Raw genomic sequence first — 115,343 nt, forward strand, 5'->3', positions numbered from 1 at the left:
GTTCCGTGTTAATTCAAAATGTATTAGTAGCTTCTCCTCCAGATGATTTAGATATTACTATTGACGCGACTGCAGACTGTGTAACAGGTGGAGAAGCTGTGGTTACCGTAAGTACTACATTAGCTGGTTCGGGGCCTTTCTATTTTGATATTTATAATGGTACTATTCCAACAGCACCACCAGGAGGAACATGGCAACTAGAGACATCACCTGGTTCTATTACCTTTTCAGGATTAACAACAGGTGTTTTATATACTTTTATTGTTTATGATTCGCTTACAGGTTGTACTTATTTTGAAACTGCAGCTGCTCCGATTCCAACGAACTCAACTTTAACAGTAGATACTGTAAGTTCTAATAATATAACATGTACAGGAAGTGCAGATGGTAATGTTTCCTTCACAGTACATAATCCGGAAACTAGTGCTATTGATGTAGATTTTGAAATTTTTGATTCCTTATCACAAATAACAACGGGTGTTAATGGAAATGGAACAGTACCTGCAGGTGGATCACTTCCTATTTCTAACTTAGGACCTTTACCTTTTGGAAACTATTATGTTTTAATTACTGAAACCTCTGGTACAAATGCTGGTTGTAGTATTGTAACTGCTTCCCCATTTAATATTACAGAATCTGCTATAGATTTTAATTTAACAGCTTCGGTTTCTTCGAATGAAAATTGTAACGATTTAGGAGTTATCACTGCAATTGCTAGTGATGGAACAGCACCTTATCAATATCAAATTTTATTAGATTCAGATACTGCTCCAATCGCAACAAGTACAGGTTGGGCATCTGCTAACACATTTACTGTAGTAGCAAATGGATATACCGTTTATGCTATCGATGCTTATGGTTGTATTAGAGATTTTGATGTTACTCTAACTAAAGATGCAGAACCAACAATTGATCCGCAAACGACACCTTGTTTTGTCGGTAACCCTCTAAATATTACCATTACTGGTAGTGTTGCTATTGGAAGTCCGTTATATAGTATGAATGGAACTACTTTTGTTTCCAATCCTAATTTTACGGTTTCTGCTTCTGGAACGTATACTTTATACCTACAAGATGGAAATGGTTGTGTGGCATCCACACCTTATATTGTTAATGATCAACTATTATTAAGTGCTGCTTTAACTAGCGCATTAGATTGTAGTGCAACACCAAATGCGGAAATTACTTTATCCGCGACAGGAGGAGATACTACATTATATACCTATGAAGTATCTACCGATGGTGGTTCTACATATAGTCCAATGGGTACCAATGTATATACCACAACAACAGCAGGAACATATATGTTTATGGTTACAGATGCTGCAGGTTGTACGTCTACAGTAACCTATGTTTTAGATGCTATACAGTCAACAACTTTTACAACAGCAGAAATAAATGTGAGTTGTAATGGTGGTAGTGATGGTTCTATTACGGTAACCACGACGTCATCTACTGGTCCTTTTATGTACCAGTTAGATTCTGGAACACCACAAAGTTCTAATGTGTTTAGCGGATTATCCCAAGGAACGTATACAGTAACCGTTATAGATGCTAATGCTTGTGATTATACAAGTACTCCAATTACTATCACAGAACCGTTGCCATTAACAGCAACCGATTCGGTTTTAGCAACCACTACTTGTGATGTTGCAACCGTTATTACGGTATTAGGTCAAGATGGAACGCCTACCGCTTCTGGCGCGTATTATTATGATTTTAATGGTACTGGGTTTTCAACAACAAATACATATACCGTCAACAGTAACGGAACGGTACAAACTATTAATTATACCGTAAGAGATGCAAATGGATGTGAGGTTACAGGTGCTCTAATTGTTAATCCGTTAGATTCTCCAACAGATTTAGATTTTTCTGCAACGCCAATTACTTGTTTAGTTAGTACTAGTGATATTACTTTAACTGCAACAGGAGGAACTGCAGCCTTAAGTTATGAGATTTTATCTCCTGCAAGTGCAACAACAAATACTACAGGTGCAACAAATGGTATTTTCACCGGATTAACAACAGATAGTTATACGTTCCAAATTACAGATGCAAATGGTTGTTCTTACCAAGAATTATATGTGTTAGAAGATGTGGATAATATAGAAGTTAACGGTCAGTTAATTAGTGATGTTACTTGTAACCCAGGAACAGATGGAGAAGTGTTATTTACAATTTCTAATTTTACAGGAACATACAGTTATTCTATTAATGGAAATCCACAGGTAACCGGACAAACAAATCCTACAGTTACCATAAACGGATTAACAGCTGCAAGTACACAAACGATTGTAGTTACCGATGAAGCAACAGGATGTACAGCGACAACATCTATAACCGTATCTCAATCTACACCATTAAGTTTAGTGGCTGACCCTTTTATTAATGCAAATTGTAATGCGGGTGCTCAAGTAAGTGTAACTGCTTCCGGAGGAAATGGATCTTACAGTTATTCTTTTGTAGTAAGTGGTGCGCCAGTAGGAACGTATTCTAGTTCCAATACTGCTGTTTTAGATCCAACGATTTCAACAACGTGGGATGTCTATGTTCAGGATACTAATAGTTGTGTTATTTCTTCACCTTTAACAATTACGATTGCTACCGATCCTGTTCCAACAGGAATAACGGTTACAGGTTCTCCATGTCTAAGTGCAGCAAACGATTATACATTTACTGTAAATGTAGCTTCCGGAATAGCGCCTTACCAATATAGCATAGGAAACGGTTTTCAAACGAGTCCTATTTTTACAGTAAGCGCTCCAGGTACTTATACGATAACGGTGCAAGATGCTAATGGTTGTGAGAATACAACAACATATACTATTGACGATCCAATAGCATTAACACTAGCTGCGGTATCACCAAGTTGTAGTGATGACGATGGAGAAATTACAGTAGCAGGTTTTGGAGGAACTGGTAGTTATACCTATGCTATAAGTCCTAATCCTGCTTCCATAACGGTAACCGGAAATGTGTTTTCTGGAGTACCTTCTGGAAGTTATGTCGTTACTATTACAGATGCTACAACATCTTGTTCTAAAGATGCTAGCGTAGTATTAGATACGGCAACACCTGTATTATTTTCTACTAGTGTTAACGATGTAACTTGTAATGGAGATGCGAATGGTGTCATTACGGTAGATTTACCTGCTAGTAATGATAATCCAATCTATACGTATGAGATTACTGCGCCAATTATTGTAGCGCCACAAAGTTCAAATATATTTACAGGATTAGCAGCAGGTACCTATACGGTACAAGTAACTTCGGGAAGAGGTTGTATAATGACAGCTAATGTTCTTGTTGATGAACCAATAGCTATCGATGTTCCTGCACCAGCAACAGTACAATATACTTGTACTACAGGAACGAACACCATTCATTATGCTTCCATAACGGTAACTGGTGTTACTGGAGGTTCTGGAACCTACACTATTTATGAATTTCTAGAAAGTGGTACAGTCGTACAATCTGGAAGTAGTAATGTGTATACCGAATCGGATGCTTCTGGAGGGAGTTATACCGTGAATGTGTATGACGATCAAGGTTGTTTAGGAAGTACACTAACAGCAGTTATTATCAATCCATATCTAGATCTAGATACGATATCCGTTACCATAGATAATGCGATTACTTGTACTAATTTAGAAGATATTACTGTTACCGCTTCAGGAACTACTGGTACGCCAACAAATTTAGAATATACAGTAGAAGATGTTACTGGTGCTGTAACAGGTGGTATATATAGTGAAACAAATACAACAGGAATCTTTACCGGATTAGATGTTGGAAACTACAGTATTACCGTATTAAATTTAGATACCGGATGTACGCTTGAAAGTGTACATTATGTAGACAGTCCAAATACTTTCGATCTTATTGTAGATGCAGTTATAGATGTTACTTGTTATAACGACAACAGCGGTAGTGTTACCATTACTTTTGTAGATGAGGTTGTTACAGGTACAAACCCAGATCAATCCGGACCATTTAACTATACTATTTTAGATAGTTCTGGTACCACCGTAAATTCTGGAGCAACTGCAAATGCAGGGCCAGTTAATATTACAGGATTAACAGGAGGAACGTATACTATAAATGCTACTTTAATAGGAAGTCCTTTTTGTACCGTAAGTGAAAACTTTACAATTACAAGACCTACGGAAGCATTGGCACTTACCACAACACAAACTTCGGTAACCTGTTTGGATGGTATAGGTACCATTTCAGCTGTTGGTACCGGTGGTTGGGGTAATCTAGAATATGAATTAACTGGAGATGCTACTGTTGCATATTCTACTAACGGAACATTTACAGGACTGTTTGCAGGAAATTATGTAGTGAATGTAAGAGATGTTCAAGGTTGTATTGTTTCCGAAAATGTAAATTTAGCAGCAACACCTCCAATAGATAGTACTTTCATTCTAACGCCAAGTGTATTGTCTTGTTTTGGAGATCAAGATGCAACATTAACGGTAACGAATGTTACTGGCGGACAAGGAAGCAATTATACATATACTTTAAATAGTGCATCGCCAAGTGTTACTAATTCCGGACCACAAACGTCTAATGTCTTTACCGATTTAGCAGCCGGAGTATACTCTGTTACTATAGCAGATGGTTTTAACTGTACGATTACTTCCGCAGATATCACTATTCAAGCACCAGCAGAAGTAGAAGCAAGTTTAGTAAAAGAAACTTCTTTAACTTGTTTCAGTCCGGCGACACTTACTTTAAGTGCGACAGGCGGAACAGGCGCATATACCTATAGTGCTAATAGTAACTTCACGCCGGTGATAGGTACCTTTGTAAACACAATTACATTTCCAGTATCTGAAGGAACTTACATGTACTATGTGCGTGATGCGAATGGTTGTGTTTCTAATGTTTCTAATGATATTGCTATTGATACGCTTCCAGATTTAACCATAGATTTAACATTAACCAATGTGATTATTAATTGTGCTGGTGATAATAATGGTGCTGTGGTTGCAGTGGCAGCAGGTGGTTTAGGGAATTATGTATATACATTACAAGATGCTTCTGGAACTCCAATTATAGCAACACAAACAAGCCCAGGGGTTTTTACAGAATTAATTGCAGGTACCTATCAAGTAGAGGTAGTTAGTGGAGATTGTCTTACAACATCTGCACTCATTAACATTACAGAGCCAGCAGCGCCACTAACAGCAACTTTTATAGTAAATGATATAACGTGTAATGGCGCAGATGATGGTTCTTTAATTATTAATGCTTCGGGTGGAACAGGTATTATTAAATATGCGATTTCTCCGCAAATGAATCAGTTTTTTGAAACCAATACGTTTGAAAATTTAGCAGCAGGAAATTATGATGCTGTCGTTCAAGATGAATTAGGTTGCTATTTGACTTTTAGTTTTACCATAAATGAGCCAGATCCTGTGCTACTTAGTGTTGTTTCAGGATCCATTTTGCCAGAAATATGTTCTGGAGATAATAATGGAGAGTTTAGTATTGATATTTCAGGAGGAACACCTGTGTATGCTGTGAGTTTAGATGATTATAATGGACCATATATTACAGGAGCAATAGGACAAACGCAATTTGATTTTACAGACTTAATTGGTGGAGATCATACGGTATTTATAAGAGATAGTTTTGGTTGTGAATCGGAATGGAATATCACTTTCCCAGAATCTGTAACGATTAATCCGATAGTGAATATAGAGTATAGTTGTGTCAATAATGTTTCCAGTAATGTGGTTACCGTAACGGTAGACGATAGTATTACAGATCCTTCCGATTTAGATTATTCTTTAAACGGCGGAGCATATCAAGCGAGTAATATCTTTATAGATGTGGTTCCTGGAATAGGTCATTATATTGATGTAAGACACACCAATAGCTGTATTAAAAGAACAGCGCTTTTCGATATTTCATTTTTTGATCCGTTAACACTTGATATTATAGATGGTGAGTTTAATGAGATTGTTACTGTGGTTACAGGAGGGTCTGGTAACTATGAGTATACCTTTAATGGGGAAGATTTTGGAACTACAAGCACGTTCATGATTACCGAATCTGGAGACTATACCGTAACGGTTACCGATAGTAATGGCTGTATGGCAATAGCTACAGGTTATTTTGAATTTGTTGATATCTGTATTCCAGACTATTTTACACCAAATGGCGATGGTGTTTTAGATGGTTGGGCTCCAGAATGTGTGAATCAATACCAAAACATTGAGTATTCTATTTTTGATCGTTATGGTCGTAAAATAGCAACATTACGTAGAGGTGAAAAGTGGGACGGAAGATACAACCAAACAGAACTTCCTACGGGAGATTATTGGTATGTTATTGAATTAAATGACCCGTCAGAAAACAGAGATTTCGTAGGACACTTTACATTATACCGATAATCGTCATGTGTTTTTATTATCCAACTAAATACTATTTAAAATGAAAAAATTAACCATATATATTCTTTTATTGTCTTTGACAGTAAGTTATAGTCAAGAGCTAAACATACCTGTGTTTACGCAGTATTTAGCAGATAATAGTTTCGTAGTTTCTCCAACTTATGCCGGTATTGGCGACAATATAAAAATTAGAGCGAATGGATTAACACAATGGGTTGGTATTAAAGATGCTCCAGATAATCAGTCTTTATATGTAGACGCTAGACTAGGTAATCGTTCGGGTGTTGGACTATCTTTATATAATGATAGAAATGGAAACACAGTCCAAAAAGGATTTAAAGCTTCGTTTGCACATCACCTTACTTTAGATTATTACTCCAAACAATATTTGTCTTTAGGGATTTCGTATAATTATAATACGTTTAAAATTGATATCCATAATTTCAGACCTACAGAGAGCATGCCAGTAATAGATCCTAGAGTAACAGACGATAGATATATTGCGAATAATAACTTTGATATTGGTGCTTTGTATAGAAATAAAGGTTTTTATTTTAGTTTTAATGCTAGTAATATTTTACCTAAAAAGATTGATAATTTTGTTGGAGTAGAGCCAGATTTACTTTTAAATTATCAAGCATATACAGGAATCGTACTTGTAAATCCTAGAGATAAAAAAATCGAAATTGAACCTTCCTTATATTTTCAATATTTTGATAGTGATGATCGATCTAGTACCGATGTAAATATTAAAGTAAGAAAATTTAGTAGAAATGAAGATTATGTTTGGGGAGGAATTTCCTATCGTTTTCTGAATGATCAATTTTTTAATCCCTTAAACCTTGGGCCAATGGTTGGTTTTAATAAGTCTAACTTTTATTTCGGATATGCTTATCAAATCACCATAAATGAGTTGTCTGGTTATAACGCAGGTACGCATATGGTAACTATAGGATTCGACTTTTTACAAGGTATAAGTGAGTGCGAATGTACACAGACTAGATCACATGTAAAGTAAATCGTTTTATTTTTAAAGCAGAAGCGCCGTATAAAAGATGTTTTTTATACGGCGCTTTTGTAGTTTGAAATCGGTATGTTGCAATGTGTTTTTATTCTTCTTGTGAGTCCGTTTCTTTTACTTAGATATAGCGATACTATGATTTATGTCATTTTTATAGCTGTCTTTTCCAACTATATTTGAAATATAAATACTTAATAATGAGTAATTCAAATGGTTTGAAATCTTTTTTTATAGAAATTGGCGAACTTACTTTATTTGCTAAGCGCTTTTTTAAAGAAGTGTTTACCAAACCTTTTGAGTTTAAAGAGCTTATACGGCAATGCTACGCTATAGGTAATCGTTCTATTTTATTGGTTGGAGTTACTGGTTTCATTATTGGTTTAGTGATTACCTTACAAACGAGACCAACATTAGAAGAGTTTGGTGCAGAATCTTGGATGCCATCTATGGTTAGTTTATCCATTATTAGAGAAATAGGACCTGTAATTATAGCCTTAACCTTTGCAGGTAGAATAGCTTCTGGTATAGGCGCAGAACTCGGTTCTATGCGAGTAACAGAGCAAATTGATGCCATGGAAGTCTCTGGTACAAATCCTTTCAAGTTTTTAGTCGTTACAAGAATTGTTGCCGCAACTTTTATGTTACCGCTTTTAGTGCTTTTTGGGGATGCTATTGCGCTTTTTGGATCTTATATTATCGAAAATATAAAAGGTGAAGTTTCCTTCATGCTTTATTTTAATAAAGTGTTTCATGTTTTAGATTTTAGTGATCTTATTCCCGCTACTATTAAAACGTTTTTCTTCGGATTTGCAATTGCTCTTGTTGGTTGTTTTAAAGGTTATAATTGTGAAAAGGGAACCGTTGGCGTAGGAGCAGCTGCTAATTCTGCAGTAGTATTTTCTTCTATGCTATTATTTATTATAGATTTTATAGCCGTTTTTGTAACCGATATATTTTTCGATCTTTAAAATTATGAACACAGGACAAAACAATTCCAAAGCAATAGAAAACATAGAAACTAAATCTGTAATGTTAGAGATTAAGGATTTAAGAAAAAGCTTTGGAGATAATGCCGTTTTAAATGGTTTTAATTTGAAACTATATGAAGGAGAAAACCTAGTTATCATGGGGAAATCAGGATCGGGGAAATCGGTGATGATTAAATGTTTAGTTGGGTTATTACAAGCAGATTCTGGAAGTATTAAAATAATGGATCAAGAAATAAATACTTTAAACCAAAAAGACTTAAACATCTTGCGAACCGAAATCGGATTTCTTTTTCAAGGAAGCGCTTTATATGATTCGATGACCGTTAGAGAAAATTTAGAATTTCCTTTACGAAGACATAAAACCAGGTTTAAAGATGCTTCTAATATGGACGAGTTAGTAACCGAAGCTTTAGAAAGTGTAGGCTTGTTGCATACTGTAGATTTAATGCCAGCAGAACTTTCTGGAGGAATGAAAAGACGTATTGCATTAGCCAGAACCTTAATCTTAAAACCAAAGATTATTTTATATGATGAGCCTACTAGTGGTTTAGATCCTATAACCTCAAAAGAAATTATTGCGCTTATGCGAAGTATTCAAAAACAATATAAAACCTCTTCATTAATAATTACACACGATGTAGATTGTGCTAGAGTAGTATCTGAGCGTATTGTGTTACTAGTGGATGGTGTTAATTATGTGGAAGGTACGTATAGCGAGTTATCAACTTCCACAGACGCGCAAGTAAAAGCGTTCTTTAAATAATATAAATATAGAAGATGGAAAAAACAAATAGTCAGAAATTAAGATTAGGAATCTTTGTTATTCTGGGATCACTCCTTTTTATTGGGACGATCTATTTTATTGGTGAGCGCCAAAATTTATTTGCGAAAACCTTCACGGTAAATTCGAATTTTAATAATGTTAACGGATTAATAGAAGGAAATAACGTGCGTTATTCTGGTATTCATGTAGGAACTGTGAAAAATATTTTAATGATAAATGATTCCACAATTCAAGTGACCATGTTTATTGATGAAAAAATGATGTCCCATATTAAAAAAGATGCTATTGCTACCATTGGTTCCGATGGTTTGGTTGGTAATATGATTGTGAATATTATTCCTGGAGAAGGAAACGCAACCATTATTTCATCTGGAGACACCATTGCATCTTATTCTAAAATTGGAACAGGAGAAATGCTGAATACATTGAATACAACCAATGAAAATGCAGCTTTACTGACCTCGAAGTTATTAGATATAACCAATGCTATTACCAGCGGAAAAGGAACTTTAGGGATGCTTATTAATGACACAATTACGTCTAACGAGTTGCAACAAACCATTCATTATTTAAAATTAACAAGCATGGAAGCCAATAAAACTATGAAAGATATTAAGACTTTAGTTAGTGCTGTGGATATAGAAAATAGTGTTGCAGGAGTATTACTTAATGATGCGGAAGAAGCGCAAAAAGTAAAAGATATGATTTCTAATTTGAATCAATCTAGTGAAGATATAAAAACAGTGGTAGATAATTTAAAGGAAACCATTACCAATTTTAAAGAAGGAAATGGTGCCTTTAATTATATCACAGAAGATGAAGATGCTGTTAAAAGTTTGCAAGAATCTCTCGAAAATATAAATGAAGGTACCGACAAGTTTAATCAAAATATGGAAGCACTGAAACATAACTTTTTAGTTCGAGGTTATTTTAAAAAATTAGAGCGTCAAGAGAAAAAAGAAGCAGAAAAAGAAGGCGTTAAATAAAAAGTAAAATAAGTTGTTTATGTCTTTGGTTAAAATGTAGGATTCTAGTTTCAGGTGATTTATATCATATTATTTCTCGGGTATTAATCGCAACTTTATATTCTATTAATACATTATATATCGCAATTATGAAAACAGATATTAGTTATTATCAAAACAAACAAGAGTTTCGTCTATTTGTACAACAGTCTTACACTAGTCTTCTTAAATTAAAGAATGAAGGAGATAAAGAGGCCTTTAATGCTTTGGTTTTAAAAATATTGCCAAGCTTAAGGAACTATATAAATAGAGGCCTAAATGTTTTTATTAGCAACGGGAATTTCTCAAAAGGAAAATACAAAGGAGACGATATTATTGATCAGCTTTTTATTGAAATCTACGATCATATTGAAGAGGTGAAACATGAAAAAGATTTCTATGCTTGGTTGTATTTAAAAGCAGATGAAATTATGGAAGATATTCAAGTAGAAGAGGAGTTTAATGAATTCTTTTTTAAGAATATAGATACCTATTCCAAACCAGAATGGGATGCCATGGAAGAAAAATATACAAAAGATGCCGATGGTGATTTATTGTTAATTGAAGAGCTAAGCGATAGTTCATATAACCATAACGATTATGAACTAAAACCTGTTTTTGTTGAAGATAATGAAGTCGCTTTTATAGATAAAATAGATAAACATTTAGAGCAAAGTACAGTAAAAAATCATACTGCTTTTGTTGTTCATAATCTGCCATTTGCAATGCGTCAAGTTTTTGAACTATTTACAAATGAAGGTTTAACTTTAGAAGAAATAGCAGTAGTAAGAAAATCTACAATAAACGAAGTGAAGCAGTTGTTTGAAGATGCAAAACGTGCATTACAAGTGAGTTTGTTTAATCGGTATTTAAATAAATAATATAGAATTATACCAATAAAAAAAGAGCTAATATGTAGCTCTTTTTTTATGTTTTTAATTTAACGTTTATGCTTTAAAGTCTAAACGTTTTTTACCTGTTATTTCCGTTATCTTTATTAAAAATACAGCAGGAATATCATCCTTATAAATCTTGCTAGAAAAGTCGCTAATAAAGTTTGCTTTACTTTGTTCTTTCTCTAAAATAATATCTTTAATTCCTAAAGAGAATTTGTGTAAATAGGCTTTTGCATCACTACCAAAATGTTGTTCAAATTTGCCATGTACTAAAACAGATTTCCAATTGGTTACATTGTCAACATCTGCAACTAGCAAAGAAACTGTAGGGTTTTTACGCATCGCATTCATTTTGTGTCCATCTCCAGAATAGCATATTATCGCGTTGTTTTCTTTATCAAAAAAATAAGTAATAGGCACTACATAAGGTGCGCTGTTAAATATGTATCCTAATTGACCAATATAATTGTTCTCTAAAATATAATCGATTTCTTTTTTTTCTAAATTTTTAAACATGGCTATTTTGATTTAATTGTCAATGGTGTTGATTTTTAGAGCTTTTAAAGAAAATTTCCTTCTGCATCTATTTTTACTTTTATACGCTTATCTCCATTAATTAATGTGAGTTTATATTTTTTCTTCGCAATTTCACCTTCTTTATAGTTTACTAAATATACATCTTTTGTAATATCCCATTTTGGAAATCTTTTGAAAACAGCTTTTACTACAGAAATCGGTAAATCTATATCCTTAAATTTTTCAGCAGTTCTTAAAATATTCCCATCATTATCATACGTTGCAAGAATTTTTCCTTCAGGTATAATAAAATATACATCATAGAAATCATATTCATCCGTATAAACATCTAATGTTTTAATATCAAAATTTGCTGCTTTCAGTTCTAATTCTTCAACAGGAATAGCTAAGTCTTCAGCATCTGTACCATTAAGATATTTATAATTGGTATTTACCAATACAACTTCTTCTAATTCTGTGATTGTAGGTTCTTGAGCATATAAATGCATGGTTACACCAAAAATAAATAAACCAAAAATTACTTTTTTCATGTTATTGGAATTTAAAGTTACTATTATATAGTATTAAAAGTATAAATACTATTTGAAGACGCCTATGATAAATATCAGTCTATGCCTACAGCTTTCTTTTTAATTCTATACATGTTATTTCTGGTCGCATACCAATTCTTCCAGGAAAGCCTAGCCAGCCCAAACCACGATTAACATAAAGGTATTGTGAGTGATGTTGGTATAAGCCAGCCCAATGTTTGTGTTTATATTTAATAGGACTCCATTCTTTCTTTTTAATTTTTATTCCTGCCTGCATACCGTGTGTATGACCAGATAGGGTTAAGGCTATATCGGTTTTATCAATAACCTCTTCATTCCAATGTGTTGGATCATGAGATAATAATATTTTAAAAGGAATAGTTTGGACTTCACTTAACGTTTTTTGTAAATCACCATATTTTTTAAACGGTGGATTTCCCCAGTTTTCAATACCAAGAATGGCTATTCTTTCTTTATTACGAGCAATTATATGTGCTTCATTTAATAAAAGATTAAAATCTATTTTGTTGAAAAACGCTTTTATCGCTTTAAAATTTGCTTCCTTTTCTTCTTCCGTATCCCAATTACTATAGTCTCCATAATCATGATTTCCTAAAATGGCATATTTACCTTTTTTTGCGGTTAGTTTTCCTAAGGTGTTTTCCCAACCATTTAATTCCCAAGCATAATTATTTACTAAATCTCCAGTAAAGCATATATAATCTGCATTTTCATGATTTATTTTTTTTACTGCCTTTTCTAATAGATGGTATCGATAATTAAAACTCCCTAAATGTAAGTCCGAAATTTGTATAATCTTTAACCCGTCAAAAGACTTTGGAAGGTTTTTAAAAGTAACTTTTATATGATGTATTTTAAAATGATAAGCAGATTTAAATATGGCATTTACAATAACAAAAAAAGGTAGAAAACCAGAGAATAAACCTATTAGAGGAATGACGATAAGCGACTGTCTTTCTGTTAATATATAGTTTGAAAAATAGAAGATAGAAATTACAATTATAAAAATTATTTTAGGAATAAAAGAAGATACAGTAAGTCCGTATAAAGACGATATAAGTAATTGTTTTTTCTTTTGGTCTACATGATCAAGTCTTATTTTTAAGACCATAATTGCTGTAATTAAACCTACTGTAAATACCCAAAAAAGTATATGAATTACTGTCGTTAAAAAGGGATATGGAATAAGTTGTGTAATTGATTGTAGCCAATAAAAAGCAAGGGAATCAATAACCAAAATTGCTAGGCATAATAGGACTATTTTAAATATAGAATGGCTTCGCATAATCGTTTGAAAACTCTAAAATGGTTATTTTTTAACTTCTATTTCAGGTATTTTAATTAGTTCAATAGTAGCAGATGCTAAAATGACTTTACCATTTGTAGCTTCAATTTCTTTTCTAATAATATCGTTTAATACGTGTTTTGTGTATCGTCTTTTTTTATAATCGACGATATATCTTAGGTTAAATTGTATCCAATTGTCTGTTAATGTAGTTGCTAGTGTAGGTTCTACCATAGCATCTTCAACATAATATTTATTTACAACTTCCTTCCATTGGTCTTTAGATGCTTTGGTATATTCGGCAAGTGTGGTGGTTGCTGCTTCAATGATTATGGATTTCGCAAGTTCTATGTCAGAGCCATATCGTATGGGTAAATTAAACTCGTCCCAAATAAAAGGGAAATCTTTAGAGTAGTTATAAACCGGTCCTTTAAACACAAATGCATTGCTCAGTTTTACAATTCTCCCGGTGTAATTATCACTTTGCACCCATTGTCCAATTTCCATCATGGTGGTGTAAATACTATCGACATCAATAACATCTCCTTTTATGCCGTTAATTTCTATTCGATCTCCGGGCTCATATACTTTTACAATAAAGATATATACAGAACCTGCAATACTTAATATTAATTCTTGTAATGTAAATGCTAATCCTGCGGAAAGCAATCCTAGCGTAACGGTAAAGTCTTTAATGCTTCCAGTAAAATATAAAATGGTAATAAAGGCCAGTATAAAATAGCCTAGTAATTCTACACCTTTTTGCGACTTATATCTTATCGAAGTATTGGCAATATTTCGTTTTAAAAATCTTCTAATAAACTGAATACACAACAATACAAATACAACGATTATAAGGTATTTAAGAATAATTTTTACAAGAGGATATCTTGAAATAATTGCTGTATGTTCTCCATTATTGTGGTCTATAAATCTTCGTAAAGTCTTAATGTATTCTGAAGGGATATTACTTCACTTTGCAGGTTTTCTACACGTTCTAATAAATTATATACAGCATCTAAACCTTCTAAATTTATATGAAGATCAAAGTGCAAACGCATTAATTTTTCAAGCTCGTTAAGTTGTGTTGTTTTAATATAATTATCATCATCTGAAACCACAATCTCTATCAGTTCATAATCTTGTAAATCATTAATAAACGTTACTGGCACATTATAATGGGTACAAAAGGTGGTTATAGAAATTAAATCTGTTACTTCCATAATTATCTTAGTTTTTGAAGTTCTGTAAATAATTCTTTCTCTTTATCTGTAAGTTTTGTCGGCGTTTTTATTTGATAGGTTATGTATAAATCACCAAATTGTCCTGATTTTTTGTACTTCGGAAACCCTTTTCCTTTCAACTTCACTTTCGTTCCGTTTTGTGTTTCTGGTTTGACTGTTAACTTAACTTTACCGGTAAACGTGTCTACCATTAAATCGCCACCAAGCATTGCGGTGTATAAATCTAAATCTACAGTGGTATAAAGGTTGTCTTTATCTCTTTTGAATTTTGTGTGATTCTGAATAGAAAACTGAATTAGTAAATCGCCATTCGGACCACCATTAACACCTTTTCCACCATGCCCTTTAATCTTAATGGTTTGTCCGTTTTCTACACCAGCAGGAATAGTAATTCGTATGTTTTTATTATTTACAGTAAGTGTACGCTTGTGCTCTTCGTAAACATCTTTAAGATCTAACTGAAGTTCTGCATTAAAATCTTGGCCTCTAAATCTAGAATTTCCCTGGCTTCTTCTTCCTGAAGATTGACCTCCAAACATGTTGCCAAAAATATCTTCAAAATCTCTCTCGCTATAACCTCCAGAACCTCCTGCTTGCCCTTGATATGCTCTTTGTTGCTGTTGCTGCTGTTTTGCTTGTTCGTAGGCTTCCGAGTTTTGCCAATGCTCTCCATACTTATCGTATTTTTTACGATTTTCAGGATTACTCAATACTTCATTAGCCTCATTAATTTCTTTAAACTTCTTTTCCGCTTCTTTATCATTCGGGTTTAAGTCTGGATGATGCTTGCGTGCTAGTTTTCTGTATGCTTTTTTTATATCTTTTTCTGACGCTGTTTTAGAGACTCCAAGTGTTTTATAATAATCTATAGCTGCCATTTATTTCAATTTATGAGTTTCTATGTGGTGTTTTAGCTCTTGTTCTAAGGTTTCCAAATAATTTTGCAATTCTGGAATACCTACATGTGGATGTTCTTCCGAAGGAATTGTAACAGGTTCTTCTAATAAGAAAGTATACAATTCGGGATAATTAGTTTCTATATTAGTGGTTAATTGGGTAATCTGCCTATATAATTCTTGTTTTGTTTTCATACCTAACTATTTTAATAACTATAAATTTACTCATAAAAGTAATAGCTTTAACTGATTAATATCAGTTTGAGTAATTAATTATTCGTGAATTATTCTGCCATCTTCCATGGTGATAATTCTATCGGTGCGATTGGCAAAATCTTCATCATGGGTTACAATTAATAAGGAAAGATTTTCTTCTACACTTAGCTTTTTAAATATATTAAAGACATTATCTGCATTATGACTATCTAAGTTTCCTGTTGGCTCGTCACCCATAATTATTAATGGATTATTGATCAGTGCTCTTGCTATTGCAACACGTTGTTTTTCGCCACCAGAGACTTGAGATGCGCGCTTATGTGCCAAATGTTCGATGTTTAAAATACGTAGTTTTTCAAGTGCATCTTTTTCAATTTCTTTGACGCTTTTTTCTCCTAGTTTTTTGGCAGGAAGCATGACGTTTTCTAATACGGTAAACTCTGAAAGTAAATAATGAAATTGAAATACAAAACCAATATGTTTATTTCTAATTAGCGTTAATTTTTGTCTGCTGTCTCCCGTTATCAAATCGTTATTCAAATACAGTTCTCCTTCGTATTCTGTATCCATAGTAGATAAAATGTACAATAAGGTAGATTTTCCACAACCAGATTTTCCCATTATGGAAACAAATTCTCCTTTATTAATTTTAAAGTTAATATCCTTAAGCACATGAAAAAGTACAGGCTTTTTAAAGTATTTGTTTATATTTTTTGCTTCTAGAACTGTTTCCATTATTGTCCTCGTATTATTTTTACTGGATCTATTTTCTTTGCTTTTAGTGATGGCAAATAGCCTGCGAAAAAAGTAGAGATGATTGCAAAAGAAAAACCTATTACATAATACCAAACATTAAAATCAATAGGATACGTATCTACTTTGGCTAATGCTTCTGTTTTAAACGGAATAGTGCTAATTATATTTGTAAATATTAAGCCTATTAAGAGTCCTAGAGCACCACCAATGACACCAATTATCAACGCTTGACTCATAAAAATGTACTGCACATCATTACCCGAAAAACCGATTGCTTTTAAAATGGCAATGTCATTCATTTTTTCATAAATAAGCATGCTTAAAATATTATATACACCAAAACCAGCAACTATTAATAAGGCTATAGAAACGGCGTAAGTAATCATATTTCTAACACTTGTTCCTGTTTCAAATTGTGCATTTGCAGTTTTAATATCTATTGCTGTTACATTAAATTGCTGTTCTGTTTTTTTAGATAAGGATATTGCTTTTTCAATATCATAAAGCTTCACATTAATATCTGTGATATAATTTTCGGCTTCCCCTAAAATACGCTGTACCGTTTTTATATTTACAAAACTTTGAATCGCATCAATATCGGAAACACCACTTTGGTACAACCCCACAATTTTTAAAGGGAATAGATCTCCTTTTATAGTGCTTATTTGTACTCTGTCTCCAACAGATAATGCCATTTTTTTTGCAATACCAGAACCTAATAAAATACCGTTTTCTGTATTTTTAAGTTTTTCTGGAGAACCTGCAATAATGTAATCTCTAAAATTAAATAATCGAGCTTCATCAATTGGTTGTATTCCTGTTAAGTTTCCAGCTATTTCAATAGATCCAGCTATGTAAAATATTTGTGTTTTTATTTGTGGTATGGCACCTTTTACATCTTTGTTTTTATTTAAAAAATGAATGATTGGTGAGGCATTGTGAATTTTTTTCTGACTTAATTTCGGTTTAATAGAATGCACCACATTAAAGCTGTTTTTAAAAGCATCATATATATCGACTGGTTGCTTTTTTGAAGGTTCAATTTCATTATAAATATGAATGTGAGGCGTTTGATTTAAAATTAAATCATCTAACATATTATTTAAACCTGTCATAAAACTAACCAAAGTAATGTATGCACCAATACCAAAAGTAACCCCTAAAGCAGCAATGGCAGTAGACTTAAATTTGGTTAATAATTGCTTTTTAGCAATGTCTATTATGACGGTCCAGTTTGCCATTATTCTAGTTTATAGATATAGGTGTCTTTGTTTATTCCGCTTAAGACTTCTATAAATTCCATGTTTTCTAAACCTGTTGTAATAGGTGTTAAACCATCATCGGTTTTCACTTGGTTATTATCTGTGATGTAACTTTTTGGAATTGTTAAAACCTTGCCTTTTTTAGATATTATAATATTTGCTTCACCCGAAAGCCCTGGATATAATACTTCTGGAGGATTTGTAAAAATAGCTTCCACTTTAAAGGTTTGGTTGCGTTCGTCTTTTTTAGGATATATTTTGGACACTTTTCCTTGCAGTACTTTGCCAGTATAAGCATCCAATGTTATTAAAACATCTTGGTTTGTTTTGATTTTTACAATATCTACTTCATCTACCAACATTTCTATAATAAATGAAGAGGCGCTTCCTATAGATGCAACAGGTTCCATGGTGTTTACTAATTCGCCAGACTCTTTGTACAGCGCATATACTTTTCCATTTATAGCACTTTTTACAGTAAAATCTTTCGTGCTAATTAGTGAGGTTTGGTAATTGTTTTGTGCTTGCTTAACACTTGTGTTTAGTTGATTTTTTGTTTGGTTGTATTTGTTTCTAAGTACTATTAAATTGTTTTGCGACAGTTGGTAGTTTAACTGTTTGGCATCAAATTCAGCTTTCGATCCAATGCTTTGCTTCCAAAGGTTTTGTTGTCTAAAAAAGTTAATAGAATCGTTTTTGTACTTCAAATTAGCAGCTGCTATTTCCTCTTTAATTCCAGCTAAAATGGCAGCGCTTCCATTGTAATTTTCTTTCGCTAGATCTAAAGACAATTTTGCGTTTTGGGTATTTAAAATGGGGGTGTTGTTTATTATTTGAACGATGGCTTGATTCTTTATAATGATATCCCCTTCTTCGACCATATTTTTATCTAAAATACCAGAAACAATAGCATAGGCTTGGTATAAGCTATCTGGTTGTATGGTGACAGAAGTATACACAGACTCGGTTAGATCTTGCTCTGTAGGAAGAATTTTATCTTCCTTTTTAGAACAAGAAATACAAAAGAAAAGTATCGCTGTAGCAATTAAATATCTCATTTAATGTTCGTCTATTTTTTTAATGTTCCATTGCTTGTTTTTTGTCATAACAGCTACTAGTTTTTTGGAAATGAACTGGGATGTAATCGCTGGCGCCTTCTTTAAATTTGTAGCCGATAACTCCACAGGAACTGCTTCGGTTAAATAAGTTAAAATCTTACCGGAAGGATCTATAACGACTTGAAAATATTTGTATTCTACTATGTTCTTGTTAAGTAGGTTGTTTTTACCTAAATCTACTTTTACTAATTCTAAAGCAATAGCAGAATGATTCGTAAAGGTCGTCGCGTTTAAAAACTGAGGCTCAATAACTGTTTTTCCAGATGTATCGATAAAACCATAATAGTTAATACCATTCTTTTGTTGTTGGATTAAACATCTTTCGTTGTTAAAAACCGGATAATTACCAGCCTCCGTTTTTGTTTCCACTAAATCCTTTCGGAAATCTATAACAATAGTACCTTCTTTATTTATAAAAGCCCATTGGTTATCTTTTTTAATAGCCGCTAAGTCCTCATTAAATGTTGAAATGTAGTCTATGTTTTCTGTGGTTTGTGTAAACCCGAAAATTGGGATTAGTAATAATGCGAATAATAATATTAATTTTTTCATGATCTAATTATTTATGATTATTTTAAAGTTATATATCTGTCTTCTTTAATTCCATGTCTAATCTAGCAAGTAGTATCAGTTCCGATTTGTTTTTACCAGCAAAACTACTAGCAATCGCGTTTGCAGTCTCTAATATTAATTGATTAATAGATGGAGAAAATAAATAGTTTTGTGCCTTTTTATAATTTATAAAATCAGCATAGCATTTTTCTACATCTAAATTGTTTTCACGGTGCAGTATATCGAAAACAAATTCCATTTGGTAAGCAGCATCAGAACCAAATGCATCCTTTAAATCATCTACTTTTAGCCATTTCGACTTTATAATTTCCTTCAAGGTTTCTACCTCTAAAGGCGCAACACTATTGTCTGCAGCAGCTATTGCGTAAAATAGATTTCCTAAGTTTTGATAAAAACTTTGTGTCAATTTGTAATTTTTTTTCATACTAAAAATGTTTACTAGTATAAATCTAATTACTTGTTGGCTATTAAATTATGATATTAATCAGTTATTAGATTTAAATATGTGTGGTTTAGCTCATATAGTTTTGTATTTTTAAAGCAGTATTAAAACTTAACATTATATATGTTTAAAATAGATCAAGAGATTTTTAACGTACTTTTTCAAGCTGTTTCTGAAGGTGTAATTGTAGTAGACGAACAGCAAAACATTGTGTTTACAAACGCTTCCGCAGAGGTCATGTTTGGTTACCAAAAAGGAGAGCTTTTAAACCAAACGTTAAGTATTCTTATTCCAAAAAACTATCATGCCGGACACGGAGCGCATTTTAATGGTTTCATGAAACACAAAGAAAGTAGGCCAATGGGAAGAGGTCGTGATTTGTATGGAGCACGAAAAGATGGAAGTAGTTTTCCTGTGGAGGCTGGATTAAATCCATTTGAAATGGATGGAGAAGGGTATATAATGGCTTTGGTAATTGATATTTCTGTACGAAAGCAACAAGAAATGGAAATCCAGCAATTAAATGAAGAATTGGAAGAAAAAGTATCCCAAAGAACCAAGGAGTTAAGTACTACAATAGATAAATTAAAAGTTGTAAATATTGAATTAGATGCAGAAAATAAAAAGCGAATTGAAGCCGAAAACAAAATAAAAAATGCACTTAAAAAAGAAATAGAACTTAACGAATTAAAAACGAAATTTTTATCCTTAGTATCTCATGAGTTTAAAACACCATTAAGTGGTATCTTAACATCTACCATGCTTTTAGGTAAGTATAAGTTAGAAGAACAACAGGCAAAAAGAGATAAGCATATAGAAACGATTACCAATAAAGTACATTATCTTAATAATATTTTAAATGATTTTTTATCTATTGAAAAATTAGAAACGGGTAATGTGAATTATAAGGTGAGTACTTTTAAATTAAGTAAAGTAGTAAACGAAGTAGTTTATAATGCCAATATGCTTTTAAAGCTTGGACAAAAAATTAGTTATCCAGAAAATATTGATCATATTTCGTTAACGCAAGACGAAAAAATTATAGAATTAGCATTGTCGAACCTAGTAAATAACGCTATTAAATACTCGCCAGAAAATGCTACCGTAAAAATAATTATTAGTCAGGATAACCAAAAGACTACAATTCAAATAGTAGATAATGGTATTGGAATTCCTGAAAAAGATCAAAAAAATATATTTAATCGTTATTTTAGAGCCGAAAATGCTTTGCTAACGCAAGGAACAGGAATTGGTCTAAACATAATAAAAACCCATTTTGAAAACTTAGGAGGAACCATTTCGTTTACAAGTGAAGAAAATAAAGGATCCACATTTATAATTACAATACCTAATATTGCCAAATAATGAAAAAGATTTTATTAATTGAAGATGATATTGTTTTAAGAGAAAACACAGCAGAACTTTTAGAACTTTCCAATTACAACGTGGTTACAGCTGCAAATGGTAAGCTGGGCGTAGAAGCTGCAATTAAAGAGCTTCCAGATATTATTGTTTGTGATATCATGATGCCAGAATTGGATGGTTACGGAGTTTTAGAAGTGTTATCCAAAAATGAAAGTACCCAATACATTCCATTTATATTTTTATCTGCTAAAACGGAAAGAAAAGATGTTAGAAGAGGAATGGATCTTGGTGCAGACGATTACATCACCAAGCCTTTTCAGGAAGACGAGCTTACAAGTGCTATAGAAAGTAGAATTGCAAGAGCTTCCATATTAAAAGATATTAGAGATAAAAAAAGTAGTCAGTCTAATACGGAAGAAGAAGAGATAAGAACATTAAATGATCTTAAAAATTATTTTGACGACAATGGGAAACCTTTTACTTTTAAAAAAGGAGAGATAATATATACAGAAGGACAAAACTCAAACTATATATTTCTAGTAACTAAAGGTGTTGTGAAATGTTACAAGTTTGACGAGCAAGGAAAAGAATTAATAACTGCTTTGCACAAAGAAGATGATTTATTTGGCTATACTTCTTTTATTCAAAACATTCCATATCAAGAATCTGCAGGGGTTATTAAAGACGCAGAATTAGCTGGTATTTCTAAAGAGCAACTTGCAGATATTTTAAACAGTAATCATAAAATAACTTTAGAACTTATACAATTACTTACAGACGATTTAAAAGGAGTGAAAAACCAATTGTTAGAAATGGCTTACAGTTCTGTAAGTAAAAAAACAGCGAGTACTATTTTAAAATTTGCCGAAAAATTAAACTGCAAATCAAACCAACCTATAAAGATTTCGCGTAGCGATTTATCAAGCGTTGCCGGTATTGCTACAGAAACTTTAATTAGAACGATGTCTAGTTTTAAAAAGCAAGGTTTAATTGAAATTGAAGGCAGAAATGTAACCATAGTTGACTTAGAAAAACTGAAAGAAATTGTCTAAAATAATAGCATTATGATATTCGTCATATTTTAAAAAGGACGTTAAATTTAACTTTGTTCTTCAAGTTGAATTACAATGAATAATATATTATTACCAACAGACTTTTCAGATAACTCATGGAATGCAATTACATATGCATTGCGTTTTTATGAGAATGCGGTATGTAACTTTTATTTACTTCATGTAAATGAATTAAGCGATGTTGTGGTTAATGATTCTACCTATATTACTAGTCCAGAAACTATTCAAGAAGCATATAGTAAGCCTGCTAAAAAGAAGTTGGTAGGATTGTTAAAAAGAATATCAGAAGAGATACCTCACAATAATAACCATAAGTTTTATACCATATCCGACAATAATTTTTTTATTGAATCTATTAGAGAACAGGTGCAAGAAAAAAAGATTGATGTTATTGTAATGGGAACCAAAGGTGCATCCGGTTTAAAAAAATATATTACGGGTAGTAATACAGGGGAAGTGATAACTAAAGTGAAGTGTACCACTTTGGTGGTTCCAGAAAATGCAAAATTTAGCAAGATTGAAGAAGTTGCATTTCCTACAGATTATTCTATGAATTACAATTTGCAAACCTTGTTGCCGCTTTCGCAAATTTTAGATGCTAATCCTTCCCGTTTAAGAATATTGCACATTAGTAATGCCGATGAGAAACTAAATATTAGTCAGCAACAAAACAAAGAACTTTTAGCAGATTATTTCAATAATACGAAGTATAGTTTTCATAATCTAACCAATAAAAAAGTAGAAAATGCAATCCAGTGCTTTATTGAATCTAGAAGCATCGGTTTGATTGCTATGGTGGCAAAGAATCTTAATTATTTTCAACAAATACTATTTCATAATAAAGTAGAAAATATTAGTTATCATACCGATATTCCGTTTTTAGTTTTGCATGAAATATAGCAATTAGAATAACGAAAAAGTATGGCGCTAAATAAAAATCAAACATGACAAAAGTCATAGGTAATTGCTTTTTATTAAAGTATATTTATAGTGTAATTTAAGGAGTATATGTGATTCATTATTAATTAAATTACTTGCTATTAATCCATGAAAAAGCCAGATGCAAATCTGGCTTTTTTTATATAGCATTTTTTTGCTTTACTGATATTTGTCATATTTTTTCACAGCATACTTTGTTACATTTATTTCATTAAATATAAACACTTTAGCTATGATTAAAATACTGGTTCCAACCGATTTTTCAGATAATGCAATGAATGCTGTAAAGTATGCATTAGAGTTTTTTAAACACCAAAAAACAGAATTCTATTTCATGCATGCGTATCAGGCAGAAGTGTATAATCATAAAGAGTTAGTTAGTAGGACAGATTTTAAGGCTATCGTTGAAAGTGTTAAGCAACAATCGGAAGAAAGTTTAGCCAATCTATTAGCAACGGTAAAAGAAATCTCGCCAAACCCTAGATTTACGTACTTTACTATTTCTGCTTATAATTCCTTGCTAGACGAAGCAGATGTAATTGTAGATGGTAAAAACATAGACCTTGTTGTTATGGGAACAAAGGGGAAATCGAATCATAGTCATTTAACCTTTGGAAGCAATACTTTGCAGGTTTTAAAATATGTGCAATGTCCTGTATTGGCTATTCCTCAAAATTATAGTTATGAGAAACCGAAGCACGCATTATTTCCTACAAATTATTTAATTCCTTATAAGCGAAGAGAGTTAAAGTTAGTTTGCAATTTGCTTTCTCCGCAAAGAACAAAAATAGATATGCTTTATGTGTCTAAAAGTAACAAGTTGTCTTTCCGACAAGAAGATAATAAAGCCTTTGTTGAAGAAACAATATGTAAAAATAAAATGAGCTTTTACACTACTGATAATAAAAATATAGATAGTGCTATTAATACCTATGTTGTGGATAATAAAATAGACTTTCTTATTATGGTTAATACGCGACATTCTTACCTAGAAAATATATTGTTTCAATCTACAATAGATAAAATAAGTTTAAAAATTGCAATCCCTTTACTGGTTTTGCAAAACCTAAGACGTGAATAATTAAAATATATGTCATGAAAAGAATATTATTACCAACAGATTTTTCTAATAATGCAATGAATGCTATTACTTATGCATTACAGTTGTTTAAAGAGGAAGAATGCACCTTTTATATTTTAAATACATATACGCCAATGGTGTATCAAATGGAATATATGCAAGCGAGTACCGCGCAATTTGAATTGTTAGATATTGTACAGAAAAGCTCCCTAAATGGCTTGTCTGCTATTAAAGAGGAGATACAGAAAACGTATTTCAATGCAAAGCATACTATTGAAACGATTTCTACATTTAACACCTTAATCTCTGAGATAAAAGATCTTGTGAAGTCTAAAAATATAGACATGGTGGTTATGGGTACGCAAGGAGCATCCGATGTAAAAGGTGTTTTGTTTGGTTCTAATACCGTACATGTTATTAATTCTGTAAAGTCGCCAGTTTTAGCTATTCCAAGTGGTTTTTCTTTTGAAGGACCTCATGAAGTATTATTTCCTTCCGATTATGAAGTCAATTTTCAAGATTCGCAAATACTTCCATTAGTCGATTTAGCTTCTAATTATCATTCTCGAGTACATATTCTTCATGTTAATTATGGCGAAGCACTTTCCGAAAAACAACAAACTAACAAAGCGAAATTGGAAGGGTATTTTAAAAATATAGCACATCTGTTTCATGATATTAAAAACAAGAATATCGATGGTGCAATTAATGAATTTCAAAGAAAATCTAGAGTGAATCTATTGGTAATGATTAATAATAAACATTCCTTTTTTGAAAATATATTCTTTAAATCCACAATAAAACAAATAGGATTTCAGCTAGATATTCCCTTTTTAGTTATTCCATCTAAATAATAAATTTTATAAATGAAAACAAAAATATTATTACCTACAGATTTTTCAGATAATGCATGGAGTGCCATTGTTTATGCATTAAAGTTATATGCAAATGAGTCTTGTGTGTTTTACTTTTTGCATACTATAGATAATGAAGCATTATATGAAAGAAGTCTAGTAACCGATTATTTTCTAGAAGCATTAGAAGATGGAGCTGCTAAAGATTTATTAGAATTAAAGGAACAAGCTATTGCTTCTAATGCCAACGAAAAGCATGAATTTGAAGTGGTTTTAAGCGCCGAAAAAATAGAAGTTGCTATTAAAAAGAGTGTAGAAGAACATGCTATAGATATGGTAATCATGGGAACCAAAGGGGCATCTAAAAATGAAAAGTTGTTTTTTGGAAGCAATACGGTTCGTGTTTTAAATAAAGTGAAAGCTTGTCCGCTATTAGTAGTTCCAGATGAGTTTGATTTTGTAGAACCAACCCAAATTGCTTTTCCAACAGATTATAATCGTTTTTATAATGGTGAAGAAATTCAAGTGTTGCGAAACCTAACCGAATTGTATGATTCTAAAATTAGAGTCGTTCATATTGAAGAAGAAAAGAAGCTAAACGAAGTACAGCGATATAATATAAATGAATTAGACGAATACTTAAATCAAGTAGAACACAGTTTTCATTGGATGCCTAATTATGCTAAGAAGGCAAGTGTGATTAACGATTTTATTGTAGAATTAGACATCAACATACTTGCGATGGTGAATTATAAACACAGTTTTATTGAACGTGTTATGAATGAGCCAGTTCTTAAAAAGATTAGTTTTCATCCTAGTATTCCTTTTTTAGTTATTCCAGAATAATTTTATGTCCTAATAAATAAAAAAAACTATGAATAAAAATATTTTACTACCCACAGATTTTTCAGATAACGCATGGAGTGCAATTGCGTATGCATTAAAACTTTATGAAAATGAAACCTGTACTTTTTACTTTTTGAACTCTTTCAAGTCTGAAATTTCAAGAATGTCTAATTTGTCTAACAAATTAGCACGCGTAATGAAAGAATCTGCTAAAAAAGAGATGGTAGAATTAAAAAGAAAAGCAAGAATTGTAGACGCTAATGAAAAACACAGTTTTGAAACTATTTTAAGTTCAGAAAGCTTGTTAGAAGCTATTCACACAGTTACCACAACTCATGAAATAGATCTAGTGGTAATGGGGACAAAAGGTGCATCAAAAACGAAAGAAATATTTTTTGGTAGCAATACAGTAAGTGTCTTAAACAAAATTAAATCTTGTCCAACTTTAGTAGTACCAGATGCATATAGTTTTGTTACACCAAGTCAAATAGCTTTTCCAACAGATTATAATAAACAATATACAGATAAAGTATTAAGTCCTATTAAGGCCCTGAGTAAGTTGTATAACTCTAAAATTAGAATATTGCACATCGAAGAAGAAAAAGAATTATCTGAAACACAAAACACAAACATTAATAAGTTGAAAAAAGATTTAGCAGCTTTTGATTACAGCTTTCACTGGATGTCTGGTTATGACCAAAAAACTTCGGTGATTATTGATTTTATTAAGGAGTTAGAAATTAATATCCTAGTATTGGTAAACAATAAGCATAGTTTTATTGAAAATATTATTAATGAGCCGGTTATTAAAAAAATTGGTTTTCAACCTATCATACCTTTTTTAGTTATTCCAGAATAATTTAAAATTTTAATAAAATGGACAATGTAGATATGAATATTATAAAGTCTTCCGGAGAAAAAGTTAAATTTTCCATGGACAAACTGCGTAATTCTCTACAACGTACCGGCGCAGATCATGCAACCGTTAGTAAGATTTTAGATGTGGTTAGAGATGAATTGTATCAAGGTATTTCTACCAAAGAAATCTATAACAGAGCCTTTGCATTATTAAAAAAGAAACACAGTTATTTCGCTTCAAAATACAAGCTAAAAAAAGCAATTTATGAGCTTGGTCCAACGGGGTTTCCTTTTGAGAATTTTATAAGTGCTATTTTAAAATACTCGGGATATAAAACAACAACAGGAGATATTATACAAGGGGATTGTGTGAAGCACGAAATTGATGTGTTAGCACATAAAAATAATGAGACAACATTAATAGAATGTAAGTTTCATAACGAGCAAGGTCTTAACTGTAATGTAAAAATCCCTTTGTACATTAACTCTAGATATATAGATGTTAAAACCCATTGGAATGCGAATAAAAATAATACTTCCAAAATAACTAGTGGTTGGGTGGTTACTAATACACGTTTTACAGAAGATGCAACCCAGTTTGGTAAATGCGCAGGTTTATACTTGTTAAGTTGGGATTACCCAAAAAATGACGGGTTAAAAGATCGAATAGATAGGCTAGGACTCTATCCTGTAACCGTATCTACCTTATTAACCAACAGAGAAAAGCAATTTCTATTAAGTAGAGATGTTGTTTTGTGCAGAGATTTATTAGATGATGCTTTCTTTTTAGATCATTTAGGGATTTCAGAAATAAGAAAAACTAAAATATTACAAGAAATTAAAAAGCTTTGTAATCATTAAAATATAAAAACCATGTCAGATTATGCCAACATAACATTCTTAGGTGCAGCAGGAACCGTTACAGGATCCAAATTTTTAATGGAAGCTTTTGGTAAAAACATACTTATCGATTGTGGTATGTTTCAGGGGCTTAAAGAACTTCGCGAACGCAATTGGGAAAACCTGCCAATAACGGTAGAAGATATAGATGTGGTTTTATTAACCCACGGACATTTAGACCACGTTGGCTATTTGCCAAGATTACTAAAAGAAGGATTTAAAGGAAAAATAATTGGCACAGCTCCTACATTAGCAATAGCTGAAATTATTCTTAAAGATAGCGCGAAGATTCATGAAGAAACCGCAGATAAAGCAAATAAAGAAAAGTTTACAAAACACCAACCTGCGCTTCCTTTTTATACGATTAAAGATGCCGAAAGAACCATACTGCATTTTCAAGTAGAAGTAGAAGGTAAATGGGTTGCTTTTACAGAAAACATCTCGTATCGCTTTCAGTATAACGGACATATCATAGGAGCAACTTTTATCGAATTAGATATTAACGGAAAACGATTCGTCTTTTCTGGAGACATTGGTAGAACTGATGATTATTTATTGAACGATCCTAAAAAACCAGAATGGGCAGATTTTCTTTTTATTGAAAGTACCTATGGCAACAAATTACATCCAAAAGAAGATGTAGAAGCGAAGCTATCCCAAATAATAAAAGAAACCATACATAAAAATGGAAATCTAATTATTCCAAGTTTTGCCGTAGAACGTCTGCAAACACTTATGTATATTCTTTGGAAATTATATAAAGAAAACAAGATTCCGAACATTCCAATTTTTGTAGATAGTCCAATGGGAAATAACGTTTTAGATGTTTTTAAACGCTTTCCAAAATGGCATAAATTATCTCCTGCCGATTATAATGCCATGTGTAATCATGTGAATATTATTCAATCATACAAAGAAACTTGGGAAACCATAGACGATAAAAGATCCAAAATAATTATTGCCGGAAGTGGTATGGTAACTGGAGGACGCGTTTTAACCTATTTGCAACAGCTTATAGATCACGCTTCAACAACTGTTTTGTTGGTTGGCTATCAAGCCGAAGGAACTCGAGGAAGACAACTGGAAGAAGGCGCACATGAAATTAAATTCTTCGGAAAATATTATCCGGTAAAAGCAACCATTAAAAAGATAGATAGTCTTTCTGCACATGCAGATCAAGAGGATTTAATACGCTGGATGAGTAGCATTAAAAATGTTCCAGAAAAAATATATCTAATTCATGGAGAACCAACAGCATTAGACGCTTTTAGAGTAAAAATTAAAGATACTTATAACTGGAATGCTACCATTCCGAAACTTTTAGATTCCGAACAAAACTTGATTTAAGCGTATTCGAAACCTATTTTAAAACCTATTTATTTAACTTTTAATAACAACACATTATGATAACTACAAAAACACAAGAGAAATACTTAGAACTAATGAATGCTACAGAAATGCACGAAGCATCCAAGAAATGGTATTCCGAATTAAGCTTCATTAAAGACGAACAATTATTTTTTGACGATTTAGTAACCACCTACACAATGCAATTACTAGACAAAAATGAATTTGCAAACAATAAAGAAATTGTAGATGTTTTAAACCGATCACAAAAAAGAAACGATGATCTTTTAGATATTGTTCAAACGCACATCAATGATTTAGAGGTTTTAGTAGATAATATAAAGCAGCCAAAGGAAGAAGTAGGATATAAGAAAGAACATAAAGAGCTTGTTAAAGTGATTAGCGAATTTTTTATAGACTATAAAAATCTGAAAATGCAACTGTTTGAAATTTTTAAAGAAATTCTAAAAGATGAAAAACAAATCCGTTTAATAAATAGAGAATAAACTCAAGGATTTCATTTTTAATATTTTAAAACGTAAAACATTGCTTTTGGTTTTTATTTTATTGGAAGGAATAGAAGTTGTTTATAAAATGGTAATAACCTTAATAATTTATAACAGATTAACTATTAATTTCATGAAATAATCAGCATCTTTGCATCGTTAATTACAACATAAAAAAGTTTATTAAACGTATCAAAATATAAAAAATGAACAAGCAAATTGACCAACAAGCAGCAGATAACATAAGAGCCTTGGCAGTAGCCATGGTAGAAAAAGCCAACTCAGGACATCCAGGCGGACCAATGGGTGGAGCAGATTTTATGCATATTCTGTATTCCGAATTCTTTAACTACGATCCGTCAGATATGACATGGGCATTTAGAGATCGATTTTTTATGGATGCTGGTCATTTATCTACGTTAATGTATGCGCAATATTATCTTTTAGGAAATTACAAAAAAGACGATGTAGCAAACTTTAGACAATGGGGATCTATAACTCCTGGTCATCCAGAAGTAGATGTTGCTAGAGGTGTTGAAAATACTTCGGGACCTTTAGGTCAAGGACATACTATGGGTGTTGGAGCTGCAATTGCTGCCAAATATTTACAAGCACGTTCTGGAGATTGGATGAATCATAAAATATATGGTTTTATTTCGGATGGAGGAATTCAAGAAGAAATTTCGCAAGGAGCAGGTAGAATTGCTGGTCATTTAGGTTTGAATAACTTTATTATGTTTTTCGATTCTAATGATATTCAATTATCGACTTCTACAGATGAGGTAACTTCGGAAGATACCGCAATGAAGTATGAAGCTTGGGGTTGGAAAGTAGTAACTATCGATGGTCATAATCATGACGAAATTAGAAAAGCGCTAACAGACGCGAATAACGAAACAGAAAAACCGACTTTAATTATTGGTAAAACAATAATGGGTAAAGGTTGTGTTACTGAAGATGGAAGTAAGTTTGAAGGACATTGTGAATCTCACGGACAACCAATTAGTAATACAGGAGCAGATTACGAAAAAACATTATTAAACTTAGGAGCAAATCCAGAAAGTCCTTTCGATATTTATGAAGATGTGCAAGCATTTTATAAAAATATTGTAGCTGAAAAAACAGCAAAAGCGGCCGAAAAGAAAGCAGAAATTACTACTTGGAGAAATGCAAACGAAGCATTAGCTACTAAATTGGACTTCTTCTTATCTGGGGAATTACCAGAATTAGATTTTTCTACTATCGAGCATAAAGCAGGATTGGCAACAAGAGCTGCTTCCTCTGGAGTGCTAGGGTATTTAGCAGAGAATGTAGAAAACATGATTGTTTCTTCTGCCGATTTATCCAATTCAGATAAAACAGATGGTTTCTTAAAGAAAACACACGCTATTCAAAAAGGAGACTTTTCAGGTTCTTTCTTACAAGCAGGTGTTGCCGAGTTAACCATGGCTTGTATTGCAAACGGATTAGCATTACACGGAGGAGTTATTCCTGTAGTAGCAACATTCTTTGTGTTTTCCGATTATATGAAACCTGCAATTCGTTTAACTGCTCTTCAAGAATTAGGTGTGAAATTTGTTTGGACACATGATGCATTTAGAGTAGGTGAAGATGGACCAACACACCAACCAATTGAGCAAGAAGCGCAAATACGTTTATTAGAAAAATTAAAAAACCATAGTGGAGATCCTAGTTTCTTAGCGTTACGTCCTGCAGATTCTGCAGAAACTAGCGTGGCTTGGAAAATGGCTTTAGAAAACAAAAGCAGACCAACTGGTTTAATTTTATCTAGACAAGGAATTAAAGATATCGAACCTCAAGGAGATTCCAGATATAACGAAGCTTTAGCTGCCGAAAAAGGTGGTTACTTAGTAAAAGAAGTAGCAAATCCAGATGTGGTTTTAATTGCAAACGGATCGGAAGTTGCAACATTATTTGCTGCAGCAGAAATATTAGAAAAAGAGAATAATTTAAAAGTGAATATCGCTTCTGTAATTTCAGAAGGTGTTTTTAGATTACAATCTAAGGAATATCAAAATAGCGTCATTCCTAAAGACAAACCATTATTTGGTTTAACAGCAGGTTTACCAGTAAACTTAGAAGGTTTAGTTGGTGATTCTGGTAAAGTTTTTGGTTTAGATCACTTTGGTTATTCTGCACCAGCAAAAGTATTAGACGAGAAATTTGGCTTTACTGGAGAAAAAGTAAGCAAACAAGTATTAGAATATTTACAAACCGTATAACATAATAAATATGAAATTTTTTATAGACACTGCAAACCTAGACCAAATTAAAGAAGCACAAGATTTAGGTGTTTTAGATGGGGTAACAACCAATCCGTCTTTAATGGCGAAGGAAGGAATTACTGGAGCAGAAAATATTTTAAACCACTACAAAAAGATTTGTGAAGTAGTAGAAGGCGATGTTTCGGCAGAAGTTATTGCTACAGATTTTGATGGTATGGTAAAAGAAGGTGAAGCTTTAGCTGCATTGCATCCTCAGATTGTTGTAAAACTTCCTATGATTGCAGATGGTGTAAAAGCTTGTAAGTATTTTTCAGATAAAGGAATAAAAACCAACGTAACTTTAGTGTTTTCAGCAGGACAAGCATTATTAGCTGCTAAAGCTGGAGCAACTTATGTTTCTCCATTCTTAGGAAGATTAGATGATATCTCTACTGATGGTTTAAACCTTGTAGATGAAATTAGAATTATTTATGATAATTACGGATTTCAAACACAAATCTTAGCAGCATCTATTCGTAATACGATGCACGTGATTAACTGTGCTAAAATAGGAGCAGATGTAATGACTGGGCCTTTATCTTCTATTACAGGATTATTAAAACACCCTTTAACAGATAGTGGTTTAGCTAAGTTTTTAGAAGACTATAATAAAGGAAACTAAAACAATATTCCTTATTTTTTTATAAGAAGAATATTGTAGTATTAAAAGCAGGTTGTAATCTAATTTACATCCTGCTTTTTTGTTTTGTGAAAAGAGATAATTAATGGTAAATATATGTTATTAGTAGTTTTCTAATAAATTAATTTCGGTAATTTGTAATCCAATATTAAAAGTTGTTTTCCATGATTTGGTACTTGATCATATTCCATGTTTTATCTTTTCATAATCTAAATTTAAATACAAACGATACCCATTTAAAATTCGATATCGTTTTAAAAGAAAAGATTGTAGGGCAGCTTCAGGCGTCCAAAACCTTTAAAGATTCTAAAATTCATTATCAGAGTGCTACTAATATCAGTACTAGGTTTATAACAGATCTCTCTGTAAATTATAAATACAATGTGGTTTTTAATAATCACAATTTAAAAAAGGCAGATGTTTATATCACAATAAATAATAAACCACATGCAGAAACAAGCACAGAATGGCAAGGAGATCATTATCTAATTAAACAAAATGATGATAAAGCAAGGTTTTATGATGAAACCATTAATTACAGTACTATTTTAATGTATTTTGAGGAACCAAAAGATGTTGTTTCTTGTTTTTCGGAAGAAGATGGAAGTATAAATACCATTATTCCTTTAGGAAATCATACCTATAAGAAGGTAAACGCTAAAGGAAAAGAAAACATTTATTACTATAAAAAAGGAAAGCTTATCAGAGCAGAAATTGATGGCGGATTAATTAGCTTTCAAATGATAGCCAAATAGATGTAGTTATTAATAAGTGTGTAAATTCTCAGAAAAATGAATATAGGATTAGTTTTATCCGGTGGCGGAGTTCGAGGAGTAGCGCATATTGGAGCTATAAAAGCATTAGAAGAAGCAGGAATATATCCTACGCATATCTCTGGTACAAGTGCTGGAGCAATAGTTGGTTCTTTATATGCTGCAGGTTTAGGTTGGGAAGAAATGCTTCATTTTTTTAAAACAGTACCCATTTTTAAAACGAGTAAATTTACCTTTAAAAAACCTGGTTTTATAGATACCGAAAAGCTTGCCGATGAATTTAAAAGCTTTTTTCCAATAGATGATTTTAATAGTTTGCAGAAAAGACTTTTTGTTGCGGCTACCAATATAGAAACCGGGAAATTGAAGATTTTTAGCGCTGGCGAATTAATAAAACCAATATTAGCATCTGCTTCTTTTCCAGGTGTTTTTACTCCTGTTACTATTGATAAATCCCATTATATAGATGGAGGTGTACTCAATAATTTTCCTACAGAACCTTTAAAAGGGATATGTCCATCTATTTTTGGTGTGTATGTAAATCCTTTAAAACCAATTAAAGTAAAAAGCTTAAAACACTCTTATTCTGTATTAGAAAGAGCATATAAAATTATGGCTGAATCGCATTCTATTGCAAAATTTTCAGATTGTAATTTGGTGATATCACCAGAGGAATTAATAAGTTTTGGTACTTTTAATATGAAAAGTATGGATGCTATATTCAATCTTGGCTATACAAGTACCAAAGAAGAATTAGCAAATAATGCCTCTCGTTTAACAGAAATTATAAAAGGTTAATTTTCTAATTTATCCATAAAATTTTACTTTTGTAAAATGGTAGATAATTTTGAAAATGAATATTTCGGCATCGGAATTCAAAACGGAAAAACCCCCGAAAACTTAGGCGTACTATGGCGAACTGCTCAAAATTTAGGAGCGAGTTATATTTTTACAATAGGAAATAGATATGCCAAACAAGCTTGCGATACACACAATGCGGTAAAGGCAATGCCATATTTTCATTATGATACTTTCGAAGATTTTTATAACAATATCCCAAAAGGAGCAAGATTAGTTGGTGTAGAGTTAGCCCCAACAGCTGTGCCTTTAGAAACCTTTCATCATCCTAGACGTTGTGTGTATTTATTAGGCGCAGAAGATCATGGGTTATCGAAACAAGCCATAGAAAAAAGTCATTTTTTGATTAAATTTAAATCGCAATTAAGCCTAAATGTATCCGTTGCAGGAAGTATTGTTATGTATGATAGAGGTATAAACAAACCAAGGTCGTAACTTTGCAATCTATTAAAAGGAAATAAAATGAAACATAAAGCAGGTTTTGTAAATATAATTGGAAACCCAAACGTTGGTAAATCTACACTAATGAATGCCTTTGTAGGCGAAAAACTATCTATCATTACCTCTAAAGCGCAAACTACGCGTCATAGAATTTTAGGTATTGTAAATGGTGAAGATTTTCAAGTAGTTCTTTCAGATACTCCTGGTATTATCAAGCCAGCTTATGAGTTACAAGCATCTATGATGGATTTTGTAAAGTCAGCATTTGAAGATGCAGATGTACTGATCTACATGGTAGAAATTGGAGAAAAAGAATTAAAAGACGAAGCCTTTTTTAAAAAAATTACCAATTCAAAAATTCCAGTTTTATTACTTCTTAATAAAATTGATAAATCCGATCAAGCACAATTAGAAGAACAAGTACAAACTTGGCAAGAAAAAGTGCCTAATGCAGAAATTTTTCCTATTTCCGCTTTAGAAGGTTTTAATGTAAAAGAAGTGTTTAATCGTATTCTAGATTTAATCCCAGAATCACCAGCCTTTTATCCAAAAGATCAACTTACAGATAAACCAGAACGTTTTTTTATAAACGAAAATATTAGAGAGAAAATCTTAATACATTACAAAAAGGAAATTCCTTATGCAGTGGAGGTAGATACCGAAGAATTTTTTGAAGAAGAAAAAATCATTCGTATTCGTTCTGTAATTATGGTGGAAAGAGAAACACAAAAAGGAATTATTATTGGCCATAAAGGAGCTGCTTTAAAAAGAGTAGGAGTAGAAGCTAGAAAAGATTTGGAAAAATTCTTTGGTAAACAAATTCATTTAGAACTTTATGTGAAAGTGAATAAAAACTGGAGAAGTAATCAAAGACAGCTGAAACGTTTTGGTTACAATAACTAACGATTGCTAATAGTTTCTTTTTATTAAGCTAACATTAACTTAAAATGGATGCAGCATATTTGGAGGATAAATAAATCCACCAAATATGAAAAAAATAAACACACTTTTATTAGTATTATGTATTGCAATATTTTCTAGTTGTGATAACGATGACAACAGTAATTCGCAAGACACGCCATTAAACACTACGGTAAATTTTCAATACAAATCTACCATTAATGTTGGAGGAGAAGGAGCGTCAGAAATCTCCGCTTTTGATGCAGTCACAAATAAGTTATATGTTGTTAATGTAGCATCCAATCAGATATCTGTTTTTGATATTTCAGATATAAACGCACCTTTACAAGAGGCTCCAATAGATCTAAGTATTTACGGAGCACCAAATAGTGTTGCTGTTAAAGATGGAAAATTAGCAATAGCTGTAGAGGCTGCCGTGAAGCAAGATCCAGGAAAAATCTTAGTGTATAATACCGCGGATGACTCTTTATTAAATCAGTATAATGTAGGGGCATTACCAGATATGGTAACTTTTTCCAAAGACGGAAATTTAATTATTTCGGCTAATGAAGGAGAACCAAATGATGACTATACGGTAGATCCTATGGGAACTATTAGCATTATAGATTTAGCCGATAGTACAACCACCACTTTAGATTTTACAAGTTTTAATACACAACAAGCAGCGCTTGAAGCGCAAGGTTTTCGAGTTTTTGGTCCTGGAGCAACTTTAGCACAAGATGTAGAGCCGGAATATGTTGCCGTTTCTGAAGATTCACAAACCGCTTGGGTTTCCCTACAAGAAAATAACGGAATGGCTAAAGTAAATTTAATATCTAAAACTATTGAAGCTATTTATCCTTTCGGATTTAAAGATCATAGCATTGCAGGTAATGAACTTGATGTTAGTGATAAAGATGGTCTTACCACATTAAAAAATTGGCCTGTTTTTGGCATGTATCAACCAGACGCTATTGTGAATGTAAATATTAATGGTACAGATTATATTATTTCAGCTAATGAAGGAGATTCTAGAGATTATGATGGTTTTTCGGAAGAAGATAGAGTAGACGATTTAACTTTAGACGAAACTGTTTTTCCGCTAACTGAAGATTATCAAAACGAAATAAACCTAGGGCGTTTAAAAACAACAAATACTTTGGGAGATATAGATAATGATGGCGATAATGATGTTATCTATTCGTATGGTGCAAGATCTTTTAGTGTATGGTCTGCAAACGGAAACTTAGTGTATGATAGTGGAAACAGTATCGCTACAGAAACATTAGCATTAACACCTAATAGGTTTAATGATGAAGATAAAAGAAGTGATGATAAAGGTGCAGAACCAGAAGCTGTAGAGGTTTTAAATATTGGCAATGAACGTTATATTCTTTTTGTAGGTTTAGAGCGTACAGATCAAGTGATGGTTTATGATATTACTAATCCAACTGCACCAACATTTTTATCTGTTTTATCTCATGCAGGAGATGAAGCTCCAGAAGGCGTTTTAATTATTCCGGCGATAACTAGTCCAACAGGAAACGATTTGTTAGTAGTTTCTAATGAAGATAGTGGTACCGTTAGTTTTTATGAAAACGAACAGTAAAAATATCTCACATAAAAAAAACCTTAGTTTTTACTAAGGCTTTTTTTATGTGTTATTTTAAAATTAGAACTAGGTATGCATGGCGTGAATACCTTCATTTCTTAAAGTATCTCGCATGAAAGTATGCAGTTCGTGCATCTGGTCTGTTCCTGTTTTTTTTCCAATGCTTCCACCAAAATAAAGCGCAACCCAAATGATTACCATAAATAGGGTTGTTGCTAGTTGTAAGGAGTAATTATTGTCTAAAGACCAATTGGTATATGCCCAAACACCAAAACCGAAAAATAGTCCGATAACTATAAAATGGAAAAACATAAACATCGTCCATACGGTTGGGTTCGGACCAAATAAACCATAGATAGTACTGTTGGTATTGGTTTCGTTTTTATTAATTTCTAAATGCAATTGTGGCGACCAAAAGTGTTGCTTTGCTCTAGGGATTTTAATAAAAACATGATCATCTACTCGAGATACAATAAAATCGGTTTGTGCGTTTTTAGTGTCTTCAAATAGTTTTAAAAGTGTTTCATTATCCACATTTACATCAAATTTAAAACGAGGTCTTAATACTATTTCATTGGTTAAGGACATTTTGCAGGTTTTTAATGTTTCAATGTACCCTTTTTTCTACAAATTTGTTTAGATTTTTTTTAGGGAAGCGAAAACGAAGCTGTAATGCCCCTTTTAGTTTTCTTTTATAACTTGCATAACATGAGTAGATAAAGGGATAAAGAAGGTAAAAGAGATTCATAAAAATGATTTTTCAGCGAATTGAAAAAAAAAGAGATAAAATCAATAACTAAACACTACATTTGCACTCGCTTACAGGATATGTAATGCAGATAAAACATGAAATTATGAGTAATATAGTAGCTATTGTAGGAAGACCAAATGTTGGAAAATCAACATTTTTTAACCGTTTAATTCAACGTAGAGAAGCCATTGTCGATGCAGTAAGTGGTGTAACTAGAGACAGACATTACGGTAAAAGTGATTGGAACGGAAAAGAATTTTCGTTAATTGACACAGGAGGATATGTAAAAGGAAGCGATGATGTTTTTGAAGCAGAAATCGATAAGCAAGTAGTTTTAGCTATAGAAGAAGCAGATGCCATTATCTTTATGGTAGATGTAGAATCTGGTGTTACAGGAATGGATGAAGATGTTGCTAAATTACTTCGTAAAGTAACAAAACCCGTATTTTTAGTAGTAAATAAAGTAGATAATGGTAAACGTGCCGAAGATGCTGTAGAATTTTATTCTTTAGGTCTTGGTGAGTATTATACCGTTGCAAGTATAAATGGTAGTGGTACAGGAGATCTATTAGATGATCTTGTAAAAGCTTTACCAGAAGTGGAAGAAGTAGAAGAAGAGGCCGAAGCGCTTCCTCGTTTTGCTGTAGTTGGTCGTCCTAATGCAGGGAAATCTTCATTTATTAATGCTTTAATAGGAGAAGATAGATACATTGTTACCGATGTAGCTGGAACAACTAGAGATTCTATAGATACGAAATACAATCGTTTTGGTTTTGAATTTAACCTTGTAGATACTGCAGGAATTAGAAAAAAATCGAAAGTAAAAGAAGATTTAGAATTTTATTCTGTAATGCGAAGCGTTAGAGCAATAGAACATTGTGATGTTTGTCTTGTCGTTTTAGATGCCACTCGTGGATTTGATGGTCAAGTACAAAATATTTTTTGGTTAGCACAACGTAACAGAAAAGGTATTGTTGTTTTAGTGAATAAATGGGATTTAGTTGAGGATAAGGACAACAGAACCATGAAAGAATTTGAACGCGCAATTAAACAACAAATGGAGCCTTTTACAGATGTACCTGTTGTATTTATTTCTGTGTTAAATAAACAACGTATTTATAAAGCAATTGAAACTGCTGTAGAGGTTTACAAAAACAGAAGCAAACGTATTAAAACAAGTGTGCTTAATGAGGTGATGTTACCTATCATAGAAAACCGTCCGCCACCAGCACTTAAAGCGAAATTTGTAAAAATTAAGTACATCATGCAATTGCCAACTCCGCAACCGCAATTTGCATTTTTCTGTAACTTACCACAATATGTAAAAGATCCGTATAAACGATTTTTGGAAAATAAATTACGTGAGAAATTCGATTTTCATGGTGTTCCAATAAGTGTGTATATGCGTAAGAAGTAATCTGAATCTTACATTATTTTATCGTTTTTTTAAGATAATTAGCACTAAAGTCTGCCTATATTCGTTATAGGTAACCATACTGCTATTCATCAATCAAACCAATCATGAAGAAAATATTTTCCTGTATAATATTTCTATGCGCCACTTTTTCATTTTCACAAACCAAAGATTTTAAAGTTTCGGGTACTATTATTTCAGAAATAGATAACATGCCCTTAGAGTCTGCAACCGTTTATTTAGAACGTGTAAAAGACAGCTCTTTAATAACCTATACTATTTCAGATAAAAAAGGAAACTTTACCCTTCAAGAAAAATCAGCAGATAAAAAGGCCAATTTATATGTTTCGTATGTTGGCTATCAGACCTATTATAAACAAGTAGATTTAAATACTTCCAGAATAAATTTAGGCAAATTAAATCTATTAACAAGTAATAGTTTAGATGAGGTAGTCATAAAATCTACGGCGCCAATTACTATTAAAAAAGACACTTTAGAGTTTCATGTAAACTCATTTAAAACGAAGAAAGACGCAACGGTTGAAGATTTACTAAAACAGCTACCAGGAGTTGAGGTAGAAGAAGATGGTAGTATAAAAGTAAATGGTAAGCCTGTCAATAAAATTCTGGTAAACGGTAAGCCTTTCTTTGGGGATGACCCTACAATTACCACAAAAAATCTGACTAAAGATCTTATTGAAAAAATACAAATTGTAGATACTAAAACCAAAGCACAAGCCTATGCTGGTGAAGATGGAGATGATGAAAATAAGACCATCAATCTTACTATAAAAGAGGAAAACAATAAAGGTGTTTTTGGTAGAGTTTCGGCAGGAGCAGGAACCCAAAAAACTTACGAGTTTGCGGGAATGCTCAATCGTTTTAATAATGACCAACGGGTAAGTGTTTTAGTAGGAGGAAACAATACCAACTCCCCAGGATTTAGTTTTGGTGAAATACGTAAAATGTTTGGAGGCGGAAATAGCATGTCTTTTAATAGTAATGGATCTTTTGCTATAGGTGGTAGAAGTTTTGGCGGCGGAAAAGGAATTACTACTTCCAAAAATATAGGTGTAAATTATGCAGATGAGTTAAGTGATAAAGTAGATATTTCTTCCGATTACTTTTATTCTGCTAGTAACTCTGACGATAAAACAACTACAGAGCGTGAAAACTTTTTGCCAGATGGTAGTTATTTTACTAATGCTATCTCTAATTCACAAAATGATAACTATAACCATAGCGCTAATATAGATTTTGATATCGAGCTAGATTCTACTTTACTTGTTAATATAAAGCCTTCTTTTAGGTACTCTAAAAGTGAAACACGTTATAATAGATCGGAAGCGTCTTTAGATGCCGATAACACATTAACCAATCAATCTAATGCTGCATCTTTTGTGTCATCTTATGGGAATAATTTTAGTAATAAAATAGATGTAACAAAAAAAATAGGAAGTAATGGTTCTTATCTTAAATTTGAAATCATCAACAAATTTAATGTCAATAAAACGGACGATTTTTTAACTTCAGAAACCAATATTTATGGTGAAAATCCAGAAGAAATAACAAGAGATCAATTCACAGAAGGAGAAAATAAACTAAATAGTTTTGCTGCAGAAATTGCATATAGATTACCAATTATCCCAAAGGAACTCTTTATTAATTTTGAATATGACTTTAAAAGAGACAAACGAAATGACATAAAAAGTACTTTTGATAGAGATCTTATTAGCGATAATTTTACTTCGTTTAATACCGAACTAAGTACCGATTTTGAGTATGTAGATCAAGAAAGCAGTCCTGGAATTTCGTTAAACCTTAAAAAAGAAAAATTATCGGCAAGAATAAATTCTAATTACGTTTTTAGATCTTTAAGAAATTCCGACTTTTTAAGACCTAGTTTAAGTCTAAAACGAAAGTTTCAAGCAGTAGAATTAAGTTCTTATATGCGGTATAGATTTAGTCCGAAGGCGACCTTTTATATGAATTATAGAATGCGTAATAGTTCACCGCGAATTCAGCAATTACAGCCCTTTCAAAATGTTTCTAATCCTTTAAATACTATTACTGGTAATCCTAATTTAGATCCAACTACCACACATAGTTTGTATTCTAATTATAATGCTTTCGATTTTCAAAAAGGAACCGGATTTTATTTTAATTTCAGTGCCGTTTTTAATGAAAATCAAATTGTTTCTAAATCCACAATCAATGAAGATTATGTAAGAGAAACCACCTATGCAAATGTTAGTGGAGGAAAAAGATTAAGAGGAGGTTTTAGTTTTAGCAAAAAAAAGAAAATTGATAGTTTACGTAGCCTGAAGTACAGTGTTGGTGCCTATGGTAATTATAATAAAAATATTAATTTTAATAACGAAGTGCAATATGCAAGTAATGTAGCTTCTGTTTCACCAAGAATTACAATAACCTATACGGTAAAAGATATATTAGAAATTAGACCTAGATATAGCGTCTCTTTTACCAAGAATAAATATGATATTGAAGCCTTTAAGGATAGAGAGTTTTTGTATCATTCGTTAGATATTGAAACGGCTACTTTTTTGCCTAAAAATTTAGAATGGAGAAATAATATTAAATACAATTACAATCCAAATATAGCAGCAGGTTTTCAAAAAAGCGCTTGGTTCTGGAATTCTACATTAGCATACTCCGTTTTAAAAGATCAAGGAGTAGTTACATTAAAAGCCTATGATGTATTGGGACAAAATACCAATGCAAGACGAACAGCAACCGAAGACTATATTCAAGATGCTCAGAGTACCGTTTTAGAACAATATTTTATGTTAAGTTTTAGTTGGAAATTTAATAGCCTTGGTAAAAAAGGAGAATCCGGAAATGATGATGGATTTTATTTCGACTAGCTTTTACGGAACACGGAACAGACATAGTCTGAAGCTTTAGCGCAGGACTACCAACCTCCAGAAGCGCCTCCGCCTCCAAAGCCACCTCCACCGAAGCCACCACCAAAACCTCCACCAGAGCTTCCGCCTCCAAAACCACCTCCGCCAAAGCCGCCAGAACCACTTCTGTAGCCGCCACGACCAGAGTTGCTTAATATGATTGCTTCTAAGATACTTCGTGTGGTATTGCTTCCTCCTCCAAAATTATCGGTGCCATTTCCACCACCTCGTCGGTTTTTAGAAATAGAAATTAGGATGATAATAAATATAATAAATAGAAGAAAGACAAAGCCTATTGGGAACTCTCCAGAGTTATTCGATTGACGAGAACCTTGATACTCGCCAGTTAGGACTTCAAATATGGCGTCTGCACCTCTATTTAAGCCGCCGTAGTAATCGTTTTGTTTAAAGTATGGTATAATGTCGCGCTCAATAATACGTCTAGACATCGCGTCTGTAAGTAAGTGTTCTACGCCATAACCAGTGGCAATAGCTATTTTTCTATCATCTCTAGCAAGTAGAATAAAAACACCATTATCTTTTTCTTTACTACCACCAACGCCCCATTTATGCGCCCATTCTGTGGCCAAGTACATAATGTTTTCTCCTTTTGTACTAGGAATAATTGCAACTACTATCTGTGTAGATGTAGTATCCGAATATTTAATAAGTTTGTTTTCTAAGGAGGTTTTTTCATTAGCAGATAACATACTAATATAATCATAAACACTAGTCTGAAACTCTGGTGTTTCCGGAATATCAAATTGTGCAGAGACATTTCCGAAAGAAAGCAATGCAAAACAGGTGATTAGAAATAAGTGTTTTAGCTTCTGCATTAGCTTTTAGATATTTCGTTAGCAAGTTCGTTTTGATCAGAATCACTAATAGGAAAATGTTTTTTTAATTGTTCTCCAGCATGTAAAATACCATCCACTAGACCTTGTTTAAAATGTCCGGATTTAAAATGGTTTGCAATGGTTGTTTTGGTATCGTTCCAAAAGTTTGTTGCAACTACTTCATGAATCCCTTTGTCGCCATAAATAGCAAAGGCTCTATCTTGAACAGCGATATAGATTAGAACACCATTTTGTAGTTTGGTATTATGCATTTTTAAAACAGAAAACACTTCTAAAGCACGATTCTCTATATCGTCTTTAAAAGTGTTTTCTATATGTACACGGATTTCACCAGAGGTGTTTTTTTCGGCTAAACGAATAGCTTCAACAACTTCTTGTTCTTCAATAGTGCTTAAAAATGCTTCAACTCTATCCGGCATGATTTTTATTTGAAATCAAAATCTACATCAGGTGCATTTTCACTTCCTGCATCTGCTTTGTAATAATCCATTGGAGCAAAATTTAAAAATCCAGCTAATAAATTATTTGGAAATGTTTTTATATGCTTATTGTAAGGCTCTACAGATTCATTGAATCGGTCTCTTGCAACATTGATTCTGTTTTCTGTACCTTCTAATTGACTTTGTAATTCTAAAAAGTTTTGGTTTGCTTTAAGTTCTGGGTAACGCTCTACGGAAACTAATAATTTAGATAATGCACCACTCAACCCGCTTTGTGCTTGTTGAAATTGTGCCATATTATCTGCGGTTAAATTACTAGCATCAATAGTAGTAGAGGTCGCTTTAGCACGAGCTTCAATCACTTCTCTTAATGTTGTTCTTTCAAAATCTGCTGCACCTTGCACGGTTTTAATTAAATTACCAATAAGATCATTTCTTCTTTGGTAAGAACTTTCCACATTTCCCCAAGTTTTTGTTGCAGATTCTTTTAAGTTGACTGCAGTATTATTAAAATTCTTTCCCCAAGAGAATATAGCAAAAGCAATTAAGCCTAGTACTATTAATGGAATAAGTGCCTTTTTCATAATTGTTAGTTTTTAAAGTTGTTCTTTTATTTTAGTTAATTGATTTCTAATTCCTTCTAATTTACTAATAATATCGAAATTAGATAATGTTTTTTGTTTTTCTTCTTTTAAATGTGTTTTTGCTCCATCTAGAGTAAAACCTCTTTCTTTTACTAAATGATAAATAAGTTTGAGGTTATTAATATCTTCTGGAGTAAATTTTCGGTTGCCTTTTGCGTTTTTTTTAGGCTTTAAAGCATCAAATTCTTTTTCCCAAAAACGAATAAGTGATGTGTTTACATCAAACGCTTTGGCAACTTCGCCAATACCATAATATCGTTTTTCTGGTAAATCTATAAACATCTAATCTAGGGATTGGTTTTCTAATGACGCATGTTTTAATAACTCATTAAACTCTTCAGCAGTTAAACTACCATAGTAAAAGTTTATTGGGTTAATACGTTGTTCGTCTTTAAATACTTCATAGTGTAAGTGAGGTGCTTCGCTTCGGCCTGTACTACCTACAAAACCTATTAAATCACCACGTTTTACTTTTTGATTTTTTCTAACATTATATTTGTACATGTGTGCATATAAAGAAACATAGCCATAGCCATGATCTATTCTAATATGGTTTCCGTAACCCGTAGCATTAGCATCAGCACGTATTACAACGCCATCTCCTGTAGCATATATTGGAGTTCCTCTTGGGGATGTAAAATCCATTCCCCAATGCATTTTTCTTGCTTTAGTAAATGGGTCTGTTCGTACACCATAACCGGAAGCCATACGTGTTAAATCTTCATTTCTTATAGGTTGAATCGCAGGAATTGCCGCAAGTAATTTTTCTTTTTCTGTGGCAAGAATTGCTATTTCGTCTAAAGATTTAGATTGTACAACAATTCGTTTTTGTAGTCTGTCTATACGCTTGTTGCTTTCAATAATAAGTCGAGAGTTGTCATAACCTTCAAAACTTTTATATCTATTAACTCCTCCAAATCCAGCTTTGCGTTGTTCTTCTGGGATTGGATTTGCTTCAAAATAAAGTCGGTATATATTATTGTCCCTATCTTCCACGTTTGCTAAAACAGCTTCTGCCTCATCAAACTTTTTATTTAGTAACTCAAAGTTTAATTTTAAATTCTGAAGTTCTCTATTTAATGCTTTTTCTTTAGGAGATTCAAAGTAATGACCAGCTATAAAAAGGAAAAAGAAACCAAATAATGCAGCCGCACTTAAAAACCCAAGAATGTATTTAAAAGTCTTGCGTTTTTTGCGCTCTATCTTTCTATAAGAAAGCGTTTCAGAATCATAATAATATTTTACCTTACTCATTATATAATTTATACTATTTTTGCATGAAATATAATGAGGATTTCTCTTTATATTGTATTAGCAAACGAACAAACCTACAAAATTATTATTATAATAATATGTGATTTTTTTTATTGTAGGTAAACCATCTCCATAATTTTAAATATTTTTGGAGAGTAAATATAGAAATTGTTTCGCATTAAAAGCAATTTAACAGAAACAAGATATTAATTTAAGTACATGAAGTCTCAAGATATTCGCTCAAAGTTTTTAAGTTTTTTTGAAGAAAAAAAGCATAGCATCGTACCATCTGCACCAATGGTTTTAAAGGATGACCCAACATTAATGTTTGTCAATTCTGGAATGGCACCTTTTAAAGAATACTTTTTAGGGAACGCAGAACCAAAAAACACGAGACTTACAGATAGCCAAAAATGCTTGCGTGTTTCTGGTAAACATAATGATTTAGAGGAGGTTGGTTATGATACCTATCACCATACGTTATTCGAAATGTTAGGGAACTGGTCTTTTGGTGATTACTTTAAAAAGGAAGCAATTGCTTGGGCTTGGGAGCTTTTAGTAGATGTTTACGGAATTGATAAAGATATTTTATACGTAACCGTTTTTGAAGGAAGTGACGATGATGACAACCTTGAATTGGATACCGAAGCCTATGATATTTGGAAACAATTTATCTCGGAAGACCGCATCTTAAAAGGAAACAAAAAAGATAATTTCTGGGAAATGGGTGAACAAGGACCTTGCGGACCTTGTAGTGAAATTCATGTCGATATTCGTTCTGCTGAAGAAAAAGCAAAAGTAGACGGTAAGTCTTTAGTTAATATGGACCATCCACAAGTAGTGGAAATTTGGAACTTGGTATTCATGCAATACAATCGTAAAGCAAACGGATCTTTAGAACCATTACCAAACAAACATATTGATACCGGAATGGGATTTGAACGTCTTTGTATGGTATTACAAAACGTACAATCTAATTACGATACTGATGTTTTTACACCTATTATTCGCGAAATAGAAGCGACTACAAATAAAGAGTATGGCAAAGACGAAAAAGTAGATGTTGCTATTCGTGTCATATCCGATCACGTGCGTGCAGTTGCATTTTCTATTGCAGACGGACAATTGCCAAGTAATACAGGTGCAGGTTACGTAATTCGTAGAATTCTACGTCGTGCTATTCGTTATGCTTTTACCTTTTTAGATAAAAAAGAACCATTTATTTATAGATTGGTAGATGTTCTGTCTAAAAAAATGGGAACTGCTTTTCCAGAATTAAAAGCACAAAAACAATTAATTGAAAATGTAATTAAAGAGGAGGAAGCTTCCTTTTTAAGAACACTAGATCAAGGATTGTTGTTGCTAGATAGAATTATTGAAACCACCAACGGTAAAGAAATTTTAGGATCTAAAGTTTTCGAATTAAAAGATACCTACGGTTTTCCTGAAGATTTAACCGATTTAATTTTACGTGAAAAAGGCTATACCTATAATGTAGTCGAATTTAAAGCAGAATTAAAAAAACAAAAAGAAAGAGGTAGAGAATCTTCTGCATTAACATCTGAAGATTGGACCGTTTTATTAGAAGATGCCGAACAAGAATTTGTAGGGTATGATACTTTAGAAACCAAAGTTAAAATTACTAGATACCGAAAAGTTACTTCTAAAAAGGATGGCGAAATGTATCAGTTGGTATTTAATTTAACACCATTCTATGCTGAAGGTGGCGGACAAGTAGGTGATAAAGGATATCTAGAAGATATCAATGGAGATGTGTCTTACATTGTGGATACCAAGAGAGAAAATAACGTAATCATTCATCTTACTAAAAACTTGCCAAAGCATTTAAACGAGAGTTTTAAAGCTGCTGTAGATGCCAAACAACGTAATAGAACAGAATGTAATCACACAGCAACACATTTATTACACCAAGCATTACGTGAGGTTTTAGGAGATCATGTAGAACAAAAAGGTTCTGCAGTACACTCTAAATATTTACGTTTCGATTTCTCCCATTTCTCTAAAGTTACTGTGGAGCAACTTCGAGATGTAGAAAACTTTGTCAATGCTAGAATTGATGGCAAATTAGCTTTGCAGGAAAATAGAAACGTGCCAATGGAAAAAGCACTAGAAGAAGGAGCAATGGCGCTCTTTGGTGAAAAATACGGAGATACTGTACGTACCATTCGTTTTGGACAATCCATGGAGCTTTGCGGTGGAACACACGTGAAAAATACAGCAGATATTTGGCATTTTAAGATTACTTCAGAAGGAGCAGTTGCTTCCGGAATTCGTAGAATTGAAGCCATTACCAATGATGCGGTAAAAGATTTCTATTTTGAAAATAATAGATCTTATTTCGAAATGAAAGATTTATTGAATAATGCTAAAGAACCAGTAAAAGCATTACAGAATCTGCAAAGCGAGAATACCGATTTAAAAAAGCAAATTGAAGGCTTGCTAAAAGATAAAGCTAAAAATATTATAGGCGATTTAAAAAATGAATTAACCGAAATAAATGGTATCCAGTTTTTATCTAAAAAATTAGATTTAGATGCTGGAGGAATTAAAGATGTTTGCTTTAAGTTAGGCGAAAATCAAACCAACTTATTCCTTTTATTCGCAACCGAACAAAACGGAAAAGCATTACTTTCTTGTTATATTTCTAAGGAATTAGTTGCCGAAAAAGGCTTGAATGCTGGAACGGTAGTTAGAGAACTTGGTAAGTATATTCAAGGAGGTGGTGGCGGACAACCTTTCTTTGCAACTGCAGGAGGGAAAAATCCAGACGGAATTGAAGCTGCGCTTGCGGAGAGTAAAAATTATTTAATATAAAAATGAAGTATTATTTGTTGCTATTTGTTTTTCTTGTCTCATTTTGTAGTAATGCACAAGAAATAAACTTACCTAAAAACCCAAAGCAAGGCGAGAAATATATGTATTGTTATTCTGCAGATTCTAATGAGAAATGGGTTAAGGTTTTGAGTAATCCTTCTAAGAAAACAACAGAAAAAATTCAATCACAATTAAATTATTTGGGTTATGTTGTTGTGGAAACTGGTGTTTTTGATTTTCAAACTAAAAACCAATTAAAGAAATTTAATATAGAAAATAATTTAGGAGACTACGCTTTGTTATTGGCAGCAACAGAAACATTATTAAAAAAAAGATTTAAAGAAAAAAGAAAGTCAGACAAAAACAAATCTTAATTGAAACTACAAACACAAATACCAGTAAAACAACAAGAGCATAATCAAATTAATTATGATGCTAAACTCTTGTTGTTAGGTTCGTGTTTTTCAGAAAATATAGGAGATAAATTTGGCTATTTTAAGTTTCAAAACACCATAAATCCTTTCGGAATTTTATTCCATCCAAAGGCTATTGAAACTTTCGTTTGTAATGCTGTGGTCAAAAAAGAGTATTCCGAAAAGGATATTTTTTTTCATAACGAGCAATGGCATTGCTTCGATGCGCATTCTAAATTAAGTGATGCTTCCAAAGAAAATTTACTAGAAGATTTAAATACTGCTATTACATCCACTAACAAACAAATAAGCGAAGCTTCACACGTTATCATTACTTTAGGAACTGCGTGGGTATATAAACATATAGAAACTAAAGCTGCTGTTGCCAATTGCCATAAAGTGCCTCAAAAAGCGTTTACAAAAGAATTACTTGCGGTACCAGAAATTGTGGCATCTCTAGAAAATATAGTGACAAGCCTTAAAGAAGTAAATACTAGTGCTTCCGTTATTTTTACGGTTTCTCCGGTAAGACATATAAAAGATGGTTTTGTAGAAAACACACAAAGTAAGGCGCATTTAATAACAGCTATTCATGAGCTATTGTCGCTTCAAACGCAGTCGAGAGGTCTAAGTTACTTTCCGTCTTTCGAAATTATGCTAGACGAACTTCGGGATTATCGTTTTTACAAAGAAGACATGTTGCATCCAAATAAAACAGCGATACAGTATATTTGGAATAAGTTCCAACAAGTCTGGATTTCTTCCGAAGCAAGCAAAACAATGCAGGATATAGAGATCATTCAGAAAGGATTGATGCACAAACCGTTTAATCCAAATGCAGAAGCACACCTTCAATTTGTTGCTAAACTGCAAACGAAGATGAAGGAAATACAAAGGGAGTATAGTTTTGTAAGTTTTTAGTTACAAACGTGTTAACTATTTACATGTAGTCTTTTTAATTCTCTTTTGGTCGAAAAATTAGTTGATGATAGCTAATATGTGTTATATTTATAATGCTATTAATCAATTACATACTAAACATCAGCGACAAACTTAATCACTTAAGTATTTGTTGTTGATGTTTTTTTTATGTGTATTTTTGATATATGCGTAAAATTATTTTTGGTGTTCTATTAACACTAGTTATACTATTCACCTTCAAATACTGTGGTGATAAAAAAGAAGACAAAATTGTACTTCAAGAAAGTTCTGCTTTAATTCAAGAACAAATTAAAAATGTTGGAAAGCTAGTGGTGACCGAAGGTCATTTTAGCGAAGTCTTTAATTATAAAAATTCTAAAGAGATTTTCGGACAATATTTTACTTCCGATAAAAAAGCCTTAGTTGTAGTTAATGCAGATGTAACTATTGCTTACGATTTAAGTAAAATAGAATATAAAATTGACGAAGCAACCAAAACACTTACCATTTTAAGTATTCCAGAAGAAGAAATTAAAATCAGTCCAGATTTTGAATATTATGACGTGCAATCCGATTTTTTAAACCCATTCGAAGCTAATGACTACAATGCTATTAAAGAAACGGTAAAGCAATCTTTAATGAAAAAGGTAGAAGCATCCGATTTAAAAACCAATGCTAAAAATAGACTGATTAGCGAGTTGTCTAAGTTTTATATTCTAACCAATTCTTTAGGTTGGACCTTACAATACAACGAAAAACCTATTCGTAATTTAGAAGTGTTAAAAAGCTTTCCGTTATAGCTTTTTACTCAAGCTTAACCAGCCGCCACCATTAATAGCTTCAATACCTTGTGCCTTTAAGATACTTGCTGCACTACCAGAACGCATACCACTTGCACAACAGGTAATTACTGGTTTGTTAAGTTTTTTGATCTCGCTTATTTTTCCGGTTATCACTTGTAGTGGAATGTTTTTAGAACCAGGAATGGCACCTTGGCTATATTCTCCTTTCGTTCTAACGTCAATAATTATTGCGCCTTTAGATTGAAAATCTTTAATTTTATCGTTTTTATTTCCAGATAAGAAACTGAATAATCCCATAATTTTGTTTTTTTACAAATTACATTCAATTTTTTCAAAAGATAAGTAACATAGGTTACAACATATTTTTTTTACCTTCAGCCACTATATGACGCAGCAAACACGAAAAGACGAAATAATTAAAACAGCAGCCAAGCTTTTTAAAGAGAAAGGTTATAATGCCGTTACCATGCGAGATTTAGCAACAGCAATGGGTATGAAAGCTGCAAGTCTGTACAATCACATAAAATCAAAGCAAGAAATTTTAAAAGAAATAATTATTTCCCTTGCCGAAGAATTTACAAATGGGATGGATGCTATTTATAATTCAGAGAACTCTAATATCGATAAGCTAAAGCAAATAGTGGCTATGCATGTAAATATTACCGCGTGTAATACCAACCAAATGGCTTCCTTAAATAGTGATTGGATGCATCTGGAAGACCAATTAGATTATTATTTGCAGTTACGAAACGACTACGAAGCTAATTTTATTAAAATTATAAATCAAGGGATACGTGCTTCAGAAATCAAACAAAGTAATCCCGAAGTGATTATGTTTTCTATGCTTTCCACGCTACGTTCTCTCTATTTATGGATCCCCAAAAAAGAAGATCTTAACGCAAACGATTTAGCAAATAGCCTAAGTGAAGTCCTCATTCACGGAATTAACAAATAGTTAATAATATTATTTTGTATATTTGTTCTCTAAACTAACAAGTGTTAGTTGAATTACAAAGTACAAATATGGCGCAATTTTATAAGCTCAAAATTCAAGATATATATAAAGAAACAGAAGATTGTTCTGTAATTTCTTTTGCTGTTCCAGACGAATTAAAAAACGAATTTAAATTCCGTCAAGGGCAACATTTAACATTAAAAGCAGATATTAATGACGAAGATGTTCGTCGTTCCTACTCGCTTTGTTCTAGTCCTGCAGATAACCAATGGAAAGTCGCTGTAAAGGGAATTCCAGGGGGTAAATTTTCAACCTATGTAAACGATAGTTTAAAAACAGGAGATACGCTAGAAGTCATGGCGCCAAGCGGAAACTTCGGAGTTCCAGTACAACCAGAAGCAGCTAAAAATTATCTGTTTTTTGCAGCTGGAAGCGGTGTTACACCAGTGCTTTCCATGATAAAGGCACACTTAACCGAAGAGCCAAACGCAACTTGTAAACTGTTTTATGTAAATAAAACCGCAAAATCCATTATCTTTAAAGAAGAACTAGAACAGCTTAGAAATACCTTTTTCGGCAGACTAGAAATTTATTATTTCTTAACCAAAGAACGTAGAGATATTGAGCTATTTAATGGGAGATTTGACGATGAGAAAATGCAAGTGCTAACCAAAACGTTTATCGATATTCTAGATACGAGTGAAGTATTTCTTTGCGGACCAGAAAAAATGGTAAACTATGTAAGCACTTATTTAATAGATGCAGGATTGCCTAAAGAATTAGTGCATTTCGAACTTTTTGTTACCGGACTTTCAGATGAAGATATTAAAAGAGCAGAACGTCTAGCCAAACAAAATGTAGAAGGTGTTGAAGTAACTATTGTCGATGGCGGAAAAGAATTTGCTTTCACCATGACCAAAGAATATGACAACATTCTAGACGCAGCCTTAGGTGCAGGAGCAGATTTACCATTCGCATGCAAAGGAGGCGTTTGTAGCACCTGTAAATGTCGTGTGGTCGAAGGCGCAGTAGAAATGAAAATAAACTACGCATTAGACGATAAAGAAGTCGCGCAAAAACTAGTATTAAGCTGTCAAGCAGTACCAACAACAGAAAAAGTTGTGGTCGATTTTGATGTGTAAAATCCCTTTGAAAAAAGGGATCTCATGAATAATAACAAGTTCATGAATTGTAATAAAAATTTGGGCGTTACCACAAGGGTCGCGCTTTCACAGCTCGCTCTTTTTGCGAAAAAACAAAAAGGAGCTCAAACAAACTGTTCAATCGCTAACGCGAATGCAGTGTAACCAAAAAGATTTGTCATTCCGCACTTGATGCGGAATCCATTAATAAAAAACCATTCACGAACAACTATATATTATGAGTGAAGAACAAATAAAAAACCTAGAAGCGCAATTCGAAGCACGTATTGCTAGAGACGAGAAAATCGAACCAAAAGATTGGATGCCAGAAAAATATCGCAAAACGCATATTAGGCAAATGTCCCAACACGCACATTCCGAAATTGTAGGTATGCTTCCAGAAGGAAACTGGATTACAAGAGCGCCTTCCTTACGTCGTAAAGTTGCCTTATTGGCAAAAGTACAAGACGAAGCAGGACACGGATTATATTTATATTCTGCTTGTGAAACTTTAGGGGTTTCTCGTGAAGAATTATACGAGCAATTACACTCCGGAAAAGCAAAATACTCTTCCATTTTTAACTACCCAACAATATCTTGGGCAGATATGGGAGCGGTAGGTTGGTTAGTAGATGGTGCTGCAATTATAAACCAAGTGCCATTGTGTAATACGTCTTACGGACCATACGCAAGAGCAATGATACGTGTATGTAAAGAAGAAAGCTTTCACCAACGTCAAGGTTATGAAATCATGATCAAGCTAGCTAACGGAACTCCAGAACAAAAGGAGTTAGCACAAGATGCTTTAAACCGTTGGTGGTGGCCATCTTTAATGATGTTAGGTCCTACAGATGCAGAATCTATCCACACAGAACAATCCATGAAATGGAAATTAAAACGTAAGTCCAACGATGATTTACGTCAGCAATTTATAGATCAAACGGTACCACAAGCCGAGTTAATCGGATTGACCATTCCAGATGCCGATTTAAAATGGAATGAAGAACGTCAGAGTTACGATTTTGGTGAAATCAATTGGGATGAGTTTTGGCAAGTAGTAAAAGGACATGGACCAATGAATAAAGAACGAATGAAAGCACGAGTTGGTGCTTGGGAAGAAGGTGAATGGGTTCGCGATGCAGCTATGGCTTACGCCGAAAAGAAAAGAAACCGAAAGGAAAAGCTGGCAATTTAGTTTTAATGTCAGTTCGAGTGAAATTGCTTTATGCAATTTTGTATCGAGAACAATAAGAAAGAAAATAAAAACAAGCAATTTAAAATATTTGTCACCTGGAGCGTAGTCGAAAGGTCTTCAAATAAACAAAATATATACATTATGTCTAATAAAAAAAACTGGCCACTTTGGGAGGTCTTCGTAAGAAGTAAAAACGGATTAGAACATCGCCATTGTGGAAGTTTACACGCTGCAGATGAAGATATGGCATTAGAAAATGCACGTGACGTGTACACCAGAAGAAGTGAAGGTGTTAGTATTTGGGTAGTAGAATCTAAACATATAACAGCATCCAATCCGGAGAATAATGGTGAAATGTTTGAGCCTGCTCACGATAAAGTATATCGTCATCCAACATTTTACGATTTACCAGACGAGGTGAAACATATGTAAAATTCCTGCGAAGGCAGGAATCTCATAAATTGAAACTAAATGTCACCTTGAGCGCAGTCGAAAGGTCTCAATCGATTAAATATGAAAACCGAAAATAGAATCTAAATGTCATGCTGAGCTTGTCGAAGCATCTCAATCATTAGAAAATGAAAAACAAAAATTTATATAATTACATACTAGGTATCGCAGACAACAGTCTAATTCTCGGACAAAGATTAGGGTCGCTAACAGGTCATGGGCCAAGTCTAGAAACAGACATTGCTTGTACAAATATCTCTTTAGATTTATTCGGTCAAGTAAGAAGTTATTACCAACACGCAGCAAAAATTGCAGGTGATAATAGATCCGAAGATGATATTGCAATGCTTCGTAAAGAAAGAGAATATGTAAATGTATTGTTGGTAGAACAACCAAATACAGATTTTGCATATACTATGGCGCGTCAGTTTTTATTTGATGTATATCACTTGTCGTTTTTACAAGAATTACAGAAAAGCAAAGACTTAACATTGTCGGCAATAGCAAACAAATCCATTAAAGAAGTAAGCTATCATTTGCGTTTTTCTACAGATTGGATAAAACGTTTAGGAGATGGAACAGCTGTAAGCCATCAAAAAATGCAAGAAGCTATCGATGGTTTATGGACGTATACCGACGAGTTATTTCATCAAACCGAAGCAGATAAGGCAATGGTTGCTGAAGGAATTGGAGTAGATGTTACTTTGTTAAAAGAAGCATATTATGAAAAAGTAGGTGCTATTTTAGAAGAAGCAACACTGGAAATTCCGGAATCCAAATGGTTTCAAAAAGGAGGTAAAAAAGGAATTCATACAGAACATTTAGGGTATTTATTAGCAGAGCTTCAATACATGCAGCGTGCTTATCCTAATATGGAATGGTAGAAAATGCCTTTTTTGTCATTTCCGCGAAGACGGAAATCTCATAAATTAAAGTAAAATGTCACTTCGAGTGCTTCCGATTTTTTATCAGAATGGTATCGAGAACAAATAAAATAGAATGTCACCTCGAGAGCAGTCGAGAGGTCTCAATAATTATGACAACAACAGAACAAAATATAGACGAAATATTAATTCCAATTCTGGAAAAAGTTTCAGATCCTGAAATTCCAGTATTATCTATTATGGATATGGGAGTTGTTCGTACAGCTGTTATAGAAAAGGATATGGTGAAAGTGCAAATAACACCAACCTATAGTGGCTGTCCTGCAATGGATGTTATTGGTGACGATATTAAAAGTGCTTTAAAAGCAGCAGGATATGATTCCGAAATAGAATTAATTCTTGCGCCAGCTTGGACAACCGATTGGATTACTCCAAGAGGTAGAAAAGCATTAGAAGATTATGGTATAGCAGCACCTTTAAACGCGGAAGCAGATATAAGTGTTTTGCTAGAAGGAAAACGTTTGGTGAAATGTCCACAATGTGGTTCCACCAATACAAGATTAGTAAGTCAGTTTGGTTCCACCGCATGTAAAGCACAATTTCAGTGTGACGATTGCCAAGAACCATTCGATTATTTTAAATGTCTCAAATGATATTTTATCATTCTCGTGAAGACGAGAATCCCATTAAATAATAGTGAGATCATAAATTGAAGAATTTGTCATTCCGCACTGGATGCGGAATCTAGAAATAAAAAAATAAGGTATGAGTAATAATTCAATTCTATTAAAAGTTGAAAACAAAGTAGCGTATATCACGCTAAATAGACCAGAAGTATTTAATAGTTTCAATCGTGAAATGGCATTTTTACTGCACGACACATTAGATGCTTGTGAAAAAAATGAAGATGTGAGAGCTATTGTGCTTACAGGAAACGGAAAAGCATTTTGTGCTGGTCAAGATTTAAAAGAAGTTACAGATCCAGATTTAAATCCGGGATTTAAAAAAATACTAGAAGAACACTACAACCCAATAATCACTAGAATTAGAAATATTAAAAAACCAGTTATTGGTGCTATTAACGGAGTAGCTGCAGGAGCAGGAGCAAATATAGCCTTGGCTTGTGATGTTGTTGTAGCGCATGAAAAAGTAAGTTTTATTCAAGCTTTTAGTTTGATAGGTTTGGTTCCAGATAGTGCTGGGACTTTCTTTTTACCAAGATTAATCGGATTTCAAAAAGCATTAGCATTAGCCATGTTAGGAGATAAGATTGGTGCAGAAGAAGCTGAAAAAATGGGCATGATTTACAAATGTGTTCCTACAGAAGAATTTGAGGAAACCATTAACAAATTAGCTTTAAAACTAGCAAACATGCCAACCAAAGCATTGGGTATGATTAAAGAATTATTCAATAAATCGATGACCAATGATTTAGAATCGCAATTGGCTTTAGAATCTAAATTGCAAATAGAAGCAGCACAAAGCAATGATTATGCAGAAGGCGTTGCAGCATTTATTGAAAAACGTAAACCAGAATTCAAAGGCAATTAAAAGTTGTCAGTTCGAGTGAAATTGCTTTTTTAGCAATTTTGTATCGAGAACAAATAAGGAACATTAGTTTGTCATTCCGCACTGGATGCGGAATCCATAATAAAAGAAAAATATGAACGTAGGAATCATAGGAGGAGGAACCATGGGAAGTGGCATCGCACAAGTGGCTGCAACCTCTGGTTGTAAAGTGAAATTATACGATACCAACCAAGCTGCTTTAGATAAAGCAAAAGCAAGTTTGGAGAAAATATTATTGCGTTTAATTGAAAAAGGAAGAATAGATACTTCTGAAAAAGATAGAATTCAAGCAAACATCGCTTATGTAAGCAACCTAAAAGATTTAGCAGATTCTAATCTTACTATTGAAGCAATTATTGAAAACCTAGACATTAAGAAAAAAGTGTTTTCCGAATTAGAAAGCTATGTTGCAGATGATTGTATTATTGCATCAAACACATCTAGTTTATCTATAGCATCCATTGCAGCATCCCTTAAAAAACCAGAACGCTGCGTTGGGATTCACTTTTTTAACCCAGCGCCTTTAATGAAATTGGTGGAAGTAATTCCTGCCATACAAACTTCAAAAGAGGTTTTGGAGAAAGCTATCCAAACGATTACCGATTGGAAAAAAGTAGTAGCAGTTGCTAAAGACACGCCAGGATTTATAGTAAATAGAGTAGCAAGACCATTTTACGGAGAAGCCTTAAGAATTTATGAAGAAGGATTAGCCGATTTTGCAACCATCGATCACAGTTTAAAATCTTTAGGAGGTTTTAGAATGGGACCATTCGAACTTATGGATTTCATAGGAAACGATGTCAATTATACGGTAACCGAAACCGTATTCACCGCTTTCTATTTTGATCCAAGATATAAGCCTTCGTTTACGCAAAAACGTTTTTCGGAAGCAGGTTATTTAGGACGGAAATCAGGAAAAGGATATTATGACTACGATGAAAACGGAAAAACAATTAACACAAACCATGCTAACACAAGAACTTTTGAGACCTATGAAGAGGAAATGGTTCTTAAAAATCAAATTTTCGATCGTGTATTAGTCATGCTAATCAACGAAGCAGCAGATGCCTTATTTTTAAAGATCGCATCTGCAGAAGATATGGATATCGCAATGACTAAAGGGGTTAACTATCCGAAAGGATTATTGGCTTGGGCTGATGAAAAAGGAATCGATTGGTGTGTTGATAAATTAGATGCATTGTATAACGAATACCACGAAGATAGATACCGTTGTAGCCCTTTATTACGCAAAATGAATAGAGAGAATAAAACGTTTTTTTAATCGCGACAATTGTCCCCTTGAGGGGACTTTAGGGGTGTGTAAAGTCGAAATAATAATTAATAAGATTCCCACTTTCGTGGGAAGTGAACATGAAAGGAGAACAAATCCCACATAAAATGCTATCCCAAGACGCCTACAGTACTTGGCTAGGAATAGAAATTCTAGAATGTGAAATCGGACGATGTAAAGTCGGAATGACTATTAGAAAGGAAATGCTAAACAGCATGAAAAAAGCGCATGGCGGAATTAGTTATTCCTTAGCAGATACTGCTTTCGGATTTGCAGCAAATACCCATGGGAAATATGCTGTTTCTATTGAAACAAGTATTAACCATATTGAAGCATTAAACGAAGGCGATTATATTGTTGCAGAATCTGTAATAGAAACAGTAAAGAATAGATTAGGCTTTAATATTATTAAAGTGAAACGAGGAGATGAAATGGTCGCGCTTTTTAAAGGGGTGGTATATCGTACCCAGAAAGATTGGGAATAAAATAAAACAAGTAAAGTAATAAATTGTTTAAAGTATGAAATGGCAAGGTAGAAGAAAAAGTGGGAATCTGGAAGACCAACGTGGTATGGGAAGTAAAGGTAAATTAGTAGCAGGCGGAGGAGTAGTTGCTGTGGTTGTTATTCTTTTACAACTTTTTGGAGGAGAAACAGGTCAGCAAATAGCACCATTAATAGAGCAAGTAGCAAATAGCCAAACGACACAACAAGTAGAACAGCGCGAATTAACCAATGAGGAAAAAGTCATGGGTGATTTTATGGCTACAGTTTTAGCAGATACCGAAGACGTATGGAATCAGATTTTTAGAGAATATAATTTAGGGGATTATAAAGAACCAAAAATGGTCTTATTTACAGATGCCGTTTCTACAGCATGTGGTAGTGCGTCTTCTGCTTCTGGACCTTTTTACTGTCCGGGGGATCAAAAATTATATATGGATTTAGCTTTTTTCGACGAACTTAAAACGAGATTCGGAGCAAAAGGCGGTGATTTTGCAATCGCTTATGTTACAGCGCATGAAATTGGTCATCATATTCAAACGATTACCGGAACATCCCAAAAAGTAAGACAGTTACAACAGCAAGGCGGACAAGTAGAAGCTAATAAATTATCTGTAGCACAAGAATTGCAGGCCGATTTTTATGCAGGAGTTTGGGCACATCACAATAAAAAATATTTACAAGCTGGTGATATTGAAGAAGCTATGAGTGCTGCCAATGCGGTTGGTGACGATGCGATTCAGAAAAGAACAAGCGGAAGTGTGAATTCCGATAGTTTTACGCATGGTACATCAGAGCAACGTATGGAGTGGTTTATGAAAGGCTACAATACAGGAGATATTAGAAATGGAGATACATTCTCTGCACTTATAAATTAAATTCCTGCGCAGGCAGGAATCTCTTAGCAAACAGAAAATTAATTATGTCTAATAAAAAGACATAGCAAGTACCTGCGTTAGGGATTGAAACGACATCCTTTTTTATGTCAGTTCGAGTGAAATTGCTTTTTAGCAATTTAGTATCGAGAACAAGTAAAAAAGATACAGAGAAAAGCCCGACACTACGTAGCTTTAGCGAAGTAGTGTAACGCCAAAAAAAATAGTAATAATTAAAAGATACCTGCTTTCGCAGGCATGAATATGGAAGCATATATAATAGACGGCATTAGAACACCAATAGGGAACTACAAAGGCACATTATCTGCTGTGAGAACAGATGATTTGGGTGCGTTAGTAATTTCAGAAATCGTAAAAAGAAACCCAAGCATCCCAAAGGAAGCGTATGACGATGTGATAATGGGTTGCGCAAACCAAGCAGGAGAAGACAATCGTAATGTTGCGAGAATGTCCGCTTTATTAGCAGGTTTGCCATTTACCGTTCCTGGAGAAACTGTAAACCGTTTATGTAGTTCGGGATTATCGGCAATCATTCACGCAAATCGAGCTATAAAAGCAGGAGATGGAGACGTGTTTATTTCTGGTGGCGTGGAGAATATGACGCGCGGACCATACGTAATGGCAAAACCATCTACGGCATTTGGAGGCGATTCTAAAATGTACGATTCTACTTTCGGATGGCGTTTTATCAATCCGAAAATGCAACAAATGTATGGTACAGACGGCATGGGAATGACAGCTGAAAACCTAGTCGAAAAATATAATATCTCTAGAGAAGATCAAGATAAGTTCGCACTTTGGAGTCAGGAGAAAGCAACCAAAGCACAAGAAAACGGACGCTTAGCAAAAGAAATCGTAACGGTAGAAATTCCGCAACGTAAAAAAGATCCAATTCTTTTTTCTAAAGATGAATTTGTAAAACCAACAAGCTCTTTAGCGATTTTAGGAAAACTAAGAGCCGCATTCAAAAAAGAAGGTGGAAGTGTAACTGCTGGAAACTCTTCAGGATTAAACGACGGAGCAGCAGCAACTATTATCGCTTCAGCAGATGCAGTAAAAAAATACAACCTAAAACCATTAGCACGAATAGTAAGTTCTGCAGTGGTTGGTGTCGAACCAAGAATTATGGGGATTGGTCCTGTGCAAGCTTCTAATAAAGCATTGGCTAAAGCAGGATTGACCATGGAAGATATGGATATTATCGAGCTTAACGAAGCCTTTGCAGCGCAAGCATTGGCATGTATTCGCGCTTGGGGATTGGCAGATAACGACCCGCGAATTAATCCAAATGGAGGTGCGATTGCTATTGGTCACCCGCTTGGTGTTACAGGTGCAAGAGTCGCTTTTTCAGCAGCTTTAGAATTAAAAGAGAAGAACAAAAAATACGCGTTAATTACCATGTGTATTGGTGTTGGACAAGGTTATGCGGCGATTATTGAGAATGTAAACTTGTAAGATAGTATGGGCGTTACCCAAAGGGTCGCGCTTTCACTACTCGCTCTTTTTGAGAAAAACAAAAAGGAGCTCAAACAGACCGTTCAATCGCTAACGCAAACATACGCGAAGATAAAGAGCTTTAAAGGAATCATATGAAAATAGAAAGAATAGGTGTCATTTTATACGTAAAAGCATATCAGGAATGTGTTCGTTTTTATACCGAAATTTTAAACCTTCCTATTTTATTTCAGAATGAAGAATTAACTAGTTTCGATTTATTCGGAACCTATTTAATGGTTGAAAAAGAAGATAGATCTGCGTATTTAGAAGATAATTCAGAAAATAGAAACTATAGCTGTTTGCGAATAAATGTAGCAGATGTCAAAGAGGCCTCTAATGCACTTAAAAAACAAAATATCGAAGTAGATTACCAAGAACATGCTTGGGGGAAAGTAGCAAAATTTAAAGATCCAGATGGAAATTTAATTGCTTTTAAAGATGAAGAAAGTTTTGTTAAACAAATAGAAGATTATAAAAAGTAAGATGGATAAGATTCAACACTATGTCCAAGGACAATGGACAACAGGTAAAGAAGAAGGGACACCAATTCTAGATGCAGTAACTGGCGAAGCTTTTACAAGCGTTGCTATTGAAGGTTTAGACGTTCCAGAAATTCTAAACTACGGAAGAACAAAAGGAGGAGAAGTCCTTCGTAAAATGACGTTTCAAGAACGTGGAAACATGCTTAAAAGTTTAGCATTATATCTTACCAAAAGAAAAAATGCGTTTTACGAATTGAGTTATAGAACAGGAGCAACCAAAGTAGATAGTTGGATAGATATCGAAGGTGGTTTCGGAAACTTATTTGCTAATGCTTCCTTACGTAAACTGTTTCCAAATCAATCGTATCACGTAGAAGGGGATGCTATCGATTTATCTCGTGGCGGACGCTTTATGGCGCATCATATTATGGTACCTAAAAAAGGAGTAGCAGTGCATATTAATGCATTCAATTTTCCGGTTTGGGGAATGTTAGAAAAATGTGCAGTAAACTGGATGGCTGGAGTTCCTGCTGTGGTTTTACCAGCACCTTCCACTTCGTATTTAGCCGAAGCTGTTGCCAAAGAAATAATCGCCTCAGGTATTTTACCAGAAGGCGCATTGCAAATCATAAACGGAACCGTAAAAACCATTCTTGACACTGTAGAGTCTCAAGATGTTGTCACTTTTACGGGTTCTGCAAAAGTAGGACGCTTATTAAAAGCACATCCGCAATTGATACAAGAATCTGTGCCATTTACCATGGAAGCCGATTCTTTAAACGCATCCATTTTAGGAGAAGATGCCGTTCCCGGAACACCAGAATTCGACTTGTTTATTAAAGAAGTCCGAAAAGAAATGACAGTAAAAGCTGGACAAAAATGTACTGCGATACGTAGAATTATTGTTCCGCAAAATTTAGTAGAAGATGTGCAATCGGCATTATCAAAAGCTTTAGATAAAGTAACTATTGGAGACCCAAGATTGAAAGAAGTTAGAATGGGGTCGCTAGTAAGTCATCAACAAGTGCAAGCAGTTAGAGATTCTGTAAATGATTTATCCAAAGAAGCACAAATCGTTTATGGAAGTTTAGATCAAATAAACACCATTGGAGCAGATGCTAAAAAAGGTGCTTTTATTAGTCCGATTTTATTACGTTCTGATCATCCTTTTGAAAATACCGTTATTCATGAACGTGAAGCTTTCGGACCAGTAAGTACTATAATGCCTTATAAAAATTTAGATGAAGCGATTACTTTAGCACAAATGGGTAAAGGTTCGCTAGTTTCTTCTATTGCAACAAACGATGATAAGATTGCGAAAGAGTATGTTATAAATGCAGCATCTCATCATGGTCGTATAATGGTGGTTAATCGTGATATGGCTAAAGAAAGTACTGGTCATGGTTCGCCATTACCATATTTAGTTCATGGAGGTCCAGGTCGTGCTGGAGGTGGCGAAGAAATGGGAGGAATGCGTGGAATAAAACATTATTTACAGCGCACAGCAATCCAAGGTTCACCAACTACAATTACAGAAATCACTGGTATTTACCAGCAAAACGCAAAATATAAGGAAGCGCCACAGCATCCATTTAAATACCATTGGGAAGACATCCAACCAGGAATGTCTATGAAAACCCACAGACGTACATTTACCGATACCGATATTATCAATTTTGCAAATGTCACTTGGGATCATTTCTACGCGCATACAGATATTACCTCTTTAGATGGAAGTATTTTCGAACAAAGAACGGCCCATGGTTATTTTATTATTTCAGCTGCAGCAGGATTATTCGTCTACCCAAATAAAGGACCAGTTTCTGCGAATTACGGATTAGAAGAATGCAGATTCTTACGTCCGTTATATCACAACGATACGATTTATGTAAGACTTACTTGTAAGCAAAAAGTAGATAGAGATGTTGCTTCGGCAGAACATCCTAGCGGAATTGTAAAATGGTATGCAGAAATTTTTGACGCGAATACCGATGAGAAAGTAGCATTTGCAACGGTCTTAACCATGGTTCAGAAAAAGCAAGAAGTTTTAACCGAAATGACGGAAGATAAAATCAACGCATGTCTTTCTGCATTAAAAGAAGATGCGAAACCTGAATGGGGAATGATGACGCCGCAGCACATGATCGAGCATTTGGAGTATACCTATAAAATCGCATCTGGAGAAATTCAGGATTTTGAAATTGCAACGCCTTCAACCATTTTAGACAAAGTGCATAATAGTTTATGGAACTATGATAAGTTTCCGAAGAATAGTCAATTTCCACAATTGGAAAAAGATACTTTAGAACCTTTAAAGCATCCTGATTTAGCAACAGCTATTGAAAAGTTTAAAGCACAACGTGAAAAGTATATAGAATTTTTTAAAGAAAATCCAGAAGCTAAATTAAAGAATTTAGTTTTCGGAGAATTGAATAAATACGAATCGTATTTACTAGAAAGAAAACATTTGAATCATCATTTTGAACAATTTGGATTACTGTAATTATTAATAGAAAGTCACTGCGCATTTATTGCGCAGTCGCTTGAATTTTAGCGATAATATAAATTGCAGTCGCTTAAATTGAAACGAAATGTCGAAAAAATATTATACATAGATTCTAACACATGAAAGAAATCACATCTTTTATGTTGGTGTAACAAATAATATGGAACGAAGAATGAGTGAACATAAAACAGCAACTTTTGGCACTCACGTTGGGCATTACAACATTAAAAAATTAGTCTATTTTGAAGCGCATACCGATATACGAATTGCCATCAGAAGAGAAAAGACCATTAAGAAATGGAAAAAAGAATGGAAGAAGAATCAAATAACCGAAATGAATCCGAAATGGATTGATTTGAGTTTAGATTGGGACCTTTCTAAATATAACGAGAACAAAGATTAATACGAATGCGCAACAAGTGCGCATTGACAAACTAAGAATATGAGTACACCATACGTAACATTAGATATACAAAACGAAGTAGGATACATCGAGTTTTTCCATCCTGCACACAATTCCTTGCCTGGAGATGTTTTAGCAAAACTAGCGCAAACCATTACAGATGCTGGAACTAACGACGCTATTAAAGTAGTGGTTCTTAAAAGTGGTGGAGATAGAACTTTTTGCGCAGGAGCAAGTTTCGAAGAACTAATAAACATCAACGATGCAGCAACAGGGAAAGTATTCTTTTCTGGATTCGCAAACGTGATTAATGCGATGCGTAAATGTCCGAAATTTATTATCGGACGCATTCAAGGAAAAACCGTTGGTGGTGGCGTTGGATTAGCAGCTGCAACCGATTATTGTATGGCTTCCAAATTCGCAGCTATTAAGTTAAGCGAATTAAATATTGGTATTGGACCATTTGTAGTCGGACCAGCAATAGAGCGTAAAATGGGTTTAAGCGCTATGTCGCAAATCGCAATTGACGCAAATACATTTTATCCTGCAGAATGGGCGAAACAAAAAGGTTTATTCACGCAAGTGTATGAAAGTACAGAAGCACTAGATGAAGCAGTAAAAACAACAGCAGAACACTTATGTACTTATAATACAGAAGCGATGCTAGAAATAAAAAAAGTATTCTGGCAAGGAACAGATCATTGGGATGCATTATTAGCAGAACGCGCGGCGACTAGTGGTAAACTTGTATTAAGTGATTTTACAAAAGAAAAATTAAAAGGATTTAAATAGATGTTTCATTATAATGATAAAAAATTTAAAGCTGTAAAGAACACTAGCAATGGTGAGACTTCAGAAGAAACTATTTTTCATTATAAGCAAACAAAAAATATAGTAACAGCCACTTATTCTGGAGGCCAAATTATAGAAGGTCATCTTATAGGTTTAGTTTCCAAACATGGAGAAATAAACATGAGATACCACCAGGTGAATGCGAATGGCGATTTAATGACAGGCGTTTGCAAATCTATTCCAGAAATGGGATCTAATGGAAAAATTAGATTGCATGAAGCATGGCAATGGACCTCAGGAGATAAAAGTAAAGGCAATTCAATAATAGAAGAATTATAATATGATTTACAGTTTTAAAGGCTATACACCAGTGGTTCATGAATCCAGTTTCGTGCATCCGCTTGCGGCAGTAACAGGAAACGTCATCATTGGCAAAAACTGTTATGTTGGTCCGGGAGCAGCCATTCGTGGCGATTGGGGGCAAATCATTTTAGAAGATGGCGTCAACGTGCAAGAGAATTGTACGGTGCACATGTTTCCTGGAAAATCTATTACGCTTAAAGAAAGTGCACATGTTGGTCATGGAGCCATTATTCACGGCGCCAATTTGGGTAGAAATTGCTTAATAGGAATGAACACCGTAATCATGGACGATGTCGAAATTGGCGATGAATCCATAGTTGGAGCAATGGCATTTGTAAAAGCCGAAACTAAAATCCCGAACCGAAGTTTAGTCGTTGGTAATCCTGCCAAAGTCATCAAGCAGGTTAGTGATGAAATGATTGCGTGGAAAACAAAAGGCACGCAATTGTATCAGCAATTACCAGCAGATTGCTATGAGAGTTTAAAAGCTGTAGAACCGTTACGGGAAGTGCCAGAAAATATGAAAATGCAAGAAGGAGCTTATGATACCCTTCGCGATTTTTTAAAGAAATAGTTGGTTTAATCCAATGTGAATTTATTGAAGTTGGCGTTACCACAAGGGTCGCGCTTTACACTATATCTTTTTTACTTGTTCTCGATACAAAATTGCAAAAAGCAATTTCACTAGAACTGAGATAAAAAAGGATGCCGTTTCAATCGCTAACGCAAATTGCGGTAAAAACAAAGATAGAATAAACTAACAAACGCTAGTTAATACGTTTTGTCATTCTGCACTAGATGCGGAATCTATAAAATAAAAGAAAAAAGACCATGTCTAATTACGAATTAAAGATGCCCAAAATGGGCGAAAGCATAACGGAAGGTACCATAATCAATTGGTTAGTTGCAGAAGGAGATTCTTTTGAAGAAGGAGATATCCTTTTAGAAGTGGCTACCGATAAAGTAGATAACGAAGTGCCAGCACCAGCTTCAGGAACATTAATAAAAACGATGTTTCAAGCAAAAGATGTGGTTCCTGTTGGAGGAGTTATGGCTATTCTAGAAGTTTCCGAAGAAGTAAAATCTTCAGAAAAGAAAGATGTCACTCTGAGCGCAGTCGAAGCGTCTCAGAAAAAGAAAGAAGTAAAAAAGAAACGTACTGTCATTCCGAGCGTAGCCGAGAAATCTCCATCTAACTCATTTTCAGTAAACAACACCAACACCTTCTTTTCTCCATTAGTAATTAAAATAGCAAAAGAGCATCACATTAGTTTTGAAGAATTAGCACGAATTCCTGCAACAGGAAAAGAAGGCCGATTACGCAAAAGCGATGTGTTTCAATATATAGAAGAAGGACGACCTTTTAAGTTTGCACAGTCAGTTGCAGAAAAAGATCCAACAGCATATAGAATTCCGCAATTAAATTTCGATAAAGGTAAAGGGAAAGTCATCGAAATGGATAGAATGCGCCAAATGATTGCAGATCACATGGTGTATTCTAAACATACATCACCTCATGTTACTGCTTATGTAGAAGCAGATATGACGAATATGGTCAACTGGAGAAATGCAAATAAAGTCGCTTTTCAAGAAAAACACGGAGAACGTTTAACGTTTACGCCATTGTTTGTAGAAGCAGTTGCAAAAGCGGTAAAGGATTTTCCGAATATCAATGCATCTGTTGATGGTAATAACATTATAGTAAAAGAAAACATAAATATTGGTATGGCAACGGCATTACCAAGTGGGAACTTAATTGTTCCTGTGGTAAAAAATGCAGATACTAAAGACTTAAAAACCATAGCAGCTAACGTTAATGAACTTGCCGGAAAAGCGAGAGAAAACAATTTAGTAGGAGACGATATCAAAGGTAGCACGTTCACTATTTCTAACGTAGGAACTTTTGGAAGTGTGATGGGAACACCAATTATCAATCAACCAGAAGTTGCCATCTTAGCTTTAGGAATTATTAAAAAAAGACCAGAAGTTATTACAACAGAAAAAGGAGATGAAATCGCTATTCGTAGTATGATGTACTTATCGCTTTCTTTCGATCATCGCGTTGTGGATGGCTTTTTAGGAGGAAGTTTTGTGCGAAGAGTTGCAGACTATTTTGAGCAATTTGATGTAGATAGAACTATTTAATTAAGAGTTTGTCATCCCAAACTTGATTTGGGATCCAGTTTATAAAATGAAAGTTTAATAGATTCCGAATTGTATTACGGAACGACAGAAAATAACCGCTTTTGCGGTCACTAAAGATGAAAAAAGACATACTAAAAAAAGGATTTTTAAAACTCTGTACAGCGAAAGCTATGACAGAGTTATACGAAGCTAATTTTAAGCAAGTTTCAAAATATGTACATGCAACATCACGCGGACACGAAGCGATTCAAATTGCTTTAGGAATGCAGTTATTACCTCAAGATTATGCGTTTCCGTATTATAGAGATGACGCCATGTTATTATCATTCGGTTTAGAACCTTATGATTTGATGTTGCAATTGCTAGCTAAAAAAGACGATCCATTTTCTGGAGGAAGAACCTATTATGCACATCCTAGTTTAAAGGATGACGATAAGCCAAAAATTCCGCATCAATCTTCTGCAACCGGAATGCAAACTATTCCAGCGACAGGAGTTGCCATGGGAATGCAATACAAAGAATTACAAGGTTTAGATGATAAAACGCTTAAAGATTTACCGTTTGTGGTTTGTTCTTTAGGAGATGCTTCCGTAACCGAAGGGGAAATTGCAGAAGCTTTCCAAATGGCAGCTTTAAAACAAATGCCAATCTTATATTTAGTACAAGATAACGGTTGGGATATTAGTGCAAATGCCGCAGAAACAAGAGCACAAAATGCTTTCGAATACGCACAAGGGTTTAAAGGTCTAGAGGCTATTTCTATTGATGGCGCAAACTTTACGGAAAGTTATGAAACTATTGAAAAAGTAATAGAAACTATTCGTAAAGAAAGAAGACCATTTTTGGTGCATGCTAAAGTACCCTTATTAAATCACCATACTTCTGGTGTAAGAATGGAATGGTATCGCGATGATTTAGAAGAAGCACGTTCTCGTGATCCGTATCCTGTTTTAAAACAACAATTGATAGCTGCTGGATTTACGGAAACTGAAATGGAAACTATAGAAAATTCCGCGAAAGCGAAAGTACAAGCAGACTTCGAAAAAGCATTATTAGCAGAAGATCCGAAACCAGAAGATTTATTTACAAACGATTTTGTACCAACGCCAATTACCGAAGAAAAAGGAACGCGTGCGCCAGAAGGAGCAGATAAAGTAGTGATGGTAGATTGTGCTTTATTCGCAGTGGAAGAGTTGATGAAAAAGCACAAGGAATGCTTGTTGTACGGACAAGATGTAGGTGGAAGACTTGGAGGTGTTTTTAGAGAAGCTGCAACCTTAGCGCAAAAATTTGGAGACGATCGCGTTTTTAATACCGCAATTCAAGAAGCATTTATTGTTGGATCTACTGTGGGTATGAGTGCGGTTGGATTGAAACCAATTGTTGAGGTGCAGTTTGCCGATTATATTTGGCCTGGACTGAATCAATTATTTACAGAAGTAAGTAGAAGTTGTTATTTGTCTAACGGAAAATGGCCAGTAAGTATGATTCTTCGTGTGCCAATTGGTGCTTACGGAAGTGGCGGACCTTATCATTCGTCTTCCGTAGAAAGTGTGATTACTAATATTCGTGGTATTAAAATAGCGTATCCAAGTAATGGCGCCGATTTAAAAGGTTTGATGAAAGCGGCATATTATGATCCAAATCCTGTAGTTATTTTAGAACATAAAGGGTTGTATTGGTCTAAAGTTCCGGGAACACAAGGTGCAACATCTGTGGAGCCAAGTGAGGATTATGTATTGCCTTTTGGTAAAGCGTGGGTTTTACAAGAAATTTGGAAACAAGAAAATGTAGAAACATTAACCATTGTTACTTACGGAATGGGCGTGCACTGGGCAATGAATGCATCTGAAGAATTAGGAATGCAAGAGCAAATAGAAGTGATCGATTTACGAACTTTATTTCCTCTGGATGAAGATACCATTATGAAATCGGTGAAGAAAACAGGGAAATGTCTGGTGGTTACCGAAGAGCCTTCTAATAATAGTTTTGCAAGAGCCTTGTCAGGAAAGATTCAAGAAGAATGTTTTAAGTATCTAGATGCGCCAGTAATTACGATTGGTAGTGAGAATATGCCAGCTATTCCTTTAAATGCAACTTTAGAGCAAACAATGATTCCTTCTACTGAAAAAGTAAAGGTTAAAATAAACACATTAATTAATTATTAAAAAGGTATAAATTAAATGTATTCTGATTTTCAATTTATTTTGTATATTGAACTCTTAAATTAATAATTAAATAAAATATGAAAAAGTACATCTCACTTTTAAGCTTAATAGCTATATTTTTTGTTGGTATGCAACAAACACAAGCACAGAATGCTAGAGCAAATACATCAGACATTCCTGAAGTTAAAGCTAAACAGCAAACGTATGAGTTACATCAGTTAGTTACATTATCAGGAGAGCAGCAAGGTGCTACGTTTAAATTATTTGTTGATCAAATTCAAAACTTAAACGGTTTAGCTGGAAATGATGATATTGCTAGCGTACAAGAAGCAAAGATGTTTTTACAAGAAAAAACATTAGCTAAATTGAAAGAGATATTGACAGAAAAACAAATGCAAGTTTATTTAAAAGACTTAGAAGCGTCTAAAAAATAGTTTGTTTTAATATTATAAATAAAAAAGCCACTCTACATGTAGAGTGGCTTTTTTATTTATAATTGTTGTTGTAAACCTGGAGGATATTTCTCCATGATTTTGGTAACAAATTCTTGTATTCGTTCTTCCTTTTTGTTTTGCGATAGATAGCCAGTTCCTTGTCCTTGCCACACTAATTCTTTTTTACTAGCATCGATTAAGTCAATATAAAGTATGCCTTCGGTAGATGTAGTTACTGTGTTGTAATTATTCCAGTACCAAGGACTCCATCCCCAACCATAACCATAACGTCCATAGCCGTTATTATACACGTTTACTTTTTCTCTAGATTTTGTAAAAATACTAACTAGCAGATCTGGGTTTTCCGATTTAGTAAAACCTTTCGCTAATAATTCTGTTTCAATAGCGCGTAAAATTCTACGTTTGTCTAGATCATTAATTTCTGCTTTGTCAATGCCTGTTTTGTAGAAAGCAAAGGTTTTAAAATCATTAAAATTCGCTTGTTTGTCATAATCTGTTGCAACTCTAACCGAACTGCAAGAGGTAGCCACTACAAATAAAAGTAGCAACGAGGTGATGGTGAATAGATTTTTCATAAGAGCTTTTTTTTAAATTTCACTAATTCAATAAAGCATCGTCTACATGATTAGGAAGTGTAACTTTTAAGTTTGGTTCTACTTCCATTGCTCGTCTAATAGCAAATTCTGCTCCTGAATTTCGTGCCCAACTTCGTCTTGAAATTCCGTTGTTTACGTCCCAGAACAGCATGGATTTTAAACGTTTAGATGCTTCTGTACTACCATCAAGAACCATACCAAATCCGCCATTTATAACTTCTCCCCAGCCAACACCACCACCATTGTGAATGCTTACCCAAGTTGCTCCTCTAAAGCTATCTCCAATCACATTTTGTATCGCCATATCTGCTGTAAATCGGGAGCCATCATAGATATTACTTGTTTCTCTATATGGCGAATCGGTTCCGGAAACATCATGATGATCACGACCTAAAACGACATAGCCTATTTTTTCTTTAGCAATAGCATCATTAAAAGCTTGTGCAATTTTCATGCGTCCTTCTGCATCTGCATAAAGTATTCTGGCTTGTGAGCCTACCACTAATTTGTTTTCTTGCGCACCTTTAATCCATTGAATATTATCTGCCATTTGTTGTTGAATTTCTTCTGGCGAATTCTTTTTTATTTCCTCTAGCACCGAACAAGCAATAGCATCTGTTTTTGCTAAATCTTCTGGTTTTCCAGAAGCACATACCCAACGGAATGGTCCAAAACCATAATCGAAACACATAGGTCCCATGATATCTTGCACGTAACTTGGGTATCTAAAGTCGATGCCGTTTTCTGCCATAATATCAGCTCCAGCTCGTGAAGCTTCTAAAAGGAAGGCATTACCATAATCGAAAAAATAAGTTCCTTTTGCAGTATGTTTATTTATGGCTTCTGTATGGCGACAAAGTGTTTTTTGGACTTCTATTTTAAACTGTTTGGGATTATTAGCCATCATTTCATTGGCATCTTCAAAAGAAATATCTGCAGGATAATAACCTCCAGCCCACGGATTATGAAGTGACGTTTGGTCGCTTCCTAAGTCAATATGTACGTTTGCTACATCAAATTTTTCCCAGACATCTACAATGTTTCCTAGGTATGCTATGGAAACGGTTTCTTTTTCGGCTTTCGCTTTATTAACACGAGTAACTAGTTCGTCTAAATTGGTGATTTTTTCGTCTATCCAACCTTGATCTAATCGTACTTGTGTGATTTTAGGATTCACTTCTGCACAAACGGTAATACAGCCAGCGATGTTTCCTGCTTTTGGTTGCGCACCAGACATGCCTCCTAAACCTGAGGTTACAAAAAGATTTCCTTGTGGTTCCTTTTTTATTTTTCTAAAACCATTTAAAACGGTAATGGTCGTTCCGTGTACAATTCCTTGCGGTCCAATATACATGAAGCTTCCAGCAGTCATTTGTCCGTATTGCGTAACACCAAGCGCGTTGAATTTTTCCCAATCATCTGGTTTCGAATAATTAGGAATCATCATTCCGTTAGTCACTACAACACGTGGTGCATTTTTATGACTAGGAAATAACCCCATAGGATGGCCAGAGTACATAGCTAGTGTTTGTTCGTCATTCATTTCTGCCAAGTACTTCATGGTTAGTAGGTATTGTGCCCAATTAGAAAATACAGCGCCATTACCTCCATAGGTAATTAATTCGTGCGGATGTTGTGCTACAGCATAATCTAAATTATTCTGAATCATCAACATAATAGCCGCAGCCTGTTTTGTTTTGGCAGGGTACTCTTCAATAGGTCTAGCATACATTTTGTAATCCGGACGCAGACGATACATGTAAATTCTTCCGTAGGTTTCTAATTCATTTTTAAACTCAGGAAGTAATTCTGCGTGATGATTTTTATTAAAATAACGTAGCGCATTACGAAGTGCTAGTTTTTTTTCTTCAGCAGATAAAATAGCTTTACGCTTTGGTGCATGATTTATTTCTGTTTCGTATGCTTTTGGCTGTGGTAATATTTCTGGAATGCCTTCTAATATTTGATTTTTGAATGTCATAATGGTAACCGGCTTTACTTTTTGGTGGTTGTTTTTCTTGAAGTTGTGGCGTTATATCCGTAGGGACAATGTCTGCAACCACTTTCGCAACAGTATCCACGTTTTAGGTGGTATTGCTCTGTGAAACACTTGTAACCTTCGGGGGTTAGGTAGTAGTCGCCTTCTTCAAGAGGTGTAAATTTCTTCATATCACAAATATAATGTAATTTGGATTGATTTTTGAATGGTATAAAATATGATTTTTATTTCAAAATATATGGTTCCTAAAGGGTACACGGGAATAGCTATTTTTCCTTTTGTATTTTTAAAATATAGAAGTTTAAAGCGGAATAAAACACTAATTAACCATGAGCAAATTCATTTAAGACAACAATTAGAGCTGTTCCTTATTCCTTTTTATTTCTTGTATTTTTTAGAGTTTTTGGTTCGATGGATTTCGTGTAGAAATTGGGAGGAAGCGTATAGGAATATTTCATTTGAAAGAGAAGCTTATATAAATGAAAAAGACCTTAATTATTTAAAATCAAGGTCTTTTTGGAATTTTGTAAAGTATTATTAAGGTTTTAAAACCACTTTCTGAATTTTTTGTTTTCCGTTAGAAAGTATTGCTTTAACAATAAAAGTTCCTTCCGAGAAATTAGGATTATTAAAACGAATCTCTGAAGCATTAATTTCTGTTTTGTTAATTAGAACTCTTCCTAAAAGGTCATAAACTATCACTGTGCTGATGTTATCGTTTCCTGATTTTACTTTTATAAAGGAATTATTAGGAGCTATAATTTCTAATCCAGATAATTCATAATCTTGGATGCTTAAAGCATTATCGGTATATCTTAATATGAATCTATCATTATAGGTGCCAGCATTTATATTAAAGCTAAACGGATTAACGCGTAAATTATGAATGGTGTTGGTATAGGTGTCTTCTATAAAAACAGCTTGGTTGGTATCTTGAAATAATCCATCTAGTGTGTTTATGGCAATGGAATAATTTCCGTTTTCAGGAATTACTATTCCTAGTGGAACCGTGTCTGTATCTTGAAAAGGAAGTGCTTTACCTTGTATCGCCATTTTCTCTTCTTCCACTACGGAATAGAATCGTGTGTTAGTTTCACTTAACTCGTAAGCATCATATAATTTGTCTTTGTTGTTAGTAGCTCCTTCCACATAACCAATTAAAATAGCGTTTGCGGTATTGTTTGGTGCAATTAGATCTAACCAAATTCTATGTTTCTCCGTGTTTGAAGTACGTTCCGACGCATCATTTGTTCTGTAAAACTGATTGTTATTCAATGTTCCATCACGCATGGTGTTATTGAATATAACACTTGAATTTACAGGAGCTGTGTGTTCCATAAGTACAAAGAATGCTTGTCCTGAAGCTATTTTACCATTAAATCCTGCAGGATTAGAACCTGTGCTATTATATGCAACATAGTCGTTAGAGTTGTAGTTATATACGTAATCTTGGTAAAATGGATCGTTAGTTGTATTGCTAGGAGTTTCTAAATGTCTCCAAAGATAAACGGTTCCTTGAATAGCGTTATTTGTATCATCACCAATTACAGACGCATTGGTTGTAATAAAAGTATCTGCCGAAATTGCGGAAGGATAAGGATTACCAATCAGGTTCCAGTTGTCATCTAGTTTGGTTGCCATAGTGGATCCGCCTCCAGGGTAAACTCCGCTATTGTATGTCCCTCTTGTAATAGCTTTGGTTATTATTCCATTATTAGGAGTACCCACAAACTCCGGAGTTGAAGGAGTAGGAGTACCGCTTATGTTTCTAATAATATATCCTTTACCAGGAATCATATTTTCGCTTGTTGCTGACCAATCTCCATAATTACCGCCAATGGTAGGAATCCATTCGTAAATATTAGAAGAACCAGGAGATACATTGGTAACATTAAAACCTTCAACAGGAGAAGACCAATAGATATAATCATAAGAACTAGCTATAGTGGCAGTTCTTTCCATGGTAATATTTCCTGTATTATTGTTAGTAGCTACATCTGTTTCTTGAATAAGACTACCTCCAGATTTAATGGTTAAGTCTCCACCTGTTTTTACATTTATCCAATCTGTAACCGTTAAATAATTATCTGCGACTACTTCTATAGTTCCTGTGTTATGAACCGTTAGGTTTTTAGCGTATGCTTGGTAACCAAAAGGAGGAAATGGCGTGGTTGTGTTGTTAGGTACTTTACATGCTTCTCCATCTGGGATAATAACACAATTATCGGGAGTTGGTACTCCTGCAGGTTTCCAGCTAGTAGGATCATTCCAATCAGAACCACCTCCTTTAAATACTTTGGAGTTATTGGTAACTAAGATACTGCTGCTTACCGTACAACCGTTAGATAATGTGGTGCTAACAGGAATACTAAAAGTTGCGTTTTCTAGCTGTGTAAGTGTCGGTTTTACCCATATAGTAGTAGCGGGTGTGTTTGGTGTATAGCTAATTGTACCTGCTGTATCTGTATACGCATCTACTGTTGTCGTATCATAATCAAAGGCGGTATTTACAGGTTTTTCACCAAATAAATTAATGTCATCTATAGCGATGCCATCACACCATTCTGCGTAATATTCTATTCTAATTCTTAACGTATTTTCATTGGTATACGCATTTAAATCAAAAGATAAGGTGTCAAAACGAGAGCCAGAAGCAACATCTGTTAGTATGGTTCCTGAAGGCAACGTTGTATAAGTTGTTCCGCCATCGGTAGAGACCTCTATATTTACATTTTCTAGTGTTGGATTAGTACCATTTGTATAATAACGTGAATGGTACATTTTGAAATCTAATGTAAGGTCTAAAAAGTCTGCAGTATTTAATGTAGGTGAAATTAGTTCATTATGTGTAGTATATGTGCCTACATCTGAAGTGGACATAACAAATTTGTTGTTTCCAAAACCAGAAGATATGGCAGGAAACCAACCTTGTTCATTAGGAATAAAAACACTTGTTCTGTTTTGCCATTTTGTTTTGTTATTAATTGTAGCCCCGTTATTTACAATATTATTAGTTGTAAATACTCCTAAATCACCAGTTTCAAAATCTTCTTGAATTAAATATACGGTTTCTATATCTCCTTCGGCTGTAAGTTGAATAATTTCATTATCACCACATATAATAGGGGCTGAAGGAGTGAAAGTAACTGTTGGTGTAGGACTTATTTTAGCCTCGATAGGAGTTCTTACTAAAGATTCGCAGCTTCCATTGGTAGCTGTAATCCAATATGTGTTTGTAGTTGCAAGTGAAGGAGATGTCCAACTTGCAGTTGGTACACCACCAGGATTAGTAAAGGTAGGAGCTGGAGATAATGCTGTTCCTCCAGTTTCTGCTGTATAGATATTAAATCCGGTAACTCCAGTTGTTCCAGTAGCATATAAATCTACGGTTCCGGTACCACAGCTTTCACCATCTGTTATTGTCGCAATATTAGCATCACAACTTTCTATAACGGTAAATAAATAATCTTCTGTTTCACCGTAGTCTTCTATCCAAAAGTCGTAAGATGCATATTCCTCAAAATCATCACAGGCGTCAAAATCAAATCCGTAAGTTTCCCAACCAAACCAGTTGTCAACTCCGTTATTTACTCTAATGCGCATCGTGTAATCACCAGCAGCAACAGCAGCAGGAATTACAAATCCAAACGTCACATTAACAGTTACTTGACCATATATGTCATAAACTAGCTCGTTAGTATTGTTAAAAACACCATCTTTATTCCAGTCTACCCATGCTTTCCATGTTCCTCTAATAAAGGTATTTCCATCTGCATTTGCAACAATATTAACTCCTTCGCCTTGCGCTTGTATTGCAATTGGTGATAAGCCTGTAAAGTCTTGATATCCTGTAGTGTTAAAGGTAGATGTGTTTTCTGCTGGATCTGCAAGCGTACCTGTAAAAGCTAAACTGTTGATATATAAGGCATCTGGATCCCAAGAGGTAGGTTCACAATATGATACCGTTCCTGGAGTTGTTGTACAGTTAATAGTTAAATTGAAACCTGAGCAATTATTAGAACCATCTGAATTAAACTCTACTGTTAAAGATCCTGTAATAGAGGTTGTAAGTGGTATGGTAAAAGCTGTACATAAGGTCCCCGATCCATGGGCACTACCTCCCCAAAGCACTGTTCCTCCAGTACCAACACCATCATAAATTGTTAAATAATCGTAACCGATTTCAGTAGTAATGGAGCCTGAAACCTGCGTGTAATTCCCTGGAATACTTGGGTTTAAAACCGTATAGCCAGAAGAGTTATTTGCGTAATTACCAGTGCTTCCACCGCTATCGTATAAGTTTCCAGAACATACGGAATACGTGTTCGTACCAGTTGATGGTACAATTAATGGACCAGCTATTGTGGTTTCATTGCCGGATAATGGAGTAGTAGTATAATAATCTGGACCACCACTACAAGCAGTATTAAAACTATATATGTAAAAGTAATAGGTTGTTGTTGGCGATAGACCTGTAGCTGTAAAAGTTGTGTTAGCATCTGTATCTATAACTGTTGCTCCTCCTATAGTAGCACCTATAGCATAGGTGTTAGTGTCTGCTGGAGCAGGCGAAGGTGTTGTACCAGTAGTGTTCATTAATACTAAGTAATTGTCTGGTGTTGGCGAAGCTACTGTAAAATTACCTACAATACTAGTATCTGTTACTGTACCAAAAGTTAAAGCTGTTGCTTGCGCTGTTGGTTCTGTACAAGGTGTGGAAGCTGTTCCTTTAACTACTATGTCATCAACAATAAAGCTAGGGTTTGTTCCTCCTGAACCATCATTTTGCCATCTAAAGCCTAAATAAAAAGATAGGCCTGCAACTTCCGAGACATCTAAATTAACTTCTGTTTGTACTGTGTTTTCTCCTAATAAATTTTCTGTTGTAGCAAAAGTATTCCAAGTTGTGCCATCTAGTGAATATGCTATTTGACCGTAATCATAGTCAGCCCCCAAAAAAATTTCTCCTTCGCAAATCCATTTAAAGTCTAAAGTTACAGTATTATATCCTGTAGCGTCGATTAAGGGGGATTTAGCGTAGTTTGTTGCAGTGTTATTGTTGTTGTATCTCGGCTTTGTACCTCCCGTGGTAGGATTGTTTTGACTGATAGCTAAAGAGTAATCGCCTTCTATTATCAAACTACGTGTATTATTGAATACCCACCATTGGTTATTAGTACCGGTTATATTGTAGTTTTCCCAACCAATATAGCCATTGTTAAGTTTGTTTTGTGTACCAGTTGCACTTTCAAAATCTTCAGAGAAAATTATGGTTTGCCCATAAAAAGTACTAGTAATTAAAAATAGGAGTAGCGTTGTGAAAATTGGTTGTTTTTTCATGAATGTAATTGATATTAATAGCTGTTGGGTAGTTGATGTTTTTTTTTTTTTTTCTTTAGGTGTGATTCTATATTATTTTAATGTTTTGATATGGTGCATTTTTGTTTTTTACTTATTACGTTTTCTAAAATTAAAGGGGTGTAAAAAAATAAAACTCTAATTTTAAAGCGCTTTTTTTTGTGCTTAATTTTGGTAACATAAACTTTAGATGTGAATTTGTTTCCCCAAAAAAAAGAATGAATAAATTAACGAAGTGTCTGGTGAATTCTTGAATTCCCAGTTTTAGTTGATTTATTGTCTTTTTGTTAAAGAATATTTATCTAATTTGCTTCTTTGTCGAAAATAGTTCAAAGTTTTTTAATAAAAATAAATTTTCGTTAAAATGAATGATTTTACTGACAAAATTGATTTTAAGCTGGTATTCAGGTTTTTGTGAGTGAATTGTGTCTGAATCACGGATGTTATAATAGATATAAACATAGAAAGTTTTAGAGAGTTTTTTAGGCCTAAAAAAGGAGAAAAAGTTTCTTTAAGAACTTTTTTTTATAACATTTCTGTTGTTGTGATTTTTGGAGATGTAAAAGGTGAAAAGCTGTAAACTAAAAAATAAGAGAATTTTAGTTTGCAGCTTTTCATTTAATTAAGTTATTCTAACAAAAAAGGAATACGTACTACTGTTTTAACACCACTTTCTGGATTTTTTGTTTTCCGTTAGAAAGTATTGCTTTAACAATATAGGCACCTTCCGAGAAATTATGATTATTAAAACGAATCTCTGAAGCATTAATTTCTGTTTTGTTAATTAGAACTCTTCCTAAAAGGTCATAAACTATCACTGTGCTAATGCTATCGTTTCCGGATTTTACTTTTATAAAGGAATTATTAGGAGCTATAATTTCTAATCCAGATAATTCATAATCCTCTATGCTTAAAGCATTATCGGTATATCTTAATATGAATCTATCATTGTAGGTGCCAGCATTTATATTAAAGCTATACGGATTAACACGTAAATTATGTATGGTATTAGTATAGGTGTCTTCAATGAAAATAGCTTGATTGGTATCTTGAAATAATCCATCTAGCGTATTTATAGCAATAGAATAGTTTCCGTTTTCAGGAATTATTATTCCTAAAGGTACCGTGTCTGTATCTTGAAAAGGAAGTGCTTTACCTTGTATTGACATTTTCTCTTCTTCAATTAAGGAATAAAAACTAATAGTTCCTCCAGCAAATTCATAACCGTCATATAATCTGTCATTATTGTTGGTAGCTCCTTCCACATAACCAACTAAAATAGAAGTTCCTATTTCATTTGGAGCAATAAGATCTAGCCAAATTCTATGGCGTTCTATGTCTGAAGATTGTCTCGCAATGGATTCATTTGTTCTATAGAAATTACTGTTAATTAGTGTTTCATTACGCATACTGTTATTAAAGATAACATCTTCATTTTGCGTTGCATTATCTAACATTAATACAAAGAAAGCTTGTCCTGCAGCAATGTCACCATCAAAAGTATTTGGATTAGAACCGGTAAAATTGTTGTCAATATACTCATCACTATAATTATAGATGAAATCATAATAAAACGGACTATCTTGATAGCTTGGAGCAGTTTGATGTGTCCAAAAATAAATAGTACCATCTATATTCGGATTTGCAGCTATAAAGTCGGCATAAGATATTGCAGAAGGATAAGGATTACCAATTAAGTTCCAATTATCATCTTCGTTAGTAGCTTGAAAATCTCCAGAAGATGTATAAGGTCCACTTGTATGTGTGCCTCGGTTTATAGGAACCGTAATCACACCATTTTGTGGTTTTCCGGAAAATTCGGTTGTATTGGTTGGTAAGCCAGTATCAGGAACCAAACCTCTTACAATATATCCTTTACCTTTACTCATGCTTCCAGAAGCAGCAATCCAATCACCGTGTGTAATGCCGTTTAATGTTGGATTCCACTCGTAAATTAGTTCTCCTGTTGCCGCTGAAATATCGGTAACATTAAAATCTTCATCGGTTGGAGAACTCCAGTAAATATAATCGTATGAATTTACGCCACTAGGCACTGTACGTTGCATATTGATAATTCCATTACCTGTGTTGTTGTTTATATTAGGTCCAGATTCATAAACTTGAATTATACTTCCGGAGTCTCTTATGTCTATAATTCCATCCAAATGAATCCAATCCATAACTTGTAAATTTGTACCGGACAGAATTTCAACATAGCCATTAGTATCTACTGTTAAATTTAATGCAGAAGCCAAAATTGGAGGAATTGGAATACCTGTCGGAATGTTAGTGTTATCTGCAATTGGTGAACGATTATTTGATAAGGCTATGTCTGGAATAAGAACACAATCACTAAGGGTTGGTACCCCAGAAGGTGTCCAGTTATCGTGAACATACCAATTTGTATCAATAGAACCGTTCCATGTTTTACTAGATTGGTCTACAACAACATCATCTATTAAAGTAACGGTATTACCACAGATGGTATAGGATACTTCAGCTGTATACGTGTCTGGTGTGTTTACTGTTAATGTGGAATTTGTTCCAAGAACAGTAGTTCCTGTACTTGCAGAAAACCATTCTACAGAACTTGGTGTGATAATAGCTCCATTTGGTACAAAACGCCATGCTTCGTTGGTTGTTTCCCAATTTGCATCTAAGCCATTTCTACATGGTGCTGCAGCATATTCACCATTAGATACATCTCCTTGTAAGCCTACGATGGCATTACCATCATTCCATGTAGAAGTCCCACTGTTTTCAATCTTTTTTTCTTCTATAAATACTTCAATTATATTAGTGGTTTCATGAAGTATAATCATTCCTGTGTAAAAAGTAGAAGGATCGGTAAACATGGGGATGTTATCCCAAGATACTTGAAACTGTCTACATGGAGCAGTACCAACTGTTCTGCTTCTTATTGGTGTGTTTGTCATCCCTGATGGGTCAATATCATGATAGACTCCAAAAATAGTTTGTTCGAATAAGTTCGCTCCGTCTGGTATGTTTGTGCTAAATGACCATGGACAAAAAGTACCAGGTGTATTATTTACTAAGTCGAAGGTAACTATACCATTAGCACCTACTAAAACTTCATCATAGCATTGTCCGTAAAAATTAAAATCAAACCCAATACCTGTTGTGTCATCTGCCCATACATCATCTGTAGATATAACTTGGGATCCGCCAAATAGTATTGGAAAATCATAGACAGGTGCAACATAAGTTATTTGTTCTACGTCATAACTGTCTGTTTCTCTTATTGTGGAATGTGCTTGTAATGTAAGTGTAGGGCTAGAGCAATCTAAACTAAAGCTAGGGTCTGGGTTAAATGGGTCTGCGGAAAAAGGGTCTACTCCTTGTTCGCCAGCAATTATAGGACAAACCGTTGGTGTTGTTATTATATTTGTACAACCAGTAGTAAATGTTGTGGAGGTCCAAATACCAAAATCTACAGCATTACAAAGGCCTCTTACAAATATATAGTAAGTAGTTCCTGAGGATAAACCAGTTAGATTTATAGTTGTTCCTGTTGTAGTTCCTGTAATATCTCCAGTAGGAGTGTTCGTTGAATTATCAGTGGAAACGATATACTCGTAACCATTTGCAGGTGCTGGAGAAGAGCCTGTCCAACTAAACGTTCCGGTAGTAGAAGATGTAGCGGTTCCTGTCAAGCTAGTTGGGTCATCCGTACAGTTTAACGGTGTAATCGTAATCAAATAATCTTCAGCTTCACCAGAAGGCCCAAAGGAGTCAAAAACGCATGGGTCAGGTGATGTTGACCAGTAATCTGCTAAAATTCGAAATCTATAAGTTCCTGCAGCGACTCCGGGTATGGTGTAATTAAAATTAAGATTGGTTATATAGCTAGCCGAATCGTAGATTTGTTCGTTTAGATCATTAAAATCGCCATCGTTATTCCAATCTACCCAAATTCCTACTCCCATTCCTACAACCCCATATATAAAATCAGCAGAAAATGTAATATTACCACCTGGTGCTTGCGAGGCTATCATAGAGGTGTAATCTGCATAACCACCAGTGGTGTAACCCGTATTGTTATTTGTAATATTTGTTATACCATTTGTTGTAGAGAAATCATCAATATAATTTGAAGAATTTGTAGACGAAGGAATACATAAGCATGGTGCATTAGTGGTAGTGAAACTCCAAGTAATTGGAGTGCCAGAAGAAATGCCACAAGGACCATAAGGAACTATTCTCCAATAATATGTTGTATTTGCAGCTAAAGCTCCAGTGTTGAATGTTGTAGCTGTTGAATTAGAGACAAAGGCAGGAGTTGCATTTGTTCCAAAATATACATCATAATTAATAGCACCTGCTGCTGCATTCCAATTTAAGCTTGTGATAACATTTGATCCAGAATAACAAACAGCTGCAGAATTGTTAGCAGGAATAGGAGAGGTGGCAAGTGAACTTATTGGGTTATTAACTGTAACATTAATAAGTCCTGAACTAGCACTCCAACATCCAGTAGTATTATTTCTAGCTCTAATATAGTAAGTGCCTGTAGTATTTGTGTTGTATGTGTTGCCACTATCTGTTGTAGCTGTTCCATTGGCAATAGTTTGCCAAAACCAAGTTATTCCTGCAGGAGGTGTTCCACTTCTAGTAATAGTAACTCCGGTCGGATTACATTGTGGAGAATTACTTGTTGGGTTAGCAGGATTGGCAGGTAAAGGATTTACGGTAAACGAGGAAATACTACTTGTTGAGCCACCACCTGTTGAAACTGTTACTGGTCCAGTTGTACCAGATCCAACAGTAACTGTTATTGAGTTTGCAGTATTTGAAGTAATAATTGTAGCAGTGCCTCCTATAGTTACAGAGGATGCTGCTGTTAAATTTGTTCCACTAATAGTAAGTGAGCTACCTTCGCAACCAGACGAATCGCTTAAGGTTGTTATTACTGGCAGTCCTGGTTCTACAATTAATAAAGTGTAATCTTCGTAAGTAGCATAAGTTCCGGTATAACATGGATCGTTAGTTGGTCCAAAATCTTTTCCGCCAATTCTCATTCTATGTAATCCTGTTCCATTTCCAGAAGTAGCTGCTCCAGCAGGAATAGTAATAGATGCTGCTAAAGTAGTAGGGTTTGCTCCTAGTGATACACCAGTGTAAACTACTTCTCCGGCATCAACAAAATCAAAATCATCATTCCAATCTACCCAAATGGTAGTGTCATAGGTGTAACCAGTAGAATAAGTAATATTTACAGGTAGGGTAGCGCCTTCGACAGCAGTACCTACTAAGGCAGAATAATCACCATAATTTCCAGCCTCAGCTCCAGTTGTATTGTTTACAACGTCATAAGAAACATTTGTAATTCCTAGTCCGTCAACACTTATTGGTGCAGGTGCACAATAGCTGCTGTTTGCATCAGATATTAAAGATATATTGTCGATACCAATAGGTGGGTTTTGACCAAAAATATCATCATTACGCCATTCAAAAACTAATCTAAAAGTAGTGCCAGCATATGCTGTAGGTATTAAGAAAGTTGCATTCGTCCATGATGTTTGTTCGCTAAAATTACCACCAATTTGGACTCTACCAGTTGGCGCTGTCCCATTTGTAGTAATTTGATTGCCATATGCGGGATTAAAAGTTGTTGGCACTAACCAAATTCGCATTCTATCGTAAGAACCTTCTCCGTCACAAATCCAATCAAAATTTAAGGTAATATTAGATTCTGAGGCAGGAATGGTTATATTTCGATATAAGTGAGAAACTCTAGGCGTAGTATTTGTATATGTATGAGGAGGCGGATTTGTGCTTCGCGCATTAGTGATATATGCTGCGCGAGTACCTGAAAATCCTGTGGTAGCTCCTGTGCCAATAACCCATTGGTTTCTATTTTGTTGAGCAGGTGTATTTGAAGTCCAGCCATTAGCAGCAAAAGTTGTTCCTAATTCAAAACCACCATTTCCCGTTGGAGTAATATGTGTAGTTTGAGCATTTGTAAATGGAATAAAGCCAAAAAATAAAACTATTACTAGCAATAGTTTATAATCTATTATATTTGACTTGTCTTTTTTGTTAAGTAATTTTTTCATCATAAACTGTAAATTTGGAACATAAGTTTATCTCAAAAAAGACAGGATAAGAAAAGCAAATTGTAGATTTGGGGAATCTAAATTTAAATCGAGTAATTCATGTGTAAATTAACATTTTTTTTGAAAATAACACAACGTATTAACTCTTTTGTCTAAAATAGTTTAATAATATTAATAATAAATAATTTTTCGTTGAAATGAGGGGTTTGACTGTTGAAATTAATGTAAGTGTTGATCATCAGGTTTTTGTGCGAAAAACGTATATGAACCATGCTTTTGTTTCAGGAAATAAATTAAATAAACTGAAGTATAATATCATAGAAGCCAAAAATCAGAAGAAAACTACCTTACTGACTTTTGGAGGTGCCTTTTCAAATCATATTGCCGCTGTTGCTGCAGTAGGAATGGAGTATGATTTTAATGCTGTAGGTGTTATTAGAGGAGAGGAGTTAAAAGATAAAATAGGCGAAAATCCTACCTTGAGCTTTGCTAAAGAGCAAGGCATGCAATTTCATTTCGTTTCTCGTGAAGCGTTTAGAAGTAAAACATCTGATTTATTTATGGAGGAATTAAAAGAAGCTTTTGGAGACTTTTATTTAATTCCTGAAGGAGGAACAAACGCACTAGCTGTTAAAGGTTGTGAGGAGATTATAGAAGAAGGTGATGAAGTGTACGATTATATATGTTGTCCTGTAGGAACCGGAGGAACGATATCTGGAATTATTAACGCGAGTTTTCCGCATCAAAAAATTCTGGGATTTCCAGCATTAAAAGGAGACTTTTTACAAGAAGAAATCACTAAATTTACCAACGGAACAAATTGGGAGTTAATAACGGATTATCATTTTGGGGGTTATGCAAAAATAAAACCCAACTTAATTACGTTTATTAATGCGTTTAAAGAAGAAAACAATATTCCTTTAGATCCTGTTTATACAGGGAAAATGCTATTTGGGATTCAAGATTTGATAGCCAAAGGTTTTTTTCCGAAGCATTCCAAAATATTAGTCATCCATACCGGAGGATTACAAGGCATTGAAGGAATGAATGCTGTTTTAAAAAAGAAGAATTTACCATTGATTGAATAAAAGATGAAGAAAATAATTATTGCAAGCTGTTTAGCACTATTAATGTTTAGTTGTGGAACTAGTAAAAAAACAGTTACAAAAAGAAATAAAAGAGAGGTAGTGGTTAAAAGTTCTGAAAAAGAACCAGAAAAAGTAGTTATAAACACACCAGAAATCACGCCAACTACTCCAGAAGTTTATGCAAACTCTACCGAAGAGTATGTTGCTATTTATAGCGATATAGCACAAGATGAAATGCGCAAATATGGTATTCCTGCAAGTATCACTTTAGCACAAGGTATTTTAGAATCCGCTTCTGGTAAAGGAAGACTTTCTGTAGAGGCTAATAATCACTTCGGAATTAAATGCCACGATTGGACTGGAGCAAAAATTTATCACGATGATGATGCGTCACAAGAGTGTTTCCGTAAATATAACAACTCTAAATATTCCTTTAGAGATCATTCGCTTTTCTTAACCGGTAGAAGTCGTTACAGTAAATTGTTTGATTTTGAAAAAGATGATTATGAATCTTGGGCAAAAGGACTACGCGCTGCAGGGTATGCAACCGATAGAAAGTATCCTGTTAAATTAATTAGCTTAATTGAACGTTATCAATTGCATAGGTTTGATGCTGAGGTGTTAGGAAAGCAAGCAGATAATAATGATAAGCATACAGTGGTAAAAGGAGATACCATGTATTCGGTTTCAAAAAAATATAAAATTACAGTTAAAGAACTTCAAGAATTAAATGGTTTAGAAGATACAAGCTTGTTTGTAGGTCAGGTACTCTTTGTAAAACCAATGCCAAAAGATTATTAAATTTCATGAATTATACACGTAGTAGTGCATTATTTGCACAAGCAGAAAAAGTGATTCCTGGGGGAGTAAATTCTCCTGTAAGAGCATTTAACGCAGTAGGAGGAACGCCAATATTTATTAAAGAAGCAAAAGGAGCTTACTTAATAGATGAAGACAATAACCAATATATCGATTATATAAATTCTTGGGGACCAATGATACTTGGTCATGCTTTTCAGCCTGTTGTAGATGCGGTTGTAGAGAAAACTAAAAAAGGAACTTCTTTTGGTACGCCAACAGAGATCGAAACGCAAATTGCGGAGTTGGCAGTTGCTATGGTTCCAAATATAGAAATGATTCGTTTTGTGAATTCAGGAACAGAAGCTTGCATGAGTGCAGTGCGTCTTGCTCGTGGTTTTACAGGAAAAGATAAAATTATAAAATTTGCAGGTTGTTATCACGGACATAGCGATTCGTTTTTAATACAAGCAGGAAGTGGAGCCGTTACTTTTGGGTCACCAAATAGTCCAGGAGTTACAGCCGGTACAGCAAAAGATACTTTGCTTGCAGCTTACAATGATATTGCAAATGTTGCCCAAATTGTGGAAGCAAATAAAGGAGAAATCGCTTGTGTTATTTTAGAACCTGTTGCTGGAAATATGGGTTGTATTCCTCCTAAAAATAATTTTTTACAAGATTTAAGAGCATTGTGTACTGCTAATAATATTCTTTTGATTTTTGATGAGGTTATGACCGGTTTCCGACTAGCAAAAGGTGGGGCACAAGAATTATATAATGTAAAAGCAGATATTGTTTGTTTTGGAAAAGTAATTGGTGGTGGTCTGCCAGTAGGTGCATTTGCTGCTAACAAAGAAATTATGAGTTATTTAGCGCCTCTTGGTCCTGTGTATCAAGCTGGAACTTTAAGTGGGAATCCGTTAGCAATGGCTGCTGGTTTGGCGATGTTACAAGAATTAAATAAGGATGGGGAAATCTATAACCGTCTAGCGGAAAAAACGGAATATTTACATAAAGGTATTGCTGAAGTATTAAACCAAAATAATATTACACATACCATCAATAGAATAGGTTCTATGGTTTCTGTGCATTTTGCAGCAGGTGAAGTGTTAGATTTTAAAACTTCTGCGCTAGGAAATAACGAAACTTTTAAAAAGTTCTTTCATGGTATGTTAAATGAAGGCGTTTACATTGCACCAAGTGCTTTTGAAACTTGGTTTATTACAGATGCTTTGACGTATGAAGATTTAGATAAAACTATTCGTGCTGTGGATGCAGTTGCTAAAACACTATAAAATAAAAAGCACCTTAAAAAATATTTTTTAAGGTGCTTTTGAAAAAAAAACTAACTATACTACTCTTCAATAGATTCGCTATCGCGATCTCCTTTTTTACCTTTTCCTTTTTGATGATGCCTTTTGCCTTGCTTAGATTCCCATTTCGCATATTGCTCTGCATTTAAAATGCTTTTCATTTTTTTCTTCGTTGCAATTTGAGCATCCAATCTGTCATTTTTCATTTGAAGCCTTTCTTCTTTACTTGGTTTTTCTTCCGAGTCTTTTTTGCTTTTTCTGGCTTCCATCTGTGCTTTTTTAACTTTGGCATTTTCTAAGTTAATGACACCAACTTCTTTTTGTTGCGCTTCCGTTAAATCTAAATCTAAAGTCATTTGTTTGGTTTGCAATTGTGCCATTTCTTCTGGAGCTAAATTTGCTTTTCTACCTTTTTCTCCTCTTTTCTCTTGCGCACTAACTTGTATAGTTACTAAGGCTAATGCTATAATTAATAATTTTTTCATTTGTTTCTGTTTTAATTGTTATTTGCTTCTAGGACTAAGAATAAATGAAATGGTTTAATAGTGAAAATACTTTTAACAACTAATTAACGAACTGTGCTTGTTCAATTAAGCGTAGCGTAGTTTCAAATAAAGCTCTTTTTTCCATCTTGCTTTTTAGCCAAGCATAGAAGCTTATTCCAAAAATGTCTTCTTGTTTTGCAGGAATCCATTCAAAAGAATCTTCTACCAAATTCTTGAATTTATCTGTTGTAATAATCTCTGGTTGCTTGTAGAATTTTTCAACAAAACTTAAATAGGTGGTGACACGTTCTTGATTAATTTCTTTTAAATAGGTATTGTATTGCCTTTTAAAACTTTGAAGTCTGGATTCTATAATGTCAATATCGCCAAGTTCTACTTGTAATAATATTTCGGTAAGATTTTTTTTGATAGTCCATTCTATTCCGGCTTTTTCTATGTAGTATTTGTCGGTGTGGTAAAATTTAGAAAAAACTTGCTTTGCTTTCGTTAGGTTCTCGTTTTGAATGTAAAACATAATTAAGCTTAATCGAATATCTAATAAGGTTTCTGTGTCTGTATGTTTTGCGTGTAAGTAAGGTGCTAAATAGGATATTGCTTCTTCTTGTTTATTGGAGTAATTTAAATTTAGAGCTAGAAGTAAATCGTGTTTTAATATAAAGGTGTTGTAGTGTTTTTTCTTATTAGCTAGCATAAGGTTATGCATGACTTCTAGATGTGCCTTCGATTGTTTGAATTTTTTATTTCGGAATAACGCATTTGCAATCATATAAACCACTTGAATATGATAGAATACTTCTTTCTCATTTGTTTTACGAAGCTTTATAATAGCGTAGGTTTTCATTAAGAAAGATTCAATTTTCAAATAATCTTTAGTAACAAAAGCCGAGATACTTACAATATGCATTAATTGATATAGCGATTTAAAAGAAATAGAATCGTGTATATTAATATGATGTTCTTTTAGCGTATCATTTAATAAGGTTTCAAAATCTACAATTTCTTTTTTATAGGAAATGTTATTCAATGCTTGTCGGATTTTTGCATAGACAATATTGAGCTGATCTTCTAAATAGTGCTTTTTTTGATTGCTATTATATTTTAAAATCAGTTGCTCCATATCTACGGATGGATTTGTATATGCATACTGAATTTTTATACTGTAAATCTCATTGAGTATCGCGAATAAATGATGTTCTGTAGCAAGGGTTTCCGCTTTGTCTAAAATGTGATAGGCAACCTTGGCCTCTTTCATTAAAAAGAAGTTTCGCGAAGCAAGAATGAATTTTATGATTTGCATGTCAATCGAATTCTCTTCCTCTAGATTGGTGTTTGCAATAAAATCAATGATCGATAAGTAAAGTCTTTTTCGTAATGCGTGATATGCATTTTTGTTAGATGTATTATAAAGGCTTGTAAAAATAGCATCAGATGAAAGCGCATTCTTCGCAATTAACTTAAATAAAGCTACATTTTTGATATCGTTTCTTTTGTTCTTTTTCTTAAGATATATAAGGAATCGTTGCTGTTCTTCGGAAGAAAAAGTAGAAATGATTGTATTTAAATTAGTCATTTAATCGTCAGTATTATTTTATTATAAGTACTAAATATAAGTAATATGTTCATTTGTTATATGAAAATATCGTCAGTATTATTAAAATTTTGTGTTTGGAGACTTTCTGAAGTGTTACATATTTGTCCCAATAATCATTTAAAACAAAATAATATGGATTATCAAACAACCGTTTCAGGAAATGAAACAAAAAATAAGAAGAAGATTAAAAAAGAAGTAAAAGCATTCGATCAAAAACCAACCAATGCATTTATAGGTGCATCCTGGTCTGTTTTACTCGTCGGCGTAGTTTCTTATTGCATTGGTTTATGGAATGCAGGAATGGAATTAAACGAAAAAGGCTATTACTTTACCGTTTTACTTTTTGGTTTGTTCTCGGTAATTTCTGTTCAAAAAGCAGTTCGAGACAAAATGGAAAACATTCAGGTTACCGAAATGTACTACAGCATCAGTTGGTTTACAACCATTGTATCTATTGCATTATTAGTGGTAGGTTTATGGAATGCCGATTTAGAACTTAGTGAAAAAGGCTTTTATGCCATGTCCTTTGTATTAAGTTTGTTTGCCGCAATTGCAGTACAGAAAAACACAAGAGATGTTGCATTTATAGATAATAACAACGAAACAGAAGAGATTTAAAACTTTGTTTTGATGATTGGTTTTTATAAACCCAAAGCCTCGCAATTCGTTTTGCGAGGTTTTAAACCAAAGAACTATCGCTATCTTTAAACTTTAAATGAAGAAGTCATGCAATCAAAAATTATAAAAGAATTACCAGATTTGATTAAAAATGAAGTGATTTCCAAAGAAGTCGCTTTAAAAATCGAATCGTATTATAGATCTAAGGAAGAAAATGCACCTAATAAACTGTTTGTTGTTTTTGGCGTATTTGGTTCTTTATTAATAGGACTAGGTCTTATTTTAATACTTGCTCATAATTGGGATCAATTTTCAAGAGCTATTAAAACGATATTCGCTTTTCTGCCATTAATTATCGGACAACTTTTTGTTGGCTATTCTATTCTAAAAAAGAAAAGTCGCACCTGGAAAGAAGCTTCCGGAACCTTTCTCTTTTTTGCCGTTGGCGCTAGTATCGCTTTGGTGAGTCAGATTTATCATTTACCAGGAGATTTAAGTAGTTTTTTATTAACTTGGATAGTACTTTGTTTACCTGTAATTTATTTATTGAAATCACATGTTTTAGCAATATTACATATTGTTTTTGCAACCTATTTTGCTTGTGAAAGTGGTTATGGCTATTCTTCTTCAGGAAGTTCTCCTTGGTTATATATTCTAATGATTGCTTTGGTTTTGCCACACTATTATATGCTGTTGAAGCAAAATCCGAAAGCAAATATTACATCGCTTCTAAATTGGTTTATTCCTTTAAGTGCAACGATTGTTCTTGGTGCATTTGTAGAAACAAATTATAGTATTGGTTTCTTATTGTATATGATTCTTTTCGGATTGTTATATAATATTGGTAAAATCCCTTTTTTCTATGCGCAGCAATTAAGGCGTAATGGCTATCTTATTATTGGTTCTATAGGAACCATTGTTATTTTGTTATGGACGAGCTTTACATGGATTTGGGAAGATCTAATACGAGAAGTGGTTTTCTTTTCGAATGAGTTTTACATTGCTATTGCTTTATTTTTAGGAGCTCTTGCGGTTCTAGGCTATTCGTATTACAAGAAATGGATGAAAGAGTTTCATTTGTTTCAATATGTGTTTGTTCTTTTTAGTATGCTCTTTTTCTTCGGATTTTCTTCGGAAACCATACCAACCATTTTAGTGAACGTTTTACTATTTGTCTTAGGATTAATAACGATAAAAATAGGAGCAGATCGCTTTCATTTTGGGGTTTTAAATTACGGGTTATTCATCATAACCAGTTTAGTAGTTTGTAGATTTTTTGATACAAACATGTCTTTTGTTATAAGAGGATTATTGTTTGTAACCGTTGGTTTTGGATTTTTTATAACCAATTATTGGATGCTTAAAAAGCAAAAACAAATACTTAAAAAATAAGGTACACATGAAAACAATTCACCTATTTATTTTATTCGTCCTAGTAGCACTGATACAATTATTTGTACCTGCTCAAATGATTTTTAATCAAGAAAATACGTTAGAAAAAGGTACAGCATATAAGTTTAGAACAGAGCCTATTGATCCCACAGATCCTTTCCGTGGAAAATATATAACACTGCGTTATGATATAAATGCATACCCAACAAAAGATTCTATTTGGGAACCACAACAAGATGTTTTTGTCTATCTAAAAACGGATAGTCTAGGGTTTGCAAAAATTGACCAAGTAAGTAAAGCGCCTTTAGAAACAACATCCGAATATATTATCGCGAAAGTGAATGTGTATGATAAATACCAAGATGTACTGCGTATTCATTTGCCTTTTGATCGTTTTTATATGAAAGAAACTAAGGCTAAAGATGCCGAAATTGCACATAGAAAAGCACAGCGTGATAGCTTGCCAAATAATACCTATGCTTTAGTTTTTGTTAAGGATGGAACTTCTGTTTTGGAGAATGTTTTTATAAATGATATTCCTATAGCTGATTATGTTGAAAAGTAAAATAGTATTGGACAACTTTAAATTTGCGCTTATCTAGATTTATAAAGAAACGATTGGTAATGCTTTTCTGTTTTCATGTAAAACCAATAGAAATAAAAAAGGCTTCCGTAGAAACGAGAGCCTTTTTTAGTGTCTTTTTTAATGTAAATTATAAAGAATCGATATATTCTTCAATCAAGGAATAACCTTCATCATGCACCATTGTTGTTCCAATTAATGGCATAGAGTACGTGTCTATATAATTTTGAGTTCTTGCTAGAATGGTAAATTTAAACGTGTTAATATCGGTATCTCCAAAAGGAGTTTCATATCTAAAATCTAAACTAGATTCGGTATCACAACTTCCTCCTGGTTGGTGGCAATGTGCACAGTTTACATCAAAATATGCTCTAGTTCTTTCAGCTAAAGAATAATCATCTCTGTTTTCCCAATCAGGCAAAACACTAACAGTTGAAGGGTCTGTAAGGTTTGAAATATAATTATTATCTATAAAATGTTGTAGCTGGTTATTAAAATGCATCGAACGTAATTTTGGTCCTATAGGTACAATGTCTGTGTTAATACTATGACACTGCGTACAATCTGCGCTAGAAGGAATTTTATAATTTATATTCTGTGTATCTCCAGAATTATCCACATAACTATAAGGGACAACGCTTCCGTTTGCGTCTAAAGTAGCTTCGGTTTGTGCTTCATTCCATTTGTAATTTCCAGTAACCCAAGCGCCATTTTGTTTTATTAAAATTCTGGTTTCCATAATTCGCTTTCCTAAGGTTTCATCACGTTCATTATTAAAATAGTAAAACGTTTTTGCTATCACGGTATCGTCTGGAAATGTTGGTAATCCATCATCCACATATTGCATGGTTTCACCAGAAGGTAAAGCTATTATACGTTGTTTATGTGCGTAGTCAGTAAATAACGGTGTTGTTAAGTCATATTCAAAAGCGTAAGGACTAGGAATTAAATCCGCAATATTTCCTGAAAATAAATTCAAATCGGTAAGATTATTTTCAAATTGTGTACTTACAGTAGGTGCTAATGTAGTAAAACTGATAACCTCTGTTTGTATACTTACATTATCACTACAAATAGATTGAATATAAACATCATAGGTTGTGTTCGCTTCTAAGTTCGTTAAAGTAGCAGTTGCTGTTGTGGTTGTTACCGTTTCGCCCAAACCTAAAACAAAACCGGAAGCTCCATATTCTAAAGTATACGTTGCACTGGTATTGTTGTCCTCCCAAGTAATAGTTGCACTTTCATGCGAAACATTATTCGATAAAACATTGGTTGGCGTTCTGCATTGCGCGATAAATTCATCATCTGGATCATTAAAACAAGAGACAAATGTGCATGCAATACATAAGGCGAAAATTACTTTCTTCATGATTTAAAATTTTAAAAGAGTTGTGAAAGTAATAAAATGTATATGAAAATTAATAAAAAGTGAATAAAAATTCAATAATCTTATTAATATAATAGGTAGTGAGAGGGTGTTTTGTTAATTAAGTATCAATTTTTTTGTAACTGTTTTGTTATCAGATTTAATAACCGCCAAGTAAATTCCCTTTTGTAATCTTTTTAAATTTAATGTTTCCACTGCTTGTAGGTTGTTTTTGGTAAAGACCGATTTTCCTAAAACATCATAAATGGTTATGGAATTATTAGAACTATTGCTATTTAGAAGATTAAGATTTACAATACCATTATTACTCGGATTTGGATATATTTTTATAGCATCTTTTGTGTTTTTATTACTGCTTAACGGATTCGTACTTACGGCATATTCTAACAATGCACCTAAAGCGCCTTTAGTAACTTCGGTTAAAAATGCAGGATCCATATTTGCTAATACATCGGTAGGTGAGTGCGGATGTGAGGATTCGTTATATTCGTATAAACCAGTTATTATTTCTCCATTATTTTCAAAAGGAATATAATCGGAAGCATACGCATAAGAGATGTCTGTATCTAGGCTAGAGTAAAACTCTATACAATTCGCCAAAATTGCTGTCATTGCAGAGGAAGCACTGTTATTAGAAGGAGGATTACTTCTGTCTTCTTCACAAGTAATTGTATTATTTGTTTCGCCATTAACACCACCAACTTGATCAATATTAAAGATCAAACGAATATCTAAGTTTTGAGGGTTTACTGTATTATCTACATAATACGCACTACCAACTAAACCATCTTCTTCACCACTAAAGTGTATGAATTTTATAGAATATTCTGTATTTATGTCTTTTAATAACCTAGCTATTTCTAATAATAAGGTGGTACCACTACCATTATCATTCGTTCCAGGACCATTAATGGTGTCATAATGCCCATCAATAATAATATAGGTGTTTGGGTAAACCGATCCTGTTTTAGTAACAATAATGTTATTGCTAGTTCCAGAAGAATAGGTGAAAGGTTGTAAAACAATATCCGTATATCCTAAAGAAGCATAGCGAGCAGTAATCCAGTTTTGGGCAGTTGTTAAATTGGTAGAACCAACATCTTTTACACCAAAACTTTCAAAACTGGTTAAGTCTGTAAGAATATTAGATGCAGAAACATTATCTACAACACTTTGATAATACGCGTTGTATGTTTGTGAATACATGGTAGCGCTTAAAAAAAATAGAATAATTGTTTTAATAAATGTAGGTCTCATTTTTTGCTGGGATAAGTAGAAATATTTTATAAAAATAGAGGTTATTAATTTACTACACAAGTTATGGTTACTGTTGCTTCCGTTCCAACTCGCATAGTGCCAAACGTTTTACCTATTTCGTAATCAAATCTGTTTATTACTAGATGCCCTGTAAAGGTGTTTTCTGAAAAAGTAAACGGAATTTCAACTTCTTTAGTAACTCCGTGAATCGTTAAGCTTCCTGTGGTAATATATCCATCAGAAGATTTTGTGACTGCGGTTGATTGAAAGCAAATATTTGGATGTTTTTCAACGTCAAAGAAATCGGAAGTACGTAAATGAGTATCTCGTTTCTTGTTTTTTGTATTTATGGTTGCAGCATCTACACAAATATCAAAATTGGCATTTTCTAGCGTAGAAGTATCTAAATTAAAGTCGCCTTGCATTCCAGTGAAAGTTCCTTTTACTTTAAAAATACCTCCTCCAGTAATATGAAAGTCGATTTTAGATGCTTCTTTATTTATAGTCTGCTGTGCTTTAATTGTAGAAGTACTACAGATAAATAGTAAGGCGAATAGGAATATAATATTTTTCATATTTTCTAATTATATAGGTATAGTCGAAGTAAGTTTATAATAATTTCAAAGGCATAAATAAAAAGGATTCTAATGAACAACGCAGGTTATTGTTAGTTTTACCATTTCTCCAATAACAAAAGGATTTGCATTTTCAGCAAGATGGTAATCTGTTCGGTTAATTTTAAATGCACCAATAAAAGTATTGTCCTTATATGTAAACGGAATACTAACATCCCGACTTACGCCAAGCATGGTTAGTTTTCCTGTGGTTATATAACCTGTTTCTGATCTCGAAATTTTAGAAGAAACAAAACAAATACTAGGGTTATTCTCTACATAAAAAAAATCTTCCGAACGTAAATCGGCATCTCTCTTATCGTTTCCTGTATTTACAGATTTTGCAGCAAGACAAACATTAATAGTGGAAGCACTTAAGTTTTCAGGATCTATATCTAGCGTTCCAGTCATTTCTTTAAAAGTACCTTTAACATTACTAAAAACAAGATTGTTAATTTTAAAATGGACTTCAGATTTTTCCGTATTCACATTTTGTGCTTGAAATGCAATTGGAAATAAAAATAAAAGCACTAGTACAATGGATAACTTTTTCATATTTAAAGTTTTAATTCTAGTTGTTGCTTTAGGGAGAACGGTATAAATATACTAAAAAAGGTTGAGATTTCCTTTGCTTGACATAGATGCATAAAAAAAGGAACTACAATGAAGTAGCTCCTTTTTACATGCTTTTATTTTATAATTCTAACAACCCATTAATCCAAAAGAAACCACCATTTCTTGATCCATTTTTTCTCCTTTTTCGTTTTCGGCAGGTTTCCATTTTCCAGATAAATTTTTAATTAAATCTATCATCGTTTTATCTACCAAAGGATAGTTGGATGTTCTGTCTAGTTTTACATTTTCAATGGTTCCTAGTTTTGTTATTATAAAATGTAGTTTTGCAGCCTGTAGCTTTTCTGGATCTACTTCTTTTCTAGCTTCGCTGCTACTTTCTTTTAAGTATTTTTTTAGTGCATCTTTACCATCCACATAAGCTGCTTGCTTTTCTGGGACAATAGTTATGTGTGGTGAGTTAAATTTATGTTCTAATTGGCCTACCGAGTTTTTTTCTAAATACTCTATTCTAAGGTTAAAGTGTGAAGTGTAATCAAAAGATTGTAGTAATTTTAATTGGGCTTCCGTAAAGTCTTTTGTGTAGCTAATCTCTCTCTTTTGAGTTTGTCTTTCGTTTTCAATAACTATAATTTCAACAAATTTAATTTTTGAGATAGCACGTAATTCTTCCCACGTAAAAAAGGCATCTAATGAAGTTGCTTTTTCAAGATCACTTTTTTTCATTGGAGCAAATCTGGAACCAACATCATAAATAAAATCTTCAAAAACTTCTGGTTTTGTTTTAATGGAATCCGTTTTTAAAATAGGACCAATCGGAGCTTCGTAAACAGCATTGGTATTTAATGCTAGTTCCTTGTTTTTTGTAGTTTCCGTTTTTTCTGATTTTGAATCTTTACCGTTTATTATATTAAAAGCGGTTAGACTTAGTGCGATTAACACTATTGCAAAAATTAGAATACTCTTTTTCATATCTGTAAATTTAATGATTAATAAATAGATTACATTTCTGTTCGTTTTGATGTTACAAATCTAAGAGCGCTACTAGGTAAAATATGTCAAAAGAATGTAAAAGAAGTGTCAACTATTGTAAAAAGTCCTGAAATTGTATGTTATTTACCAATAATTATGAATAATACAATCACACCTTTATTGAAGCGTTTTCTATTTATTGCTCTTTTTATTTGCATGCTATCTTGTAATAAAGATACCGCGAATCATTTTCCGGAACTAGTAAAAGTGTCTTTGCGAGAAGTCGGACACCAGTTATTACTGACTAATAGTGATTCTACTTCTGTGGTGTCTCCTGTAATTGCATTAAATGAAAATAAATACCAAGTAACTTTTGAAAATACTTTGGCAATTCAACCGGATAGTTTGGTAGCTATTATGAAGCGTAGTTTTGAAAAAGCAGCTTTACCACAACATTATATTACCGAAGTAACCCAATGTGAAGACCTGCAAGTAGCCTACAGTTATGCCATGCAACAAAATGCAGAGAAAGGCATTATTCCTTGTGCTGGTCGCGAATTAAAAAAAGCATGCTACCAAGTTACGGTGCAGTTTACAGAGATTACCGAACAAAATAAAACCCAAACCAAAATTTTATATGTGCTTTTTTTAGTGTTTTTAGTACTGCTTGTGGTATTTGCACTGACAAGGAGAAACAAGAAAAAAATAGAACCGGTAGATTTAGATTATACTTCTTTAGGAAGGTTTAAGTTTTATCCAGAACAAAACAAACTGATTAAAGAAGCTACCGAAATTAGCCTTTCTAAAAAGGAATGCGAATTATTAGCGCTCTTTGTAGCACAACCAAATCAAATTATAAAACGCGAAGAACTCACTAAAAAAGTATGGGAAGATAAAGGCGTTATCGTTGGTAGAAGTTTAGATACCTATATTTCTAAACTCCGAAATAAACTAAAAGAAGATCCTTCTATTAATATCATTAATGTGCATGGTGTTGGTTATAAGTTGGAGATGGAAAAATAAACGAAACTGTCATTTTGAGCGTAGTCGAAAAATCTTTATAATTAGAAATAGATAAAATAGATTTCTCTGCTTTGGTCGAAAGGACAACAGGATTTAAAAGTATATCAAACAAAAAAAGGAACTACAAATTGTAGTTCCTTTTTTATAATGAGATTTCCGCCTTCGCGGAAATGAGAAATTTATACGATTTCTACAAACAAACCATCCTCCGTTTTATCCACTTTGGCAAGATTGTTTTTAGTTAGTTCTTTTATGGTTTTATCCCATTTTTTATTCGATAAACCAGACTTTCCTTTTAAATCGTTAAGTGCTAATTTTTCGTCAGCTTTCAATATTTTTAAAACATCTTTTGCTTCCTCACTTATTGCTAATGCTTTCTTTTCTGGTCGCATTTGCGGAAAGAATAAAACTTCCTGTATACTTTGGTTATTGGTTAAAAACATGATTAGTCGATCCATACCAATTCCCATTCCAGAAGTTGGAGGCATACCATATTCTAAAGCACGTAAAAAGTCATGATCAATAAACTCGGTAGCTTCATCATCTCCTTTTGCAGCAAGTTTTAATTGGTGCTCAAAACGCTCACGTTGGTCAATTGGGTCATTTAATTCCGAATATGCATTCGCAATTTCTTTACCACAAACCATTAACTCAAAACGTTCCGTTAATTCCGGATTATCTCTATGTTCTTTACATAACGGACTCATCTCTTTCGGGTAGTCTGTAATATAGGTTGGCTGTATGTAGTTTCCTTCACACTTTTCACCAAAAATTTCATCAATAAGCTTTCCTTTACCCATGGTTGCATCTACAGCAATTCCCATTCCTTTTGCAGCTTCTCTAATTTCATCTTCAGTTTTATCCGAAATATCAAAACCAGTGAAATGCTTAATAGAATCGGCCATAGTAACTCTAGCATAAGGCGCTTTAAAATCTATTTCATGTTCTCCAAAAGTAGCTTTACTTGTTCCGTTTACGGCAATAGCACAATATTCTAATAAACGTTCACAGAAATCCATCATCCAGTTGTAATCTTTATAAGACACATAAATTTCCATTGCTGTAAATTCCGGATTGTGCGTTCTGTCCATTCCTTCGTTTCTAAAGTTTTTAGAAAACTCATACACACCATCAAAACCACCAACAATTAAACGTTTTAGGTATAACTCATTTGCAATTCGCATGTATAACGGAATATCTAAAGAGTTGTGATGCGTAGTAAAAGGACGTGCAGCTGCTCCACCAGGAATTGGTTGTAAGATTGGCGTTTCTACTTCAAAATATCCAGCGTCATTAAAGAAAGAACGCATCGCATTAAAAAGTTTCGTTCTTTTTACAAAAACCTCTTTTACTTTTGGGTTTACTACTAAATCGGCATAACGTTGTCTGTAACGTAATTCCGGATCGTTAAATGCATCGTGTAAATTTCCTTCTGCATCTTCTTTTGGTAATGGTAATGGTTTTAAAGCTTTACTTAAAAGGGTAAAGTCGGTAACTCTAACACTTTTTTGCCCAACTTTCGTTGTGAATAATTCCCCTTCAATACCAATAAAATCACCAATATCTAGTAATTTTTTATATACCTCATTGTACTTGGTTTTGTCTTCGCCAGCACAAATTTCATCTCTATTAAAATATACTTGTATTCTACCTTCACTATCTTGAAGTTCGGCAAAACTCGCATTACCTTGAATACGTCTTGACATTAATCGTCCAGCGATATTTACTTTTTCCCCTTCTTTAAAATCCTTCTTTATCTTACTAGAAAGATGGGTTAAAGGGTATAAATCTGCTGGATATGGGTTAATGCCTAATTCGCGTAATTTGGCTAACTTATCTCTTCGTACTAATTCTTGTTCCGATAATTGCGACATGTTAATTTTATGTTTTTTAAGAAGCCACAAAGATACATTAAAGCTACTAATTAGAAAATGCTTTTTTGGGCATTCTTTTTTTGTAAAAAAGCCGGGCTTTCGCTAGTCGCTCTTTGCAAGGAGCTCCAACATGCGCTCTATCCCTAATGCAAAGTGTAACAAATCAGAAACAATTACGTCCAATAAGTACATCAATCAATTAAAATCAAATCAAATGAGTTTTTGGAGAGTCTTACTTTCAATTTTATGTCCACCTTTAGCTGTCTTAGATAAAGGCTGCGGATCGATACTAATTGTTTTTATATTATGGATCTGCGGATGGGTTCCTGGTGTGATTGCAGCATTAGTAATTTTAAATAATCCGGAAAGATAAAATACGTACCTTTGTTTCACATTAAAATCTTTAAGAATGAAACAATTTTTACTAGCAATTGCAAGCGTTTTTTTATTAACCAGTTGTAATTTTACCGAAGAAATAAGCTTTAATCCAGATGGATCTGGAGAATTTATCATGCGCTATGATATGAGCGAAGTGATGAAAACCATGGAAGAAATGGGTGGCGGAAAAAAAGACGATGGTAAAGAGAAAATAAAACTAGATAGCGTCATGTACTTTAAAGATATGCTGGTAGAAAAATCCGATAGTATTGCTACACTTTCTTTAGAAGAACAAGCGGAACTAAAGAATTTAGAAAACATTGTCATTAAAATGAAAATGGATGAGGAAGCTGGTGTTTTCGACTTAGGCTTTGGTTCTACATTTACGAGTTTAAAAGAATTACCAGAAGCTTTAGCAAAAATTGAAGAAGCCAAAAAGATGAATTCCGAAAACAATTCGCAATTTGGTAAAATGGGTGAAAGTGCTGTCGCTAAAGCATCCGAAAGTGTTTTTGAGTATGTAGATTTTACCTACGACGGAAAAATATTTTCTCGATTTATCAAAGAAAATTATGAGATTGCTCCAGAAGATATGGAAACCTTGGACGCCGAAATAAACGAAATGGGAGATTCTAAAGAAGTGTTTGAAGCCATGACCTATACCTTGGTATATAATTTCCCAAAAGAAATAAAGTCGGTAACCAATAAAAACGCCGTGATTAGCGACGATAAAAAATCGGTTACCTTAAAAATGAACTTTATTGAAATGATAAAGTCGCCAGAAGCGATGGCTTTAGACGTAGAATTAGAAGATTAAAAGAAGGATATTAGTTTTGAATAAAATCGTAGAATTACAGGATTTAGGAGTACAAGATTATAAAGACACTTGGGATTATCAAGAGACTTTATTTAAATCTGTTGTAGATACTAAAATAAAAAATAGAAGGCAAGAATTGAATGTACCAACTACTAACTATTTCTTATTAGTAGAACATCCACACGTATATACTTTGGGTAAAAGTGGAGACATGTCTAACCTATTAGTAAACGAAGAACAACTTGCCGAAAAAGGCGCAAGCTTTTATAAAGTAAATAGAGGTGGAGATATCACCTATCATGGACCCGGACAAATTGTTGGTTATCCTATTTTAGACTTAGATAATTTTTTTACCGATATACATAAGTACCTTCGTTTTTTAGAAGAAATGATTATTCTCACTTTAGAAGAATATGGTTTGAAAGCAGAACGTAGTCCGGGAGAAACCGGAGTTTGGCTAGATGTAGGAACACCATTCGCTAGAAAAATTTGTGCTATGGGCGTTCGTGCTTCGCGTTGGGTAACCATGCATGGTTTTGCATTAAACGTAAATGCCAATCTTGGTTATTTCGATAATATGATACCTTGTGGTATTCGTGGTAAAGCCGTTACTTCTCTTAACGTAGAACTTGGTAAAAAAGAAGTGAATATAGAAGAAGTAAAAGAAAAACTATTGAAACATTTTACAACGCTTTTTGAAGCAGAGATGAAATCTTCAGTAAGTAGTATGTAGAAAATCCTTTTAGAATATAGTGTTATTATAAAACCAAAGTCGAAGTATATACTTCGGCTTTTTGTTTTCTGAATTACAATAGCTAAGGTTCGTGGTACTTATTTGGTGTCTGTCATCAAAAATTTTTGATTTAACTGACATATTTGCAGACTATATTATTTTGTGAGCGATTCCTTTAAAAGCGGTTTGTAAAGTTGTCGCGTGTTGTTTTTAAAGGGATACAACCTGTTTTTTAAGGAGTACTGTTTGTAGCTATGACGTTTTCCTTTTGGTTTTTCGGGTTCTTGGCTTGGTTTTGGCAATTAACGCTACAGTAAGTTTAAAATAAAATGGTTACTGCGTAAGAATTATGCAAAGCCCATTTTTAAAATGAAATAATATGAGTCAAGTAAAAGAAAACAACACAGTAAAAGTAAATTATACAGGTAAATTATCTGACGGACAAATTTTTGATTCTTCAGAAGGAAGAGAGCCATTAGAATTTACTTTAGGACAAGGACAATTAATTCCTGGTTTTGAAAAAGGTGTGTTGGACATGAAATTAAATGAAAAGAAAACCATTACAATTCCTAAAGAGGAAGCGTATGGAGATATTCATGAGCAGTTAAAACAAGAAGTGAATAAAGCAGATCTTCCTCAAGATATGAAACCTGAAGTTGGTATGGGATTAGTTTCTAAAACTCCAGAAGGACAAGAAAGAAATTTACTTGTTATTGAAGTGAAAGAAGATAGTATTGTTGTAGACGGAAACCATCCTTTAGCTGGTAAAGATCTTATTTTTGATCTTGAAGTGGTTGAAATTAAAGATGCCGATGTTGCATAATTAAATAAGACACTTATTTTTAAATAACTAGAAACCCTTGCTAAACATGTTTAGCAAGGGTTTCTTTTTTTATCCGTGTAAATTTTTAAAAACCACTTTCTTCGGCCATTTTTACAACGCCAACAGTCAATATTAAATTAGCAAAACGGCGTTGTTCACCTGTTTGAATAATTAATGTCGTATTCGGGTTTCTTATCTTATCATAAAAAGCCCAACGCTCCATTGTGTCCCATGTTACATCAGCTCCAAGTGCATTTTTATACGCATCGTGAATGGCAGCATCTGCTTCCGCAGGTTTTTCCATAACAATAGCTCCTTGAACTGGACAAACTTCTAGTATGCCTTCAAGTACGGTTAGGGCATCTAATAATCCAGGTTTAAAATTTAGGTGTACAGTAGTAGAATTAGGTCCTGTCATAGCGCCAACGGGTAAATTTCCATCGGCAATAACAACTTGTGCAAAATGTCCTGAACGCGCAAGTGCTTCCATTATGGTTGGATGTATTACTGGAGTTTTTAGCATAAATATATCTTTGAAAAATAATTAATTATAAAAAGGATTCCTTGTTTGCCTTTGTTTATTAATTGGCAACCTAGTTCCTTTGCTTGTTATGTGTTTTAAACACCTAATTTAGTAAATAAAAACCGAAACTTCTTATCTGTAGATAGGTAGAAAATCCTTTTGCGTTTTGGAAAGTAGGCGAGAACTTAGAATATATAATTTCGAATTAAATCTGTAATTCATTATCGTTTTAATCGGCTCCTTCAGTTAAACTCAAGAGTATTTAGATCTTATTTTTTTTCTGTCTTTTTATAAATCCATTCCATTAAAAAACAAAATCCAATAATGGCTATCGAAATGACTACACCAATTGTATTTGACGCGTATTGTTGATTAATTAAGATAATTGTAGCAATCATACATAAAACAAAACCGACTAATGGAATTATTTTATTACTACCTGTTTCTTCAGATAATCGATATCCAACAAGATTGACTACCCCAAAAATGAGTAAAAAACCAACACTACCTGCGGTAGATATACTTTCTAGTTTAAGGATGTTGACTAAAATTAATGTTGCTACTGCGGTAATCATTAAGCCAATTGGCTGATTCCAAAGTTTTGCTAAAAAGTGATGTGGTAATTCGTCGTCCTCTGCAATTTCATAATTAACTTTACTTCCTCCATAAAGCGATGCATTAATTGCCGAAAATGTTGAAATTAATGCAGCAACTGTAATAATAGAAAAACCAATTTTTCCCAACATTGGTTTTGCTGCTTCCGCTAAAACATAATCTTCCGCTGTTGCAATTTTTTCAAATGGAAGGGAACCTATAGTTACAAAAGCAATAATGATATATAATACAATCACGAAAATTACAGAATAGTAATAGGCTTTTGGTATATTCTTTTCCGGATTAATAATGTCTGGTGCTGCATTTGCAATAAGTTCAAATCCTTCGTAAGCAACAAAAATAACCATTCCGCCAGCAAATAATTTAATTGGAGTTTCCCATTGTGAAATCGCGAGTTGCGCTACATTAGGATTGCCAATTAAGCCATAAGCGCCAATGAAAATAAAGGAAATTAGAATTACTAATTTGATAATTACTGCGTAAGATTCTATTTTTCCAACTACAGCAATACTATAATAATTAATCGCTGTAGCCAATACAATAATTGCACTTGCATAAATGTGTGAATCGATGGTTTTGTTAGAAGTCAATTCTAATAAATTTGGTGCGTAAGACCCAAATGCCGAAGCATAAAGGGAAAGCATAATAATATAACTTATCCATAAAAGGTTATTGATTCCGCCACTAAATATTGTTTTTCCGAAACCTTGGTTGATGAATTTAACGGTTCCTCCTCTGTCTGGATATTTTTGGGAAAGCTTTACATAACTGTAAGAGGTTATTAATGCTAAAATACCTGCAAATAAAAAAGCTATTGGTGTTCCGCCTTTGGCAAGGGATACTGCTAGTCCGAGGACTGCAAAAATTCCACCACCAACCATTCCTCCAATTCCGATAGAAATAGCTTCTTTTAAGCCTATTTTTTTATTCATATTGTTTGATTTATTAAACTATACCTAACCGGCTCGTTTATGTGTAATAGCTTTTTAATGTACAAGTACATAGCAAACTATAATTCTGTGTAGCGAATTGGAAGTAGGAGCGAACCAGTAATTAGGAACAGTCTTTATTAGCAACCGTTTTTATTTTTCGTAAAACTCTTTTAAGAGAATATTTTTGCCTTTTGTTAATTTTTTCAATTCCCTTAAAATATAATATCTATGCATAAATCCGCAGAGTACAACCAGTTTTTTTTCTGGATTCTGTTCTGCAATTCGCATTATGTTTTTAGCCATTGTTTGGTTTCTTAAATCCCAAAAATCACCAGCCAATTGATATCCGTTTCGGTAACTTATTTTTTTACCATTTGGTTTGGTATGAAAACGAGTTGCAAATTCATTTCTTTTATTGGTTATTTTTGTCAGCATTTTATACTGATAATATTGTCTTTCTGCACAAATACTATCTGTTGAAGCGTTGTTGAAGTTTTCTGGAGATTTAGAAGCGAATACAATTAATGGTTTTAATAGTGCTTTATATTTATTATAAATTTCTGCTTCTGTAACCGATAATAATTCCGCTTTATTTAAGCTATCTATTAGTTTTGTTGTTAATCCATCCGTAGGTCGTGAGCCAATATTTATTCTATATTCATTTCTGCCTTCAAATTCATAAGGTCTCAATTTAGTGCTTGGGTATTTTTCAATATATTTCTTAGAAGCCATACCCTCATTACTAGTAGGGGCCTTTTTATGTTTAAAATTGGAAGTGAAAAACGAAGAGTCTAGTTCTTGTAAAATAAAATCAGGCTGTACATCTTCTAATATATGGAATAGAATTTCTGCATTAAAATTAGCTTCTGGTTTATGAAGGGTTCCTATAATAATTATTTCTGTTGCCTTTTCTTTTTTACAAGAAAAAAGGGATATTAGAAGTAGTAATATTAGTAGGGTTTTATTCATTTTATAGTTGTTTCCAGGGTGTTTGATTGGAAACTAAGTTAAAAAAAATCCACGAACTAGAATAAATTGTGAAGCAATTTTACAAGCAATAGAGATGCAGGTTATTGGATAAAAAGAAAGTAGCAATAAATTATAGTGTAACACGTTTCTAGTAAACGAGATTGTCTATTAAGGTGATCCTTTTTAACCCAAACTAATCCACCATTTGTACTTATGAAAATATTATTTAAAAGCCTATTAGTATGCGTGATAATCTTGTTATCTACCAACTCTTTGTGCGCTCAAGAAATCAATAGAGAAAAAGGATATGACACACAAATAGGAGTTATGGTCTATATGTTAGAATACTTAAAAGACGACATTGTTTCATCTACACGCGGACTTAATGCCTTTGAAACCGACTTTCAATTTGATGAAAAGGCAAATTCGATAGGAGCGATTATTTTACATATAACAGCTGTAGAGGCAGCCTATCAAAAATATTCATTTGGAGAAGAAATGTTTAATGCATACGAAATAGAAGAAAAAGAACTACTTGAAATAAGTCTCGATCTGGATAAAACGAAAGAAATACTTAAAGACAAACCAATAAAGTATTATTTAGATATGTATAAAAAAGTACGAAAGAATACATTAAAAGAATTCAAGGAGAGAAATGATGATTGGTGGACTAAAAAGAATCATTGGTCTTGGTTTCATGTAATGGAACATCAGGCGCACCATTTGGGACAAATAAGATTAATTACCGCAAGATTTCCAAAATAAAGACCTGTAGATTAGTTGTTTTTTTTACAGAAAATCAGAAATTAAGCAACACGAAATATCTTTCCGTTATACATTAATTCCGTAATTTTTTTGTGCTGTCATTATTCTTTATTAATTTAAGGTATTGTAAATCAGTAAAATACTCTTCGTTTTATGAAAATAGTGTCTAAAATTATTATTACAGCTTTCCTTTGTATCGGATTTTCTACAAGGAGTCAAACAAAATCTCAAGCGCTTTCAAAAATAAATATCGAAGGCTTTCAGAAATCACAAGTCATGCGTATTGTTTCTGACTTGTCCGATGTTTATGGTCCTCGTTTAGCAGGTACAGATCAATATTTTACTGCAGCAGAATGGGCAAAAAAAACCATGGAGAATTGGGGAATCGATAAGGTGTATTACGAAAATTATTGTGATGATTGTATGGGTTGGGAAGTGAAATCATTTAATATAGAAATGACTGCGCCTGCTTATATGAAAATACAAGCTTATCCTTATGCGTGGACAGAAAGTTCTAATGGTGTACAAATAGGGGATTTGATTTGGATTGAAAGTCATGCCGATTTAGACAAAGTTAAAAAACAATGGAGCGGGAAAATACAAGGAAAAACCATATTGATAGGAGCTGCTCCAGAACAAAATATGCTCTTCGATCCACTTTCTACACGCTTTACTAAAGAACAAATTGAAGAAGCTGAAAAATCTATAGAACCTGCACCAAAGAATGCTTTAAGTCATAATGCTGGAGATATGGATTTAATTGGGAATTTGGATGTTATATTCGATAGTATGGTAAGAAAAGATGATGCCTTTTTTGCTTTTTTAAAAGCAGAAGGCGCACTAAGTATTTTTGGAACAACACCTTTTTTTCCTGGTATTATTCATCCTAGTGGTACTTATAATTTTAGAGAAAGCGATGCGAAACCAATACCTTATTTTGCGATTTCTCCAGAGAGTTTCGGGAAATTAAAACGCCTAATAGGAAGAGGTATGAACCCTAAAATTAAATTCCATTTAGATTCTGAACTTTATTTAAGACCAGAAAATAACGTGAACATTTTTGCGGAAATCATAGGTTCAGATCCAAAATTAAAAGACGAAGTGGTGCTCATTTTGATTCTTGGCATCCTGCGTCTGGAGCTACAGATAATGGTGCAGGTTCTGCAGTAATGATGGAGGTTATGCGTATTATTAAAGCTTCCGGATTAAAACCAAAACGAACCATACGAATTGCGTTATGGGGTGGCGAGGAGCAGGCATTTGTAGGTTCTATGGCCTATGCCGAAAAACACTTCGGTAAAGTAAAAGAGACTATTCGGAAAAAAGAGTTTGAAAAAATTTCGGCCTATATAAATATGGATAATGGTGCTGGTCAAATGCGAGGTATTTATTTGCAAGGAAATGAAGCGGTAAGACCTATTTTTGAAGCGATGTTAGAACCTTATGCGTATTTAGATGTTAATAATCTAACCATTCAAAATACTGATTTTACAGATCATGATGTTTTTGATTATTACAAAATTCCTGGATTTCAGATAATCCAAGATAAATTAAATTATAGTACAGTAACACATCACACTAATTTGGATGCTCTCGAATATGTTCCCGAACGCGATATGAAGATTAATGCTACGGTAATTGCAGCATTGGTTTATCAAATTGCTCAGGAAGATTCTAGGTTGCCAAGAGAAGATTAACGAACCTATAAGTTATTTCTGTATGCCCATAGAACCATTGGGAGAGGGGCAAAGTGTATAGGTGAAATCTGGCTGAATATTAGCCTCATGACGATGTGAAACAAACAGAATACTGGTCTCACTTTCCTTTGTAATTTTGTTTATTAATGCAATAATGAGTGCGGTGCCTTCATCATCTACATGAATTAATGGTTCGTCTAAAATAAGTAAAGGAGGATGTTTAATCATAGCTCGAGCTATTAACACCAATCGTTGTATAGCAGGTGATAATTTAAGAAAAGAGGTGTTTTTTTCTTTACTTAAATTTAAAACTTCCATCCACATCGCTGCAGTATGTACTTGTAACGTAGATGGTGTTTGATATAGTCCGATACTATCAAAAAATCCCGAAATAATCATTTGTTCTACGGTATGGTTTCGATGAAACAATTCTAACATCGAAGGACTAATATATCCAATTTTCTGTTTTATATCCCAAACACTTTCACCAGAGCCTTTTTTCTTGCCAAAGAGATATACTTCTTGACCATAAGCCTTGGTGTTGTTCCCATAAATCATGGATAGCAAGGTGGTTTTTCCAGATCCGTTGGGACCTATTAACTGCCAAAATTCCTTTTTTTTAATGGTCCAGTTAATATCTTGTAGAATGGGACGATCGTCATAACTTACATGTATACGCTTCAGGTCTACTAACACTTCAGGAATATTTGTGTAGGTTGTTATTGGTTGGGGGATTTCTTTATCAAAAACAAAATCACTTTTTTTAAAAGGATATGCTGCAATTGGCACCACTGCTTTAAGCGCATCTTTTTCAAATGTAATTATATGTGTGATTATTGGTAGTAAATCTTCCTGTCTATTAAAAATAAATACGATAGGCATTTCTTTAGACACCGAAATTAATTGCTGTTTTAATAAAGCAACAGAAGCGATGTCTAAGGTTTCATAAGGATTATTTAATACTATAAAATCTGGTTTTTGTTGTAGCAAATAAGTTAGTAACGCTTTTTTTTGCTCACCAGTAGAAAGTGTTCTAAGACTTCTTTTTTTTCCTGATGTTAACTTAAAAATATCATATTTTTCTTCCTCTTGAATATATTTTTCTAAAATAGCATTTGAAAATAAAACACCTTTCTTTCCTTTTAATCCTGGCAAATTATATGCACCATGAAGTAATTGAGATAACCAATTGTCATGTGGTGAAAGTTTGGTGTATTCTATTGCATAATGATTTTGTGTTTGTTGCATGTTTCCTTGCATTTAGGGAGGTGTTGTAGTAATGTCGCTAACAGTTAAGTGTATGGGGTTTTTATTTAGGCTAGAATTAGTAATAAATTTTGTAGGGATGTTGGTAGTAGTTTTTTATTACTAAGTTGTTCTTTTTAAGCTTTTATCAAGTTTAAATTCCGTTATCGTAGCTATTTTTGAATCAGGTTTTATTCCGTTAGAACCATTTATCACGCAATTCCCTTCCATTTTTGCAATCAAATAATCTTCTTTTAATTCTAAAATCTCAAATTGGAAATCTTCCACAGTTTCGTGCGAGAAGTAATAAATATTTGATAAATATTCGTCTCGAGAATAGTCATAACCACTTTTTTGAGAGATGATCATCGTTTCTGTTAATTTAGATTCCGATGAATTCAAAATTACTGTTACTTCAATTGTAGGTTCAGCGTGTACAACTTTTTTCAATTCTTCAGAACGTTTTATTGCAGAGTCCGTATCGATGTAAATTACAAATTCCCATCTGTCTTTTTCGACTTCATAAAGATTGTATTTAGCATTTTCAATATGAAACAGTTCTTCTCCAAACTCTTCGTGCTGAATTATTAATTCCGTCTTCTTTTTCACTTATCCTTTTTTGATGTTTATTATCTTAACGAATTAGTCCAAACTCTGCTAAAGTCGAAAGTATTAATTCAATCATTCAGTTCGTTTCTCAAATGTGCTACAACTCGTAATACAGTAGCTTTTATTACTAATATCTATTAAAGAAATCATGATACAGTCACTTTCATATTACCATTATCTCATAAAGATAATTTTTTTATTGTAGGAAAAGAAGCCTTTCTTAGTTGGATATGTAAGTCTATGGTTTACCCTTCGGCATTAAAAAACACCTTGTAGTAATACATTTTCTTTTCTTCGTCATAACCACGTTCTAGAAATTCTTCGGCAGCATCTGGAGCATCAATATCTAGTTTAATCTGGATATTAGTATCTAGTTTAATCTCTGTTTTAATTTTCTTTTTATCCTTTTTAACAACCGCTTCGGCTAAATCAAATTGGTTACGCAGTAATACCTTTTGTTCTTCTTCGTATTCCTTTTTAAAATCTTCAAAAAGTTGGATGTGGTTTTCGTCTTTAAAAACTTCTTCTTTAAAATTTTCAACGTTTATCGTTTCATTCTCTTTAAAATAGTCAATGGTTTTTGCTAAAAATATGTTTCGTTCTTGTTCGCCAAAACTGGTTTTTAAAATTTCGGTAGAAAACTCACTACACATATCTAAATAGTTATGTGTATGGTTATTCATATCGTCTGCATACTTAATATTTAAGAACTTGTCTAACCAATATTGCGCGTCATAACTATTATTATCTACACTTAAAATGATGTTTCCTTCCATATCTGTCTGATTTAAAATCAAACAACCTTTATCCACTTTTTTAGATGAAATACCTTGCTGTACTAAAACATCATAACTATTGTCTTCTAAATAGGTTTGAAAGAAATTGGTTTTGCTTTCAATTTTAAAAATACCAATAGCATTAGTAACCATTTCTTTATATTCTATACCTTCAAATAGCGCAACTAAAACATCCCCCGTTTTTATTTGAGCAGAATCACTTTGTTCAAACAAATGTTTTACTATATTTTTTGAAGTTTCTACAAAGGCATCATCATCGGTGAAAATACTTTTTGCATACGAATTGATTTCATTAAGTTCTACATTGGCATGATGGTTAAAACGGTAGCTTTGTACTACAGTACCAAAAGGTCTTAATAGAAATGGAAGCATAAGGTCATAACTTTCTTCATCAAAATGTACTTCTTTATCTGAAAAAGCATTTTTAGTATCGTTATGTTTATTACCAACTTTATGAATAATAAATTTTGAAATGGTTGCGAGTTTACGTGTAATCATGGTTATAATATTGTGACTACAATACTAATCATTTACTAGCAAAAAGGCATAAAAAAACCGAAGCTTTTTACTTCGGTTTTAAATGTTGGTGTTTTAAAATTTAGTAATATAAAGCTAAATTATCGCTTACTTCTTTATAAGACATTTTGGAGTAATCTATATTTGTTTTTATGGTATTACTAGGGATTATTACATATTTAAAATAATTTAAATAAGGAGCAGATGTGCCACCATCACAAAATATGTCAATGTCTCCAATGGAGTTAATCATGAAAGAAAAATTTTGATCTAAGTAAGGAAATGTAAGTGGTAATCCCCAAACTTCTATGCCATTAGTTTTTCCATATATTAATATGGCACTATTATTTATGACGTCTTGTGTTAATTCTGGAGCCGGAATAATAAATTGTAGCCTAGAAGCACTATCAATACTTGTTGGAGAATATGATGCATGTATCCATTCCGATACAAATACATTGGCATTCCCATCAGATCCATCTGTGCCATCTGTACCATCTGTACCATTTGTACCTGTTGCTCCCAAAACACCATCTTTGCCGTCTTCGCCATCTTCTGGAGAACATGAGAAACTAAACACTACTAAAAGAGCTAATAATATATACTTTACTTTTAAAATTGTTACTGTAAAACGTTTCATAATTTTTAAGTTTTAATGATTAATATTAGGTGCTATTTTTTATTAAGTGTTTAAGGAATTAATGTTTTTTTAATTTAAAAGGACTAATTTGTTTTTAGGTTTTAAGACGGTTAATAATTGGTGTTAATGGTAACGCGTTGCATAAAAGGATATCTCTTGAGTACAAAGTAAAGTAATATTTCTGTGTTATTTTAGAGTGTAAATACCTGAAAATCAAAAAGATAGGATTTGTATGTGGATTCTTAGTACTACTGTAAGAATTGCTTCGGTATTGTAATAAGCTGTTTCTTACTTGAAAAATTTGACATAAAAAAAACCGAAGCTTTTTACTTCGGTTTTAATTATTTTAAAGATATTGTTTAGTATGCAATTCCGTAATAATCACAAACGGCATAATAATCTGTTACGTCTACTCCAGCTTGGTTTAGATTGTTCAATGCTTGTTGCTTTGTGGAAATACTCGTTCTACCTGTTGTTGTGTTATTAGATTCTATAATAACCATTTTAAGTAAAGTATATCGATCTGCAGGAATAGTAACAGAAGCCCCAGTCACTCTATCGTAAAAAGTTAGTTCTACAGCTGCGTTTATTAAAATAGTTTTAATCTCGTCGCTAAAACTAGTACCAGGTATTGGGTAATAATTACCGCTACGTTGAATGTAGACTAAAATACCATCGTTATCTAAAACATCTTGGGTTAGTTGCGGTGCGGAAATGTTTATAGTCGTTCCAGTTAAGGCAGAAATGTCATATGTGTATGTTTCTACATTGGCATTTCCATCTTCTCCATTTGTTCCAGCAGGACCTATCGCACCAGTAGCGCCATCTTCTCCATCTTCTGGACTACAAGAAAAACTAAAAGTTACTAAAAGTGCTAAAAGAAAATACTTAGATCTTGAAATTGTTGTTTTTGAAAGTTTCATAATTTTAAAGTTTATTGGATTAATATTTATTTACTGTTTAATGAAAGGGTTTTTAAAAGGTTAACATTACTTCAAAAAAAGTCGAAGTATTTTTTCTCCGACTTTTAATGCAGCAGTTTCCTGCTTGTCTATAGTAACCCAAAAAAAACACTATAGATTTTTTTAGCTTCTGTACTTCTTAATGCTTTTTTATACGAAAGGTTAACCGTTAAATAAAAAAAAAGCTTCAGAAGTTGGTTCTGAAGCTTTTGCATTTGAAGACTAATTCAAATAAAACAAATAGAAAATAGCAAGCATTGTTATATGTAGATTCATTCGTTTATCTTTTTAAAGATTTAATAAAACTCCAACATTTATAACTACTTGACTGTAATTACTAACAACAAATTTGGGTTCTAGATATACTTTTAGTTTTTCTGTAAATTGGTAGGTTGCACCAGCTCCTATATTAGCACCTAATGCACTATCTGTTACTTGTTTTGTTTCGTAGTCAAATAAATCATCATAATAGGAGTTTCCTGTTTTGTAACTAGAAAAGTTTATTCCAACAACAGGATATACTTTTAATTTATTTTCAAGGATATTAAAATAGTAATGTGCATTTACATCGCCTGCAAATAAGCTTCGTTTATAACCATATACTTGATTCCCGAAAAAATAAGAGGCACTTGGTGAAATTGAAATATTATCGGTAATAGTAAAAACGCCTTTTAATGTAAATCCGGGTCCAGAAATTTTTTCGTTATAACCAAAACCGCCACCTAAAGAAATTTGTGCTTGCGTTTGTGTTGCGAATAGAAAGATTAATGAGAATAAGAATACGATGTTTTTTGTTTTCATAATTGGGTTGTTTGTTAATGGTACATTTTTACTTAGCTCCATGTTATGGTCGTTTTTGTGGTTGTTCCTTGTTTTTAAAGCATTCATTTAATACCTGTTTTTTGGATTATAATTATTAATGTAAATGCTTGATAAAGGTTAACAGGTTTACATCATTTTTTTATAATTACTACCATTTATGGTAAACTTGCTTTTTTCTAGTGCAATACATTTCATTACCATAATTTGTTCTTTTCTTTTGGAAGTATTTGTGATATGCATTTCCATGGTTAAACCATTAATCATCGACATCCAAGATTGGTTTAGACCTTTTTTAGCTTTTGCTTTGTAGAATGATTTGGAGAAAGAAACTCCAGCATCTTGGGTTACCCAAATGTTTCCATGATAGTCTTTACCTTCTACCTCATATTCATGACAGGTATAATTAAGGATGGTTTTTGTTTTTCCGGTTGGTGTAATTTTTACTTCTTGATCTTCCATAGCATCCTCTGTCATATTATCAAAATCTAAAGGGATGGACATTTGTTTTTTCTCATCATTTATTTCCATAAACATGGTTGCTCTTTTTTCAGACATATCCATCACAGTAATCATTTTGGTAGTATTGTTTTCTAAATCCATACTGCTGCCAATATAATTATCGTCATTATTTAAAAAATAGTGAATGTTTGTATGGTGCTTATCACTTTCAACTTGCATTACAAACTTGTGTGTAAATACATAGGTTTTCTGTATTTCTGAAGAGGAACGATTACTCTTTTGGCGTTGTTCTTTTTTATTTTGCTTCTTTCTATTAAAAGTGGAATCGAATGTTTTTTCGGTTTCTCTGGTGGTTTTCTCATCTACTTTCTTTTCTAAAGTTCGTTCTGCAGCGCGTTCTGCTGCATTGCCTAGTCTTTTTAAAAGCTGTGCTTGTGTGTTTGTAGATAGACTTAGACTTAGAATTATTAGTGCTAGTTTTAAAAATTTCATGATAACATGTTTTAAGATTACACCTTATTAATAGCGAACTTTATAAGAGGTTAACATTTGGTGTAAAAAAAACCGAAGACTAGCTTCGGTTTTAATTGAAGCAATTTGGTTTTATAAGAAAGTGGAAGCACCAACACCAGAAGCACTTGGAGAAGAAGTACCAACACCATCATTATCATCTTCATATTGTGGTTGTTCATTTCTAGCGTCATTAGCAAGAATATATACTTGCGCTTCGTACATAGAAATTTTTCCGTCAGCATTTAAATCGGCATTAACCGTGTTTCCTGTAATGGGATCTTTTCCAGTGACAGCAGCAAAAAAATGATAGGTAAATTCGCCAAACAGACCAGAAGTATGTGAATAGGTAACTTGAAATTCTGTTCCAGAGGTCATGATAACCCTATTTGGTCCTTTAAAATCCCAAATAACACCACCACTATAGCATGGTTTTACTACAGCAATCATAGAATTCATTGGTAAGGCATTAATTTTACTAGCTAAAAAGTCATCTGTCAATGCGGTAGAAGAATTATAGTAAAAAAACTGTTCATCTACATTGTCATTAATACCAGCTCTATTATCATCGCCATTACTATCTATAATTCCAGAGTTTCCATAGCTTGGATTGTAGGTGTCGTTACCGCCTCCGTGATTATTCATCATTAAAAAGAATTTGGTATTGGAATTCATTCTGTTTCCTAAATACGAAAATGC

106 protein-coding genes (2 of these 106 running past the window's edge) are annotated in these 115,343 nt (G+C 33.5%); 63 read left to right on the forward strand and 43 right to left on the reverse strand.

Features of this window, described 5'->3' with window-relative positions:
• The 6 genes from AMD28_RS12555 to AMD28_RS12580 form a co-directional block, all read left to right on the forward strand.
• Positions 1 to 6,407, forward strand: partial view of a T9SS type B sorting domain-containing protein gene (locus tag AMD28_RS12555; protein ID WP_055444488.1) — the 3' end only. Its footprint begins 7,426 nt before the window's first position; only the last 6,407 of its 13,833 coding nucleotides appear in the window; the start codon falls outside the window, past its left edge; the stop codon is at positions 6,405 to 6,407.
• Positions 6,408 to 6,447: 40 nt separating this feature from the next.
• The gene (locus AMD28_RS12560; RefSeq protein WP_055444489.1) at positions 6,448 to 7,425 is read left to right on the forward strand and encodes a PorP/SprF family type IX secretion system membrane protein; all 978 of its coding nucleotides are present in this window, start codon (positions 6,448 to 6,450) and stop codon (positions 7,423 to 7,425) included.
• A 200-nt stretch (positions 7,426 to 7,625) separates the two neighbouring features.
• Complete coding sequence (locus tag AMD28_RS12565; RefSeq protein ID WP_055444490.1) at positions 7,626 to 8,396, forward strand: MlaE family ABC transporter permease; 771 nt, start codon at positions 7,626 to 7,628, stop codon at positions 8,394 to 8,396.
• A gap of 4 nt (positions 8,397 to 8,400) precedes the next feature.
• Positions 8,401 to 9,180: an ABC transporter ATP-binding protein gene (locus AMD28_RS12570; RefSeq protein WP_055444491.1), complete on the forward strand. Its 780-nt coding sequence runs from the start codon at positions 8,401 to 8,403 to the stop codon at positions 9,178 to 9,180.
• A 14-nt stretch (positions 9,181 to 9,194) separates the two neighbouring features.
• Positions 9,195 to 10,187, forward strand: coding sequence for an MlaD family protein (locus tag AMD28_RS12575; RefSeq protein WP_055444492.1), 993 nt, complete (start codon positions 9,195 to 9,197; stop codon positions 10,185 to 10,187).
• A 128-nt stretch (positions 10,188 to 10,315) separates the two neighbouring features.
• Positions 10,316 to 11,086, forward strand: coding sequence for an RNA polymerase sigma factor (locus AMD28_RS12580; protein WP_055444493.1), 771 nt, complete (start codon positions 10,316 to 10,318; stop codon positions 11,084 to 11,086).
• A gap of 66 nt (positions 11,087 to 11,152) precedes the next feature.
• Here the strand turns inward: AMD28_RS12580 and AMD28_RS12585 are convergent, their stop codons facing one another.
• The 12 genes from AMD28_RS12585 to AMD28_RS12640 form a co-directional block, all read right to left on the reverse strand.
• Positions 11,153 to 11,617, reverse strand: coding sequence for a pyridoxamine 5'-phosphate oxidase family protein (locus tag AMD28_RS12585; protein ID WP_055444494.1), 465 nt, complete (start codon positions 11,615 to 11,617; stop codon positions 11,153 to 11,155).
• A gap of 44 nt (positions 11,618 to 11,661) precedes the next feature.
• Positions 11,662 to 12,168 (reverse strand): nicotinate-nucleotide adenylyltransferase, encoded by a 507-nt coding sequence (locus AMD28_RS12590; RefSeq protein WP_055444495.1) that lies wholly within the window; start codon positions 12,166 to 12,168, stop codon positions 11,662 to 11,664.
• An 85-nt stretch (positions 12,169 to 12,253) separates the two neighbouring features.
• Positions 12,254 to 13,300 carry a metallophosphoesterase gene (locus tag AMD28_RS12595; protein WP_241492503.1) on the reverse strand — a complete coding sequence of 349 codons (1,047 nt, stop codon included), beginning with the start codon at positions 13,298 to 13,300 and terminating at the stop codon, positions 12,254 to 12,256.
• 198 nt (positions 13,301 to 13,498) lie between these two features.
• Positions 13,499 to 14,311, reverse strand: a complete 813-nt coding sequence (locus AMD28_RS12600) for a mechanosensitive ion channel family protein (RefSeq protein WP_241492504.1) — start codon at positions 14,309 to 14,311, stop codon at positions 13,499 to 13,501.
• 89 nt (positions 14,312 to 14,400) lie between these two features.
• Positions 14,401 to 14,697 carry a chaperone modulator CbpM gene (locus AMD28_RS12605; protein ID WP_055444498.1) on the reverse strand — a complete coding sequence of 99 codons (297 nt, stop codon included), beginning with the start codon at positions 14,695 to 14,697 and terminating at the stop codon, positions 14,401 to 14,403.
• A gap of 2 nt (positions 14,698 to 14,699) precedes the next feature.
• Positions 14,700 to 15,596 carry a DnaJ C-terminal domain-containing protein gene (locus AMD28_RS12610; protein ID WP_055444499.1) on the reverse strand — a complete coding sequence of 299 codons (897 nt, stop codon included), beginning with the start codon at positions 15,594 to 15,596 and terminating at the stop codon, positions 14,700 to 14,702.
• Complete coding sequence (locus AMD28_RS12615; RefSeq protein ID WP_055444500.1) at positions 15,597 to 15,809, reverse strand: hypothetical protein; 213 nt, start codon at positions 15,807 to 15,809, stop codon at positions 15,597 to 15,599. It abuts the gene before it with no gap.
• Between the two features lie 78 nt (positions 15,810 to 15,887).
• On the reverse strand, positions 15,888 to 16,565 hold the full coding sequence (locus AMD28_RS12620; protein WP_055444501.1) for an ABC transporter ATP-binding protein: 678 nt from the start codon (positions 16,563 to 16,565) through the stop codon (positions 15,888 to 15,890).
• Positions 16,565 to 17,827, reverse strand: coding sequence for an ABC transporter permease (locus tag AMD28_RS12625; protein ID WP_055444502.1), 1,263 nt, complete (start codon positions 17,825 to 17,827; stop codon positions 16,565 to 16,567). The genes AMD28_RS12620 and AMD28_RS12625 overlap by 1 nt, the downstream gene beginning before the upstream one ends.
• Positions 17,827 to 18,906, reverse strand: coding sequence for an efflux RND transporter periplasmic adaptor subunit (locus tag AMD28_RS12630; RefSeq protein WP_055444503.1), 1,080 nt, complete (start codon positions 18,904 to 18,906; stop codon positions 17,827 to 17,829). The genes AMD28_RS12625 and AMD28_RS12630 overlap by 1 nt, the downstream gene beginning before the upstream one ends.
• Complete coding sequence (locus AMD28_RS12635; protein ID WP_055444504.1) at positions 18,907 to 19,518, reverse strand: WG repeat-containing protein; 612 nt, start codon at positions 19,516 to 19,518, stop codon at positions 18,907 to 18,909.
• Between the two features lie 28 nt (positions 19,519 to 19,546).
• Positions 19,547 to 19,963 carry a hypothetical protein gene (locus AMD28_RS12640; RefSeq protein ID WP_055444505.1) on the reverse strand — a complete coding sequence of 139 codons (417 nt, stop codon included), beginning with the start codon at positions 19,961 to 19,963 and terminating at the stop codon, positions 19,547 to 19,549.
• A 141-nt stretch (positions 19,964 to 20,104) separates the two neighbouring features.
• Between AMD28_RS12640 and AMD28_RS12645 the strand changes: the two genes are divergently transcribed.
• The 17 genes from AMD28_RS12645 (at position 20,105) to AMD28_RS12725 (ending at position 37,256) form a co-directional block, all read left to right on the forward strand.
• The gene (locus AMD28_RS12645; RefSeq protein ID WP_055444506.1) at positions 20,105 to 21,346 is read left to right on the forward strand and encodes a PAS domain-containing sensor histidine kinase; all 1,242 of its coding nucleotides are present in this window, start codon (positions 20,105 to 20,107) and stop codon (positions 21,344 to 21,346) included.
• The gene (locus tag AMD28_RS12650) at positions 21,346 to 22,398 is read left to right on the forward strand and encodes a response regulator (RefSeq protein WP_055444507.1); all 1,053 of its coding nucleotides are present in this window, start codon (positions 21,346 to 21,348) and stop codon (positions 22,396 to 22,398) included. Before AMD28_RS12645 ends, AMD28_RS12650 begins: the two co-directional genes overlap by 1 nt.
• Positions 22,399 to 22,473: 75 nt before the next feature.
• Positions 22,474 to 23,319, forward strand: a complete 846-nt coding sequence (locus tag AMD28_RS12655) for a universal stress protein (RefSeq protein WP_055444508.1) — start codon at positions 22,474 to 22,476, stop codon at positions 23,317 to 23,319.
• 271 nt (positions 23,320 to 23,590) lie between these two features.
• A complete protein-coding gene (locus AMD28_RS12660) occupies positions 23,591 to 24,439 on the forward strand; it encodes a universal stress protein (protein WP_055444509.1) in 849 nt (282 codons plus the stop codon).
• 14 nt (positions 24,440 to 24,453) lie between these two features.
• Positions 24,454 to 25,293 carry a universal stress protein gene (locus tag AMD28_RS12665; protein ID WP_055444510.1) on the forward strand — a complete coding sequence of 280 codons (840 nt, stop codon included), beginning with the start codon at positions 24,454 to 24,456 and terminating at the stop codon, positions 25,291 to 25,293.
• Positions 25,294 to 25,305: 12 nt separating this feature from the next.
• Entirely contained in the window at positions 25,306 to 26,139 is an 834-nt protein-coding gene (locus AMD28_RS12670; RefSeq protein WP_055444511.1) for a universal stress protein, read from the forward strand.
• 28 nt (positions 26,140 to 26,167) lie between these two features.
• On the forward strand, positions 26,168 to 26,998 hold the full coding sequence (locus AMD28_RS12675) for a universal stress protein (RefSeq protein WP_055444512.1): 831 nt from the start codon (positions 26,168 to 26,170) through the stop codon (positions 26,996 to 26,998).
• A gap of 17 nt (positions 26,999 to 27,015) precedes the next feature.
• Positions 27,016 to 27,858, forward strand: a complete 843-nt coding sequence (locus AMD28_RS12680) for an ATP cone domain-containing protein (protein ID WP_055444513.1) — start codon at positions 27,016 to 27,018, stop codon at positions 27,856 to 27,858.
• A gap of 12 nt (positions 27,859 to 27,870) precedes the next feature.
• Entirely contained in the window at positions 27,871 to 29,244 is a 1,374-nt protein-coding gene (locus tag AMD28_RS12685) for an MBL fold metallo-hydrolase RNA specificity domain-containing protein (protein ID WP_055444514.1), read from the forward strand.
• Positions 29,245 to 29,300: 56 nt separating this feature from the next.
• Positions 29,301 to 29,750: a hypothetical protein gene (locus AMD28_RS12690; protein ID WP_055444515.1), complete on the forward strand. Its 450-nt coding sequence runs from the start codon at positions 29,301 to 29,303 to the stop codon at positions 29,748 to 29,750.
• 206 nt (positions 29,751 to 29,956) lie between these two features.
• The gene (locus AMD28_RS12695; protein WP_055444516.1) at positions 29,957 to 31,993 is read left to right on the forward strand and encodes a transketolase family protein; all 2,037 of its coding nucleotides are present in this window, start codon (positions 29,957 to 29,959) and stop codon (positions 31,991 to 31,993) included.
• A gap of 10 nt (positions 31,994 to 32,003) precedes the next feature.
• Positions 32,004 to 32,657, forward strand: coding sequence for a fructose-6-phosphate aldolase (gene fsa, locus AMD28_RS12700; protein WP_055444517.1), 654 nt, complete (start codon positions 32,004 to 32,006; stop codon positions 32,655 to 32,657).
• A 182-nt stretch (positions 32,658 to 32,839) separates the two neighbouring features.
• Positions 32,840 to 33,430, forward strand: a complete 591-nt coding sequence (locus tag AMD28_RS12705; protein ID WP_055444518.1) for a DUF6134 family protein — start codon at positions 32,840 to 32,842, stop codon at positions 33,428 to 33,430.
• A 36-nt stretch (positions 33,431 to 33,466) separates the two neighbouring features.
• Positions 33,467 to 34,246, forward strand: coding sequence for a patatin-like phospholipase family protein (locus tag AMD28_RS12710; RefSeq protein WP_055444519.1), 780 nt, complete (start codon positions 33,467 to 33,469; stop codon positions 34,244 to 34,246).
• Between the two features lie 36 nt (positions 34,247 to 34,282).
• Positions 34,283 to 34,741: an RNA methyltransferase gene (locus AMD28_RS12715; RefSeq protein WP_055444520.1), complete on the forward strand. Its 459-nt coding sequence runs from the start codon at positions 34,283 to 34,285 to the stop codon at positions 34,739 to 34,741.
• 27 nt (positions 34,742 to 34,768) lie between these two features.
• Positions 34,769 to 35,650 carry a GTPase Era gene (gene era / locus AMD28_RS12720; RefSeq protein WP_055444521.1) on the forward strand — a complete coding sequence of 294 codons (882 nt, stop codon included), beginning with the start codon at positions 34,769 to 34,771 and terminating at the stop codon, positions 35,648 to 35,650.
• An 85-nt stretch (positions 35,651 to 35,735) separates the two neighbouring features.
• The gene (locus tag AMD28_RS12725; RefSeq protein WP_055444522.1) at positions 35,736 to 37,256 is read left to right on the forward strand and encodes a choice-of-anchor I family protein; all 1,521 of its coding nucleotides are present in this window, start codon (positions 35,736 to 35,738) and stop codon (positions 37,254 to 37,256) included.
• A 69-nt stretch (positions 37,257 to 37,325) separates the two neighbouring features.
• Here AMD28_RS12725 and AMD28_RS12730 read toward each other — a convergent pair whose 3' ends face one another.
• The gene (locus AMD28_RS12730) at positions 37,326 to 37,847 is read right to left on the reverse strand and encodes a hypothetical protein (protein WP_055444523.1); all 522 of its coding nucleotides are present in this window, start codon (positions 37,845 to 37,847) and stop codon (positions 37,326 to 37,328) included.
• A gap of 266 nt (positions 37,848 to 38,113) precedes the next feature.
• Between AMD28_RS12730 and der the strand changes: the two genes are divergently transcribed.
• Complete coding sequence (gene der, locus AMD28_RS12735; protein WP_055444602.1) at positions 38,114 to 39,427, forward strand: ribosome biogenesis GTPase Der; 1,314 nt, start codon at positions 38,114 to 38,116, stop codon at positions 39,425 to 39,427.
• Between the two features lie 104 nt (positions 39,428 to 39,531).
• Complete coding sequence (locus tag AMD28_RS12740; protein WP_055444524.1) at positions 39,532 to 42,309, forward strand: outer membrane beta-barrel protein; 2,778 nt, start codon at positions 39,532 to 39,534, stop codon at positions 42,307 to 42,309.
• A gap of 47 nt (positions 42,310 to 42,356) precedes the next feature.
• Here the strand turns inward: AMD28_RS12740 and AMD28_RS12745 are convergent, their stop codons facing one another.
• Genes AMD28_RS12745 through AMD28_RS12765 form a run of 5 tightly spaced genes read right to left on the reverse strand, consistent with a single transcriptional unit; the run spans position 42,357 to position 45,543 of the window.
• On the reverse strand, positions 42,357 to 43,184 hold the full coding sequence (locus AMD28_RS12745; protein ID WP_055444525.1) for a TPM domain-containing protein: 828 nt from the start codon (positions 43,182 to 43,184) through the stop codon (positions 42,357 to 42,359).
• On the reverse strand, positions 43,184 to 43,624 hold the full coding sequence (locus tag AMD28_RS12750; protein WP_055444526.1) for a TPM domain-containing protein: 441 nt from the start codon (positions 43,622 to 43,624) through the stop codon (positions 43,184 to 43,186). The genes AMD28_RS12745 and AMD28_RS12750 overlap by 1 nt, the downstream gene beginning before the upstream one ends.
• 5 nt (positions 43,625 to 43,629) lie before the next feature.
• On the reverse strand, positions 43,630 to 44,229 hold the full coding sequence (locus tag AMD28_RS12755; protein WP_055444527.1) for a LemA family protein: 600 nt from the start codon (positions 44,227 to 44,229) through the stop codon (positions 43,630 to 43,632).
• A gap of 12 nt (positions 44,230 to 44,241) precedes the next feature.
• A complete protein-coding gene (locus AMD28_RS12760; RefSeq protein WP_055444528.1) occupies positions 44,242 to 44,571 on the reverse strand; it encodes a MerR family transcriptional regulator in 330 nt (109 codons plus the stop codon).
• Entirely contained in the window at positions 44,572 to 45,543 is a 972-nt protein-coding gene (locus tag AMD28_RS12765; RefSeq protein WP_055444529.1) for a M23 family metallopeptidase, read from the reverse strand.
• Between the two features lie 219 nt (positions 45,544 to 45,762).
• On the opposite strand from AMD28_RS12765, the gene alaS reads away from it, so the two are divergent.
• The 4 genes from alaS to AMD28_RS12785 all read left to right on the forward strand — a co-directional run bounded on the left by alaS (position 45,763) and on the right by AMD28_RS12785 (position 50,512).
• Positions 45,763 to 48,378 carry an alanine--tRNA ligase gene (alaS, locus tag AMD28_RS12770; protein ID WP_055444530.1) on the forward strand — a complete coding sequence of 872 codons (2,616 nt, stop codon included), beginning with the start codon at positions 45,763 to 45,765 and terminating at the stop codon, positions 48,376 to 48,378.
• A gap of 2 nt (positions 48,379 to 48,380) precedes the next feature.
• The gene (locus AMD28_RS12775) at positions 48,381 to 48,752 is read left to right on the forward strand and encodes a peptidoglycan-binding domain-containing protein (RefSeq protein ID WP_055444531.1); all 372 of its coding nucleotides are present in this window, start codon (positions 48,381 to 48,383) and stop codon (positions 48,750 to 48,752) included.
• Positions 48,753 to 49,712, forward strand: a complete 960-nt coding sequence (locus AMD28_RS12780) for a GSCFA domain-containing protein (protein WP_055444532.1) — start codon at positions 48,753 to 48,755, stop codon at positions 49,710 to 49,712. It begins immediately after the preceding gene.
• Positions 49,713 to 49,897: 185 nt separating this feature from the next.
• Positions 49,898 to 50,512 (forward strand): DUF4230 domain-containing protein, encoded by a 615-nt coding sequence (locus tag AMD28_RS12785; RefSeq protein ID WP_055444533.1) that lies wholly within the window; start codon positions 49,898 to 49,900, stop codon positions 50,510 to 50,512.
• On the opposite strand, the gene AMD28_RS12790 is transcribed toward AMD28_RS12785, so the two are convergent.
• Positions 50,507 to 50,812 (reverse strand): rhodanese-like domain-containing protein, encoded by a 306-nt coding sequence (locus AMD28_RS12790; RefSeq protein WP_055444534.1) that lies wholly within the window; start codon positions 50,810 to 50,812, stop codon positions 50,507 to 50,509. The two genes, AMD28_RS12785 and AMD28_RS12790, sit on opposite strands and share 6 nt — an antisense overlap.
• 88 nt (positions 50,813 to 50,900) lie before the next feature.
• Here AMD28_RS12790 and AMD28_RS12795 point away from each other — a divergent pair, with 88 nt between their 5' ends.
• The 20 genes from AMD28_RS12795 (at position 50,901) to AMD28_RS12890 (ending at position 70,189) form a co-directional block, all read left to right on the forward strand.
• Complete coding sequence (locus AMD28_RS12795) at positions 50,901 to 51,470, forward strand: TetR/AcrR family transcriptional regulator (RefSeq protein WP_055444535.1); 570 nt, start codon at positions 50,901 to 50,903, stop codon at positions 51,468 to 51,470.
• A gap of 68 nt (positions 51,471 to 51,538) precedes the next feature.
• Positions 51,539 to 52,612: a 2Fe-2S iron-sulfur cluster-binding protein gene (locus tag AMD28_RS12800; protein WP_055444603.1), complete on the forward strand. Its 1,074-nt coding sequence runs from the start codon at positions 51,539 to 51,541 to the stop codon at positions 52,610 to 52,612.
• 238 nt (positions 52,613 to 52,850) lie between these two features.
• Positions 52,851 to 53,807 (forward strand): 1,2-phenylacetyl-CoA epoxidase subunit PaaA, encoded by a 957-nt coding sequence (gene paaA, locus AMD28_RS12805; RefSeq protein ID WP_055444536.1) that lies wholly within the window; start codon positions 52,851 to 52,853, stop codon positions 53,805 to 53,807.
• Positions 53,808 to 53,948: 141 nt separating this feature from the next.
• Positions 53,949 to 54,239 carry a 1,2-phenylacetyl-CoA epoxidase subunit PaaB gene (gene paaB / locus AMD28_RS12810; RefSeq protein WP_055444604.1) on the forward strand — a complete coding sequence of 97 codons (291 nt, stop codon included), beginning with the start codon at positions 53,949 to 53,951 and terminating at the stop codon, positions 54,237 to 54,239.
• 146 nt (positions 54,240 to 54,385) lie between these two features.
• Entirely contained in the window at positions 54,386 to 55,141 is a 756-nt protein-coding gene (gene paaC / locus AMD28_RS12815) for a 1,2-phenylacetyl-CoA epoxidase subunit PaaC (protein ID WP_055444537.1), read from the forward strand.
• A gap of 152 nt (positions 55,142 to 55,293) precedes the next feature.
• On the forward strand, positions 55,294 to 55,794 hold the full coding sequence (gene paaD / locus AMD28_RS12820; RefSeq protein ID WP_055444538.1) for a 1,2-phenylacetyl-CoA epoxidase subunit PaaD: 501 nt from the start codon (positions 55,294 to 55,296) through the stop codon (positions 55,792 to 55,794).
• A 112-nt stretch (positions 55,795 to 55,906) separates the two neighbouring features.
• Entirely contained in the window at positions 55,907 to 56,692 is a 786-nt protein-coding gene (locus AMD28_RS12825) for an enoyl-CoA hydratase-related protein (RefSeq protein ID WP_055444539.1), read from the forward strand.
• A gap of 112 nt (positions 56,693 to 56,804) precedes the next feature.
• Positions 56,805 to 57,992, forward strand: a complete 1,188-nt coding sequence (locus AMD28_RS12830) for a 3-hydroxyacyl-CoA dehydrogenase NAD-binding domain-containing protein (RefSeq protein WP_055444540.1) — start codon at positions 56,805 to 56,807, stop codon at positions 57,990 to 57,992.
• 89 nt (positions 57,993 to 58,081) lie between these two features.
• Positions 58,082 to 58,486, forward strand: a complete 405-nt coding sequence (locus tag AMD28_RS12835; RefSeq protein ID WP_055444541.1) for a hotdog fold thioesterase — start codon at positions 58,082 to 58,084, stop codon at positions 58,484 to 58,486.
• 34 nt (positions 58,487 to 58,520) lie between these two features.
• The gene (ypfJ, locus tag AMD28_RS12840; RefSeq protein ID WP_055444542.1) at positions 58,521 to 59,381 is read left to right on the forward strand and encodes a KPN_02809 family neutral zinc metallopeptidase; all 861 of its coding nucleotides are present in this window, start codon (positions 58,521 to 58,523) and stop codon (positions 59,379 to 59,381) included.
• 261 nt (positions 59,382 to 59,642) lie between these two features.
• On the forward strand, positions 59,643 to 60,854 hold the full coding sequence (locus AMD28_RS12845) for a 3-oxoadipyl-CoA thiolase (RefSeq protein WP_055444543.1): 1,212 nt from the start codon (positions 59,643 to 59,645) through the stop codon (positions 60,852 to 60,854).
• 134 nt (positions 60,855 to 60,988) lie between these two features.
• The gene (locus tag AMD28_RS12850; RefSeq protein WP_055444544.1) at positions 60,989 to 61,378 is read left to right on the forward strand and encodes a VOC family protein; all 390 of its coding nucleotides are present in this window, start codon (positions 60,989 to 60,991) and stop codon (positions 61,376 to 61,378) included.
• Position 61,379: 1 nt separating this feature from the next.
• Positions 61,380 to 63,881: a phenylacetic acid degradation bifunctional protein PaaZ gene (gene paaZ / locus AMD28_RS12855; RefSeq protein WP_055444545.1), complete on the forward strand. Its 2,502-nt coding sequence runs from the start codon at positions 61,380 to 61,382 to the stop codon at positions 63,879 to 63,881.
• 112 nt (positions 63,882 to 63,993) lie between these two features.
• Positions 63,994 to 64,287, forward strand: coding sequence for a GIY-YIG nuclease family protein (locus AMD28_RS12860; RefSeq protein WP_275077408.1), 294 nt, complete (start codon positions 63,994 to 63,996; stop codon positions 64,285 to 64,287).
• Between the two features lie 39 nt (positions 64,288 to 64,326).
• Entirely contained in the window at positions 64,327 to 65,079 is a 753-nt protein-coding gene (locus AMD28_RS12865) for an enoyl-CoA hydratase/isomerase family protein (protein WP_055444547.1), read from the forward strand.
• The gene (locus tag AMD28_RS12870; RefSeq protein WP_055444548.1) at positions 65,080 to 65,418 is read left to right on the forward strand and encodes an avidin-fold protein; all 339 of its coding nucleotides are present in this window, start codon (positions 65,080 to 65,082) and stop codon (positions 65,416 to 65,418) included. It abuts the gene before it with no gap.
• A gap of 1 nt (position 65,419) precedes the next feature.
• Positions 65,420 to 66,016 (forward strand): acyltransferase, encoded by a 597-nt coding sequence (locus AMD28_RS12875; protein ID WP_055444549.1) that lies wholly within the window; start codon positions 65,420 to 65,422, stop codon positions 66,014 to 66,016.
• A gap of 257 nt (positions 66,017 to 66,273) precedes the next feature.
• Complete coding sequence (locus AMD28_RS12880; protein WP_055444550.1) at positions 66,274 to 67,587, forward strand: dihydrolipoamide acetyltransferase family protein; 1,314 nt, start codon at positions 66,274 to 66,276, stop codon at positions 67,585 to 67,587.
• Positions 67,588 to 67,703: 116 nt separating this feature from the next.
• Positions 67,704 to 69,755, forward strand: coding sequence for an alpha-ketoacid dehydrogenase subunit alpha/beta (locus AMD28_RS12885; RefSeq protein ID WP_055444551.1), 2,052 nt, complete (start codon positions 67,704 to 67,706; stop codon positions 69,753 to 69,755).
• Positions 69,756 to 69,832: 77 nt separating this feature from the next.
• On the forward strand, positions 69,833 to 70,189 hold the full coding sequence (locus tag AMD28_RS12890) for a hypothetical protein (protein ID WP_055444552.1): 357 nt from the start codon (positions 69,833 to 69,835) through the stop codon (positions 70,187 to 70,189).
• 56 nt (positions 70,190 to 70,245) lie between these two features.
• On the opposite strand, the gene AMD28_RS12895 is transcribed toward AMD28_RS12890, so the two are convergent.
• The 5 genes from AMD28_RS12895 to AMD28_RS12915 form a co-directional block, all read right to left on the reverse strand.
• Positions 70,246 to 70,785, reverse strand: coding sequence for a DUF4136 domain-containing protein (locus tag AMD28_RS12895; protein WP_055444553.1), 540 nt, complete (start codon positions 70,783 to 70,785; stop codon positions 70,246 to 70,248).
• Between the two features lie 22 nt (positions 70,786 to 70,807).
• On the reverse strand, positions 70,808 to 72,787 hold the full coding sequence (locus tag AMD28_RS12900) for a urocanate hydratase (RefSeq protein ID WP_055444554.1): 1,980 nt from the start codon (positions 72,785 to 72,787) through the stop codon (positions 70,808 to 70,810).
• Positions 72,788 to 72,801: 14 nt separating this feature from the next.
• Entirely contained in the window at positions 72,802 to 72,975 is a 174-nt protein-coding gene (locus AMD28_RS18630; protein ID WP_161804637.1) for a C1orf53 family protein, read from the reverse strand.
• A 367-nt stretch (positions 72,976 to 73,342) separates the two neighbouring features.
• A complete protein-coding gene (locus AMD28_RS12910) occupies positions 73,343 to 78,145 on the reverse strand; it encodes a GEVED domain-containing protein (RefSeq protein WP_055444556.1) in 4,803 nt (1,600 codons plus the stop codon).
• A 671-nt stretch (positions 78,146 to 78,816) separates the two neighbouring features.
• On the reverse strand, positions 78,817 to 84,243 hold the full coding sequence (locus AMD28_RS12915) for a GEVED domain-containing protein (protein WP_083478312.1): 5,427 nt from the start codon (positions 84,241 to 84,243) through the stop codon (positions 78,817 to 78,819).
• A gap of 194 nt (positions 84,244 to 84,437) precedes the next feature.
• On the opposite strand from AMD28_RS12915, the gene AMD28_RS12920 reads away from it, so the two are divergent.
• Genes AMD28_RS12920 through hemL form a run of 3 tightly spaced genes read left to right on the forward strand, consistent with a single transcriptional unit; the run spans position 84,438 to position 87,421 of the window.
• On the forward strand, positions 84,438 to 85,328 hold the full coding sequence (locus AMD28_RS12920; protein ID WP_055444558.1) for a 1-aminocyclopropane-1-carboxylate deaminase/D-cysteine desulfhydrase: 891 nt from the start codon (positions 84,438 to 84,440) through the stop codon (positions 85,326 to 85,328).
• Positions 85,329 to 85,331: 3 nt separating this feature from the next.
• Positions 85,332 to 86,129 (forward strand): glucosaminidase domain-containing protein, encoded by a 798-nt coding sequence (locus AMD28_RS12925; RefSeq protein WP_055444559.1) that lies wholly within the window; start codon positions 85,332 to 85,334, stop codon positions 86,127 to 86,129.
• 5 nt (positions 86,130 to 86,134) lie between these two features.
• Positions 86,135 to 87,421, forward strand: coding sequence for a glutamate-1-semialdehyde 2,1-aminomutase (hemL, locus tag AMD28_RS12930; RefSeq protein WP_055444560.1), 1,287 nt, complete (start codon positions 86,135 to 86,137; stop codon positions 87,419 to 87,421).
• 59 nt (positions 87,422 to 87,480) lie between these two features.
• On the opposite strand, the gene AMD28_RS12935 is transcribed toward hemL, so the two are convergent.
• Together AMD28_RS12935 and AMD28_RS12940 are read right to left on the reverse strand one after the other, a co-directional pair.
• The gene (locus AMD28_RS12935) at positions 87,481 to 87,924 is read right to left on the reverse strand and encodes a hypothetical protein (RefSeq protein ID WP_055444561.1); all 444 of its coding nucleotides are present in this window, start codon (positions 87,922 to 87,924) and stop codon (positions 87,481 to 87,483) included.
• A 79-nt stretch (positions 87,925 to 88,003) separates the two neighbouring features.
• On the reverse strand, positions 88,004 to 89,515 hold the full coding sequence (locus AMD28_RS12940; RefSeq protein ID WP_055444562.1) for a hypothetical protein: 1,512 nt from the start codon (positions 89,513 to 89,515) through the stop codon (positions 88,004 to 88,006).
• A gap of 153 nt (positions 89,516 to 89,668) precedes the next feature.
• On the opposite strand from AMD28_RS12940, the gene yiaA reads away from it, so the two are divergent.
• From yiaA to AMD28_RS12955, 3 genes are all read left to right on the forward strand, one after another.
• On the forward strand, positions 89,669 to 90,154 hold the full coding sequence (yiaA, locus tag AMD28_RS12945; protein WP_055444563.1) for an inner membrane protein YiaA: 486 nt from the start codon (positions 89,669 to 89,671) through the stop codon (positions 90,152 to 90,154).
• A 108-nt stretch (positions 90,155 to 90,262) separates the two neighbouring features.
• Entirely contained in the window at positions 90,263 to 91,546 is a 1,284-nt protein-coding gene (locus AMD28_RS12950) for a DUF2157 domain-containing protein (protein WP_055444564.1), read from the forward strand.
• A gap of 7 nt (positions 91,547 to 91,553) precedes the next feature.
• Entirely contained in the window at positions 91,554 to 92,111 is a 558-nt protein-coding gene (locus AMD28_RS12955) for a GDYXXLXY domain-containing protein (RefSeq protein WP_083478313.1), read from the forward strand.
• Between the two features lie 148 nt (positions 92,112 to 92,259).
• Here the strand turns inward: AMD28_RS12955 and AMD28_RS12960 are convergent, their stop codons facing one another.
• From AMD28_RS12960 to AMD28_RS12980, 5 genes are all read right to left on the reverse strand, one after another.
• Entirely contained in the window at positions 92,260 to 93,501 is a 1,242-nt protein-coding gene (locus AMD28_RS12960) for a fibronectin type III domain-containing protein (RefSeq protein WP_241492506.1), read from the reverse strand.
• Between the two features lie 114 nt (positions 93,502 to 93,615).
• Entirely contained in the window at positions 93,616 to 94,776 is a 1,161-nt protein-coding gene (locus tag AMD28_RS12965) for a M20/M25/M40 family metallo-hydrolase (RefSeq protein WP_055444566.1), read from the reverse strand.
• A 44-nt stretch (positions 94,777 to 94,820) separates the two neighbouring features.
• Positions 94,821 to 95,351, reverse strand: coding sequence for a YceI family protein (locus tag AMD28_RS12970; protein ID WP_055444567.1), 531 nt, complete (start codon positions 95,349 to 95,351; stop codon positions 94,821 to 94,823).
• A gap of 69 nt (positions 95,352 to 95,420) precedes the next feature.
• Positions 95,421 to 95,945: a YceI family protein gene (locus AMD28_RS12975; RefSeq protein ID WP_055444568.1), complete on the reverse strand. Its 525-nt coding sequence runs from the start codon at positions 95,943 to 95,945 to the stop codon at positions 95,421 to 95,423.
• 147 nt (positions 95,946 to 96,092) lie between these two features.
• Positions 96,093 to 96,935: an energy transducer TonB gene (locus tag AMD28_RS12980; protein ID WP_055444569.1), complete on the reverse strand. Its 843-nt coding sequence runs from the start codon at positions 96,933 to 96,935 to the stop codon at positions 96,093 to 96,095.
• Positions 96,936 to 97,091: 156 nt separating this feature from the next.
• On the opposite strand from AMD28_RS12980, the gene AMD28_RS12985 reads away from it, so the two are divergent.
• The gene (locus tag AMD28_RS12985; protein WP_083478314.1) at positions 97,092 to 97,958 is read left to right on the forward strand and encodes a winged helix-turn-helix domain-containing protein; all 867 of its coding nucleotides are present in this window, start codon (positions 97,092 to 97,094) and stop codon (positions 97,956 to 97,958) included.
• A gap of 179 nt (positions 97,959 to 98,137) precedes the next feature.
• On the opposite strand, the gene lysS is transcribed toward AMD28_RS12985, so the two are convergent.
• The gene (lysS, locus tag AMD28_RS12990) at positions 98,138 to 99,832 is read right to left on the reverse strand and encodes a lysine--tRNA ligase (protein WP_055444571.1); all 1,695 of its coding nucleotides are present in this window, start codon (positions 99,830 to 99,832) and stop codon (positions 98,138 to 98,140) included.
• Positions 99,833 to 100,046: 214 nt separating this feature from the next.
• On the opposite strand from lysS, the gene AMD28_RS12995 reads away from it, so the two are divergent.
• The 4 genes from AMD28_RS12995 to AMD28_RS13010 all read left to right on the forward strand — a co-directional run bounded on the left by AMD28_RS12995 (position 100,047) and on the right by AMD28_RS13010 (position 102,583).
• Positions 100,047 to 100,205, forward strand: a complete 159-nt coding sequence (locus tag AMD28_RS12995) for a YqaE/Pmp3 family membrane protein (protein ID WP_083478318.1) — start codon at positions 100,047 to 100,049, stop codon at positions 100,203 to 100,205.
• 36 nt (positions 100,206 to 100,241) lie between these two features.
• Positions 100,242 to 101,027 carry a hypothetical protein gene (locus tag AMD28_RS13000; RefSeq protein WP_055444573.1) on the forward strand — a complete coding sequence of 262 codons (786 nt, stop codon included), beginning with the start codon at positions 100,242 to 100,244 and terminating at the stop codon, positions 101,025 to 101,027.
• A gap of 16 nt (positions 101,028 to 101,043) precedes the next feature.
• Positions 101,044 to 101,760 carry a lipoyl(octanoyl) transferase LipB gene (lipB, locus tag AMD28_RS13005; RefSeq protein WP_055444574.1) on the forward strand — a complete coding sequence of 239 codons (717 nt, stop codon included), beginning with the start codon at positions 101,044 to 101,046 and terminating at the stop codon, positions 101,758 to 101,760.
• A gap of 379 nt (positions 101,761 to 102,139) precedes the next feature.
• On the forward strand, positions 102,140 to 102,583 hold the full coding sequence (locus AMD28_RS13010; RefSeq protein ID WP_055444575.1) for an FKBP-type peptidyl-prolyl cis-trans isomerase: 444 nt from the start codon (positions 102,140 to 102,142) through the stop codon (positions 102,581 to 102,583).
• Between the two features lie 85 nt (positions 102,584 to 102,668).
• On the opposite strand, the gene AMD28_RS13015 is transcribed toward AMD28_RS13010, so the two are convergent.
• From AMD28_RS13015 to AMD28_RS13025, 3 genes are all read right to left on the reverse strand, one after another.
• On the reverse strand, positions 102,669 to 103,106 hold the full coding sequence (locus AMD28_RS13015; RefSeq protein ID WP_055444576.1) for an RbsD/FucU family protein: 438 nt from the start codon (positions 103,104 to 103,106) through the stop codon (positions 102,669 to 102,671).
• A 269-nt stretch (positions 103,107 to 103,375) separates the two neighbouring features.
• Positions 103,376 to 104,653, reverse strand: coding sequence for an APC family permease (locus tag AMD28_RS13020; RefSeq protein WP_055444577.1), 1,278 nt, complete (start codon positions 104,651 to 104,653; stop codon positions 103,376 to 103,378).
• A gap of 150 nt (positions 104,654 to 104,803) precedes the next feature.
• Entirely contained in the window at positions 104,804 to 105,622 is an 819-nt protein-coding gene (locus AMD28_RS13025; protein WP_055444578.1) for a hypothetical protein, read from the reverse strand.
• 213 nt (positions 105,623 to 105,835) lie between these two features.
• Between AMD28_RS13025 and AMD28_RS13030 the strand changes: the two genes are divergently transcribed.
• From AMD28_RS13030 to AMD28_RS18790, 3 genes are all read left to right on the forward strand, one after another.
• Positions 105,836 to 106,387: a mycothiol transferase gene (locus AMD28_RS13030; RefSeq protein WP_055444579.1), complete on the forward strand. Its 552-nt coding sequence runs from the start codon at positions 105,836 to 105,838 to the stop codon at positions 106,385 to 106,387.
• 153 nt (positions 106,388 to 106,540) lie between these two features.
• The gene (locus AMD28_RS13035) at positions 106,541 to 107,557 is read left to right on the forward strand and encodes a zinc-binding metallopeptidase family protein (RefSeq protein ID WP_206542240.1); all 1,017 of its coding nucleotides are present in this window, start codon (positions 106,541 to 106,543) and stop codon (positions 107,555 to 107,557) included.
• The gene (locus tag AMD28_RS18790) at positions 107,476 to 108,084 is read left to right on the forward strand and encodes a M20/M25/M40 family metallo-hydrolase (protein WP_206542241.1); all 609 of its coding nucleotides are present in this window, start codon (positions 107,476 to 107,478) and stop codon (positions 108,082 to 108,084) included. The genes AMD28_RS13035 and AMD28_RS18790 overlap by 82 nt, the downstream gene beginning before the upstream one ends.
• Before the next feature lie 12 nt (positions 108,085 to 108,096).
• Here the strand turns inward: AMD28_RS18790 and AMD28_RS13040 are convergent, their stop codons facing one another.
• The 8 genes from AMD28_RS13040 to AMD28_RS13075 all read right to left on the reverse strand — a co-directional run.
• The gene (locus AMD28_RS13040; protein WP_161804638.1) at positions 108,097 to 109,332 is read right to left on the reverse strand and encodes an ATP-binding cassette domain-containing protein; all 1,236 of its coding nucleotides are present in this window, start codon (positions 109,330 to 109,332) and stop codon (positions 108,097 to 108,099) included.
• A gap of 120 nt (positions 109,333 to 109,452) precedes the next feature.
• A complete protein-coding gene (locus AMD28_RS13045) occupies positions 109,453 to 109,938 on the reverse strand; it encodes a hypothetical protein (protein WP_055444581.1) in 486 nt (161 codons plus the stop codon).
• A gap of 245 nt (positions 109,939 to 110,183) precedes the next feature.
• Positions 110,184 to 111,233 carry a nucleoid-associated protein gene (locus tag AMD28_RS13050; protein WP_055444582.1) on the reverse strand — a complete coding sequence of 350 codons (1,050 nt, stop codon included), beginning with the start codon at positions 111,231 to 111,233 and terminating at the stop codon, positions 110,184 to 110,186.
• Between the two features lie 100 nt (positions 111,234 to 111,333).
• On the reverse strand, positions 111,334 to 111,891 hold the full coding sequence (locus AMD28_RS18680; RefSeq protein ID WP_055444583.1) for a hypothetical protein: 558 nt from the start codon (positions 111,889 to 111,891) through the stop codon (positions 111,334 to 111,336).
• Positions 111,892 to 112,250: 359 nt separating this feature from the next.
• Positions 112,251 to 112,814 carry a hypothetical protein gene (locus AMD28_RS13060; RefSeq protein WP_055444584.1) on the reverse strand — a complete coding sequence of 188 codons (564 nt, stop codon included), beginning with the start codon at positions 112,812 to 112,814 and terminating at the stop codon, positions 112,251 to 112,253.
• A 327-nt stretch (positions 112,815 to 113,141) separates the two neighbouring features.
• Entirely contained in the window at positions 113,142 to 113,741 is a 600-nt protein-coding gene (locus tag AMD28_RS13065) for a porin family protein (protein WP_241492508.1), read from the reverse strand.
• A 60-nt stretch (positions 113,742 to 113,801) separates the two neighbouring features.
• Positions 113,802 to 114,626, reverse strand: coding sequence for a DUF4412 domain-containing protein (locus AMD28_RS13070; RefSeq protein WP_055444585.1), 825 nt, complete (start codon positions 114,624 to 114,626; stop codon positions 113,802 to 113,804).
• A gap of 111 nt (positions 114,627 to 114,737) precedes the next feature.
• A protein-coding gene (locus AMD28_RS13075) for a hypothetical protein (RefSeq protein WP_055444586.1) crosses the window boundary here: on the reverse strand, positions 114,738 to 115,343 show its end. Its footprint extends 738 nt past the window's final position; 606 of the gene's 1,344 nt are visible here — the last part of the coding sequence; its start codon lies beyond the right edge, outside the window; its stop codon occupies positions 114,738 to 114,740.

The sequence above is a fragment of the Lacinutrix himadriensis genome (genome assembly GCF_001418105.1).
GTDB classification, from domain to species: Bacteria; Bacteroidota; Bacteroidia; order Flavobacteriales; family Flavobacteriaceae; genus Oceanihabitans; species Oceanihabitans himadriense.

Excerpts from the sequence above, each read along its gene's own strand:
- AMD28_RS12895 (WP_055444553.1), bottom strand. The coding sequence starts at position 70,785 with ATGAAAAATCTATTCACCATCACCTCGTTGCTACTTTTATTTGTAGTG.
- AMD28_RS12765 (WP_055444529.1), bottom strand. The coding sequence starts at position 45,543 with ATGAGTAAGGTAAAATATTATTATGATTCTGAAACGCTTTCTTATAGA.
- AMD28_RS12610 (WP_055444499.1), bottom strand. The coding sequence starts at position 15,596 with ATGGCAGCTATAGATTATTATAAAACACTTGGAGTCTCTAAAACAGCG.
- AMD28_RS12965 (WP_055444566.1), bottom strand. The coding sequence starts at position 94,776 with ATGAGACCTACATTTATTAAAACAATTATTCTATTTTTTTTAAGCGCT.
- AMD28_RS13015 (WP_055444576.1), bottom strand. The coding sequence starts at position 103,106 with ATGCTAAAAACTCCAGTAATACATCCAACCATAATGGAAGCACTTGCG.
- hemL (WP_055444560.1), top strand. The coding sequence starts at position 86,135 with ATGAATTATACACGTAGTAGTGCATTATTTGCACAAGCAGAAAAAGTG.
- AMD28_RS12605 (WP_055444498.1), bottom strand. The coding sequence starts at position 14,697 with ATGGAAGTAACAGATTTAATTTCTATAACCACCTTTTGTACCCATTAT.
- AMD28_RS13025 (WP_055444578.1), bottom strand. The coding sequence starts at position 105,622 with ATGAATAAAACCCTACTAATATTACTACTTCTAATATCCCTTTTTTCT.
- AMD28_RS12915 (WP_083478312.1), bottom strand. The coding sequence starts at position 84,243 with ATGATGAAAAAATTACTTAACAAAAAAGACAAGTCAAATATAATAGAT.
- AMD28_RS12705 (WP_055444518.1), top strand. The coding sequence starts at position 32,840 with ATGATTTGGTACTTGATCATATTCCATGTTTTATCTTTTCATAATCTA.
- AMD28_RS12745 (WP_055444525.1), bottom strand. The coding sequence starts at position 43,184 with ATGCAGAAGCTAAAACACTTATTTCTAATCACCTGTTTTGCATTGCTT.
- AMD28_RS12985 (WP_083478314.1), top strand. The coding sequence starts at position 97,092 with ATGAATAATACAATCACACCTTTATTGAAGCGTTTTCTATTTATTGCT.
- paaC (WP_055444537.1), top strand. The coding sequence starts at position 54,386 with ATGAAAAACAAAAATTTATATAATTACATACTAGGTATCGCAGACAAC.
- AMD28_RS12760 (WP_055444528.1), bottom strand. The coding sequence starts at position 44,571 with ATGTTTATAGATTTACCAGAAAAACGATATTATGGTATTGGCGAAGTT.
- AMD28_RS12630 (WP_055444503.1), bottom strand. The coding sequence starts at position 18,906 with ATGAGATATTTAATTGCTACAGCGATACTTTTCTTTTGTATTTCTTGT.
- fsa (WP_055444517.1), top strand. The coding sequence starts at position 32,004 with ATGAAATTTTTTATAGACACTGCAAACCTAGACCAAATTAAAGAAGCA.
- AMD28_RS12845 (WP_055444543.1), top strand. The coding sequence starts at position 59,643 with ATGGAAGCATATATAATAGACGGCATTAGAACACCAATAGGGAACTAC.
- AMD28_RS12585 (WP_055444494.1), bottom strand. The coding sequence starts at position 11,617 with ATGTTTAAAAATTTAGAAAAAAAAGAAATCGATTATATTTTAGAGAAC.
- AMD28_RS12685 (WP_055444514.1), top strand. The coding sequence starts at position 27,871 with ATGTCAGATTATGCCAACATAACATTCTTAGGTGCAGCAGGAACCGTT.
- AMD28_RS12995 (WP_083478318.1), top strand. The coding sequence starts at position 100,047 with ATGAGTTTTTGGAGAGTCTTACTTTCAATTTTATGTCCACCTTTAGCT.
- AMD28_RS12645 (WP_055444506.1), top strand. The coding sequence starts at position 20,105 with ATGTTTAAAATAGATCAAGAGATTTTTAACGTACTTTTTCAAGCTGTT.
- AMD28_RS12725 (WP_055444522.1), top strand. The coding sequence starts at position 35,736 with ATGAAAAAAATAAACACACTTTTATTAGTATTATGTATTGCAATATTT.
- alaS (WP_055444530.1), top strand. The coding sequence starts at position 45,763 with ATGAAGTCTCAAGATATTCGCTCAAAGTTTTTAAGTTTTTTTGAAGAA.
- AMD28_RS12900 (WP_055444554.1), bottom strand. The coding sequence starts at position 72,787 with ATGACATTCAAAAATCAAATATTAGAAGGCATTCCAGAAATATTACCA.
- paaD (WP_055444538.1), top strand. The coding sequence starts at position 55,294 with ATGACAACAACAGAACAAAATATAGACGAAATATTAATTCCAATTCTG.
- AMD28_RS13040 (WP_161804638.1), bottom strand. The coding sequence starts at position 109,332 with ATGCAACAAACACAAAATCATTATGCAATAGAATACACCAAACTTTCA.
- AMD28_RS12795 (WP_055444535.1), top strand. The coding sequence starts at position 50,901 with ATGACGCAGCAAACACGAAAAGACGAAATAATTAAAACAGCAGCCAAG.
- AMD28_RS12960 (WP_241492506.1), bottom strand. The coding sequence starts at position 93,501 with ATGAAGAAAGTAATTTTCGCCTTATGTATTGCATGCACATTTGTCTCT.
- AMD28_RS12635 (WP_055444504.1), bottom strand. The coding sequence starts at position 19,518 with ATGAAAAAATTAATATTATTATTCGCATTATTACTAATCCCAATTTTC.
- AMD28_RS12650 (WP_055444507.1), top strand. The coding sequence starts at position 21,346 with ATGAAAAAGATTTTATTAATTGAAGATGATATTGTTTTAAGAGAAAAC.
- AMD28_RS12620 (WP_055444501.1), bottom strand. The coding sequence starts at position 16,565 with ATGGAAACAGTTCTAGAAGCAAAAAATATAAACAAATACTTTAAAAAG.
- AMD28_RS12925 (WP_055444559.1), top strand. The coding sequence starts at position 85,332 with ATGAAGAAAATAATTATTGCAAGCTGTTTAGCACTATTAATGTTTAGT.
- AMD28_RS12565 (WP_055444490.1), top strand. The coding sequence starts at position 7,626 with ATGAGTAATTCAAATGGTTTGAAATCTTTTTTTATAGAAATTGGCGAA.
- AMD28_RS12785 (WP_055444533.1), top strand. The coding sequence starts at position 49,898 with ATGCGTAAAATTATTTTTGGTGTTCTATTAACACTAGTTATACTATTC.
- AMD28_RS12695 (WP_055444516.1), top strand. The coding sequence starts at position 29,957 with ATGAACAAGCAAATTGACCAACAAGCAGCAGATAACATAAGAGCCTTG.
- era (WP_055444521.1), top strand. The coding sequence starts at position 34,769 with ATGAAACATAAAGCAGGTTTTGTAAATATAATTGGAAACCCAAACGTT.
- AMD28_RS12970 (WP_055444567.1), bottom strand. The coding sequence starts at position 95,351 with ATGAAAAATATTATATTCCTATTCGCCTTACTATTTATCTGTAGTACT.
- AMD28_RS13010 (WP_055444575.1), top strand. The coding sequence starts at position 102,140 with ATGAGTCAAGTAAAAGAAAACAACACAGTAAAAGTAAATTATACAGGT.
- AMD28_RS12625 (WP_055444502.1), bottom strand. The coding sequence starts at position 17,827 with ATGGCAAACTGGACCGTCATAATAGACATTGCTAAAAAGCAATTATTA.
- AMD28_RS12710 (WP_055444519.1), top strand. The coding sequence starts at position 33,467 with ATGAATATAGGATTAGTTTTATCCGGTGGCGGAGTTCGAGGAGTAGCG.
- AMD28_RS12865 (WP_055444547.1), top strand. The coding sequence starts at position 64,327 with ATGAGTACACCATACGTAACATTAGATATACAAAACGAAGTAGGATAC.
- AMD28_RS12800 (WP_055444603.1), top strand. The coding sequence starts at position 51,539 with ATGGCGCAATTTTATAAGCTCAAAATTCAAGATATATATAAAGAAACA.
- AMD28_RS12875 (WP_055444549.1), top strand. The coding sequence starts at position 65,420 with ATGATTTACAGTTTTAAAGGCTATACACCAGTGGTTCATGAATCCAGT.
- paaB (WP_055444604.1), top strand. The coding sequence starts at position 53,949 with ATGTCTAATAAAAAAAACTGGCCACTTTGGGAGGTCTTCGTAAGAAGT.
- AMD28_RS13020 (WP_055444577.1), bottom strand. The coding sequence starts at position 104,653 with ATGAATAAAAAAATAGGCTTAAAAGAAGCTATTTCTATCGGAATTGGA.
- AMD28_RS12715 (WP_055444520.1), top strand. The coding sequence starts at position 34,283 with ATGGTAGATAATTTTGAAAATGAATATTTCGGCATCGGAATTCAAAAC.
- AMD28_RS12880 (WP_055444550.1), top strand. The coding sequence starts at position 66,274 with ATGTCTAATTACGAATTAAAGATGCCCAAAATGGGCGAAAGCATAACG.
- AMD28_RS12560 (WP_055444489.1), top strand. The coding sequence starts at position 6,448 with ATGAAAAAATTAACCATATATATTCTTTTATTGTCTTTGACAGTAAGT.
- AMD28_RS12580 (WP_055444493.1), top strand. The coding sequence starts at position 10,316 with ATGAAAACAGATATTAGTTATTATCAAAACAAACAAGAGTTTCGTCTA.
- AMD28_RS13030 (WP_055444579.1), top strand. The coding sequence starts at position 105,836 with ATGAAAATATTATTTAAAAGCCTATTAGTATGCGTGATAATCTTGTTA.
- AMD28_RS13035 (WP_206542240.1), top strand. The coding sequence starts at position 106,541 with ATGAAAATAGTGTCTAAAATTATTATTACAGCTTTCCTTTGTATCGGA.
- paaA (WP_055444536.1), top strand. The coding sequence starts at position 52,851 with ATGAGTGAAGAACAAATAAAAAACCTAGAAGCGCAATTCGAAGCACGT.
- AMD28_RS12830 (WP_055444540.1), top strand. The coding sequence starts at position 56,805 with ATGAACGTAGGAATCATAGGAGGAGGAACCATGGGAAGTGGCATCGCA.
- AMD28_RS12850 (WP_055444544.1), top strand. The coding sequence starts at position 60,989 with ATGAAAATAGAAAGAATAGGTGTCATTTTATACGTAAAAGCATATCAG.
- AMD28_RS13000 (WP_055444573.1), top strand. The coding sequence starts at position 100,242 with ATGAAACAATTTTTACTAGCAATTGCAAGCGTTTTTTTATTAACCAGT.
- AMD28_RS12570 (WP_055444491.1), top strand. The coding sequence starts at position 8,401 with ATGAACACAGGACAAAACAATTCCAAAGCAATAGAAAACATAGAAACT.
- AMD28_RS18680 (WP_055444583.1), bottom strand. The coding sequence starts at position 111,891 with ATGAAACGTTTTACAGTAACAATTTTAAAAGTAAAGTATATATTATTA.
- AMD28_RS12670 (WP_055444511.1), top strand. The coding sequence starts at position 25,306 with ATGAAAACAAAAATATTATTACCTACAGATTTTTCAGATAATGCATGG.
- AMD28_RS12680 (WP_055444513.1), top strand. The coding sequence starts at position 27,016 with ATGGACAATGTAGATATGAATATTATAAAGTCTTCCGGAGAAAAAGTT.
- AMD28_RS12655 (WP_055444508.1), top strand. The coding sequence starts at position 22,474 with ATGAATAATATATTATTACCAACAGACTTTTCAGATAACTCATGGAAT.
- AMD28_RS12940 (WP_055444562.1), bottom strand. The coding sequence starts at position 89,515 with ATGACTAATTTAAATACAATCATTTCTACTTTTTCTTCCGAAGAACAG.
- yiaA (WP_055444563.1), top strand. The coding sequence starts at position 89,669 with ATGGATTATCAAACAACCGTTTCAGGAAATGAAACAAAAAATAAGAAG.
- ypfJ (WP_055444542.1), top strand. The coding sequence starts at position 58,521 with ATGAAATGGCAAGGTAGAAGAAAAAGTGGGAATCTGGAAGACCAACGT.
- AMD28_RS12955 (WP_083478313.1), top strand. The coding sequence starts at position 91,554 with ATGAAAACAATTCACCTATTTATTTTATTCGTCCTAGTAGCACTGATA.
- AMD28_RS12935 (WP_055444561.1), bottom strand. The coding sequence starts at position 87,924 with ATGAAAAAATTATTAATTATAGCATTAGCCTTAGTAACTATACAAGTT.
- lysS (WP_055444571.1), bottom strand. The coding sequence starts at position 99,832 with ATGTCGCAATTATCGGAACAAGAATTAGTACGAAGAGATAAGTTAGCC.
- AMD28_RS18630 (WP_161804637.1), bottom strand. The coding sequence starts at position 72,975 with ATGAAGAAATTTACACCTCTTGAAGAAGGCGACTACTACCTAACCCCC.
- AMD28_RS13065 (WP_241492508.1), bottom strand. The coding sequence starts at position 113,741 with ATGAATGCTTTAAAAACAAGGAACAACCACAAAAACGACCATAACATG.
- AMD28_RS12975 (WP_055444568.1), bottom strand. The coding sequence starts at position 95,945 with ATGAAAAAGTTATCCATTGTACTAGTGCTTTTATTTTTATTTCCAATT.
- AMD28_RS12755 (WP_055444527.1), bottom strand. The coding sequence starts at position 44,229 with ATGAAAAAGGCACTTATTCCATTAATAGTACTAGGCTTAATTGCTTTT.
- AMD28_RS12665 (WP_055444510.1), top strand. The coding sequence starts at position 24,454 with ATGAAAAGAATATTATTACCAACAGATTTTTCTAATAATGCAATGAAT.
- AMD28_RS13050 (WP_055444582.1), bottom strand. The coding sequence starts at position 111,233 with ATGATTACACGTAAACTCGCAACCATTTCAAAATTTATTATTCATAAA.
- AMD28_RS12730 (WP_055444523.1), bottom strand. The coding sequence starts at position 37,847 with ATGTCCTTAACCAATGAAATAGTATTAAGACCTCGTTTTAAATTTGAT.
- AMD28_RS12920 (WP_055444558.1), top strand. The coding sequence starts at position 84,438 with ATGAGGGGTTTGACTGTTGAAATTAATGTAAGTGTTGATCATCAGGTT.
- AMD28_RS12790 (WP_055444534.1), bottom strand. The coding sequence starts at position 50,812 with ATGGGATTATTCAGTTTCTTATCTGGAAATAAAAACGATAAAATTAAA.
- AMD28_RS12835 (WP_055444541.1), top strand. The coding sequence starts at position 58,082 with ATGAAAGGAGAACAAATCCCACATAAAATGCTATCCCAAGACGCCTAC.
- AMD28_RS12885 (WP_055444551.1), top strand. The coding sequence starts at position 67,704 with ATGAAAAAAGACATACTAAAAAAAGGATTTTTAAAACTCTGTACAGCG.
- AMD28_RS12595 (WP_241492503.1), bottom strand. The coding sequence starts at position 13,300 with ATGGTCTTAAAAATAAGACTTGATCATGTAGACCAAAAGAAAAAACAA.
- paaZ (WP_055444545.1), top strand. The coding sequence starts at position 61,380 with ATGGATAAGATTCAACACTATGTCCAAGGACAATGGACAACAGGTAAA.
- AMD28_RS12615 (WP_055444500.1), bottom strand. The coding sequence starts at position 15,809 with ATGAAAACAAAACAAGAATTATATAGGCAGATTACCCAATTAACCACT.
- AMD28_RS12675 (WP_055444512.1), top strand. The coding sequence starts at position 26,168 with ATGAATAAAAATATTTTACTACCCACAGATTTTTCAGATAACGCATGG.
- AMD28_RS12590 (WP_055444495.1), bottom strand. The coding sequence starts at position 12,168 with ATGAAAAAAGTAATTTTTGGTTTATTTATTTTTGGTGTAACCATGCAT.
- AMD28_RS12870 (WP_055444548.1), top strand. The coding sequence starts at position 65,080 with ATGTTTCATTATAATGATAAAAAATTTAAAGCTGTAAAGAACACTAGC.
- AMD28_RS12980 (WP_055444569.1), bottom strand. The coding sequence starts at position 96,935 with ATGAAAAAGAGTATTCTAATTTTTGCAATAGTGTTAATCGCACTAAGT.
- AMD28_RS12740 (WP_055444524.1), top strand. The coding sequence starts at position 39,532 with ATGAAGAAAATATTTTCCTGTATAATATTTCTATGCGCCACTTTTTCA.
- AMD28_RS12910 (WP_055444556.1), bottom strand. The coding sequence starts at position 78,145 with ATGAAAAAACAACCAATTTTCACAACGCTACTCCTATTTTTAATTACT.
- AMD28_RS12950 (WP_055444564.1), top strand. The coding sequence starts at position 90,263 with ATGCAATCAAAAATTATAAAAGAATTACCAGATTTGATTAAAAATGAA.
- der (WP_055444602.1), top strand. The coding sequence starts at position 38,114 with ATGAGTAATATAGTAGCTATTGTAGGAAGACCAAATGTTGGAAAATCA.
- AMD28_RS12640 (WP_055444505.1), bottom strand. The coding sequence starts at position 19,963 with ATGAAAAAAAATTACAAATTGACACAAAGTTTTTATCAAAACTTAGGA.
- AMD28_RS12750 (WP_055444526.1), bottom strand. The coding sequence starts at position 43,624 with ATGCCGGATAGAGTTGAAGCATTTTTAAGCACTATTGAAGAACAAGAA.
- AMD28_RS12825 (WP_055444539.1), top strand. The coding sequence starts at position 55,907 with ATGAGTAATAATTCAATTCTATTAAAAGTTGAAAACAAAGTAGCGTAT.
- AMD28_RS12575 (WP_055444492.1), top strand. The coding sequence starts at position 9,195 with ATGGAAAAAACAAATAGTCAGAAATTAAGATTAGGAATCTTTGTTATT.
- AMD28_RS12890 (WP_055444552.1), top strand. The coding sequence starts at position 69,833 with ATGAAAAAGTACATCTCACTTTTAAGCTTAATAGCTATATTTTTTGTT.
- AMD28_RS12660 (WP_055444509.1), top strand. The coding sequence starts at position 23,591 with ATGATTAAAATACTGGTTCCAACCGATTTTTCAGATAATGCAATGAAT.
- AMD28_RS12690 (WP_055444515.1), top strand. The coding sequence starts at position 29,301 with ATGATAACTACAAAAACACAAGAGAAATACTTAGAACTAATGAATGCT.
- AMD28_RS13070 (WP_055444585.1), bottom strand. The coding sequence starts at position 114,626 with ATGAAATTTTTAAAACTAGCACTAATAATTCTAAGTCTAAGTCTATCT.
- AMD28_RS12775 (WP_055444531.1), top strand. The coding sequence starts at position 48,381 with ATGAAGTATTATTTGTTGCTATTTGTTTTTCTTGTCTCATTTTGTAGT.
- AMD28_RS13060 (WP_055444584.1), bottom strand. The coding sequence starts at position 112,814 with ATGAAACTTTCAAAAACAACAATTTCAAGATCTAAGTATTTTCTTTTA.